Raw genomic sequence first — 108883 nt, forward strand, 5'->3', positions numbered from 1 at the left:
CAGCATCAAGACGTTCCGGTCCTCAGTATCGGCCACTCGCCTGATGGCGTTGTGCCAAGGAGAATCGATGCTTGCCACCGAGGTTCGGTGTTCTGTAAGCCGACCCAACAGGCTTTGCTGTCCGTCGGCGCGCTGGACCGCCATGAGCTGCCTTCGAAAGAAGGCTCGCTCCGTCGCTGTGAGTGCGAATCCGATAGGCTTGTCTGGGTGTCCCAGCTCAGCAGGCGGGGACGGAAGCGTGACGAAGGGTTGCGCATCCAACGACCACGCGGTCTCTCCATCGATCGACAATTGACGCATCGATCCGCCGGCCTGCATAGACTCGATCTGCCGTAAGACTTGGATGCGTGTCTGCGGCGCCTGCCCCGGTCTGGCATGCAGGATCTTCCAGCGTGATAGCGCGCTCCAGTAGATCATCGCTGCGGTCTGGCTGGGCTCGCGCTGAAGGCTGCCACCGATGATGCCATCCTGCCCTCTCCCTGCCGGATCCTTCCACTGCACCAGCTGCCGGGTAAGCGTCAGCGCGTCCTTACGAAATCGATCAGACCGACCGCCTGACTGCATCATCAGCCACGGGATAAACAACGCGTAGCGGAGCCTCGTGTGAAGTACAGACGTTCCTGGGAACAACCGGTCAGCAATTCCCTGATGCAGCGCCAAGAAGCCAATTTCATCACGCACGCCCTGCTGATCATTGCGCAGCGCTCTCTCGGCGCTGGCAACCGCTTGGCGCGACAACAGTATCCAGCCGATCACGTGGGTTCTTCCGTTCGAGGAGCTTTGGTGGCGAACAAGTATGCAGACTTGGCACAGCACACGCGGCAGAAGATAACCCTTCCTTGACTAGTGTCTGCGCTCGACTAGGTGAGGTCTCTCGATTCAACCGTCAACGTTCCGACAGAGGTCCGCCTCGAGCCTTCTAGATCTTCTAAAAGTCGGTGCAAGAGAACGTTCTTGCCACGTCACAGTCACTTTCCAGCGAGCCTACGAATGGCCGCGTGACTGATGCGACCATGGAGGTGCGCAGACAGCCATCAATGACGGTGGCCACGGATAGGCTGACACCCATCGCTCAGTGATCGACGCAAGAGCGACCAACCATGAGGACCGAAACGCCAGGCTGCAGCGCCTCTCTCCACTCATAGCGAATGTTGACATGCACCTCGGCCTCGAAGGGCCCGGATGGCCCCTCAAACACATCGCCGAATGCATCGAAGACTTGGAAGTGGAGAGAGTTGCTATAACGCACAGCCCCAATCACTCCGACAGGGCTCATCGACGTGTATCTGGGAACCAGTAACTGCAGGCCGTCTCTTGCCTCCTCCACAGTTGCTGCTGGAACGTCATGGAACTCGATCGCTGCGCCCTTGCGCATGCACTTCAACTCTGGATCTAGGGATCCGGTGAGTAGATGGTCGTCGCCATGGAGATCCAGCACAGCATTAATCGTTTGTAATTGCCCATGATCTGTTGGTGGCAGCGTTAGTACCGACTTGACGTTTGATGGAATCTCGGAGGGCGATGCTATGGTCAGCGCCATCGTTAGCCTTTCAGCGTTGCAGACAGGTGCAACCCAATCCCAGAAGTCCGCATTGGATCCAGGAACCAGCACCTCAACGACAACACCCTGCTCTTGATGCACTACGGGATCTCCCTCATGCAGCACGATGCATTGCAGGCGGGGATGTGCAGCGTCGATCACTGATGGAGGAACAACAGCTTTCTTACCCACAAGAACGCGCCAGATGAGATCTGGCACGCAGGGGCTAGCGGAGTACGGTGCACTTGAACCTTGGTAGACACTCATCCAACGATGTCATCGTTGCCGTTGATCTTGTACGTCCCCTTGCCACCACAACGGCTGCAGCTTTCATGCGCTCCATTACATGAGCACAACTGCTCGCGAACTTCTTGTTTGCGCTTGGCATACGCGATCTTCTTGTCTTCCTCGATGCGGGCCTTGGTTTCAGGCGACAAGTCGCTGTAGACGAACTGAAGGTCTGCAAGTTTCTTCTGCAGTTCGGCCATCGCCGCATCAACCTTCTTCTGCTCCACAGCAGACATGGCCTGACGCTCACGTTGGTGTGCCTGAGCCTTCAGTTCCAACTGCTCTTTTAGATCTTCCATCTGATCTTCCAGATCAAATTTGGCGTCCATGACATCCATGAGTGCAACCTCGTGGTCGTCCTTCTGCTGATCCAAGAGGCGCGTGTACTTACGCTTGGCACTGCGCTTGCCCTCCCGCATCAGTCCTTCCACCAGACCATCGAGCTCGAAGTATGAGTAGTTGTGCTTGACCTTGCGCACCAAGGCCTTGCCACCGCATTCGACTGGCATGAAGACATGGACCTCATCTGCCTCGGTCAATTCGATGATCAGGTCACGCAGTTCTGCGAGCGTTGCAGGTGCCTCTCGCGGAAGCCTCGGCACGGTATCCAACTCAACGTCAAAGCCCACAAAAACGCCGTAGCGCTTGAACACCTTGAGGATGAACTGCTGCGAAGGATTCATCTGATCGTCCTTTTTCTGAGTTGCCACTCAAGTGGCTGAATTGTGATTTTAGATCACACTGTGATCTATTGTCTAGCGTTACACTTCTCCCATGAATTCCGACAACGCCCCCAATCGACCCCAGCAGGCCATCACTTGGCTTGAGATTGTGGGCACCATCCTTCGCCTCCACAGACAGGCTGCAAACGTCACCCAAGGCGACGTAGCGACAGCCATTGGGGCCGCTGGTCACGGGTCAGTGGCCCGCTTTGAGCGGGGGATTGCTTCTCCGAGCGTGGAGCAGTTGGCTCAGATCGCGCAGTGCTGTCGGACCTCCCCCAGTGCCTTCATGAGGGACGCGGACGGGGCACGGCTGCTTCTAGAGCGCCTAGGAGTGCGCATCACTGACACTAGGCGTGAGATGGATGCCTTGATAGAGGCCGGCGGCTACTCGCGTGATCGATCTGTGCTGGATCACGTCAATCGCTACATCGATGGCTACCACGGCCGCGCTGATGAACGAGCCACCGCGATCCAGTTGATTAGAGAAGCCTCAAGGGGCTTTCATCTTGAAGACTATCGAGGTGACGTGCCGTGGTAGACGATGACCCTGCTCATACGGAGTGGCTCTCAAGCCTCAGGAGTGCACACCCTACCCTCGTGACAGATCAGACCATTGAAGCGAGCCAGTACATCCTCCCAAGCGGATGGCGCCTGGTTGTCGAGGAGACGATTGACGCTATCGCAATGCAGTCGATCCGATCTCAGACGATCGAACAGATCAAGGAGAAGTTTGGTGTTCTGCACGTCAGCCTGAGCATCCGTAACCCAGGCACGCAGGCACTGATTGAGTGTGCACGAGCGAAGGCATCAGTCACGTGCGGATCCTGTGGTGGATCAGCACCACCTAACGAGTTCGATACCCCAACCTGCTTGAAAAGTCGCATTACCAAGGTCAATGCATGAACTTCTTCAGATGGCTGTCATCCCTCTTCCACAGAGAATCGGTGGAAGCTCCCCCTGACAACCGCCGCCAAACCTCGATTGCATGCCGTTACATTGAAACCGAAGAGGATTTGATTAGAGTGCTAAACGCTATTGAGGCAGAGACTCGCAGGCAAGAAGCCCTTCAGCACAGAGAAGATCGCCAATGATTAGGCAGCAGTTCCCCGTCCGCTCCGCCTCACTGCGCTTCATTAAGCTCGGCCGTTAGGATTCATGGGAAGGTTGCGCAAAGAAAGATTGAGCTTGTCCGACACGCCTGCGGCTTTGACAGCGGCGACGACTCAGACGCAGCACGGCATTCCGATGCTGGGTCAAGTAGATCCACTGGTAGTTTTTTTTCGTGACTCGCCAGTCCGGAGCCGCCGGCCAATTGCCCGGGACTCTGCTTTTCAGCCAGATGCCCTTCGATGCGCGCGAAGTTCTGCGGCCGACTGCTTTCGTATGCGGGTAGCCATTGACTCAGCCGCCGCGAATGCCATGAGTCACAACTGCCGTTAGTTGCGTTACGGCGCTGCTCACTACTGACCGTGATCGGTGCGCGTTCGAGCGGAGTAACAGAACGTCCGCATTGGTTGAGAAACCGCTCCCCTACCCTCGATAAATTTCCCTAATGCCTACCCTGCTCTGTCCCGAGTCACCACTCCTGAGCTGGTCCTGATTCGCTTGATCCCGAACGCGCTGCACTCTCGGCATCCACGTGCTCAATCGCGTGCCACTTCTTCCGAGTCCCGACCGCTGCGTCGCTCTGAAATCCCGGGCTTGCCGAGATCGCCTTCCATGCCTTACATCTGATGAGTCCAACCACATTGCTATGGAAAGCGACGCCATGAGTCGACCGAATTGCCTCGTTCCCGATCTGCCTGTCTGGGCGTTGGACAATCCGTACCTGCAGGCGCTGAAGCCCCGCTTCTTCGCGCGCCCGGCGGAGGGGGTGTGGGGCGAAATCCCCAAGCGGGTGCAGCGTCTTTTCGTCGAAGTTGAGCGCCGGTACACGTCGACGGACCGGGCGGAGGCACTGGGTGAGACACTGCGAGCACTCGTCCACGATGGCGCGTTCTTCCCTAATAGCCCGGCGATGATGAACAGCGAACAGGAGAGCCGGGTCAACCTGTTTGCCTGCCACGTTCTTTCGCCACCGATTGAAACGGGGGGATTCGAGGTCGCTCGGACGATTCACGACGGGTGCGGCGGTATCGGCTACGACCTGACTGCACTCGAGGACCCCGTGTCCCTGACCGAGGTAATCGAGCGGGAGACTACCGCGCTCAATCCGGGTAGAAAGCGTAAGGCGCACAGCGCCGTGACGGTGGACGCCCTCCATCCCCGCTGCGATGCGTTCATCGAGCTGGCCGGACGCCTATCAGTCACGCATACCAACGTCGAGCTGACCGATGCGTTCTTCGCGTTGCTCGCGGCAGGCGATGACGAAGCAGTGCGACGGTGGGGCACGATCTGCGACTCCATCGCGGCGACAGGCACCCCGTCGATCGCCTTCGCTGGCCAGAAGGCAGCGCGGTCGCCCAATGGCGAGCGCCTGGTGCTCAATCTCTGCGGCGAGACGCCACTCCGCGAGAACGAATCGTCGCTCGTGGGCACGCTCAACCTCGCCCGGTTCGTCTCAAGCGGCCACTTTGACGTCGCGCGCTTCATTCGCGCCGCGAGAATCGGCGTCCGGTGCCTCGACAACATGCATGACCTACAGCGGCATGCCTCTCCCATAGTCGCGGAGCGTTGCGCGCAGGGCCGCAAGATCGGTCTCGGCGTCATGGGGTATGCCGATGCGCTGCTGGAGCTGGGTATCCGGTACGGCTCGGAGGATGCTCTGGCTTTTGCGCGTACCGTCATGGGACGGCTGTCCCAGGTCGCCTACGCGGAGAGCGAGGCGCTCGCGCGCGAGCGCGGCTCCTGCGACCCCTCGCTGCAAGGCGGGGATGGGCGGCCGCCTCGGCGCAATGCCGCGCTCTTGGCGATCGCCGCCAATGGCACGCTGGGCCTGCTCGCGAACGTGACCGGAGGAATGGAGCCGATGTTCGGTCTATACACCCGCCAGATGGTCGAGGACGCCGAAGCGACTTGCCAGCTCCAACCCAGCCTCGCGCGGGCGCTGCGTGCAGCCGGCTTCGATGAGGACGGCGTCGTGCGCGTCGCGGAGCTGCTGGCCGCTGGCATGAGCCTGGGTGACATCGATGGTGTACCCGAGAGAATCCGAAACACCGCGGTCTGTGCGCACGAACTCGCATTCCAAGCCCATATCCGGACCCAAGCCACGTTCCAGGCATTCATGGATGGCGGCATCTCAAAGACGATCAACCTGCCCCGGTCCAGCACGGCCGCGGACGTTGCGACTGCCGTCCTGACGGCGCGTGATGAGGGGTGCATCGGGATTTCGCTGTACCGGGATGGCAGCGTCGTGGGCCAGCCGTCGCAGGCGCTCGGCGCCGATCAGGCCGTAGGTGCCGTGACCGCATGACGGTCTCGAGCGTGCGCACTGCGACGTTTATCTGCTTCGACGGCCCAAAGGGCGTTGGCAAAACCACGCTTCTCAACGCGGTGGCATCTGCACTGCGCGACGGCGGACGCAGATGCGTCACGTGGACGGAGAAGGACTTGGATCCGTACCGCGAGGCGACCCGCCAGTCGCTTCAGGCGTTTCGCGCCTCGCCCAGCCCGGCCGTCGAGCTCGCCATCTGCGAGCAACTGGCACGTGGAAGGGCCTGGATCTCTCGAGAGGTCTTGGCGAGCGCCGCCGATAGCAGCGTGGTGCTGATGGACCGATGGTATCCATCGGACGCGGCCTTCAGGCGAATGGTTCCGTTCGAGGACGTGCTGCGGATCAATGCGCAGCTCGGCGTACGGCGTCCTGACGTCGTCGTGGCCGCCACCTGCCCGCCTGAGGTGTCATGGGACCGGGCGCATGTGCGCACGCGTGGACTCGACAGCCTGGTGGTCACCAACTTCGACGAGCACGCCGCAACGACCGGCGCCTTCGATCGGGCGGCAGGAGTCCACGGATGGCTGCGCTGCGATACTCGTCGCTCCGTGGAGCAGTGTGCTGCCGATGTCCTCGCCGGGCTGGGTGGATTCCGCGAGACCTGAGGTTCGCTCGATGGCGGCGAGCGCTTGGGGCGCTCTAATGTCCAGCGAGGGTTCCGCGGCCACGATGCCGGCAGGCTGTGGCGCCCTATCCCGTGGTGCGCGGAAGTGCTAGGACGCGGTCCCTCCAAGAGGGCGATGGCCGTGCCGTCGAGGCACGCGGCATTGAGAACGACTGCGTCGCGGCAGAGCCCGCACGGCGGCGCGAGGTCGGATGACAGTCCGTACTAAACGTGGCGCCGTACGGCGGTCGCGAACGGCGGGTATTTGTAGGCGGTCGCCTTGTATCGACCCACGCTGCGTCAGACCTATTGGGGAATAGATGTGCACTGAAGTGTGCCGATTGTAGGATAGGTTCTACTTAAGTGGGCCAGAATCGGTTTGTAGAAGCGGCGCTAGCGGCGATAGTGGCTCCACCCAAGCCAAGCGCGACCGCGATGACCAAAGCCCGCTCCCCCCTACAGACCGAAGTCGCAGCCTCCTTCGTCCGGACGGTCCTGCGGATCAGTAATGCCCGCCCCATCGTTCGGGGTGAGGGGCGACGCCGGGTCAGCCAACGTGACATGGCGCGGGCTCTGGGGCCGGGCAAGCTCTCCCGGTCCGGCATCGCAAAGCTGATGACCGACGAAGCCGAAGCGAACCCAACCTTGAACACGATCTGCCAGATCGCCGAGGTGCTCGGCGTCCCACCGGCCTATCTGCTCATGCGAGATGTCGACTGGGAATTGCTCGCCCAAGCGATCGATGACTACGAGGCCCACGCGAAAAAGCCGACGGTGATGCAGCTCGCGGCGCGTATCGCACAGGACCCGGACCACAGCGCGTTCAACAGTGTTGTGCACGGCCGTCAGGTTGCCGAGACGGTGCTCGAGATCTCAGAGCCCGCGAGCGGCGATCCGCTCATTCGCGAGCCCTACGACGAGCGCATGGATCACATCGGCGCCGCTTGCGCGGCGCCGCCCCTACACCGGATTCACCTCAATCGCCCCGGCCTCGTGGCCCTGCTTCTCACCATCTGTGCACGCATGGGCAGTGCCTTCCGAACCACTTCTCCCTGATCACATCAACACGAGTGACCCGACCATGGATGCCCATCTGATTCAGCACACCACCGATCTCAATCTACTGCTGCACGAGGCACTCCCGGATGACCTCGACATCCTGGTGGACTACGTGACCGACCGCGGGAAAGGCCGCCTCGCCTTGGATGGAACCATCTGCAAGGTCCTCGTCCGGGCGAAGCAGACCCAGAGTTACGGGCCGAACGAACGCGCGGCTCTGGCGAACGAAATCCTTGAGTTCGGCGGCAACACGCTCGGCAATGCATTCCGCCGCGTGCGCTCCAGCCTGCCCTTCATCTCCGACAGCGGGGGCGCTGCTGCCTCCGGCACGGTGCCCTACGACGAGATCGTCGGAGACGTCGCGAGCCACCTCGGCGTCAAGGTCTCGAAGGGCTCGCCGATCGCCATTGTCGAGGAAGGGATCCTGCGCAAGATGATGGGCGATGCGGTGCAGAAGATGACCGATGCGCAGCGCCACGAGGTGGAGGTCGCCCTAGGCTTGGGTACCTCTGCGGTATCCCAAGCGGCATTGATCGTGCTGCTGCAGACCGGGCGCATGGGCGGGTTCGCCACTTACAAGATGGCGGCGATGGTGGCCAACGCCTCGGCACGGGCCCTGCTCGGACGGGGTCTGCCGCTCGCCGTGAACTCCGCGCTCAGTCGCACGGTCGGCGTCGCGCTGGGACCGATCGGCTGGGCCCTCATGGCGGCCTGGACGTTGGCCGACTTGTCCAGCCCGGCCTATCGCGTGACTGTGCCCTGCGTGGTCCACATCGCCTACCTGCGAACCCGGATGCTGGCGGAGGCGAAGTACATCGAGTGTCCGGCCTGCCACGACATGATCGAACGCACGGCGCGCTTCTGCTCCAGCTGCGGTGCCGCCCAAGGGGGGAACGCCTGATGTTCCCGTTGCCGTCTGACTACCTCAAGACTTTTGTCATCGCGTTCGCCGCCGGCGCCGCTGCAACCGTCGCGAGCGCGGCCTTCGGTCGGCTCATGTACACCCTCGGGCGAAACGCCGGATCCCCGGCCCGATAGCCCATCGGCGGCGTAGGTCGCCTTCCCACACCCACTACCCGCAACGCCGGTCGACTTCCCGACCGGTGAAAGGAGAGCTCATGTCCAACGAATTCAAAGACGCCCGCAACGACGCCGGCCGAGATGCCAAGATCATGCAGGCCCCGCCTGTCACATCCCGGATCCACGACGCGATCATCGAGCCGGCGGACGACGCGCGGGCGACCCTCCAGAGCGTCGCTGGCATCTCGGCTTCGACGTTCGCCCAGACGATCGAACGCACACAGATCAGCCGCTACCACACGGCGAACGGCTTTGGATTTGCTGCCGAGGATGCGCTTAATCTTAATGACCGTCTGGCTGGGAGGACAGTCATAGCAGCGGGGCAGAATGGGGTGCGCAATGGCGCCGATCGGATCGTCGACGGTATCGCGTACCAGACCAAGTACTGCCGGAATGCACGTGCCACGGTGCGCTCACTGTTCGATCCGAAGACGGCGCTCTACCGGTACGGGGACATGAAGGCCGAAGTCCCACCGGAACAGTATGAACTCGCGGTTCGTCTCATGGAACGCCGCATCGCGCGTGGCCAAGTGCCAGGAGTGACCGATCCAAAGGACGCGGCGAACCTGATCAAAGCGGGTTCAATCACCCGGGCGCAGGCTGTCAAGATCGCTCGCGCAGGCACCATCGAAGGCCTGACCTATGACGCCAAGCTCAACGTGCTCAATGCAAGTTTCACGTGCACTCTTACGTTTCTGGTCAGCCTCGCGCAGCGCAAATGGGGTGGCGCCTCTGCACGGGAGTCTTTTGAAGGCGCGGTGCGTGATGCTTTGGCCTCCGGTCTGCTTTGTATGGGAACGGTCGTGGGGTCCGCGCAGTTGATGCGGACCCAGGGGGCGCGCGTACTGCGCGTCGGCATGCACGATGGCGTCAAGGTTGCATGCCGCACCGAGGTCGGACGAAAGGTGGTCCATGCCGTAGCGAAGGCGAGCTTGAGGAAGGCGGTCTACGGCGGTGCTGCGATCTCCCATGTGGCCAAGCTCGCGCGCTCGAACACCATCGCCAACGGTGTCACGACGGTCGCAATGTCGGTGCCCGATCTCTACCGAGCGACGATCAAGAAGAACATGTCGTGGGCACAGGTGGGGAAGAACGCTGTCATCAACGGGGCCGGCGTCGCCGGAGGTTCTCTAGGATGGTGGGGCGGCGCGACCGTGGGCTCGCTCGTCGGTACTTCGCTGGGACCGGTCGGAACGGCCGTGGGATTCGTCACAGGGGGCCTTATGGGCGCATTTGGCGTGGGCAGCGGCTCCTCATGGCTGGCATCAAAAGCGATGGATGGCGTCGTCGAGGACGATGCGGCCGAGGTGCTAGAGCGTATGCCGGAATGGCTCACGCCCCTAGTCCACGACTACCTGCTGACCTCGCCCGAACTGGATGAGCTGTTGAAGACCGTGCGCCAGCATTGCACGCCCGAGTTCCTGCGCAGGCTCTTTGGCGGCCGCGCCGACGCGGCGCGACTGGTCTACGAGGAGTTCGAACCCGCCTGCTTTGCCATCGTAAGAAAGCGCGGCACCGTCACGCTTCGTGCAGTGTGACGCGCGGCCGGCCCGCACTCCAAAAGCGGACCGACGCGGGCGGAGGCCAGCGTCGGTCATGCGTATACGGCAGAGACCCCCAGCTCAGGGATCATGATCCGATTATCGATGCGCTCGTGCTTGAAGATACGGCGCTCGCTGACGGCGCGCTTGGTTCGATAGTCGATGAAGTTGTCGTTGCTGACCACGTAATCGTGCTCGTTGGAGGCAAGGTCGAGCACGACCTCATCGGCCGCACCGTTGACGATGTGAACGATGGCATCACTGCCGATCGACTCACGCAACTTGGCTTCGTTGAACCCGCGCTTTCGGATCGATCCATCGAAAACGAAGATTGTCTTGGCCTGACGATCGAGGGAGCGGACCACAGCCTGAAGTGGCGCGACGCCAATGAAAGCCCCGCGACTGAAGCACAGGTTCATTCCGTCGAACACAAGCTTTTCGATCCGGCGGGAATGCCGCGTTGAGATTTGTTTCAACCGGTTTTTCAGCTTCTGGATGTCGCGAACTGAAGCTTCGATATCCCGTTGGAATACCTTGATCGCTTCGGCGGGACGGCTGTAGCCCAACTCGAGGCGGGCGCGGTCGTGGAGAAGGCGACGTTCGCGGCCGGAGCCCGCCAGTTCCAGTTCATTCTCGAGCTTCACCGCCTGCCTGGACTTGGCGTACGCAGCAGCATGACGGCGCTCCGCTGCCTCAAGGTCCTTCAGATACGGCCTTAGTTCCTCATCGAGGCAGCGGCACTGGGCTTCTAGTGCAGTGCACTCGGCCTCAAGGGCGTGGATGCGATCCGTCACGGCCTGCAAGCGCGCCTCCGCCGACACCGGATCGAAATCCGCGCGCCATACAAGTGCGCTGTTGACCTGCTCCGAGAACGCCTTTGCCTTTTCGAGTGAGGCCTGTGCGATCTTGATTGCTTCGGTCAACTCGTCATGCGACCTGATCGCCGCGTCACGCCGCTGGAGAATGAGCTTGCGCTCGGCAGAGAACCAATGCAATGGGTTAAAACCGAACGAGGCCTGCTGTACGAGATTGGCGACGATCCTGTCCGCTTCCGTCAAGCGCGTTTGAAGATCCTTGAGTCGCTTCGTCCGTCCTGGCAGCACGGTAGCCGCCGCCTCGGCTTGCTTGCGCACATGTGCGACGTCGAACCGCTTGTAGCGCTGGCACTGCTGCAGAAGCGCATCGGCTTCCGCCCGCGCTTCCCCCAGTTCCACGATCAATTTATCGAGCTTCACCCGATGCGGGTTGTAGTGCATTAAGGGCCCCCTATCCGTCTTACTTCTAGCCGAAGCGTAATGCGCCGCTGTCGATCACGGAAGGACGACGCATCCACGCCATTGCGCTCAAGGCGTGGTTAAACAAGTCAGGCTGACGCACAGTGCACCATTCGCCCGAATGGCCCACTCGATTCGACAGGTTCTCGCCCGACCTTCCGGCATCACGAGCGAATCGACCTCGCTAGCCACGTGTCGAACGGCTCGTGTCGCCTCCCGACGAGGCGGCTGTCATCGCCGCTCCTGCGCTCACAGCAGAAGATCTCAGAGACATCCGGAGCTTGATTGCCTAATGGCGCTTTACGGTGCGTTGGACTTCGCTAGGCGGGAGGTTCATTTGCCTGAGAGCCGGTGCGTCGAAGCCGCAGAGTAACGCCATCCCCACCTTCACCCACGCTGCCCAGCCGGACTGAGGGCATTGGATTCTGATTATTGTTGGATCCTTGGGCCTGGCCGGGGCGTTAGCGTCCACCGCGGAGTTCGTGCGAGCACGCTACAACGCGGCCGATTGCGTGTTCTGGGCGCAGTTATCCCGCGTCGGTAGATTCAGGAAGGTCAAAGGTAAGCGTTGTGCGCATCGTTCCGGATTTCCTGGGACAACCTCCAACCAGGCCGGGATCAACCTTCCATTTCCTCGCTGCTTCAGCAGCCGCACGATCGAGATCTCGGTTCCGACTAGAACCTACGACAGCCACACCACTCACTTGACCGTCGCCGTCGTACTCGAGTTCCACCTCGACCTTACCCGAAACGCCGGCTCTAGCCGCTGCTGGTGGATAGCGCGGCGACACCACTTCTACAATTTGGGGCTCGCGGTCAGGCTGCCCGAGCGTGGCTGTGCAGCGAGACGCAGCTTCTGCCTCTTCTTCAGCTAAGAGTTCAGCGCGTGCAGCATCTTCCGCAGCGGCATTGATCGACTCGATACGCGCTCGGTGTTCTCGTTGAGCTTCATGGTTCGACGAAGCGATTTGGTTAGCGGAGTTCTGACCAGGTACTTGACTTCCAGTGACGGGTGATCGAGCGGCAGTTGTGTCGTCTCCCGTCCGATCATCAGATTCGTCCGTAGCTGTTGCGGGATACGTGGATGCAGACGATCCGGAACCGTCGGTCGTTACGGCTTGCTGATTGCGACAAGCCGCATACACGCTTTCTGAGAAAAGCTTGGCATTGTTCATTTCTGGAAAATCAACGCGAGCCTTCCTGACGAGACCGGGATCTGCAAAGGCAGCCTCAACAATGCGCCGCCCGTACTCGGCTGGAATGGGTCCAGAACTGGTTGCAGACTGGACTTGTGCCAACAGTTCGATTCTTTGGACGCCTTCCATACGTGCCATCGCAACGTCCCACGCCATCCCCTTAACCCCGACGCAGTCGATGGGCTGGCTCGCACCTGGCGAGCTGCCTCCTTGGCCGCAAGACGATAGAAGCAACGCAGTACAGAACATCATAACAACAGGCAACCAGCATCCAACCACCTTCATTCGTCGAGTCCCCAATCTCATAATGATCATTCTAGAAAAAGCATGCCAAGGCTTCCCACGCCTTGACAGCGTGATGGTATAGCAGCTCTCGAAGCACGAGCATCCCTATGAAGTTGGCGGCCTTGTAATATTCTTCACGACATTACGGCACGTGCGTTGCACTTCCATAAATGCGCAAGAATGGGCGCAACACACATACTCGCTTGCCGCTGCTCATCGCCATGCTTTTCGCACTCCACATTGAAGTGGCCCACAAGCTGGTGGGCATGGCCCCCGCGGCGTTCTTCGAGTACGCGACCGGGCTGAACCACATGCTCTATCGCCGGGGCCGCGGCTACGCAGCCCTCATGGCCAATCGTGAGCAAGTCGAAGCGCATTCCGACTCCTTACTGCTGCGCATGCTCCAGAAGCGCGGCGTGCCCGATGCCGAGTTCCGCGGGTTCAAGGAAAACATCCCCCAGGGGCATTCGGCACTCATGGTCTACGGGATGGGATTGCTCGACGCGCACAGCACGTCCGCCACCCGCGAGCTGGTCGCCATGTTCGATGCGTCAGACGAGCGGCTCTGCCAGCTGGATAACACGGACGTGCCTGGCTTCCTCGACGAAATCGGGCCAGAGTCCGAGCTGGGGCCTGCCTACTGCGCCCCGTTGGCGGTGGGTGGCATCCGAGGCCCTACGTTGGAGCTGTCCGCGCCTGAGCGGGCCGCCTTCGATCTCGCTTTGAACCGTCGCGCCCACATGGCGCTGTCGTTCTTGGCGGCTGTGGACCATGAAATCGGGCATTGGATTAGCCGCACGAAGCTTGCCGATGCCATGGGGGGCCTCCCCAGATTTGCGGTGCTGTTGGTACCACCCGGCCCGCCCGATCGGCGTCGCCATACGCCGGCCGATCCGGCCGCGCGTCTCGTCGATTTCATCGGCGCGGTGGGCCACTTCGCGCGCGAAGGTCGCTGGCCTGAGCGCCCGATCTCGATCGCGGACATGGGTGCCCAGGCAGATCGCTCAGGGATACGGGGTGGTGAGAGCGACCGGTTCATTCGAGCCCTCAGAAGTGGCAAGGACCCACTGACTCGAAAGTCGTTCAGGACCCTGGTCCACACCCAACTTTGGACACCAGAAGCCAAGGCATCCGACCTCGACGATCAAGCAGACCTGCTTGAAACCTACTTGGTGGCCACTCTCCTGTTGAACCTGCTCCTGCCAGATCACCCAACCGCCGTGGGCCACCTGGACCGCATGGGCTGGCGGGAGGCCTACCTGGGATGGTGGGCGCGGCATCAACACCGCTACCCACCCCCGGCCCCGTCGACAGGGTCCCTGCCCCCAGCTTGGCTGATCGACCCTTAGTTAGCGCTTCGCAGGAGCGTTGCTGCGGTTGCCGCCCGATGGCACGCCGGTCTTGGTCGACGGCCAGCCCCCCGCATTCCCCTGCCCCCGAGCACCACCGGCAGTCGAGCCACCCTTCGAGCCACCACCGGCCTTGCCAGCCGAGCCGCTATTACCCTTTGCCATGTTCGTGTCCTCGTAAGCCCCACATGGGGCACGGAAAGCTTGAACGTTGGCGCGCGCCGCATAAGCCCCAAAAATTCACAGGTGGGGCATAGCGCTGGTGCTGGGAAAGGACTTAGGCAGCGCCCGCTTTGTAGACGGTCCGCTTCCCCACGGCGGCCTGCTTCTTGGCCGTGGGCTTGGCCAGACCTGGGATGAGGAAGTCGGCCGCCTGGTGGCCGCGTTTCACCTTCGCGGCCAGCCATCGGGGTTGGCTCCCTCGACCCGACCAGGTATTGCGGCGGTTCTCGGGGTCGCGGTACTTCGCAGCCACTTTCGGCAGCTTTCGCGCGGCGCGCCTCTTCGGCCTGGCCGGCTCAGGTGCGGTGCCCAGCAGATCTCCGATCGCGTAGCCCTGCGACGCTGCGAAACGTGTGAGGTCGCGCCGAACATCTGCGATGGGGCGGCGTTTGCTGACCACCTTCAATCGTTGTTCGGCGATTTTGATCAGCTGCGTCAGCTCAGCCAGGGAAAAGTGATCAAGTGCGAACTTCATGGTCATAACCTCAGGCTGATCTTCAATGACGAACCGTCAGGTTCGCGGTGGCGCGGCATCCATCACGGTAGCGCGAACAGCCGAGAAACGGACCGTTCGATCCATTCCGCTGCTGGAGGTTGCCCTTCTTGCAGATGGGGCACCGATCACCTGCCGACACTGGCGTGGTGATGCGTTGGGATGTGGCGGGCTGGGTTCGCCGTGTAGCCCCATCCTCAATGTTGCGTTTGTAGTCGCAGGCCGGGAAGCGACTGCAGGACAGAAAGGGGCCGTATCGCCCATCCCGCTGCGTCAGGACGCCAGCGCTACATTTCGGGCAGGCCTCCAATGCCTCTCCGTCGATGGGCTGAATCTCCAGCCCATTCTTCTTGCCTAGCTCCACCAGGAATTGCGAGGGCTGGCATAGCACCGTGTAGAAGCGCACCTGCTTGCGCGCGCGCGTCATGGCCACGTAGAACAGCCGGCGTTCTTCGGCGAAGGGATACGGATCGGGCACGGGCATGGCCAGCTGCAGCGCCGGGTCGTCCTGGATCTGACTGGGAAAGCCCATCGTGCCTTGTACGACGTTGAGAACGAACACGTACTCGGCTTCAAGGCCCTTGGATCCGTGCGCGGTCCGATATTCGATCGACAGGCGCTCAGCGAACTGGCGCTGCCACGCCTTCAGGCCGGCAGGCTCGTCGTTGCGATATCGCCCCAACAGCATCACGGTCATGCGCGTGCCCTTGGCGGGCGTAAGCTTTCCATCCACTAGCAGCTCATGCATGTGAGCCAGCTGCTTTTCAACGTACGGCGCGATGTTCGCTTGATCCGCGAACCCATAGGCCAGCATGGGCGTCTTAGTCAGCGGATTGGTCGTCTTGACCTTCTTTTTGATCTGGGCCGGGTTGGCTTGAACGAACTGACTGGACACGTCGCACAGGCTTTGCGGACACCGGAAAGTTGTGGTGAGCGACAAGCGTGTGGCGTGCTCGAACGTCTTCTCGAACTCGGTCATCACCGTGATATCTGACCCAGCGAAACGATTGATGCCCTGCCAGTCGTCGCCCACCACACACAAATGCGCGGGGGGACTGGCCTGGCCCGACAGCGCTTTCAACAGTCGGATGCGGGCGCGCGAGCTGTCTTGGAACTCGTCGGCCAGGATCAAGGTGTAGGGGCTCTTGTAGGCCCCGGACTCCACGTGGCCGGCCGCGAGGATCAACATGTCCTCGAAGTCGATGAAGCCGCCGCTCTTGAGGCGCCTTTCCCACTCCGCGGCTATGCGCTCGTAGATGGCCAGGTACATCCGCAGGCGTGCGCCGAACCCATCTTCTGATTGTTCGGCAAGCGCGTCGACCAGGTTCCGGTGGGTCAGCCCGTTGTTCTTCACGTGCTGCTGGAACACACGGAACGATCGGGCCAGATCCTGCTCGTGGACCGGCGCAAGACCCGTGGCCTCCTTGTTCGGATCGAAGACCGGCTGGATGCCCGCCTTGATCAGCGCTTGCTCTAGCGCCGGGATCGCCTCGCCGGTCTTCAGCCCATGCGAGGTGGTCTCGAAAAGCGCCGTCCCCTTCTCTTTGTGGATTTTCCGCTTCCACCTCACACCCTCCAGGTAGTCCCCGAAATGCTTAGGGGCCTGCCCTTTTTCGTTCAGTGCGAAATGCTCGTGGTAGAGCTTGCCTTCGGGGTAGTAGAAGTCGGGAAAGTACTGCCGATGGTGGGTGGTTGCGGTGTCGTGTTCGTAGGGTTGCTCGTACACATAGTTCACACCGTTGTAGAACAGCCAGTCGGCGATCGTGCGCTCTTCCTTGCTCTTGACCACTTCGCCGCGTGCTGTCCGAAAACCTCGAACGCCGTTGCCGTAGGCATCGGGCACGTCCGGCTCGTTCCACTTTCCGACATCGCGCGCGTAGACCACGCGGAACAGATCCCAGTCTCGCTTGAAAGTCTTGTCCTGCTCGGACAGCGTCCGAATGATGTCGCCAACCTCGCGGACATCCCCACCTGGATTACTGGGATCTACCCAGGGCGCAAGCGCCGGCTTCTTACCGGTGGCCTTGGCGATGACATCGATGCCGAACGCATGGAAGGTGTTCGAGCGCACCTTCTCGACCTGAGGCACGCCCTTCAACTGCTGCGCGATCCGCTGGCCGACTTCTTCTGCCGTGGCCTTGTTGAATGCCAGCAGCAGAATTTGATCGGGCGTGGCCAGACCTTGGTGGAGGGCGTAGCCCGTCTTGGCCACCATCGTCGACGTTTTGCCGGAGCCAGCCGCGGCCACCACCATCACCGCGTCATCCATGCAGATACACGCATGGATCTGTTCGTCGGTCAGTGGGTTCTTCTCGACCTTCGCGAAGAAGTCGCCGCGCTTGAGCCTCACCAGAATGGTGTGCTGCGTATTCGCCTTGTCGAACTGGTTGCGCAGTGTCGTCAGAGGCGAGTCATCGCCTACCGCCTGCTTCCAGCTTTTCGTTTGGTGCTTGGGCGCGGGGTTGGACGCCAGGAAGCGGCTGGCTGTGCCCTTAGGGATCCATCGCACAGAACCTGTGCCGGCGTATCGCGTGGCGGCGTCGATCCACTCGCGGTACGCCGCGTCGAACGCTGCCTGCCAGCGGGCCGCATTCGCTCGAGCCTCTTCGGCCACCTTCGGATCGACCGGCGGCGTGGGCGGTGCTTTCGGGGTTTTGTTGCCAAAAATGGTCCCAATGAGCCAGAGCAGCCCAATGACGATCAGAAACTCCATATCCCCAAACCCAGTCCCGTGGCCCCCGGCTCCTTGGGGTCATATTGCCACGCAGGCGGCAGACTGGGCCTAACGGCGCTTCCCCAGCCCGGGGCTGCCACCCTGGAGGACGGGACTGCCGCCCCGGCGCCTGCGCTCGCCCTCATCCGGGCCCAAGGCACGCTCCATGCGCTCCTTGGCGTTGCGCGGGGGTGGCCTGGGCGGGACGGCTGGCGGTAGCTTGGCGATCTCCGCACGGGTCAGCTTGACCGGGGTGCGGGGCTTCTTGGGGATGATGGCCTTCGGTCCCGCCATCACCCCAGTCTTGCGGTAGCGCCTCACGGCCGCCCGCGCCAGCTTCTCTGCTTTCGACCGGCAGTAGCGACGCTTCATGCCGTCGATCACCAGGCGGTCGTAATACGCCTTCTCGGTGGCGCTCATCGGACTGTGGGCGGGCTGGGCCTGGGCAGGTTGCGGCGTTGCCTTCGTGGCTGCTCGCTTCGGTACTGCAGCGGGGGCAAGACCCCTGCTCTTCTGGCGCTCGGTCTCCGCTCTCTTGGCCCGCAGGGGACGCGCCACGGCCACGCGCTTCTGAGGCTCCAATGGCCCAGCCTTCTTATCCCCTGGAAAGTATCCGAGCTTCCGGAACCGCTCGACCATCTTCCCAGCCATGGTCTCAGCTTTCGCTCGGGAGTAGCCGAACGCACGCATGGCGTCTTCCACCATGCGCTCGAACTTGGGCTTCTCGTCATCCGTGAGTGTGATCACGGAAGCGACTCTTGCCCGCGGAACTGCTTGGCCAGTTCGCTGGCACACAGCGGCGCGCCCTTGGGGTGCGCATTGGCCACCGTGAAAGCGGCCACCTTCGTTGAATGTTCCAGCACCTGCTTGGTCATCCCGTCCTCGGCCCAGTCATCAGGCAACGCCGCAATCGCCCCCAGCGCTTCCTTGCCAGAGAGATATTGCATGCAGGTCAGAAGCGACCACTGAGTGCCTGTGGCCTCGCGCAGTAAGCGCCCCGCATCTTTCTCGGACATACGATCGGCCAGCACCGCAGCCAATGCGAACGCGGCCAGCTTCACCTTGACGAGGGGTGTGAGCTTCTTTTTGGGTGGTGTGAGGTTGTGGTCCCTCACTGCTGCATCTGCTTGTCAGGCACGGCCCATCCCGCGTCATCAGGCGACGCAAGCAGATCAGTGAAGTGCTCTCGCAGCTCAAGGTCCGCATCGTCTGACCACACCTGGTCGACCAGATCGCCAGCAATGCGATCCCACCCTGCCCAGAATTCGGTGTGGGTGATGCTGTGATCAGTGGTCCTCAGGTACTCGGACAGTTGGGCGAGTCGTGGATCAGTCATGTGCGGGCTCCGGGGCGTCCTCGCCCATCTTCATGATGTAGTGCGGTTCCTGACCAATGGCTTCGAACATCGCGCGGAATTTGCCCAACAGGTAAGGCACGTCGTACTCGGTCCAGTCAATGGGTGGGCCATTGATCGCGTCTCGGTGGGAGCCTCGATCGACGAAACGATCCAATGCCGCGTACCTGCTGGAGGTATCTGCGTCAGCCAATTGCTGGACTGCCACGGGGAAGTCAGAAGACCCGGTGGTGAAGGTGAAGAACTGTTCCAGGATGTTGCGCATGGCGTTGGGCACGATCTGGGTGGGGATCTTCCCGTCCTTGGCATCCCGGAGGATCTGCCACCACACGTCGTAATCGTTCAATAGCTTGGTGGGATCCAGCGTCTCGACTTCCGAATGCGCGATCTTGACCACGCGTAGTAGCCCGCAATGGTTGTGCGCCTTATCCAGGTTCATCGTGTGCTGGCGGATAAGCTCGTGGAAGAAGAACAGATTGTGGGTCAGGACGATTACCTGTTTGACGAGCTGGGGCCGGTTCTGGGGCTTAGCCAGCTCGCGGTGGATCATCGTGGCGATGTCATACACGTAGTTCTGGGACAGGCTGGAGATCGGATCGTCGATGACGGCAATCGTGCGCCGTGCGTCCACGGTCTCGTGTTCGTCGTGCGACCCCTTGAGCGACTCCATGAAGTAGAGAAACGCGATCAGCGTCTTCTCACCTTCGCTCAATGACTTCGTCTCGCTGCTAGCTACTCCTGGGCGCGCCAGGCAGTACACGCGATCCTCGCCCGCTTTTCGATCGATGCTAAATGCCGTGATGCCCAGGCTGCGAAGTCGATCGTTGATCGCATCGATTGAGGCATCGACGCCCTTTTGAAGCCGGCGCAGATCACGCAACTCGGTGTTGAGTCCGTCTCGCTCCTGCCGCTTCGCTTGCAGGTCTGCCTTTGCCTGCGTCTCGGCCTCCAGGAGCGGTCCGAGCAACGCGTCATGGTGCGCGTAGGCCTCCATACGCTCGGCATGCATGACCTGGAAGAGCATGGCCTTGATCCGATCTCGCTCGCCCCTGCGATCCCGGATACGTGTGTTGAAGTCAGCGATCAGGGCGTTGAGCTTGGCCAGTGCCTCGACCAGTGCGTCCACATTGACGGGGACAATGGAGACCGCCTCCCCCGGCTGCGCTTCCTTCCGACGCAACGCCGTCAAGGTGTCATGGAACGCCCCACGAGCCTGGGACCAGGCAAGCTCCACCCCTGCTTCTTTTGCGTCGGGGTCGGCCAGAATCGTCTGGGCACGCTGTTCCAGCGCGTCGAGCTGGGCGGCGTAGTTCTGAACTAGTAGGGCGATCCTGTCGACCTTCGCCTTGCGCTCGCCTTCCAGGAGCCGCGCCAACTCTTCGCGGAAATCGTGAGGCAACCCCTGCTGGCAGAACGGGCACTGGTCTGTGTGCGTGTACGCCTGACCACGGGCGACCCAGTCCGCGTTGCCCAGGTCGGCAACAAGCGGTGCCAGGCGACTCGTAGTCGACACCTCCACGACCTCGCCCCAGATGGGATCGCTCTCGATCCGGCTCAGCGCAGTGGTATCCAAGGACACTGATGCACGCTCGCTTTCGGTGCCAGAGACATCGGCCCAGCGCTTTTCCAGTCGCTCGATTGAGTCCAGCTGCCCGTCCTCGGGCAGGACATGTGTGCGCAGGTCGGTGAAGAACTTTTCCTTGTTCCGGCCGTAGCCTTCAAGCAAAGACGCCAGAGCTGTCTTCTTGCCCCATTCGTGGGCCTTCCAGATGTCGTCTTTGGCCCGCACGAACTCCTTGGCAATGTTGCCCTCGGCCGTGCTGACGCTAGCGGTGGCGTCTGCGATCAGACCATCCAGCTCGCCGTTGCGGGTCTCGATGTCCTGGATGCGTTGCTGGCGAACGGTATCGACTTCGCCAACGGTGAAGATGCCTTGGATCGGCTGACCAATCAGGCGCTCCACATAGTGGTGGTTGTAGACCACGTACCGATAACGCGCGTTGTCGGTTGTCTCAATCCGGCAGTGGGTGAACGCAGCATCGTTGCGCGCGAGGCCATCGACGACTTCACCGATGGCAGACTTCCCTGCTCCATTCAGTCCGTAGACGTACGTCGCGGTCTTGTTCGGGATCTCGACTGAATGGGCGTTGGTGGGATGAAAGCTCTTGTGATGATGAATTGAAATAGTTCTGATCATGCCCGCTCCCTGCGGGATCATTGTGGATCGGGCCGTGAGGCCGCTTCCTTGACCGCCCGTAAAACGGCTGGCACTTGTCAAACGACTATAGCGAACAGTCGGCTCTGCTTGACATGGGCTTCGTGGCTTACGGATGCCCTGGCCAACTGGCGCGGGGCGCTGCTCCCTCCTCTGCACAAGTTGAGAACCCCGCTCCTACAAGGCTCATGGATGTCCGCTCCTAGCCGAAAGCGGTCGCGGCCTAGGCTGGGAACGGCTCGAGCTCGGGTAGTACGTCGGCGAACTCGTGATGAAGTGCATTCATGACCGCTACAAACTCGGCGTCTCCGGTTATTTCCGCAAGCATGATCACCGTCAGCATGGTCATCGCATTGGTGTTCTTAAGCAGGTCGGAGAGCAGCTGCGCGGGATAGCCCGACTCACCTCGCTGAAACGGATGGATGCCGCCATGAACGTAGGAGTTGAGCCCATCCCACAGTCGTGCGCGTGCTCGACCGAGGAGGGCGGCAGCTCCTCGGGGCCCTAGTGTTTCGAGAGCTGCAAGCATATCGGGCACCCCGGGGAGCTTCTTCGCTGCCTGTTGGCTTTCCGGGGTGAGCGGGGCTAGTAGCCGAGCTAACTCGGACTCTTTCGCGGCGTGCCGCGCCCACACGGCCCGCACCAGAGCCTCGAACTGGGATCGCAAGAGAGCCGTGGCCGAGGGCGGGACCTCCACCAGGAGCATTCGAACAGCACGGCCGTGTTCCAGGGATAGCGAGCACAGGCCAGCAGCCGCGATTGCTGACGGCTCAGATCGGACTTCGCCCCTTTCCCACGCCGCGCAGACAAGCGTCTCTAGCGCCACTGAACGCTCAAGCTCGGCAGTTAGCCGCTCCAGCGCATTGATCAACTGAGGCTCGGGTCCGTCCATCCGACAATGGTATGTCGGCTTCCGGCCAGAAGCGGACTGGCAAGACGATGCGGTCAGGACCTTATTTCCAATAATGGGGTGCGACACCGAACCAAGCCCGGATCTAAGCGGGAAGCAGCTGTCAGGAAATCATGCCGCGGCGCCGATAGAATACTTCACAGATCTCGTCGACAAGGAAATGACGTGGGCAAGGTGCTGAGAGATACAAATCACATCGGTCAACTTGGGATTAGCTGGCTTCAATGGATTATCGAAGGGCAATGGGCCTGCGGCGTGGAAGTCGTTTCTGCACACAATGATAACAGTCTGGACATCCTCATTCTTCTCAAGAGGCGCGATGGGAAGAAGGGCTATAGAGGTGCTACCGGAGATGTAATATTTGCCCAAGTGAAAACTGGATACGTTAAAACGGTGCCGACTGGTCCATACAAGATCCAGCTCGGAAAGGATTACGTCACCAGCCATCGACCCCGATGGCTATCGTTTCCGGGACCCGTGATCATGATTAACGTTATCCCACCTAAATCTCAAGGAAGTAACCCGACTGCATTCTGGACTGACCTGAGGAACCCTTTGAGCTACGCCGGATCCGGAGATATTATTTTTGATCCAAAACGCACCCTGGCCGGCCTGGTCGGGAAGTCCGCTATGTTCAATCTCTGCTGGCGTTGGACCGAGTTTCGAAAGTTGCCACGCATAGAGGCACCGCGGGGATTTGCGTGGTCGAAAAACTTGCCAGATCAGAATGTGGCTGTACACGAAAGCATTCATGAACGTAGCAAGAAGTTCTACAAAGACTGGATGAACGAATCCAACATTAGTCCCGCGTCATTTGGTGATGTCAGGATTACTAACCGCGGTTGGCGGCATATGACTAGAGCTGGTCGAACGAAGTCAAGGATACTCCAGTCATTGCTGTTACTTCCGAGCGCAAGCAGGCTACTTGAGCCTCAGCACGGGATCGCCAAGAAGCGCCTGACCTCATCTGAAAAATCGATACTTCCTAACGGTCAGGTCCGCGAACGATTCTATGAGGGAGTTACGGCAAGAATCACGTTCTTCCAACGTCACGAGGCAATCGTTCGGGTGGTGCTAGAGCGAAACATTTTTACGACCGCGAATGGAGAACCGTCAAGTGACGAATCGACTCTTTATTCGATCTATGAGATAGCTCGTCGCCGATCGAGCGTGTAAATAGTGGAAGGGGCTGTTCGAGACAGACCTAGAACTGTCACCGAAGCAACATGCGCTTTCCCCTTCTTGCGGGTCAGGGCGCACCTGAAACCGTCTTTACTAGGCCCCCTCCGCCTCTGAGCTTACCGCAAAAATACAACATGCAGGAGAAGTGAAAGAGGCGCTGTGGACAGTGACTAGGTCTGCTCCTACGCCGATGCGAAGCTTTAGTCTCAGAAGGCGCTGTTCATGTGTGGGATTTCCCGGATCTTCAAATCATCTCTGGATGAAATGGCTCATCCGTTCCGGCCTCTCGCGAGTCTGACCATACCTCGACAGACTGTCAGGCCAGCGCAGAGTGAACAGTTCGATCAAGGGATCTTGCTCAATCCACAGAATGCACCCGCAGCACATCGTCTACCAGGATCGATCATGCGAGCGCGCCGAGTGGTTTGTGAGAAAGTTTCGGGTTATCAAGCACGGCAAAACGATGTCGATCCTGAGGTCTTAGCCACCTGACAGCAGTTCCGCATGACGTCGATCAGCGTTACATGCTACAGCCGATGTCCGCTTTTGGCCGAAAGCGGACCTTGAGGGGAAGATCACCGCGCCCCTAGGAGGCAGCTCCCTGCTGCAGCACGCTACAGGTTTGCGCAGTTCTCCTGCCAAGCGCAATCGGACCGTGAAAAGGACTTCTCCATGGAATTGGGAGCGAATAGTCACCGAGCTTCTCAGGATTTAATGCCGGTGCCCTTAAAACGGCAACGATCGGTGTACACGCCCTCTTAGATCAAACAGTCATCACATCCCGGCTCACCGCTCCTTCGACTGGCCTCCACTAATCTTGGCGCCCCCTTCTGAGGTGCGGCGGGCACTTGACGAACAATCGCCTCAGAACTTCGAGAAGTGAAGGGTGAGGCGCTTACCCGTACGGCGCTGATGAAACATGAATCTGCGAAAAGTCCAGCGCTAATCGATAGCGGATAGGAACCGCACTATCGCGCTCGCTTTCCTCAATTTCAGTCACGATGAAGGGAAAGTCGTCAACAAGTTGATGCATGAGAAGGTGCAAGAAGAGCACTTCGGCGAGCGAGCGAACAAACTCAGTCGCAGCGACGATCTCCTCTTTCACAGACATGGCTTGTGAGCCTGGTTCTCCCACCATTTGCCATGTCGGCTCGCAGATGTCTCCGCTGGGTAGCGCGTGGAAGTTCTTGATGACGGTACGGATCTCGCGTGGATGCTCGTGGTAGTTCCTAAGCTCTGCGATGTAGCGGACCCTGTCAGCGTGCGCTCGAACAAACCTGGTCAGAGGTGTGTCCTCGCCAACATGCTTGGCAAGCCTTGTGGCGAGATGATCGAAGTTGCTATCAGGGCGCTCAAGATCGAAGAACAGGGTAGGCAGCTCGCATACAAGCTTTACAGCTCGGTTGATCTGGACGAGGAACGCTCCGCAATCGAGCTCCAAGCCCTCGACGTGTGGAAACGGATTGAAGCCACGACCGCCATTATCACGTGGAATTCCCCTCTCCTCGATCTGATTGGTGAGCTTAGAGATGCCGGATGTGACTCGATCAGACAGCGTCTCACATGCCAGGAGCACTTCCTTGCAGCTATGCATGTGCTGAAGAACTGCTTCCTTATCGACCGTTCCGTCAAAAGATGCCGAGCTCAGCATCTCCTTGGACTGAAGCAGCACGCGTGCAACAGTCAGATTCGCGGACCCGTAGTTCGAGACCGGGGTCGAGACCCAGGGAGCATTGGGGTTCGTCTCTTCCGGATCTACAGACTCGGGTGTCTGAATTCTAAAGGTCCTGTCTACCTTGAAGATCTCCAGAAACGATCCACATGGGCACATGGCAGTGATGGGGCCAGTCCCCTCCTTGAGTTCTATGGATCCAGGGTAGTGCCGCGGGGAGCGTGCACTGATTTCCGCATTTTTCGACATGTGGGGTTCTCAGAAGACGCTCAGCAGAGTGGGGCTACAGCCTTGGCCCAGCGGCGATTATGCGCAATTATGTAGATCCGCATAAAAGCAAGTAAATTGATGTGGGAAGAGACGTTGGGAGCCTCTTAGGCGTCCAGCGACCGCTCTTGTGTCAGGTTCTCAGCACGTTGAGTTTGCGTCCGCTGACAACCTTGATGCCATCTCGAATCGGAGGCACCCTTGAGCTACCAGCAGGGGAAGGTCATGTTCGATCATCTGAAGAAGGAATTGGATCGTCTGTCTGTTCCGCAGCAGGTTTCAGTTCCGATCGAGAGTGACTCCGACGGCTACTGGGACAGGGAGTGCCCTTCGCCCGAGTGCCTCTTCCAGTTCAAGATTCTCTACGAGGACTGGAAGAACATTGTGAGAGACGAGGAGGTCTTCTGTCCCTCGTGCCGGCACGCAGCGCCCGCCAAGTCGTGGTTCACGACTGCCCAAGTCGAGGCGGCTCGAAAGTACGCATTCGGGACAGTCGTCAATCGCGTGAACAGCGCGATCAGAGCGGATGCTGATGCATCCAAGCGAAGGCAGAGCCGGAGCTCTATCCTTCGCATTACCCTAGAGGCCAAGGGGGGGCAAGACGCGATATTGCTTCCTATCGCTGCAGCGGAACCCATGCGCCTGAGGGCGAGCTGCGAGAACTGTTCGTGTAGGTACTCCTACATAGGCGCTGCCTACTTTTGCCCGTCATGCGGCGAAAACTCAGCCAGCCACACATTTTTCCAGACTCTCAGCTCGATTCGCACTGCTGCCGGACTTCGTGGCACATTGGCCAGTTCAATCGGCGCCGATGAGGCCGAGGTCGTAACGCAGTCTCTCATCGAGAAGGGCATGTTGGATGCGGTGACATCTTTTCAGAGACTCTGCGAGCAGCTCTACGCGCAATGCACCGGGAAGCACCCCAGACGAAACGCGTTTCAGAGTCTGGACGCTGGGTCAGAGCTCTGGGAGTCCGCGGTCGGCCTGAGCTATGAACAGATGACCGATTCCGCCTCTTTGGCCAGGCTCAGGGTGTTCTATCAGCAGCGGCATCTGCTTGCGCACCAGCAGGGAATCGTGGACGCAGACTACATCGAGCGTAGCGGTGATCATCGCTACGTGGTCGGCCAGAGAATTCTGGTTCGAGAGAGGGAAGTGCTTGAATTTGTGGAGATCATTGAGGCACTGGGCAGCAGCCTGCTGGAACGCACGAAGAGTTGAACTCTTGCTGTGCATAGAAGCAAGTAACGGGCCGATATCATCTAGATGCCATCGCCTTCGAGGCATGGCGCGCTAGGCAAAGCGGCCGCGCGATCCGCCCAAACTGAGTTCTTCCACTGCCCCAACCGAAGGCCTAGTGCCGAGGGCGGAGTTCTTCCACCGCTCCGATGACCTGTCCGATCAACCAGCGCCAGGGCATCCACTGCGCGATCGAGGGCACGCGCCCGGCACCGAGCGTCTCTTCCAGCTCGTTGAACACCAGATAGTTGGCAGAGACGGCTGGGCCGGTGACAGGCCGCTAGGCGGCAAAGCCGCGGCATCGGAAGCCGGAGGGAACTAGGCTTGGGCGGCAGCCAGCATGCCTCACTCCCAGGCACTGAGACGAAAGTCCAACGGAGCATCACCGGTTCGAAACTTTGTCTCCGCACTGCAGGCCGGGGACTCAGCAAAATTGGGCCGGCCGGTTGGCTGTGGTCAAACATCTAATACAACTGGCCAACATCTTGTTCGATTCGCGCAAGCAGGCGCTGTGGGTGTTCATCGCGATGATGTCGTTGTACGACCGTGGCGCCCTTTTTTGGCTCAGGGTGATAACGACGCTTGGACAACCAAGGTGCATCAGTATCACAACGGATGGCTAGCGCGGGATCCGCAGTTCGCCACAGACAATCTCTACAGATCACTACTTACGTTTCTGATCCCTAACTTTGCGCTAGCGCTAATCGAGAACCCCATCTCTTACGTCGAGCGACGTAGGGCTAGGCGCTCTGGGTAAAAGCCTTAGTTAGGCTGCTCCCTTCTAAGACCTCTGAAGAGACGGCGATTCGCGATCGTACTGATGACCGCTTTTCACACCGTCGTTAGCAAGGCTATCCAGCACTTCATTTGCCCACGAGCGCAGTCTGCTCATTTCTGAGTTGGAGAGCATCCGGGGAACCATCTGGCGCCTCTCGTCACCAGTTTTTTGAGCGGCGCCATCCAACGCGGAGAACCTTCGCCCTAGTGAACTCTTCGGCGAGCTAGAAATTTTTGCTTTATCCATGGCCAGGGTGGGTGTTTGCCTTAGCAGATTGCCGGTGACAACCGCACTTGCAGCAGTATTTTCGTGATCTGCTGTTTTGCTTGAACGCCCAGTAGGCAACGCCGATAGCGAGCGCAAGACAACCTAAAACCATGCCGGCTGCTAAGAGCAGAACATCGCTGAACTCGATTGCATTTTCCATCACGGGACTCCGCCACGCGCTTTTATGGATCTTAGGGCATCTGAAGGACTCCAGTTTTCTTCGGACTCTTTGGAATTCTTCAGTTCGAGTGACACCATAGTTTGTGCACGTATTGGAAAAATGTGCACAAACTATGGTGTACAGCCATGCACAAACTATGGTGTCACCACCACGTTTCCAGTCGCGTGGCTGTGGCCTCGCTCTCGATACTTCAGAGTCCGCCGGCGTAGCCGTGCTGGCGCCAGGCCTCGAACACCACGACCGCGACCGCATTCGACAGGTTGAGGCTGCGGTTGCCCGGCTGCATCGGCAGGCGCAGGCGCTGGCCGTCGGGCACGCGGCCCAGTACGTCGTCGGGCAGGCCACGGGTTTCGCTGCCGAACAGGAAGGCGTCGCCCGGCGCGAACGCGGGCGCATCGAACCGCACGCTGTTGCGCGTGCTCAGCGCGAACAGGCGCTCCGGCCGGATCGCCGCGAGTGCGGCGTCCAGGTCGTCGTGGACTTGCAGCGTCGCGTACTCGTGATAGTCGAGGCCGGCGCGGCGCAGGTTGCGGTCGTCGAGGTCGAAGCCCAGCGGCCGCACCAGATGCAGGCGCGCGCCGGTGTTGGCGCACAGGCGGATCACGTTGCCGGTGTTGGGCGGAATCTCGGGCGTGTGCAGGATGACGTTGAACATGGCGCGGGCGCAGGCGGCAGGCCGGCCATTGTCGGTCACCAGGGCAGGGCTTTGCCGTTGAAGTCGAGGAAGCGGCCGCTGTCCGCGTCGCGCAGCCCGGCGATCACGCGACGCAGGCCGGCAACGGACGCTTCCGGCACCTCGCTGGCCCCGGCGCCGCCCATGTCGGTTTGCACCCAGCCCGGGTGCAGAGCCACGACCACGATGCCGCGCGCGCGCAGCGCGTGCGCCAGCTGCACCGTCGCCATGTTCTGCGCCGCCTTGCTGATCGCGTAGCTCGGCGTGCCGAAGCGACCGGTGTTGGCGATCGAACCGAGTTGCGAGGACAGGTTGGCCACGCGTGCGCCGTCGGCCAGCAGCGGCGCCAGCGCCTGGGTCAGCAGCAACGGACCGGTGACGTTGATGCGCAGACTGTCGTCGAGCACGTCGGCCGACAGCGTGCCGAAGCGCTCGCCGCTGTGCAGGACCCCGGCGTTGTTGATCAGCAGCCCGATGCGCGCGTCCTCGCCCGCGGCCATCGGCCATTCGCGCACCAGCTCGTCGCGCGAGCGCGTGTCGCCCACGTCGAGCGGCAACACCTTGAGGTGGCCCGGATGCTCGGCCGCGAGCTGGTTGAGCGCGGTCGCCTTGCCCGGATGCCGACAGGTGGCAACGACGGAGGCACCGTCGGCCAGCTGCTGGCGGACGAATTCGAGGCCGAGGCCACGGTTGGCGCCGGTGACGAGGGTCCAGTCGGTCATTTGCGTGCCTCGGGAGAATCGGGCTTCGATGCTAGCGGGCGGGTCGTGAGGATCGGACGGGCAAGGCCGCGGAGATCGCTGGCGCATGGCCAGACCGAGGCAGGTCCGCGATCTGCTCCTTCCCCCGCGCGCGGGGGTAGGCCGGGATGGGGGCGAACGCCCGGATCACGGCAGGAACGGATCGCACGCGTTGCAGATGCCTGGAATCCGGACACCCGTCGGCCTGACCGTTCGCCCCCACCCAACCCTCCCCCCGCAGTGCGGGGGAGGGCTTCGATCCGCTGCGACGATCGCCTCGACCACAAGCAGAGCCCCCGACCATGACCTGCGGCCCGTGTCGGCGGCCCGGCGGCTGGCTAGGATGCGGGTCCAATTCCGCCCGAATCCAAGGATCGGCATGTCCACTGCCCGCCGCGCTGCACCGTCCCGTCCCCGCATGGCCCTGCTCGCACTCGCGACCGGCCTCGCCCTGTCCGGCGTCGCCGCCGCGCCGATGGCGCTGGCCGCAGCGCCGGCCGCCGCGGCCACGGTCGACATTCCCTACGAGACCTTCACCCTGCCCAACGGCCTGCGCGTGGTGGTGCACACCGATCGCAAGGCGCCGATCGTCGCGGTGAACATCTGGTACCACGTGGGCAGCAAGGACGAGCCGGCCGGCCGCAGCGGCTTCGCGCACCTGTTCGAGCATCTGATGTTCCAGGCCAGCGAAAATCACGACGGCGAGTTCTTCGACCCCTTCAAGCAGGTCGGCGTGACCGACCAGAACGGCACCACCAACACCGACCGCACGAACTACTTCCAGAACGTGCCGACTACCGCGCTCGACATGGCGCTGTGGATGGAATCCGACCGCATGGGCCACCTGCTGGGCGCGGTCGACCAGGCGGCGCTCGACGAGCAGCGCGGCGTGGTGCAGAACGAGAAGCGCCAGGGCGAAAACCAGCCCTACGGCCAGGTCTGGGACAAGCTGACCCGCGCGATGTACCCCAAGGGCCACCCGTACCACCACGGCGTCATCGGCTCGATGAACGACCTCAACGCGGCCTCGCTCGACGACGTCAAGCAGTGGTTCCGCACCTGGTACGGCCCCAACAACGCCGTGCTGGTGCTGGCCGGCGACATCGACGTGGCCACCGCGCGCGCCAAGGCCGCGCAGTACTTCGGCGACATTCCGGCCGGCCCGACGATGGCCCAGCCGAAGGTCGACGTGGCCCAGCGCACGACCGACACCCGCGAGACCATGGAAGACCAGGTGCCGCAGGTGCGCATCTACCGCGTCTGGAACGTGGCCGAACTGGGCACGACCGACATCGACCACCTGCAGGTGCTGGGCAGCGTGCTCGGCGGCGCCAAGGCCTCGCGCCTGGACAAGCGCCTGCTGCACGACGACCGCCTGGTCGACAACGTCAGCGCCGGCGCCTACGGATCGCAGCTCGGCTCGATGTTCGCGGTCATGGCCACGGTCAAGCAGGGTGTGGACCCGGCGACCGTCGAAGCCGCGATCGAGGAGGAAATGCAGCGCTTGATCGAGCAGGGCCCCACGGCCGAGGAACTCGAACGCGCCAAGACCTCGTTCCGGGCCGGCTTCGTGCGCGGCATCGAGCGCATCGGCGGCTTCGGCGGCAAGGCCGACGCGCTGGCCGAATGCGCCGTCTACGCCGGCGACCCGGGCTGCTTCCGCGAATCGCTGGCGAATGTCGCCGCGACCACCATCGACGACGTCAAGGCCGCCGGTGCCAAGTGGCTCGACGTCGGCAGCCACACGCTCACCGTCATGCCGGGCGCGCGCACGCCGCTGGCCGAAGAGCCGGCCGTGACCCCGGCCGCATTCACCCCGCCGACGCCGGAATCGAAGTTCCGCACCACCCGCAGCACGGTGGACCGCAGCAAGGGCGTGCCGAAGACCGAGTCGTTCCCCGAACTGAAGTTCCCCGAGCAGCAGCGCGCGACGCTGTCCAACGGCACCACCGTGATCCTCGCGCGTCGTCCGGAGATTCCGGTCGTGCAGCTGAGCTACGAGTTCAAGGGCGGCTACACCGCCGACCAGGGCCGCACGCCGGGCACCGCGAGCTTCGCGATGAACATGCTCGACGAAGGTGCCGGCGGCCTGGGCTCGCTCGACTTCGCCGATCGCGTCGAAAGCCTCGGCGCCAGCATCGGCGCCGGCGCGTCGCTCGACGGCAGCAACGCCTACGTCTCGGCGCTCAAGGAGAACCTCGACCCGACGCTGGCGCTGTTCGCCGACATGGTGCGGCAGCCGAACTTCGAGCAGAAGGAAATCGACCGCATCAAGGCGACCTGGATCGCCGGCATCGCCCAGGAAAAGGCGCGCCCGGCCAGCGTGGCGATGCGCGTGCTGCCGCCGCTGGTCTACGGCGCCGGTCATCCCTACGCGATTCCGTTCACCGGCAGCGGCAACGAGGACGCGATCGCGAAGCTCACGCGTGACGAGCTGGTCGCCTTCCACCGCGACTGGGTGCGTCCGGAAGGCGCGACGCTGATCGTCGTCGGCGACACCACGCTCGACGAGATCGTGCCGATGCTCGAAACGCACTTCGGCGACTGGCGCGGCACCGGCCCGGCACCGCAGCCGGTGACCGTGGCCGAAGTCCCGCGCCCCGACGCCTCGCGTGTGTTCCTGATCGACCAGCCGGGCGCCGTGCAGGCCAACATCTTCGCCGCACAGGTCATCGCGCCGACGAACGACCCGACCTCCACGCGCTTCGACATGGCCAACGTGGTGATCGGCGGCGACTTCACCGCGCGTCTCAACATGAACCTGCGCGAGGACAAGCACTGGTCCTACGGTGCGCGCAGCTCGGCCAGCGGCACGCTGGGCCAGCGTCCGTGGATGGCCTCGGCGCCGGTGCAGATCGACAAGACCGACGACGCGATGGCCGAGATCCAGCGCGAGCTGTCCGACTTCGCCGACGGCACGCGTCCGCCGACCGAGGCCGAACTCGCCCGCGCCAAGGCCATCAGCACGCTGAGCCTGCCGGGCGCGTACGAAACCGCGTGGTCGGTGATGACGACCATCGGCGGCAACGTGCGCTTCGGCCGTCCGGACGACTACGTGTTCCAGCGCAAGGCCGAGATCGAGGCGATGACCGTCGCCGATCTGACCGGCGCCGCGGCGACGATCGATCCCAAGGCGCTGACCTGGGTCGTGGTCGGCGATCTCAAGCAGATCGAGGGCGAAGTGCGCGCGCTCGAGCTGGGCGAGGTGCAGGTGCTCGACGCCGACGGCAAGCCCGTCGCCCGTTGAGTGACGCGTAGCGTGGCGGTGCACCTGCATCGCCACGCGCCGACGGTGAACCCGCACTCAGCCGATGCCCGCCACAATGGCGGGCATCGCGCTGCCACCCCGACATCCGGAGCCTTCCCCGATGCGCAAGTTTCCGCTGGTCCTGCTGTTGTCCCTTTCCGCCGCCGGCTGCACCTGGGTGCACATGGCGCCGGGCGCGAGCGCGGTGCGCGTGGTCAGTGCTGCGCCCGCCGACTGTCAGAAGCGCGGCGAGGTGGAGGTCTCGGTCAAGCACAGCATCGCGTTCGTCGAACGCAACCAGCTGCGCGTGCGCGAGGAACTCGAAACCCTCGCCCGCAACGAGGCCCCGGGCCTCAATGCCGACACCATCAGCCCGCTCGGCGAGCCCACCGGCGGCAGCCAGCGCTTCGGCGCCTGGCGCTGCGCGCGCTGATCGCGGTTCCCGCATGACCGTGGACGCGCCAGCGCGCGTCCACCGCATTTCGCTTTAGCATCGGGCGATCGTCCTTCGAGGAGTCGCCGATGCACCGTCTCGCCGCCGCCCTGCTCTGTGCCTGCTCCGCAATGCCCGCCTTCGCGCAGGAGGCGCAGCGTCCCGCGGTCGCGCGCGCTGCGACCGCGCTGCAGGCGAAGGTCGTCGACTGGCGGCGCGACATCCACCAGCACCCCGAACTCGGCAACCGCGAGATGCGCACCGCGGCCAAGGTCGCCGCGCATCTGCGCAGCCTCGGCCTCGAACCGAAGACCGGCATCGCCCACACCGGCGTGACCGCGGTGCTCAAGGGCGGTCGCCCGGGCCCGCGCATCGCGTTGCGCGCGGACATGGACGCGCTGCCGGTGACCGAACAGACCGGCCTGCCGTTCGCCTCCACCGCCACGGCGACCTATCGCGGCCAGACCACCGGCGTGATGCACGCCTGCGGTCACGACGCACACGTCGCCATCCTGATGGGCGTGGCCGAAGCGCTGGCCGGCATGCGTGAGCAGCTGGCCGGCGAAGTGCTGTTTGTGTTCCAGCCCGCCGAGGAAGGCCCGCCCGACGACGAAGACGGTGGCGCTTCGATGATGCTGGCCGAGGGCATCTTCCGCGACTTCAAACCGGACGCCGTGTTCGGCCTGCACGTGTTCTCGACCCTGCAGGCCGGCCAGATCGGCGTGCGCGGCGGCCCGCTGATGGCGGCCTCGGACCGCTTCAACATCAAGGTGATCGGCCGGCAGACGCACGGCTCGCGGCCGTGGGGCGGCATCGATCCGATCGTCGCCGCGGCCGACATCATCGGCACCGCGCAGACCATCGTCAGCCGCCGCACCAACATCTCCGAATTGCCGGCGGTGGTAAGCTTCGGCGCGATCGACGGCGGCATCCGCTACAACATCATTCCCGATTCGGTGGAGCTGGTCGGCACCATCCGCACCTTCGACGAGGACGTGCGCCGCGACATCTTCGCCGACCTCACCAACGTCGCCGAACACGTCGCCGCCGCACACGGGGCGAAAGTCGAAGCGCACGTGCCGGACTCGACCGGCAACCCGGTCACCGTCAACGATCCCGCCCTGACCGCACGCCTGCTGCCGAGCCTGCAGGCCGTCGCCGGCGCCGACAACGTCATCGAAACCCCGCTCAACATGGGCGCCGAGGATTTCGCGTACTACGCCAAGGAAGTGCCGGCGATGTTCTTCTTCGTCGGCGCGACGCCCAAGGGCCAGGACCCGATGACCGCGCCGAGCAACCATTCGCCGCAGTTCGACACGGACGAATCGGCGCTGGATCTGGGGCTGCGTGCGATGTTGCAGACCACGCTCGACTTCCTCGAGACACCCGCGTCCTGACCGGAGACCCCGCATGCGTCGATTGCTGCTGTGTAGCGCGTTGTCCCTCGGCATCCTGCCCGCGTTCGCGGCCGACCGATGGGAGGTCCAGGCCACGCTGCGCCACGATGGCGCCGTATTCGCCAATCCCTCGCTCGTCGTGCGCAACGGCGCGCCTGCCGTCGTCGAAGTCTCGGGCGAGGCGGGCTTCCGCCTCGAACTGACCGTGACCGACGCGCCGGACGGTGCGGTTCGTGTCGCAACGCAGCTGCAGTCGGTGCACGGCGATGCGGCGCCGGTGCTCGTCACCATGCCGGGCGACACCGCCGAGGTGCGGATCGGCGCGCTCGGCATGGACCTCGTCGTTACGCCGGCAATGGATCGCGGCTGAGCCTGCGATTCGCGCGGCGGCATCGGGGCCGGTGCCGGGCGCTAAAATCCCCGCATGTCCTCCCACGCATCAGACGCGGCCGCGCCGCCCATTCCGCTCGGCCGCGAGGTCGCCTATCCGCGTCACTACGATCCCGGCCTGCTGTTCCCGATCGCGCGCACGCTCGGGCGCGCGGAGATCGGCATCGGCGATGCGCTGCCCTTCATCGGCCATGACCGATGGCATGCCTACGAGCTGAGCTGGCTCGACGGCCGCGGCAAGCCGGTCGTGGCGACCGCGACGATCACCGTGCCGGGCAATTCGCCGCATCTGGTCGAGTCGAAGTCGCTCAAGCTCTATCTCAATTCGCTCAACCACACGCGTTTCGACACCGCCGACGCCGTGCGCGCGCGCGTCATCGCCGATCTGTCGGCGTCCGCCGGCGCCCTGGTCGACGTGGTGTTCGGCCTGCCGGCGATGGCGGATGCAGCGCAGGACGGCGATTCGATCGACGACCTCGACGTCGAGATCGCCAGCTACGGCCCGCCCGATGCGTCGCTGCTGGCCGCCGATGCAGGCGACATCGTCGAGGAGCGCCTGCAGTCCGCCCTGCTCAAGTCCAACTGCCCGGTCACCGGCCAGCCCGACTGGGCCAGCCTGCACATCGCCTATCGCGGTCCACGCATCGATCGCGCCGCGCTGCTGCGCTATCTGGTGTCGTTCCGCGACCACGCCGAATTCCACGAGCAGTGCGTCGAACGCGTGTTCGTGGACCTGCGGGCGCGCTGCGGCTGCACAGCACTGTCGGTCGAAGCGCGCTACACGCGCCGCGGCGGTCTGGATATCAATCCGTGGCGGGCGACACCCGGCCATCCGGCGCCGGTCCGGCTGCGTGACGAGCGCCAGTAGGCCTCGCCGCGCGATGGATTCTTAACACGGTGCATGGGAGCCTGCGGCGTCGTCTTCCAGACCCGGCCCGAGCGGCGCAGGCACTGCCCGCGAGACCCGATTCCCGTTCTTCGAGTGCAGGAGCTTCCATGTCCCGATCCGTCGTGATGACGTCCCTGGCCGCCACGCTCGGCGGTGTGTTGCTGCTCGCCGGTTGCAACCGCGATGCGCCCAGCGCCGCGCCGCCGCCGGCACCGGTCGCGCCCGAGCCGTCGCCCGCACCGGCCGCGCCTGCGCCGGCCACGGTCACCAGCGTGGAACTGGGCAATGCCGTCGACGACCAGAACCGCGTCGCCACGCCGGCGTCCGAGTTCGCGACCACCGACACCATCTACGCCTCGGTCGGCACCGACGGCGGCAGCGCGGCCAAGCTCGGCGCGCGCTGGACCTTCGGCGAAGGCCAGCTGGTCAACGTGTCCGAGGCCGACGTCACCGCCGGTCCGCAGGTCATCGCGTTCGACATCCGCCATCCCGAAGGCTGGCCGGTCGGCACCTACAAGCTCGAAGTCTCGCTCGACGGCACCGTCGTCGAGACACGCGAGTTCTCGGTGAAGTAAGCCGGCACACGTCGTGTCGGACACGCGCGAAAACGCGGCTTCGGCCGCGTTTTTCCGTTGTGGCGCAGGCACATGACCATGCTGTGGCGTATGTGCGTCCCGCGGCCGTCGCCTTTCGTGGTGCACGCAAACGCGCGACAATCCCCGACGCTGCATCCGCACGCATCGGCACTCGCCATGCGTCGCGCGCATGCACCGGCACGCGCGGCCACTGGATGCCGCGACACGCGCCGGCCACGCACTCCCCCGCCCGCTTCCGAGACGAGACACGCCCGCATGTCCGAGACCCACCAGTCCCCGAAGATCCTCTACACGCTGACCGACGAAGCGCCGTATCTGGCGACGCAGTCGCTGCTGCCGATCGTCGAGGCGTTCACCAAACCGGCGGGCATCGCGGTCGAAACGCGCGACATCTCGCTGGCCGGGCGCATCCTGGCGCAGTTTCCCGATCGCCTGACCGACGCACAGAAGATCGGTGATCACCTCGCCGAACTCGGCCAGCTGGCGACCACGCCGGAAGCCAACATCATCAAGCTCCCCAACATCAGCGCCTCGGTCCCGCAGCTCAAGGCGGCGATCAAGGAACTGCAGGGCCAGGGCTACGCGCTGCCGGATTACCCGGACGTGCCGAAGTCCGACGAAGAGACCGACATCAAGACCCGTTACGACCGCACCAAGGGCAGCGCGGTGAATCCGGTGCTGCGCGAAGGCAATTCCGATCGCCGCGCGCCGAAGTCGGTGAAGGCGTTCGCACGCAAGCATCCGCATCGCATGGGCAAGTGGGCTTCGGATTCGAAGTCGCACGTCGCGCACATGGAATCGGGTGATTTCTACGGCAGCGAGCGTTCGGCGACGATCGCCAAGGCCGGTGCGCTGAAGATCGAACTGGTCGGCAGCGATGGCGCGACCACCGTGCTCAAGGACGCGGTGAAGGTGCAGGCCGGCGAGATCGTCGATGCCGCGGTGATGTCGCGCAAGGCGCTCTCCAGCTTCATCGACGCGCAGATCGCCGACGCACAGGCGCAGGACGTGCTGTTCTCGCTGCACCTCAAGGCGACGATGATGAAGGTGTCGGATCCGATCATGTTCGGCATCGTCGTGCAGGCGTTCTATCGTGACGTGCTGGCCAAGCACGCCGACGCGCTCGCGCAGGTGGGTTTCGACGCCAACAACGGGATCGGCGATCTGTACGCGCGCATCACGTCGCTGCCGCAGGACCAGCAGGACGCGATCCGCGCCGACATCGACGCGCTGTACGCGCAGCGCCCGAAGCTTGCGATGGTCAACTCGGACAAGGGCATCACCAACCTGCACGTACCGAGCGACGTCATCGTCGACGCTTCGATGCCGGCGATGATCCGCGACTCGGGCGGCATGTGGAACGCGCAGGGCAAGCTGCAGGACGCCAAGGCGGTGATCCCGGACCGCTGCTACGCCGGCGTCTACCAGGCGGTCATCGATGACTGTCGCACCAATGGCGCCTTCGATCCGGCGACGATGGGCTCGGTGCCCAACGTCGGTCTGATGGCGCAGAAGGCCGAGGAATACGGCAGCCACGACAAGACCTTCCAGATTCCCGGCGACGGCACCGTGCGCGTCACCGACGGCGACGGCAACGTGGTGTTCGAACACGCGGTCGAAGCCGGCGACATCTGGCGCATGTGCCAGACCAAGGACGCGCCCATCCAGGACTGGGTGAAGCTCGCGGTGAACCGCGCGCGCCTGTCGGAAACGCCGGCGGTGTTCTGGCTCGACAAGAGCCGCGCGCACGACGCGCAGGTGATCGCCAAGGTCGAGACGTATCTGAAGGATCACGACACCGCCGGTCTGGACCTGCGCATCCTGCCGCCGGTCGAGGCGACGACGTTCTCGCTGGAACGCATCCGCAAGGGCGAAGACACGATCTCGGTCACCGGCAACGTGCTGCGCGACTACCTGACCGACCTGTTCCCGATCATGGAGCTGGGCACCAGCGCCAAGATGCTGTCGATCGTGCCGCTGATGGCCGGTGGCGGCCTGTTCGAGACCGGCGCCGGCGGTTCGGCCCCGAAGCACGTGCAGCAGTTCGTCGAAGAGAACTACCTGCGCTGGGATTCGCTCGGCGAGTTCCTCGCACTGGCCGCCTCGCTCGAGCATCTGGGCAACGCCTACGACAACCCGAAGGCCAAGGTGCTGGCCGCCGCGCTCGATGTCGCCAACGGCCGCATCCTCGACGAGAACCGCTCGCCGGCGCGCAAGGTCGGTGAACTCGACAACCGCGGCAGCCACTTCTACCTCGCCCAGTACTGGGCGCAGGCGCTGGCCGACCAGAACGACGACGCCGACCTGAGGGCCACGTTCGCACCGGTGGCGAAGGCACTGACCGACGGCGAGTCGGCGATCCTGTCCGAGCTCAACGGCGCGCAGGGCAAGCCGGTCGAGATCGGCGGCTATTACCATCCGGATCTGGCGAAGATCGGCGAGGCGATGCGTCCGAGCAAGACGCTCAACGCTGCGATCGACTCGATCCAGGGCTGATCTCCCCTTGCGATGTCGGAACGAAAGGCCCGCTCCGGCGGGCCTGTCGCGTTGTGGGCGCGTGCTAACGTCCGCGCTCCTGCTCCGGAGTGCCCGCATGTCGCGTCCCGTCTTGTCCGTCGCCTGCCTGCTGTTGCTCGTCGCATGTGGCGGCCGCGACGATGCCGACGCCGCGTTGCAGGCGCAGACCGCGCCGGGCGCGCCGATGCCGGCCGCGCCCGCGGTCGTCAACGACACGCCGGCCGGACAGCGCATCGAAACCGACGTGCGTGCACTCGCCGACGACGCCATGGCCGGTCGCGAAACCGGCACCCAGGGCTTCGACCGGGCGGCCGACTACGTCGCGAAACGCTTCGCCGAAAGCGGCCTGCAACCGGCCGGCGACGACGGCACCTGGTTCCAGCGCGTGCCGTTGGTGCGCGCGGTCGCCGACCCGGCCGCTGCCACGCTGTCGATCAGTCGCAACGGCCGCACGATCGCGTTGCGTGCGCAGGACCAGTTCCTGCCGATGGCCGATTTCAACGCGACCGAAGGCGACGTCACCGCGCCGGCGGTGTTCGTCGGCCAGGCGATCCACGCGCCGGAACTCGGCCACGACGATTTCGCCGGCGTCGAACTGACGGGACGCATCGCGATCGTGTTCGGCGGCGCGCCGCGCGGCTTCGAGCCGAACCCGTTCGCGCACTACGCCAGCCTGCGTACCAAGACCGAAGCGGTCGTCGCGCGTGGCGCGATCGGGCTGGTCGTGGTGAACACCGTCGACGACGAGGCCGGCAGTCCGTGGGCGCGCAGCGTCGCGCAGGCATCGCGCCCGGCGATGCGACTGCGTGATGCGGACGACCGCGCGATCGACGCGCCGGCGCAGTTGCGTGCCAGCGCGCGCGTCGCCGCGACCGCAGCCGATCTGGTGTTCGCCGATGGTCCGCGCACATCGGCCGAGCTGTTCGATGCGGCGCGCGCAGGCACGTTGAAGCCGTTCGCTTTACCCGGGACGCTGACATTGCAGACGCGCACGGCGATCGACCGGCTCGAATCGCGCAACGTCGTCGGCGTGCTGCCGGGACGCGACAGCGCGCGCGCCGGAGAATCGATCGTGCACACCGCGCACCTCGACCACATCGGCACCGGTGCGCCGGTCGAAGGCGACGCGATCTACAACGGCGCACTCGACAACGCACTGGGCGTGGCGATCCTGATCGAGGCGGCGCGCGAACTTGCCGACGCCGATGCGGCGCCCGCACGCAGCACGGTGTTCGCCGCACTGACCGCCGAGGAGCAGGGCCTGCTCGGCGCCGAATGGCTGGCGCGGCATCCGCCGGCGCCGGCCAGTCGCCTCGTCGCCAATCTCAACATCGACATGCCGATCCTCACCGCGCCCACGCGCGACATCGTCGCCATCGGCAGCGAGCATTCCTCGTTGAAGACGGCGGTCACGCAGGCGGCTGCGGAGATCGGCGTCGATGTCTCGCCCGATCCCTTCCCGGAAGAAGTCGCCTTCGTGCGCAGCGACCAGTACGCCTTCGTGCGCGCCGGCATTCCCGCGTTGTACCTCGATGCCGGCGTGGCTTCGGCCAACGAATCGCAGGATCCGAAGGTCGCGGCGACGTGGTTCCTGCGCAACTGCTACCACCAGCCCTGTGACCAGGTCGACCTGCCGATCCAGTACGGCGACGCGGCACGCATGGCGCGCGTGTCGGCGGCGATCACGCGCATCGTCGGCGATGCGGAGACGGCGCCGCAGTGGAATGACGGGGATTTTTTCGGGACACGGTTCGGGGCCAGGCGTTGAGGGACTGACGCGGCGAGACCACGAGGGAACTCCCGACGCGCGTCGCGTCTCCCGCGTCGTCGAAGGCTCACACGAATCCGCCGCTTCCCCCGCGCGCGGGGGAAGGCTGGGATGGGGGCGAACGATCCGATGCTGGCATTGCCGACAACGGAAGATGACGTGACCGCCGCACGCGCTCGAATTGTGATGCGCGCTCCCTGGCGGTTCGCCCCCACCCAAACCCTCCCCCGCAGACGGGGGAGGGCTTCGGATGTCCGCGCGGCCCTGATACACCCTTCAGCCTCCAACAGGCGAGCGGCCGTTATCCTCGGCGCCAGTCCCGACTCCGGCGTCCTTCCGCATGCGTCTTCGCACTTCCCTCCGCCATGCGCGTACCGCGCTGCTCGTCGCCGGCCTGTGCGTGCTCGCCGCCTGCGGGCGTGAGGATGTGCGGCCCACACCGCCTGTAACGCAGCCGGTGACCGCGGCGCCCGCTGCGCCGCGGCCGCAGCCGATCCGCATCGGTCTCGCGCTCGGCGGCGGTGCCGCCAAGGGTTTCGCGCACATCGGCGTGATCAAGATGCTCGAGGCCAATGGTTTCAAGGCCGATGTCGTGGCCGGCACCAGCGCGGGCAGCGTCGTCGGTGCGTTGTATGCCAGCGGCATGGATCCGTTCCAGATGCAGGAACGCGCGGTCGCGCTCGACGAGTCGAGCATCCGCGATGTGCGGCTGTTCTCCGGTGGCTTGGTGCAGGGCGTCGCGCTGCAGAACTACGTCAACGAACAGGTCGGCAACCGCACGCTGGACCGCATGCGCATTCCGTTCGCCGCGGTCGCGACGCGTCTGGAAACCGGCGATCGCATCGTGTTCGTGCGCGGCAACACCGGCCAGGCGGTGCGCGCGTCGAGCAGCGTGCCGGGCGTGTTCGAACCGGTGAAGATCGGCGACCGCCACTACGTCGATGGTGGCGTCGTCAGCCCGGTGCCGGTGGATGCGGCGAAACAGCTCGGCGCCGATCTCGTGATCGCGGTCGACATCTCCAGCAAGGCCAGCGGCACGATGCCCGGCAGCATGCTCGGCATCGTCAACCAGTCGATCGCGATCATGGGCCAGAACCTCGGCCGTCAGGAACTGGCGCGCGCGGACGTGGTGATCCGGCCGCAGGTCAACGACATCGGCCCGGCGAGCTTCGAGCAGCGCAACGCGGCGATCCTGCAGGGCGAACGCGCGGCGCTGGCGGCGATGCCGCAGATCCGCGCGAAGATCGCCGAGCTCGAACGCACACGCGCGGCCGCCCGCGTACAGCCCAAGCCGGTGGAACCCGAACCGGTCGACATCGACTGCGGCGACAGCTGGGTGCGTCGCCTCAATCCGTTCGCGAAGGAACGCGCCTGCTGAGTGCGGCGCGCGCCCGGATCAGCGGCGCGCCAGCACGACCTCTTCGCTCTCGTCCGTTTCGACGGGCGCCACCACACGTCGCGACACCTTCTCCAGCTCGGCCAGCGCGACCTTGCCCGCGGCCTTGGCCTGCATCGCCTGCTGCTGCACCTGACACAGCGTCTGCATGTGGTCGGCGTCGAAGTTGAGACGTTCGATCAGGAAGTCGACGAAGGCGCGGACCTTCGGCGACATCAGGCGACCGCCCGGGAACACCGCATTGAAGTCGACTTCCGGCCCCGTCCAGCCGGCGAGCACGCGCTGCGCCATGCCGGCTTCGACGAAGGCCTTGGCCATCACGTCGCCGGTCATCAGCAGTCCCTCGCCCTTGATCAGCGCCCAGTTGAGCGCGGCCGGGTCGTTGGCGACGAGTTGCGGGTTGACCGGGAAATCGCACAGCGCGTGGCCGTCGGTGAGCTGCCAGAAGAAGCGGTTGTTGACGTTGTGGCTCTTGCGCATCACCAGCGTGCGGTGGTGCTGCAGGTCGTCGGGGTGCAGCGGTTCACCGTGCTTCTCGATGTAGGCCTGGCTGGCGAACACCTGCGTGCGCAGGCTGCCGAGCTTGCGCGCGATGAGGTTGGAATCGGGCAGCGTGCCGATGCGCAACGCGACGTCGGCTTCGCCCGCGATCAGGTCGAGCTTCTCGTTGCCCATGTGCATGTCGAGCTGGATCTCGGGGTACTGCGCCTGGAAGTCGCCGAGCAACGGCGCGATCCAGGTGATGCCGATCGAATACGGCACGGTGAAACGCAGCCAGCCGCGCGGACCGCTCTGCAATTGCGCGACCGCGCTTTCGGCTTCTTCCAGACCGCGCGCGATGCGCTGGCAATGCTCGTGGTAGATGCCGCCCGCTTCGGTCAGACCGAGCCGGCGCGTGGTGCGGTTGAGCAGGCGCGCGCCCAGTCGCTGTTCGAGTTCCTGCACCTTGCGGCTGACGGTGGTCTTGGGCAGACCGAGCGCGTTGGCGGCGGCGATGAAGCTGCCCTGCTCGACCACCTTGACGAAGATCAGCGTCTCGTTGAGATCGTGTGCCATCTGGAACTCCTGGGACTGGGAACCGCGCGGGCGCGGACGATTGGACCGTGACGGGGATAATTATTCCCTCGAATGGGGACTAATCAAGTCCCCTTTCGAGGCGGATGATCTGCGGCATTCCCCGACCGGACGCCGCCCATGTCCTCCCCCCGCCCCGCTGTCCCCCACGCCTCCCGCCCAGTGGCCGCCCCCGCGCGCCGCCGTGGCAGCCGCATGGAAATCCCGCCGAATCAGTCGTCTAGCGCACGCCTGAGTACCCCCCGGCGCCTGCAGGCCGGCCATGCCGGCTGGGGCTGGCTGTGGTCCTGGCTGCCCGGTGCAACCCCCGCCCGCGGCGTGCCGGACACGGTCGAATCGCGCTTTTCGGGAGACAAAATCCCATGAAAGGGACAATCCGGCCGCCGCTGGTAATTGTCGGCGCCACCGGGATGGTCGGCGGCCGCGTGCTGGCGCAGGCGCTGGCCGCCGGACGCCGGGTGATCGCGGTGGCCAATGAGCCCGAGGCGCTGGCGCAGCTGCAGGCCCGGCACGGCAGCGCGCTGACGACGCTGGTCGCCAACGTGCGCACCGATGCCGACGCCGCCGATCTGGCGCTGCGTCTGCGCGCCCTGCCGGGCCCGGCACCGGCTTCGGTGATCGCAGCGATCCGCGGCGAGATCGGCAGCCGACGCGTGCTCGATGCCCCGGCGGACTTCCTGCGTCGCCGTCTCGACGAGGACCTGTTGCCGCATCTGTCGATCGCGCGTTATCTGCTGCCGCTGCTCGCCACGCAGCCGCGCGCCGGCTACGTGCTGGTCGGCGGCCCGGGTGCGGACCAGCCGTGGTCGGGCTACGGCCACCACTCGATCGGCGCGGCCGCGCTGCGGATGCTGGCGCGCGTGCTGCACGAGGAAGCCCGCACGCTGCCGGTGCGCGTGCAGATGCTGGCCGTCGACTCGCCGGTGCGCAGCGCCGCGAATGCCGCCCACGCCTGCGCGCAATGGCCCGATGCCGACGCGATCGCCGATCACGCGCTGCGCCTGGTCGATGGCGCGGCCAATGCCGACGTCGCGCTGGTGCGTTTCCCGATCGGCGCCGCCGTGCGTCCGCCCGGTCTGTCCGACGACCTCGACGTCGGCCCCTGTCCGCCGACCTCCCGCCCCTCCGACGAAGCCGGCGCCCTGCTGCGCCGCCTCGCCGCCACCGCCTCTCCCCAGGAATCACGTCCATGATCCGTTCGACCCTCACCCCGCGCGCCTGGCGCGCCCTCGCCGCGACCGGCCTCGCCGCCGCGGTCGCCCTCGCCGTCGCCGGCTGCGACAGCCGCGCGCAGGATTCGGCCATGCCGCCACCGCCGGAAGTCGGCGTCGCGGCCGTGCTGTCGGAACCGGTGCAGGACTGGAACGACGCCACCGGCCGCGTGTCCGCGGTCGAGAGCGTCGAACTGCGCCCGCGCGTCAGCGGTTACGTGCAGCGCGTGGCCTACGCCGAAGGCGACGAGGTCGAGCAGGGCGACCTGCTGTTCGTCATCGACCCGCGCCCCTACCGCGCGGCGCTGCAGCGCGCGGAAGCCGAACTCGCCCGCGCCCGCGCCGATGCGCAACTCGCGACCACGCGCCACACGCGGGCGCAGTCGCTGGTCGAAGCCAGCGCGATCTCGCGCGACGACTTCGAAGCGCGCACCGCCGGTCGCGCCGAAGCCGATGCCGCGGTGCGCGCGGCGCAGGCCGCGGTCGAAACCGCCCGCCTCGATCTGTCGTTCACCGAAGTGCGTGCGCCGGTCGCCGGGCGCGCCGGTCGCGCGATGCTGACCACCGGCAATCTCGCCCAGGCCGACAGCTCGCTGCTGACCACCGTGGTCTCGCAGGATCCGGTACACGTCTATTTCGAGACCGACGAGCGCACCTTCCTGCGCCATCAGGCGATGGCCCGCGCCGGCACCCGCAGCAACGGCCAGAACGCGGTGCGCGTGGGTCTGGCCGATGAGACCGGCTACCCGCACGCGGGCACCGTCGACTTCCTCGACAACCAGGTCGACCCGACCACGGGCACGGTGCGCGCCCGCGCAGTGCTGCCCAATCCCGACCGTCGCTTCACCCCGGGCCTGTTCGCACGCGTGCAGCTGGAAGGCGCGGCCGCACGCCCGGCGATCCTCATCGACGACAAGGCGGTGATCACCGACCAGGACCGCAAGTTCGTCTACGTGGTCGGCGAGGGCAACACCGCGCAGCGTCGCGACATCGTGCCCGGCCGCATCGTCGAAGGTCTGCGCGTCGTCGAGTCGGGACTGGCCGCGGGCGACCGCGTGATCGTCAACGGCGTGCAGAAGGTCTTCATGCCGGGCATGCCCGTGGCACCGGCGGAGGTCGCGATGCGCGGCGGCAAGCCGGTCGACAAGGCGGTCGCGACGCGCTGAGCGGGTCTCGTCCGCGACGCGTGCCGTGAGCGCGCGTCACGGCCTGAATTCCCTGATCGTCATCCCCGCAGTTTTCGACAGACGCATGTCAGGTCAGTCGGGCCTGCAATGAATTTGTTCCGGGAGGCGAAAGACGCTGCATTCCCGCGTACGCGGGAATGACGGATTCGCTTGCCTTCGTTTCCCACTGCGGCCTCCGCGCCGCCCACAAGGATTTCCCCGTGGACTTCTCCCGCTTCTTCATCGACCGGCCGATCTTCGCCGCCGTGCTGTCGATCCTGATCTTCGCCGGTGGCCTGATCGCCATCCCGCTGCTGCCGATCGGTGAATACCCCGAGGTCGTGCCGCCGTCGGTGGTCGTGCGCACCGTGTATCCGGGCGCCAATCCGAAGGTGATCGCCGAAACCGTGGCGACGCCGCTCGAGGAGGCCATCAACGGCGTCGAGGACATGATGTATATCAAGTCCGTCGCCGGCTCCGACGGCGTGCTGCAGCTCACCGCCACCTTCAAGCCCGGCACCGATGCCGACGAAGCCGCGGTGCGCGTGCAGAACCGCGTGGCACAGGCGCAGGCGCGTCTGCCCGAAGACGTGCGCCGGCAGGGCGTGACCACGCAGAAGCAGTCGCCGGTGTTCCTGATGGTGGTGCATCTGACGTCCAGCGACGGCCGCTACGACTCGCTGTACCTGCGCAACTACATGCGCCTGCACGTCAAGGACGAGATCGCGAAGATCTCCGGCGTCGGCGATGCGCAGGTGTTCGGCGGTGGCGACTACGCGATGCGTCTGTGGCTCGACCCCGACAAGATCGCCGCGCGCGGTATGACCGCCAGCGACGTGGTGTGCGCGGTGCGCGAGCAGAACGTGCAGGTCTCGGCCGGGCAGCTCGGCGCCGAACCCATGCCCAACGGCAGCGATTTCCTGCTGCCGATCAACGCCAAGGGTCGCCTGGAAACCGTCGAGGAGTTCGGCGACATCGTGCTGAAGTCCGGCGCCGACGGTGAGCTGGTGCGGCTGGCCGATGTGGCCCGCATCGAACTGGCCGCCGGCGACTACACATTGCGCGCACGCCTGGACGGCAAGAACGCTGCCGCGATCGGCGTCTTCCAGGCGCCGGGTGCGAACGCGCTCGAGATCCGCGATGGCGTCGTCGCGACGATGGAGCGTCTGCGGCCGTCGCTGCCGCCGGGGGTGGAGATCCAGTCGATCTACGACACCACGATCTTCGTGCGCGATTCGATCAAGTCGGTCGTGGTGACACTGATCGAGGCGACGCTGCTGGTGGTGCTGGTGGTGATCCTGTTCCTGCAGACCTGGCGCGCGTCGATCATTCCGCTGCTCGCGGTGCCGGTGTCGATCGTGGGCACGTTCGCGGTGCTGTACCTGCTGGGCTATTCGATCAACACGCTGACGCTGTTCGGACTGGTGCTGGCGATCGGCATCGTGGTGGACGATGCGATCGTGGTGGTGGAGAACGTCGAGCGGCACATCGAGCTGGGCGCATCGCCGCTCGAAGCGGCGCATCTGGCGATGCGCGAGGTATCCGGCCCGATCATCGCGATCGCGCTGGTGCTGTGCGCGGTGTTCGTGCCGATGGCGTTCCTGACCGGCGTGACCGGCCAGTTCTACAAGCAGTTCGCGGTGACCATCGCGATCTCGACGGTGATCTCGGCGATCAATTCGCTGACCCTCTCGCCGGCGCTCGCCGCCAAGCTGCTGCAGCCGCACGGCGCACCGAAGGATCGCCTGACGCGCATCATCGACCGCCTGTTCGGCTGGCTGTTCCGTCCGTTCAACCGCTTCTTCAATCGCAGTTCGCAGCGCTACGAGGGCGCGGTCTCGCGTTCGCTGGGCCGTCGCGGCGCGGTGTTCCTGGTGTACGCGGTGCTGCTGCTCGGCGCGGGGCTGATGTTCAAGGTGGTGCCGGCCGGCTTCATTCCGGTGCAGGACAAGCTGTACGTGATCGCCGGCGTGAAGATGCCCGAAGGCGCCTCGATCGAGCGCACCGACGCGGTGCTCAAGAAGATGGCCGCGCTCGCCAGCGAAGTGGACGGTGTCGCCAGCGAGATCGCCTTCCCCGGCCTCAACCCGCTGCAGTTCACCAATACGCCCAACAACGGCGTGATCTTTTTCACCCTCGATCCCTTCGATGCGCGCTCGCGCACCGCCGTGGAGATCACCGCCGAGCTCAACGCCAGGTTCTCGACGATCCAGGAAGGTTTCACGTTCGCCTTCATGCCGCCGCCGATCCAGGGCCTCGGCAACGGTTCGGGCTGGTCGCTGTTCGTCGAGGACCGCACGCGTCTGGGCTACGGCGAACTGCAGGCCGCGGTGCAGGCGTTCCAGGGCGCGGCGATGCAGACGCCGGGCCTGGGCTATCCGATCAGCAGCTACCAGGCCAACGTGCCGCAGCTCGATGCCGACGTGGATCGCGTCAAGGCCAAGGCGCAGGGCGTGCCGCTGACCGAACTGTTCGACACGCTGCAGACGTATCTCGGTTCGGCCTACGTCAACGACTTCAACATGTTCGGTCGCACCTGGCAGGTCATCGCCCAGGCCGACGGCCAGTTCCGCGACGAGGTCACCGACATCGCCAACCTGCGCACGCGCAATGCGGCGGGCGAGATGGTGCCGGTGGGTTCGATGGTCAATGTGCGCCAGACCTACGGCCCCGATCCGGTGATCCGCTTCAACGGTTATCCCGCGGCCGACCTGCTGGGCGATGCCGACCCGCGCGTGCTGTCCTCGGGCGAGGCCATGGCCAAGGTCACCGAACTCGCCGGGCAGGTGCTGCCGGCCGGCATGGGCATCGGCTGGAGCGATCTGAGCTATCAGCAATCGAACCAGAGCGGCGCGGCGATGGTGGTGTTCCCGCTCGCGGTGCTGCTGGCGTTCCTGGTGCTGGCGGCGCTGTACGAAAGCTGGTCGCTGCCGCTGGCGGTGATCCTGATCGTGCCGATGACGCTGCTGTCCGCCCTGTTCGGCGTGTGGCTGGCCGGTGGCGACAACAACGTGTTCGTGCAGGTGGGGCTGGTCGTGCTGATGGGCCTGGCGTGCAAGAACGCGATCCTGATCGTCGAGTTCGCCCGCGAGCTGGAAATGCAGGGCAAGGGCATCGTTGAATCCGCGCTGGAAGCCAGTCGCCTGCGTCTGCGCCCGATCGTCATGACGTCGGTGGCCTTCATCGCCGGCACCGTGCCGCTGGTGCTGTCGACAGGTGCAGGCGCGGAGGTGCGCTCGATCACCGGCGTCACCGTGTTCGCGGGCATGCTGGGCGTGACCCTGTTCGGCCTGTTCCTGACGCCGGTGTTCTACGTCGCGCTGCGCAAGCTCGCGAACGCGCCGGTGGTGTCGCACAAGCCGGTGACGCACACGTCGCCGACCGCCGGCTCGCATGCATGAGCCGCGCCATCGATCCGACACCGCAGTTCCGATTCGCTCCGCGACGCGCGTCCGCGCGCGGCCCCATCCCGCTGTCCCACATCCGGAGTCACGCATGAACGCTTCTTCCCGCATCGCCCTCGTCACCGGCGCCACCCGCGGCATCGGTCTGGAAACCGTGCGTCAGCTCAGCCAGGCCGGCGTGCACACGCTACTGGCCGGTCGCAATCGCGATCGCGCGGTCGAGGCCGCACTGAAGCTGCAGGCCGACGGTCTGCCGGTCGAGGCCATCGCGCTCGACGTCACCGACGCCGCGAGCATCGCGGCCGCGGTCAAGACCATCGAAGATCGTCACGGCCGTCTCGACATCCTCGTCAACAACGCCGGCATCCTCGCCGACGATCCGACCAGGGGCGCGGCCGGCCAGTCGCTCGAGACCTGGCGCACGACCTTCGAGACCAATGTGTTCGGCCTGATCGCGACCACGCAGGCGCTGCTGCCGCTGCTGCACAAGTCGAAGTCCGGTCGCATCGTCAACGTGTCCAGCCTCCTGGGCTCGATCAGCGAGCACCAGAATCCCGCGTCCTTCATCTACGACTTCAAGGGTGTGCCGGCCTACAACGTGTCCAAGAGCGCGGTGAATGCATGGACCGTGCATCTGGCGCACGTCCTCAAGGACAGCGGCATCAAGGTCAACACCATCCACCCGGGCTACGTGCGCACCGACATGAACAAGAATGGCGACGAGCAGAACGGAGAGCTCGAAGTCGCCGACGGCGCGAAGACCAGCGTGCGCCTCGCGCTGATCGACGATGCCGGCCCGACCGGCGGCTACTTCTATCTCGACGAGGTGCTGCCGTGGTGATGCGTCCCGTCCTCACGGTGCTGGCGACGGCGTTGCTTGCCGCCTGCGCCGTCGGCCCGGACCACGTGCGACCGACGGTCGCCGTGCCGGCGACCTTCGCCGATGTGGCTCCGCCGGATGCGACGGTGGCCTCGGCTGCACCAGCCGCTGCCGATGGTGCGTTCTGGCAGGCCTTCGGCGATCCGCAATTGAGCGCGCTGGTCGACGACACGCTGGCGGCGAACCACGATCTGCGCATCGCGCTGGCGCGCTACGACCGCGCGAATGCATTACTGCGTGGCGCGCGATTCGACCAGTTGCCGACCATCGACGCCAGCGCGCGCGGTGCCAGCAACCGTGCGAGTGCCGACCAGGCGCCCGGCGTGCCGCGTGATGCGCGCGACACCGACAGCTTCGAGGCCGGCATCGGCGCGAGCTGGGAACTCGACCTGTTCGGCCGCGTGCGACGCGGCGTCGAAGCCGGACGCGCCGACGTCGCCGCGAGCGCCGACGATCTGCGTGCATTGCAGGTCGCCATCGTCGGCGAGGTGGCGACGGCCTATCTCGATCTGCGCGGTCTGCAGGAACGTCTGCGCGTCGCGACCGAAAACGCCGGCAACCAGCAGCACACGCTGGCGCTGGTCGACGCGCGTCGCGAAGCCGGACAGGACAGCGACTTCGACGGCGCGCGTGCGTCCGCGCAGGCGGCGTCCACATCGGCGCGCATTCCGATGCTCGAAGCCGAGATCGCCGTCGCGACGCATCGCATCGCCGTGCTGACCGGCCGCACGCCGGACGCGCTGCGCCAGCAGCTCTCGGCCGCGCGTGCATTGCCGGACGTCCCGCGCACGATCGACCCCGGCACGCCGGCCGACATCCTGCGCGTGCGGCCCGATGTCTCGGCAGCGGAACATCGACTGCATTCCGTGACGGCGCGCGTTGGCGTCGCGACGGCGGACCTGTTCCCGCGGCTCACGCTGGGCGGCCTGATCGGCAGCCAGGCGGGCGATGTCGGCGCGCTGTTCGAACGCGACAGCGAGACGCGACTCGTCGCGCTGGGCATCGACTGGTCGTTCCTCGACATCGGCCGTGTGCGTGCACGCATTGCCGCAGCCGATGCCGATGCCTCGGCCGAACTCGCGCGCTACCAGCAGACCGTGCTGCGCGCACTCGAAGACACCGGCAATGCGCTGGTCCGTTTCGACCGCGCCCACGACGCCGATGTCGAGCTCGAACGCGCCGCCCTCGACAGCGCGCGTGCGGCCCGGTTGGCGCGCATGCGCTTCGAAGCCGGTGAGACCGGCCTGCTCGACGTGCTGGATGCCGAACGCACACAGCTCGATGCCGAGGATGCGTTCGCTTCGGGCCGCACGCGCACTGCGACCGGCGCGGTGGCCGTGTATCGCGCGATGGCCGGCGGCTGGCCGCAGACCCTGCCGGCGCGGGAAACCGCAGGCATTCGATAGCCCTGAAGCCCTCCCCCGTTCACGGGGGAGGGTTGGGTGGGGGCGAACCGGCAGATCGCATCGAACGCATCCCGCGCGAAATGCCGACGCGAGCGTCCCGACGCACCTAGAGTGCAGATCCCTCCATCACGGGCGCCGACTGCGCAGACGCACGCTCGGCAAATTCACGCGACTGCCGCTCCAGCACTTCGAAGCCGCTCTGCAGCCAGCTCTGCCCTGCACCACTGTCGATCTGCTCACGCATCAGACCCGACACGGCGATGCCGTCATCGCGCGACGCGGCCGACAGCAGCCCGTTCGCGAACGTCTGCGTCTCCAAGCCTTCGCTGCGGACCGGCACCACGCCCTGTACCGGTCCGATCGTCACCGGCCGCCATGGCACGCTCGCCGCCATCGTCTCGTTACGAGGCATCGCGTCGCGGCAGTCGATCTGGCACAGGGATGGTGGTGCCAGCAGATCCTGCATGCCGCGGGCACCGTTACGATCGTAGATGGAGGTGCGATGGAAGAACGCGTGCTCCTCCGAGCGATGGACGACGTACTGGTCCGGATCGTCCGGCAACGCACGCTTCTCCAGCGGCGAGGGCTGGATGAGCGCATTGATGTAATCGATCGCCAGATTCCCGGACAACACACCCAGACCGTCACGCCGATAGCCACCGCCGATGTCGGTATGCGCACCCGCCACCGAGACGTTGAGAAAGCGCCCGTCCGGCGTCGTGCCCGGATCGATGATCCAGGTGCCCTGGAACAAATTTCGACGATCGTGCAGTGCATTGATCTGGAAACCCGAGATGACCGATTCGGCGAGACGCCGATCGTGCTGGCGAGGAGCACCTGTGCCGACAGGATCGAGCAGGCCGACCGCCTGGACAACCGTTCCGGGTTCGCGCAGCGGCGGATTCGGATAGATCACTTCGCCGATGATCAGGCCGTCTGCGTTGCGTTTAGCGACAGCATTCGTGGGGTTCTGGATACCTCGTTCTTCGACGAGACGGGTGAAGCCCGCCGCCTGCTCAGCGCCTCGACTGAATCCAGTCGAGAGAATGCGGATATCGGCGTTTGGATTCTCATCCACCCACTTCTTTGCCTGCCTGACGAACTGCAGATACATATCCTCCAGGCGGGCGGCGTAGCTCCCGCCGTAAATCGCATCGGCGATTCCGCTGATGCCGCCTTGGGTGCCGGGACCCTCGACGTATCCTCTTCCAAGCGGTGTGTAACCCAGCTCTTGTTCGGTCTGCTCTGCACGCTGCCTGATCTGCTCGTCGATAAGGGCGATATTGGTCAGTTTGTCTGGATCGTCCTTGCTGTTCCCGGTGCCATCGAAGGACGCTACGAACAGGCGCTGATCCGTCCTGCCTTCATCAAGCAGCACTGGCGCAGTGAATTCCTCGAGTGCTTGCTGCGCAGCGTCGAAACTCGCGAGATGCTCGGCCGTCGCAGGATCGGCGCGCACACCGTCCGGTTGACGCAGTCCACCCATGCTCCACCTCCATATGGATGCAGATCAGTACGTCTTGCTCCAAGCCAGGACCAACTCGTCCTGAGAGTCGCTGTGCGGTCGGTCCGGAAACCTCGGCGCCTTCAACGAGATGAACGCCCGCATGTAGACACTGATCGTCCGATCATTGATCTCCATCACGATGTCCGGATTGATCGCCGGCGTGCGATCGGAGACCTCTTCCCGTGGCACGTCGTAGAGCACCAGCTCGTCTTTGAAGATCTCGCCGATATCGACTTGCGTTTCCAGCGGCGTGCCGTCACGGGACTTCCATCGCACGACGGCTGGCGGCGGAAAATTGCGGATCGAGATGTGGCCGCCTCGCGCGCTCTTGCGTGCGTTGGGATGAACATCCTCGAGCGCAGGACGCGGACCACCGGAATACGGCCGGTTGGCGTAGATCACCGTGTATTCCTGCACCGCATACGTCGCGATGCCGAAGTTGTGCCGCAGGAACCGGAGCGGGAATTCTGTCAGCGGGCCTTGTTGCGGAGCGGCGCTGGTGGGTTGCGGCTGATCGTGAGTCATCGCCATCCCCTGGCATCCTGTCGTGGTGAGTGTGGTGGCGACGAGTACGGCCGCGAGTCTGCGCGGCGACGTGTGGTGTCGATCCGGACGCCCGATCCGTTGGGCCATGGGTGTGCTTCCTGCGCTGGAACGGTTCCGCCCTGCGTCCCGGCACCATGCCGTTGGAGGGTGGCAGGTTCGGGCGGACGCGGGACGGATGCAGACAGGGTGACACGCCCGGTCTCCTTGGAGAATCGGGGGTTGCCGGAATGGGATGTGGGGATGCGCGGGTCGATGTTCTGAGCGCTCAAGCGAGGGCTGTTGGAATGCTCGCTTTGCAGAAACCTGCGAGCGGCGTTCCGTCTGCCGCATGCAGCTTCATCGACGCACCCGGGTGCAGACGGTTCGGTCGCACACGTCCATATCACTGCGAGCGTTGTGTTTGCCCCCACCCAACCCTCCCCCGCATGCGGGGGAGGACTCAAGCGTGATCCGCTCGCGACGCGGAACTCAGGCGCTGGTCACGTGCCGCGCGGCCCTCGACAGATCAACCGCCCAGCAGCACCCGATTCATGCGCTGCACGAACGCTGCCGGGTCCTGCAGGGGGGCGCCGGCGGCGATTTCGGCCTGTTCCAGCAGCAACGTGGCGAGGTCGATCGACTTCGCGTCGTCCGCTTCGTTTTCGATCCGCTGCAGCAGGGCGTGCTGCGGGTTGATCTCCAGCGTCGGCTTGCTCTCGGGCACGTCCTGGCCGGCTTCGCGCAGCAGGCGCGCGAGGTGTGGGGCCATTTCGTAGTCGGCGAGTGCGAGACACGAGGGTGAATCGGTCAGGCGCGCCGACACGCGCACGTCGCCCACGCGATCGCCCAGCAGGCCCTTGAGCTTCTTGACCAGCGGCGCGGCGGCGGTCGCGGCTTCGGCCTGCTTGGCCTTGTCCGCCTCGTCGAGCGGCAGCTCGCCCTTGGCGACGTTCTTCATCGACTTGCCGGCGTACTCGTGCAGGCTGCCGAGCATCCACTCGTCGATGCGGTCGAACATCAGCAGCACTTCGATGTCCTTCGCGCGGAAGGCCTCGAGCTGCGGGCTGCCGGCCGCGGCCTTGTAACCGTCGGCCGTGATGTACCAGATGGTGTCCTGGCCGACCGGCATGCGGCCGACGTAATCGTCCAGCGACACGGTCTGTGCGGCGCCGTCGCCCTTCGTCGAGGCGAAGCGCAGGATCTTCGCGATGCGCTCGCGGTTGGTCGGATCCTCGACGATGCCCTCTTTGAGCGTGTTGCCGAAGGCCTTGTAGAACGCGGCAAACTTGTCGGCGTCATCGCGCGCCAGCTTCTCGATCATGTCGAGCACGCGCTTCACGCAGGCGCCCTTGATGCGATCGAGCTGGCGGTTGTGCTGCAGCAGTTCACGGCTGACATTGAGCGGCAGGTCGTCGGCATCGACGACGCCGCGCACGAAGCGCAGGTAGTTCGGCAGCAGCTCTTCGGCGGCGTCCATGACGAACACGCGCTTGATGTAGAGCTTCAGACCCTTGCGCTCGTCGCGCCCGCCCATCATCAGGTCGAACGGCAGCTGCGACGGCAGGTACAGCAGCGTGGTGAAGCTCTGGCTGCCCTCGACGCGGTTGTGCGTCCACGTGGCCGCGTCGTTGAAATCGTGGCCGAGCGCCTTGTAGAAGTTCTGGTAGTCCTCGTCGCTGATGTCGGACTTGGATTTGGTCCACAGCGCGGAGGCATCGTTCGCGGTTTCCCATTCCGGCGCGGCGTCGACCGGGGCGTCCTCACCTTCGGCCGGTGCCGGCGCGTCCTTGGGCATGCGGATCGGAAACGCGACGTGGTCGGAATACTTGCGCACCAGCGAGCGCAGCTTCCAGCCGTCGAGGAATTCGTCTTCGTCCGCCTTCAGATGCAGGATCACCGTGGTGCCGCGCTCGAGCAGCGTGACGTCTTCGAGCGAGTACTCGCCGCGGCCGTCGCTTTCCCACTTGGTGCCGGCTTCGGGCGCGGCGCCCGCGTGGCGGGTCAGCACGGTCACGCGGTCGGCGACGACGAAGGCCGAATAGAAGCCCACGCCGAACTGGCCGATCAGGCGCGCATCGGCCTTCTGCTCGCCGCTCATCGCTTCGAGGAAGCGGCGCGTGCCGGAACTGGCAATGGTGCCGATGTTGGCGACCACGTCTTCGCGGGTCATGCCGATGCCGGTGTCGCGGATCGTCACCGTGCGCGCCGCCTTGTCCCAGCTCACGTCGATGTGCAGCTCGCCCGCGCCGGACAGCAGGTCCGGGTTGGCGATCGACTCGAAGCGCAGCTTGTCGCAGGCGTCGGAGGCGTTGGAGATCAGCTCGCGCAGGAAGATCTCCTTGTGCGAGTACAGGGAGTGCGTGACCAGGTGCAGCACCTGGGCGACTTCGGCTTCGAACTTGCGGGTCTCGGCGGTAGCGGTCATGACGGTCCGTGTGTGGCGTGATGCGGTAGGCCGCCGATATAGGTTCCCCAGGCCCCGAATCCAAGCGGCAGGACGCGGGTCGCGCAATCACGCTGCTGAATGCCGATGTGCAGCGATCGCGCTGCGAACGTGACGGTATGCGTCGTGCATACGCCTCGTCGTGAACCTTCGTTGAATCCGGCCGAAGATGCATGCACTGAATTGCGGAACCTCACGGCGGCGACACATTAACCGGATTTTCACTATCGCCGCCGGACGTCCGACAACGGATGTGGAACGGATCCGACACGCAAGACCGCCACCCACCCCTTGTCGAGGATCCACCTATGTCATCTGTCCGTCCGTCCGCGCGGCTGCGTCGCCGCGTGCTGGCCCTGTCGATCCCGCTCGCCCTGGCCGCGTCCGCGGTGCCGCTGCAGGCCAGCGCCCAGCAGGCCGACACCACCACGCTCGACCGCATCACGGTCACCGGCTCCAACATCCCGCGCACCGATACCGAGACCGCATCGCCGGTGCAGGTGATCTCCCGCGAGCAGATCGACCGCACCGGCAAGACCACGGTCGGCGAGTACCTGCAGAGCCTGTCGGTGGATGGCGCCGGCTCGGTGCCCAAGAGCTTCGGTAACGGCTTCGCCGGCGGCGGTTCGGCGATCTCGCTGCGTGGCCTCGGCGCTGGGTCCACGCTGGTGCTGCTCAACGGTCGCCGCATGGCACCGTTCGGCCTGGCCGACGACGGGCAGAAGGTGTTCACCGACCTCAGCACGATTCCGCTCGACGCCGTCGCGCGCATCGAGGTGCTGAAGGATGGCGCCTCGTCGATCTACGGTTCCGACGCGATTGCCGGCGTGGTCAACGTGATCCTGCGCAACGATTTCGAAGGCGCCATCGCCACCGTGTCCTACGGCTGGTCCGGCGACGGTGGCGGCGACCAGCCCAAGGCCTCGCTGACCGCCGGCACCGGCAGCATGAGCGAGGACGGCTACAACGCCTTCTTCAGCATCGAGGCGGCCAAGACCGATGCGATCCGCGTGCGCGACCGCCGCGGCCGCGACTGGATCGGCACCGGCGACACGCGCCCGTGGGGCTACGGCATCGGCACCAACCTGCCCGGCCGCATCACCGGCGGCGGCACCGGCGCGGGCGGTGGCCCGAGCGGCGCGATCGAGAATCCGAACACCGGCCTGTTCGAATCGCTGCCCGGCTGCGCCGCACTGTCGAACGTGACGCCGCAGGACCCGGCCGGTGGCTGCCTGTGGGACGTCGCGCAGTTCCGCGATCTCTCGCCCGAAGAGGAATACGTCAACTTCTTCTCACGCGCGGCATTCGCCGTCGGCGACACCGGCGAGCTGTACATGGAACTCAGCGGCGCCAACAAGAAGACCATCTTCCAGAACACGCCTTCGGGCGTGTCCGGTGCCTGGGGTTATCCGGGTGGCCCGGTCAACGCCAGCGATCCGGGGCCGGGCGCCACCGTGCTTGGCCCCAACCATCCGGACAATCCGTATCCCGGCACCGCCAACCGGCTGCGCTACACCGCCTTCGACGTCGGCCCGCGTGTGACCTACAACGACAGCCGCTTCGTGCGCCTGCTGCTCGGCTTCAAGGGCACGGCCGGTGCCTGGGATTACGACGTCGGCTATCTGCACTCGGGCACCGATCTGACCAACGAGCGCACGGGCTTCCTGCGCTACAGCCGGGTCAAGACCGCGCTGGAGGATCCGAACAGTCCTGTGGGTTACTGGCGTATCGGCGACAACGGCGGCCAGAACTCGCAGTCGCTGTACGACTACATCTCGCCGCGCATCACCGCCGCCGGCCGCACGCGCCTCGACATCTTCGATGCCAAGGTCACGCGCCCGCTGATGGACCTGTCGGGCGGCGCTCTCGGCCTCGCACTCGGTGCCGAGTACCGGCGCCAGTCGGTGTCGCTGACGCCGCAGAGCTTCACCGACCAGGGCGACATCATCGGCCTGGGCTATTCGGCCTATGGCGGAGTGGAGAAGGTCAGCAGCGCCTACGCCGAGTTGCAGGCACCCGTGCTCGACAGCCTGGAACTCACCGGCGCAGTGCGTGTGGACCATTACGACGGCGGCGACACCGCCACCACGCCGAAGTTCGGTGTGAAGTGGTCGCCGACGGATTGGCTGGCCGTGCGTGGCACCTACGCCGAAGGCTTCCGCGCGCCGAACCCGGCCGAGGCCGGTACCGGTGGTCTGGCCGCCTTCAGCACTGCGGTCGACCCGGTGCGTTGCGCCGCGCCTGGCAACGAACCGCAGGACTGCGACGCCGGGCCGATCGCGCTGATCACATCCCCGAATCCCGACCTCAAGCCCGAGGAGTCCAAGAGCACCACCGTCGGCATCGTGCTGTCGCCGTGGACCGGCGGCTCGCTGGCCGTCGATGCGTTCCGCATCAAGCGCACCGACGAGATCTTCGGCGGCAGCGCGGATGCGGCGATCGCGGCCGGCGGCGACAACGTCGTGCGCGGGACCAACGAGATTCCCGGCACGCCGGGGAGCGGTTCGATTCTCGCGGTGCTGGTCGGCTACGAGAACGCCTCGTCGACGACCGTCGAAGGCTTCGACGTCGACATGGAACAGCGCGTCGATCTGGGCGGCGCAGGCAGCCTGCGCTTCGATCTGCAGTTCACCCACATCAGCGCCTTCGAGCGCGAGGACGTCGACGGCACGGTCTACGAGTTCGCCGGCACCCACGGCAACTGCGACGTGACCAACTGCATCGGCACGCCGAAGAACAAGGCGAACTTCGGCGCGACCTGGGAGATGGACGCGTTCTCGGTCAGCAGCGTGGTGAACTGGCGCGACAGCATCCGCAACGTCACCGAAGCCGGCGACACCGAATGCGCGAACGGATTCGCCAACGGCGACGACGCGCCGCGCGGCTGCAAACTGGCCTCGTTCTACACCGTCGACCTGTCGGCACGCTGGATGCCGACCGAGCACTGGGAAGTGTTCGGCTCGGTCGCCAACCTCACCGACCGCGTCGCCCCACTCGACCCGCTGACCTACGGCGCCATCAACTACAACCCGATGGATTTCAGCGGCGCCATCGGCCGCTACTTCACGATCGGCGCGAAGTTCAAGTTCGACTGAGGCGCGGGCCGAATCGGCGAACGCGGATCGAATGCCCTCCCCCGCCTGCGGGGGAGGGGTGGGTGGGGGAGACCTTCAGGTCAACGATGCAATGATTCGAGCGACAGACACCATTCGGGCTCGATTGGAGCGTCCTCGAGTCACACGAACCCGATCCACTGCCGCAGTACCGCGCGCACCGCTTCCTCCCTTGCCTCCACTTCCGCAAGATTGGCGAACATCATCAAGGCGCGATCCGCTGCAGGCCAGCGCAGCAGTCCTTCCGGATCCTCGATCTGCAAACCGGCTTCCGGCAACGCGTGCGCCTTCGCGCCGAGATGCAGCACCAGCCCGATGCCGGTCTTCGCACGCAACTGCGTCGTCGCGAAATACTCGCGCGTGCGCCAACTCGGCGCATTCCACTTCACGCCCTCTGCGATCGTCGGATCGACACCCAGCACCAGCGCCCGCAGACGTTGCACGGCATCGGCGTGCGGGTGATCGAGACGGTCCATGTACGCATCCACGGCAGCCGAGGTGTCGTCGGGCGTGCTGTGCGGGACGCTCTTCGTCATGGTCGGACTCCTGTCGACGGCGCCCCACCCTATCGAAGCGGACGTCGCAGCGAATTCAAGATCCTGCGCTGTTCTCGCGCGCGACCGCGCTTGCGTTCTCCGCGCGCGGCCCCAGCGGCACGGGCGCCATCGTGCGGAACACGCCATCGCGTCGCACCCAGGCGTGGTACAGCGCCGCGGCCAGATGCAGCAGGACCACCGCGAACAGCGCGCGCGCCAGCCACGTGTGCGCCGCGCGCAGCGCGCTGTAGATCGCGGGATCGTGCGGCGCGATCGGCGGCAGGTGCAGATCGCCCCACAGCACGACGGGATTGCCGGCTGCCGACACCATCGCCCAGCCGATCAGCGGCATCGCGAACATCAGCACGTACAGCGCGATGTGCGAGGCGTGCGCGGCCGTGCGCTGCCAACGCGGGAGGTCGCGCGGCAGTTCGGGCGCGCGCCGCAGCAGGCGATGGATCGACCGCACGACCACCAGCACGAGCAGGGCGATGCCGATCGGCCGGTGCAGCATCAGCAGCGATGGACGCAGCGTCATCGAAGACACCATCGCCACGCCGACGAACAGCATCGCCAGGATCAGCACCGCCATGCTCCAGTGCAGCACGCGGGCGAAGGCGTCATGGCGATCGACGGGCATGCTCATCGCGCGGTCTCCGGCGGCGGCGTGCCATCCACATCGGCACCCCGCGCGACCTCGCGCTCGCGGCGGTCGAAGGATTCCGCATAGACTGCGGCGCGCGCGGCGAGGATGGGATCGTCCGACAGCGCCACGCCGGCGGGCACAACGGTGGGATCGAAGTTCAGATCGCGGCAGGGGCCGGTGGCCTGGTCCTGCGCCTGTGTCAGCACCACGGTACCGACGACGACCTGTTCGCGGTTTTCCGGCCATGGCGTGCTCGGATCGCTGGGGTTGTCGCCTTCGGCGGCGACGGTCGCGACCATGTCCCAGCGCAGCGGGCCGCGCGCCAGGCGTTCGCGCAGCTCGTCCTGCAGAGCATTGCCTTCGGCCGCCTCGCGCTGCGCAGGCGTCATCTCGACGAACGGCGCTTGCGGACGCATCGACCAGCGCACCATCTTTTCCGTGCCGTCATCGCCGACGAAGCGGTAGGCGTGGATGCCGTTGTATTGCGTATTGGCGAAGCTGTCGGACCACGGCGCGGACTTCGCCCACGCGGCGAAGCGCTGCGCCTCGGGATGCCGCGTGGCGAAAGCGGCCATGCGCTCGGGGTCGGGCTTGCCAGTGGCCGGGTCGGGTGCCGACGCACGCGTCTGTTCAAGAAAGGTCTCGATCGACGCCGCACCGAAGAACGGAAAGCTGTTCATCGCCATGCGCCACTCGCTGCCGTCAGCGCCCTGCAGCACCAGCGCCATGCTGCGCACGCGCGCCTGTGCGTCGAGGCCGTAGGGCGATCCGCCGCCGATCGAGAGCCGACCGAGCACCGGCGTCTGTGTCGCACGAAACACCGCAGCGCGGCTCAGCCGTGCGCCGTCCGCGTTGCCGTCGAAATGGCCGGCCACGCAGATGCCCTTGGCATGCGCGCGTCGGAAGCCGGGGTACGGCGTGGTCGACGTCGTCTCGATGGCATCGGTCATCACCGTCGGTGTGAGCCGGTCCGGGCTCAGCCAGCCGGCGGTCCAGGCGAACGCACCGCCCACGGCGGCGACGACGGCCGCGATGGCGATGTAGGCGCCGGTGCGGCGGCGGGGTGCAGATGGCGGCATAGGCGCGGCTCGTGGCGGAACGCCGCGAGCGTACGCCGGGGGCGCAACGGGCCGGGTGAAGGTGCGGCGTCGAATCCGGCCGGCGTTACTGCAGCTGGATCTGCGCTGCGTCGGTCACGCGCACATGCGTCTGGTAGTAGTACTTGCCCGAAAGCACACCCTCGGTCACGAAGTCGATACGCACCCGGCGCGCGGCCCCCCGCACCAGAATGCGCTGTCGATCGAGCGCGCGCGTCAACGGCGCACCCAGCCGCGCTTCGAGCTGACGCGCCGCCGCCTGGGACACGGCGACGGTGAGATTGCGCTGGTCGCGATAGTCGGCCTCGGAGTTGAGATACACCACGTGGCCCGTCGCGCCGACCGCCTTGACCTGCATCGCGAACACGCCGGCAACGCCGCGAGGCGCCGCGTCGGCCGCCAGCTGGATCGCCTGCGGCGGTTGCAGCCAGCGCGCCTGGTCGGCAGGCAAGCGGCTCGTACAGGCGGCGGCCATGACCGCGCACAGCAGCACGGTCGTCGTTTTCAGCAGCATCGGTCTTCCAAGCATGTGTCGAATCGTCCTGTCAGACGGACGCTATCGCGTCCCGGCGCGGATGACGCGCGCGTCTGCACCGTGGCTCAGGCGTCGCGCGCCGCGGCGCAGCTCTCGTGCAGCTCACCACCGGTGACATCGATGCGCCAGCTGTCGGGACCGAGCACTTCCACGATCAGGTGACCCGACTGCCCGAGCGTCACGCCCAGCGGCATGCGTGCGAAATCGAGCACCTCGATGTAGCGCTTGGCGCCGCGGTCGTCACGACGGCTGCCCGACCCTTCCACGATTTGCGTATCCCGCGTCCGCCCGCTCTCGGTGATGATGGTGCGCAGGCACACCTTGGGTGCATCCGCGCCGCCGGGCGCGGCAATCGAAGACGCGAGCAGAACCAGTGCGTACATACACAACCTCCTTGTTCGATCCGGACAGCATACGGGCGGATGTCCCGCCCGTATGCACGACGCGGACGATCAGGGCTGGTAGCAGCCGCCCTCGGGATCGACCTCGATCTGGATCAGCTCGCTGCCGCCACCGCCCCAGACATTGCCGCCGGTGAAGATCAGGCAGCCTTCGCCGCGGAACAGCGCCTGCAGGCGCGTCGCGTCGTTGCCGAAGTAGAACGGGATCCAGCGCTTGCCCGATTCGTAGGTATGGAAGCGGTCCGGCGCGCGGTCCAGCAGTTCCTGCACGTCCTGCATGCTCATGCCGATCTCGAGCTGCGCGAATTTGCTGCCCTCGGCGGGCGTGCCGACGATTTCGCCGGTAAAGGTGCCGTCCTTCGACTGGACTTCGCGGGTCTGTCCGTCGTTCGCAGCGGCCGTGCCGCCGACCAGTGTCGCCAGCGCCAGCGCGGCGCCCATTCCCCAATTGCGCATTGCAATCCCCTTGCACAGACGTCGCCGGGATGGCGACGGCGGGAGGATGCTAGCAGGCGCACAGCGCGTGATGGTGTCCCGCTCTCTCCAGACGGCCGTATAGCGCGGCGCTATGGGCGGAAGGTGATGGCGTACCCGTTGAAGAGACCATCGTTATCGTAGAGGTACAGCTGTCCAAGCAACAGGCGCGTGCCTCCCGACTGCCATCCGGTCGCCACGAGTCGCGCCCTGAGCGGTGGGCGCTCGAAGGTCACGATCATCAGATCGTCCTGGAACTGCACCGCGGAGGGCGTGGCGGTGAGCACCTGCGTCTGACCGTCCCCGAAGAACCGCTCGAATCGTACCGACAGGTTCTTGTCGATCTGCAGCGTGTCGAGCCGCGGTTCGCGGAACACCCGCCCGATCCGATCCATCAGGCCGCCGGAAGGAATCGCGTACCAGGTACCGACCACGCCGTCAGGGCCCAGCGTTCGAGACTCCGCTAGCGCGGCCGGCATCATCAGAAACAAAAGTACAAGCAGTACCGAATGCCGCATGCCAATGATCCTTTTGTATGTTAGGCGACGGACACCACAAACAGCTCGCGCCGCTGCGCATCTGCCGCAATGTGTTGAATTCGGTGGGTCGATCAGGGTTCGACCCGCGAATCCCAGCCGTCGTAGACCGCTGTTCTCCTAGGCAACCGATTCGAAGCTTCGCGGCCGACAGCGGTCCCACGCGTATGAGTAGAAACAGCGCCAACGACCAATGCACAAGTGAGCGTTGCAGTTCCGTCGCGTGTCGTGACTCCCAAATCGCGACCTCGGGGAGAATGCGAGCAGAGAGGCACAGTCATCTGCACCGCCCGGCCTGGGGGATCGCAACCAGACGGGCACCTACCAGGAATCCCAGGCCGAGGGCGCCGGGCAGCACGAAACTCCAATCCGGCGTGCTGCGGAAAGACGTGGCGACCACCAGACCGAAAGCGCCTGATAAGAACGACCATCCGGTGAGATGGATGCCTTCCGCCGGTCGATCGAAATCTAGAGGGTTCGCACGCCAGCTTGGAGCCTCCCAAGTCTTGTGGGCATGGATCACAGACATGAAGACAGAAGCGAAGGCGGCGAAGGCGAACATCACCAGCACGAAGTGCCATTCGGGCCGCTGGCTGAAGTCGTCATCCATCGCCGCGCGAATCGCGAGCCACATGGGTGCCGAGACGATTACGACCAAAAGCCGAAAGCGCAGCCAGAACGGGCGCGCGTCTGAATTTTCGGGTTCGATGCCGTGTCCTTGCATGCCGGCTGGTCAGCGCGAGGCCGCCTCCGCTTCGAAGCCCACCAGACTCTGCGCCGCCCCATTGCTGCGGCCGATGTGTTCCAACGCGAAGATGTCCACGCCTTCGATGCACGCCAGATTGAAGCCGTATTCGTTCGGGGCGCTGCGGCGCTGGTGGTGCGTGTAGATGCCGCAGATGCTGCAGAACCAGTGTCTGGCGATCTTCGTGTTCCACTGGTAGAGGCTCAGCACGTCGGCGCCGCGGACCACGCGCAGGCGGTCGAGCGTCACGCCGGCCATCACGGCGCCCTTGCGGCTGCAGATGGAGCAGTTGCAGCGACGGATGTTCTCGAAGCCGTCGATCAGATCGACTTCGAACGCGACGGCCTGGCAGTGGCAGGTTCCGGTGACGGTCTTCATGGCGCGTGCCTGTGCGGGGGAATCGCCATGATCCCACGCACAACCGGGCGGCGCCCGGGTTGCAGCCGAGCGCGACCGCCGCGGCCACCGGCGCTAGACTGCGCGCTCGGGAGACGGGGCGCCGCGGACCGGGAGCGGCGGGGGATGGATGCGCTGGGGCGTGGTGTGCGCGCTGCTGTGGGCGTTGGCTTGGAACGTGGAGGCCTGGGCGGCCCCCGCGGCGACGGTGCGCGTCTCCGCGCTGGCCGAAGGCCCGACACACGGCGACATCGCCGCGGTCCGCGCGGCAACCGGCTGGCACCCCACGGGCGCGGCCATCCGTCAGCGCGAGGCCGATCGCTGGTGGCGCATCGACGTCGATGCCGGCGCCGAGCCCACGCCCGGCACGTGGATCGTCTCCATCCGCGAGGCCTACGACGCGCAGCTGGTGCTCTATGCGCCGCCCGACTACCGGCCGCGGCGGCTGTCGACGTTCGATGCATCGTCGACACAGATCGGCTCGCGACACCGCCTCGCGCTCGATCTGCCGGCCGACGCGCTGCGCGCACCGGTGTTCGTGGAAGTGATCCGCGCACGCAACCAGCCGATGGGCGTCAGTGCCGAAACGCTGCAGACATACGTGCTGGCCGACAACGCGCGCGTGCGCTTCACCAGCGCGATCCTCAGCGCCGAGCTGCTGCTGGCGGTGGTCGCGGCGATCTTCGCGTTCGCGTTGCGCCGGTGGATGCTGCTGCTGTTCTGCGTCTGGGTGCTGTCGGTCGCGGTGTATCTGGTGGTGATGCGGGGCGAGATCGTGGCCCTGGCGCCGTGGTTTCCCGGCGATCTGGCGATGCGCGCCGCGGGGCTCGGCATCAGTCTCGGATTGCTGGCGGCGTACGCGTTTCTGTTCGTGCTGCTGCAGGTGCGTCGACGCTATCCGCGCGTCGCCCGGCTGTACCGCTACACGCTGGTCGCAACAGCCCTGCTGCTGGTCCTGATCCCCGTGGTGCCGGTGATGACCGTGGCGCCGTACCTGGTGAACGTGCTGCTGCTGGTGCTGGGCCTGCTCGCGCTCGGCACCGGGCTGGCGCGCGCGTTCGCTGGCGATCGCGAAGCGCTGTTCTTCCTGGCCGGCTGGGGTCTGGTGTCGATCGTGGCGATGGTGCGCGCGGTGTATTTCCTGCGCTTCGCCGGCACCCCGGAATGGTTGGAGCATCTGCATCCGCTGGCTGATGCTTTCGGCGCGCTGATCCTGGTGCTGGCGACCGCGCGTGCGGCGCGCTACGCCGAGCGCGAGATGGTGTCCGCGCGTCGCAGTGCCACCACCGATGCCCTGACCGGCCTGCCCAACCGGGCACTGCTCGACAGCGGCGCCGAGCGTCTGCTCGACGCGGCGCACGCGCGCGGCCATGCGCTCTCGGTGCTGTTCGTGGATCTCGACCACTTCAAGCAGGTCAACGACCGCTTCGGCCACGACGTCGGCGATGCCTGCCTGCATGCCATGGCCGGCATCCTGCGGCGCCACGTGCGCGCGAGCGATCTCGTCGCGCGCTACGGCGGCGAAGAGTTCGTGCTGGTGCTCGATGGGGCGGACGCCGCGGCCGCGCACCGGGTCGCACGCTCGCTGCGCGATGCCGTCGAGGGCGAGGGCCGTGACGTGGGCACGTGCGCGGTGGGCCTGACGGTGTCGATCGGCGTGGCGACGCTGCGGTCGGGCGACGAGGTCGCCGGCCTGTTCAAGCGCGCTGACGAGGCGCTCTACCGCGCCAAGCGCGACGGCCGCAATCGCATCGTCGCCGACACCCCGCGTCCGCTCGACGCGCAGCCGGAGCCCGCATGACCCCGTTCCTCGATCCCGCCGCGCTGCGCGCCGGCGACATCCTGCTGATGCGCGGCATCGGCCCGGTGTCCGAACTGATCGCCTGGTTCGGCGATTCCACCTACAGCCATGCGGCGGTGATGATCGACGACGCGCACTTCGTCGAAGCCGCTGCGCCGGTCTCGCGCCGCGTGGCGCTGGCCGACCGGCTCACACAGGGCGCGTACTACGATTTCATCGACGTGCTGCGCCCCACCGGCACGGATGGCGAGCCGCTCGACGACACCCAGCGCAGCGCGATCGCCAGCGACGCGCTCGGTTGCCTCGACGTGCCCTATCCGCTCGATGCGCTGTTGCAGATGGCGGTGTTCGCGACCCTGCGCAACCGCATCCCCGCCGATGCCGGCGTGCGCTGGCTGCTGCGCATGCTCGTCGAGCACCTGATCGCCGACGACCCGTCCCACATGGTCTGCAGCGAGCTGGTCTACCGCGCGTGCCTCGCCGCCGACCTGCCGCCTGCCGTCGTCGTCAGCGCACGGCTCGATCTGCCGTTCCCGGCGATCGACATCGCCGAACTCATCCGCGAATGGCGCGAGGCGCAGGGCAAGACGCATGGCGCGTTGGCGCTTCCGGCCCCGGCTGCAACTGGCATCGCAAGCGAGGAAGACCTGACCGAAGCGTTCGCGCGCCTGCGTGCGCCGATGCCGGCACTCGGCATGCCGCCAGTCGTGCGGCCCGTGCCGCGGGACGTGATGCCGGTGGATCTGGAAGCCAGCCCGCAGCTGCGACGCCTCGGACGCTTGCCGCTTCAGGGCTGAGGGCGCACGCCACGCTGCCGCGAGACGCTTGCGTCGATGGGAGCGCGACGGTCACGCAACGCATCGCAGACGGTGCGTGTCTCAGTCGCGGTCGCCCGCCATGTACTGGCCGTTCACGAGGATCTGCGCTTTGACGTTCAACAGCGCGACCACCCGCACCTCGATCAGATCACTCTTCGGATCGCCCTGCACCAGCCGCGCCGACAGCCACTTGGTCCACATCGGTGCGAACAGGCTGGAATTGCGGTCCCGGCAATCCCCGTCGATGTAGAGGCGGGTGCCGCCTGTCAGCGAATTGACGACGCGGATCTCGTGGTCGTGGACGCGGGTGCTCCATTCCTTCTGCAACATCTCGTACTCCGGCAGGGGGACTCGACGTGCACTGTTGCCGATGCGGCGTAAACGCACCAACAAGACAGCGAACGATCGACCAGGCGGGATGCGCGAGCCCTGTTCCGCGGCGAGGCGGTTACGCCGCTGCCTTCAGACCTGAAGCGCCTGCGTCACGCCGATCGCAAGCACGGCCGACAGCAGCCAGACCGCGCCACGCTTGAGCAAGGCGGTGTCCACGGCGCCTGGTGTCGCCGCGTGCCGATGGCCGAAGCCGACGACGAACGCGTGCGCCGGGAGCGCCACGAGCAGCAGGAAGGCGACGAGCAACAGCATGGTGTCGTTCGCCAGTCGTACCCAGAGCAGCGACATCGCCGCTCCGGCGACTAGACCTGTGAGCGCAGCCGTGATGGGCGAGGGCGATACCTTCAAGGTGACTGCACCATCGATGTTGGAGCCGGCAAGTCTAGGGGACGTGTCTTCTGGATCGCCAGCAGATGCGATGCGCACCTCGTCCGTCCTGACACTCGAATCAAGCCACGCAGCGAAGCAGCGTCGACAGGAACGGGTCGTCAGGACTCAAGCCGGAATGACATGCCCGATCCGCCAGAGCACGCCTGTCGGATCGATGAGTGTGAAGTCTCGGATGCCCCAAGGCCGATCGTCCGGCGGACTGGTCCGCACGGAGAACTTCTCAATGACGCCAGACGCCAGAGTCCACGACATTCCGATACCAGTCGTCTGCACTCGCGACCAGCATGTGCATCACGAAGTTGTTCGCGTGCGCCGGGTTGTAGAACTGCGACAGCAGGATGGCGGTCTTGCTGTGACGGAGTTCGGCGAGATCGTCCGACTCCATCGTCGCTTCGAAGCCGAGTGCCTTGTAGAAGTCCAAGGACTCCGCAAGATCACGCGCGGGTACGAAGGCTTTGATCTCTATCGTCTCTAGATTCACAACGTCGCTTCCCAATCCATGACGTCGAAGTTGGACCACTTCAGACAGAGCTTCAGGTCGCTAAGTGAATCTGACCCCGTTATCCGCTTTCTCGTGGTCTAACGCCTGAGTTAAGCCGCGTCGGGAAACAGTATCGGCTTGAATGAATTGCTAGACCATGGGCTCAAGTCGCAACGTCTCGCTTTGCTTTTCCAGAGTGACTGGATGGAACCACTCAATGATCATGCTGCCATCGTCCGTAAGCCGCAGAAAGTAACCCGTAGCAGGGTCACAGTTGACGGCGGAATTCCGGTCGATGATGTTTCTGATTCCGGAAAGATGGTGAGCGAAGAGGGCTAGCTGTACTTCAACCGCTTCGGACGACTCAGTGAAAACACGAAGTCCTGTACCAAAGTAGGAGTCCGGCTCCGGGAGGAACAGAACGATATCGGTTCTCGGCTCATACATGTCTATGGAACATTTAATTGCGCGTGCAATTGCACGCAGCGAATGTGTTCCAGAGGAAAGTGCAGAGACAACTTTGCTACGAGATCTCCATGACTCTTTAGCAGCCTCTTTTACGAGCTCTGCCACGTATAGCGCAGCGTACGCCGATAGTGCTTGCTGCCACCATGACAGCTCACCTACCAGCCGTATCCAAGAGGGTGCATCTGTCGATTTATAGCTAACGACCCTTGGATCAATCTCGACATCGAAGAACGGCCGAAGATCACAACAGAGATCATCGACTTGGACTTGAGAGACGTCGGAAGTGCGTTGAACTTTCACGGAAGGCCTAACGCCCGGATTAAGCCGAGCCGCGAAGCGGCATCGGGTTGATGAATTGTTATGCCCCAGCTCCACGGCGGCCGGCAAGAGGATCAATGACCTCCAGCGATTTTTCCGTGGAATTGTAGGCAAGAAGCAATGTGCTGCTCACGGGGACGGCGTGAGCCAGTCCCTTGATTGATTCTACGTCCAGAGTGCCGTCATACAGCGAGGACAGAAATCCAAGGAAGGCCGTCTGTGCTTCGTTACAAAGTGTTGCGTCAAAGTCACTTTGGAGCAAGAGCTTGACTCTCAGGCCATCTCCTACTTGGGCCACTATCGAATAGAAGATTGAGTAGCGCGGGATCTCCGATTCGACCTTGCCTTTCGTGAAAACTACTCTGCCTTGCGGCGCGTCCTTGCCAAAGAATCTGGCTGACACCTTTAGCAATGCACTCTTGAGGACCTGATAGTGGTCTTTACCGGCCTCCTTGAGAAAGGCGTCAAAATAGGATCGACCTAAGAACACGACAACTGCTGTCGGAATCAACCATTCAACTCCAGCGTATGCACCAGGATCTGGTCTGGACTCGACGCGAATATCGAGACCAAGCGCAGCGAGCTCCCGACCGAAATCGGCGAACGACGGGTCCTCATATGATTCGATGTACATCAAACCGACATCAGGAACTGCGAATATTTCCATGGGGCATCACACTTGAGCTAAACCGTGCCACAAATCGGCATCGACTTGAACGAATGTTAGGTGTCAAACCAGTTTCTCTACGACGCCGCTGACACCCGCTACGAGTTTCCAATGACGGCGCTCATCTGCCCCAAGTTTGTGGGTAGCACAGAGAATACCGAGGCGAAGCATGTGTGAAGCACTTACGTACGAGTCTTTGATTGCAACTGCCTGAGCTCGTGTGCCGGATTTGTGTATCACGAGCGCACAAGAGCGTTTTATGACCTCAGAGGTATTGTCGTTGAACAGCTTCATGATCTCGTTTGCATGGTTCCAGTCTGGCGAAGAGGAGAAGATATGTAGGATCCACATCGCGTAGTAAGGCGGAGGCGGCCGCCTCTTACTTTGCAGCGGCTTTAAGAGCTTCTTTGCGATCCTCCTCCGTTCAGCACTGGTAAGGTCGTCAAAAGAGAGGACGTAAGTAGCAATATGCTCCGCAACTGGATAAAGAAGCTCTGCATTGTCAATGACGAGCTCAAGAACTTCTCGCTTGAGATCGGCGGGCGCTCCTGGGATTCTCGGAAGCTTCGTGAGTGCGTACGTAACCGCCTGATAGTCGACGAGCTCGGTGTCCTGCATTGATGCTCTTAGAATTCCGACTACGTCATGGCCTTGCAGAGCATTAAGAATCTCTTCTATTTCTTCTTCTTCTGGCTCTTCGGCGTCCTCGTAATCGTCACCGGCGTCTCTGAACATCTGAACTACCGCGTCACGATCAGTCAGCCTGTCGTCGTGACGAATAAGGTGGTGTTCTCGGTAGCCAGCGATCGGCAGAATCTGCGTCTTTGCGGATTGCAACGTGAGTCCATGGCGCGTGTAGAGCCACTCACCGAGGGTGAAAAGCACTGACTGCGCCTCATACTCACTCTTTGTAAAGATGACAAAGTCGTCTACCCATCTGGCGAAATCAACACCACTCGTCTTAAGTTGAGTGTCTACGTCTATTAGAAGCGCTTCGGCGAGCAGGCGAGAGGCGTAGGGACCTACCGGTATGCCGTAGCTATCCTTCCCCATCAGGTTGCCAATTAGTTTTTTAACGAGGATTCGAGCAACGTCACGTACGCGTTGTGTTGTTGCAACGCTCTCAATCACATTCTCGAGTCTGTGCTGATAGATGCGAGCGTAGAAATCAGCTATGTCTGCAACGGCGACGTACTTAAAAGCGGGTCGCTCTGCTAACTCAGCAAGGCGAGCCTGATACAAATCATAGGCGCCTCTAACGTTATATATCTCACCGTCGGTAGTTGGTGCCGCACGGTATGAGAATACGTTCTTCGAACGAGCCGGGAGCCTATTGGCCTCAATGTCTTTCTTCGCGATCAGCGTCAGAGCGGTGTAGATCAGTAAATCATGCGGATGTAGTAGGTGCAAGACACGAACGTTTGCGCGGTTCTTCGGCGAGAAAACCGTAAGTGGTTTGTAAGGGACGTATGTATCGAGATCTATCTGTCCGATTGCATCTCGGATTGCGGGCCAGTTCGCAACTACGACATCCCACTCGGGTGGTGCCGGCAGCATGGCGCTATAGCCATGGTGCTGGATGGCTGCGAAGGAATTGTCTAGATCTTGAGCTGTTAGCGAAAACATTTGGTAGGCACCTAACGCCAGAATTAACCCGCGCCGCGAATAGGCGTCGGTTTGAATGACTTGTTACATTCCTAGCTTGATGCTCGCGTGATCGCTTCAGGACTAAGAACAAACCCCGCTGCACGAAGACGATCAGCAAGCTTTGGCACAGCCTCTTTTACGTGGTCATTAAAGGGAATGTACAGAATTCCTTGTGCGTCGGATGGAACCTCCATGTGGCCACGCTTGAGAATAGCCACGTTTGCACGCCCCACAGCAGAAATCAGCATACCTGTCTCTAGGACGACATTCTGTCTGGCGCGTGGCTGGATAGCGTCTGCACCTTCAGCCTTGGAGTAGCCCATATCATCAGGAGTCATGAGCACTATCCCGAAGCGGGCTTGGTTGTTGCGCGGACCAATTTCAGCTTCGAGCGCCTCAATTATCGTCAATCCGCCGCCTCCAGTATTTGCTAGAACAAAAGGATCGAGGCCGAGCTTATGTAGTACGAGCTCCAACTGCTCGCGGGCGGCGGTGTCGTGCCCATGAACTAGAAAAACCTTCTTATTTGCTGTTGCTGGGTTGACTGGTGCGGCTGGCTCACCAATTGGTTCTGGCGTAGCCGGATCTGCAGCGACACCTGTATATGTGGCCCAAGCCGCATCTATTCTTTCCCGCTGCTCACGTGGACCTTGAAAAAGCAAAGTGCCTTTGGCTGGGTACCAGTTGACGATCGCACCTTCGGTTGTACGGATCTGATGGCCGTGCTCTTGATCCACAACTTGATCAATTGAGAAGCCACACCCCTTTACGGTAGTCATCAAATCTTCAAGCGAGCCGTTGTGCTTCATGCGAAGAACTCCAAAGGGATATAACTACTATTCGGCCCAAATGTGGGGCGTTGCAACGAGTATGACCTGCCACCACAACCCGCGCTATCGGACGACCACCCGCCGAACATCAACGGCTTGGATCGCTTGGGCTTGGCACGTGCTGCAACGTGTTACGCGACATTCCTGTCCTCTCGGCGTTACAGGACGAGTCCGCTGCATATAACGCGTTTATCCTCCCAGAACGAAACAGGGCGGCCGAATGGCCGCCCTGTTTCTGAAGACTACATTCCGCCACTCAATGCGCGACGGCGTCTTTCACTTCAACCCGCGATGCTCCAGCAACGGCTCCACGCTGGGTTCTTTCCCACGGAACTCGCGGTAGGCCACCTTCAGATCACGCGAATGGCCGATCGACAGGATCTTGTCGCGGAAGATCTGTCCGTTTTCGCGGGTCAGGCCGCCGTTCTCGCGGAACCACTGGAAGGCGTCGTGGTCGAGGACTTCGGCGCCGAAGTAGGCGTAGTAGCCGGCCGCATAGCCGCCGCCCCAGATGTGGCTGAAGTAGCTGGTGCGGTAGCGCGGCGGCACGGCGGCGAGGTCGACCTTGTACTTCTCGAGCGCCTGCTTCTCGAAGGCGTCGACGTCCTGCTTGGCTTCGCCGGCGGGCAGCGTGTGCCAGGCGAGGTCGAGCAGGGCGGCCGAAAGGTATTCGGTGGTTGCGTAGCCCTGGTTGAAGGTGCGGGCGGTGACGATCTTGTCGACCAGCGCCTGCGGCATGGCTTCGCCGGTCTGGTAGTGCTTGGCGTAGTTGGCGAAGACCTTGGGGTCGAGCGCCCAGTGCTCGTTGAACTGCGAGGGGAATTCGACGAAATCGCGCGGGGTGTTGGTGCCGGCGACCGATGGGTACTTCGTCTTCGAGAAGAAGCCGTGCAGGGCGTGGCCGAACTCGTGGAACAGCGTGGTCACGTCGTCGAAGCTCAGCAGCGCGGGCTGGCCGGCGGCGGGCTTGGTGAAGTTCTCGACGTTGTAGACCACCGGAATCGTGCCGGTCAGGCCGTTCTGTTCGACGAAGTTGCCCATCCACGCGCCGCCCTGCTTGCTGTCGCGCTTGAAGGGGTCGAGGTAGAACAGCGCGAGCTGCTTGCCGTCGGCATCGAAGATGTCGAACACCCGCACGTCGGGATGGTAGACCGGGATGTCCTTCCGCTCCTTGGCGGTGATGCCGTAGAGCTGGTTGGCGGCGAAGAACACGCCGTCGTTGAGCACGCGGTCGAGCTCGAAGTAGGGCTTGATCTGCGATTCGTCGAGATCGAACTCGGCCTTGCGGACCTGCTCGGCGTAGAAGTCCCAGTCGGCGGCGCCGGCGGTGAAGCCGCCGTTCTGCGCATCGACCACGCCCTGGATCTTGGCGAGCTCGGCGCGCGCGCGCGCGGTGGCGGCAGGCACGGTGTCGGTCAGCAGCTTGAGTGCGGCTTCCGGCGTCTTCGCCATCTGGTCGGCGATGCTGTAGGCGGCGTAGTTCGGGTAGCCCAGCAGCTGCGCCTGGCGCGCACGCAGTTCGGCGAGGCGCTGGATGGTGGCGCGGGTGTCGTTGGCGTCGCCCTTCTCGGCGCGGCCGGTCGAGGCGGCCAGCACGCGCTCGCGCAAGCTCCGGTTCTTGAGCGAGGCAAGTACCGGCTGCTGCGTGGTGTTCTGCAGCGTGAGCAGCCACTGGCCGTCCTTGCCGGCGGCCTTGGCGGCATCGGCGGCGGCGGCGATCGCGCCTGCGTCGAGGCCGTCGAGTTCGGCGACGTCGGTGACGAACACGCCGCCGGCATTGCTCGCGGCCAGCAGCTTGTTGCCGAACGCGGTCGACAGCGTGGACGACTCGGCATTGAGCTTGCGCAGCTCGGCCTTGTCGGCATCGTTGAGCAGCGCGCCGGCGCGGACGAAGCCGTCGTGCGTGTGCTCGAGCACGGTGCGCTGTTCGGCGTCGAGGCCCAGCGTGTCGCGCTGGTCGTAGAGCGTCTTGACGCGCGCGAACAGCGCCGGGTCGAGATGGATCGCGTCGCTGTGCTCGGCGAGCTTGGGCGCCAGCGCTTCCTCGACACCCTGCAGGGTCTCGTTGGTGTTGGCGCCGGTGAGCATGAAGAACACATTGACCGAGCGGGTCAGCAGTTCGCCGCTGCGCTCCATCGCCTCGATGGTGTTCTCGAAGGTCGGCGCTTCCGGGTTGTCGGCGATTTTGCGGATCTCGGCCAGGTGCTGCTTCATGCCTTCTTCGATGGCCGGCTGGTAGTCGGCGTCTTTGAGCTTGTCGAAGGGCGGCGCCTGGAAGGGCAGCGTGCTGGCGGTGAACAGGGCGTTCTCGGCCGGCGCGGCCGTGGCGGTTTCGGTGGCGGGCATCGTGGACTCGGGGGCGGTGCGGTCGCCGCAGGCGGTCAGGGCCAGCGCGATCGCGGAGGACAGGAGCAATGTACGCAACATGGGAGGAAACTCCGGAAAGGCAACACGGGGATGACGTCGGTCGCGCTGCGCGCGGCCCGCCAGCCGCGCAGCGTGCGCCTGTCCGGGCCGCTTGGATATGTGCCGTTGGTTGGCCGATTCAGCTTGCAGTGCGGGCCGAACGGGACGGCGCTTCGTCGCAGTCCTTCGGCCCGATGTCCCCCGCGCCACCATCGGGCCGGAGCGTCGTGGTGTCGGGAAGCGTGGAGGCCGACGGCGTCACGACAGCCTGGGACAGGCGCGTTGCTCGAGCTATCTCGACCGGGGTCGCGGCTGCGCGCAAGGTCGCGAGATGGTGCGCGACCGAGCGCGCGGTCGGGTGATCCGCAGGCAGGCGCGTCACCTCCGGATGACGCTCCAGGACGGAGAACCAGGCCAGGGCGCGGGTGAGGTCCGGCGTGACGACCTGGGCCAGGAACGGGCGCCAGTGCCCGCCATCGCTGTCCGCGTACGCCATCGCAAGTGCGTAAGCGCTGGCCGCATCTCCCTCCGTGGCGGCACGACGCGCGAGCTCTTCCGCTTCCTGGCGGTAGGTCTGCAATGCCGGGATCGCCTCCAGCAGGTCATGCCAGCGGAATGCGTTGCCGATGGCGTAATGGCGCATCGCAGGCACATGGCCCGCGAGCGCCGCCTGTCTCCAGTAGCGCGCGCGGCCCGCGGGGCCCAAGGCAGGCACCGCGTCGCACAGCGCGACGGCCTCGCGGGTGTCACGGATCGGCGCGGCGAGCCGCTCGCGCGATCGCACGATTCGCTCCCGCGCTTCTGCGGGTCCGCGGAAAGCTTCGATGTTCGTCGTCAGTTGGTCGGATTGGAGGGTGAGCGCGCGCAGATGGACGCGTTGCATTTCACAGCGTTCGTGCTCGGACGCGAGGCGACAGGCGGCGCCCGCTTCTCCGGCGGCGGCCCGACTGCGCAGTTCGGCATCGATCTGCGCCAGAGGCGTGCCCACGGGTGGTAACGGCCGAGCCGATACGACGACGCCTGCAGTCGTGTCTGCTCCAACCGTGGCAGGCGTGGCGTCCTGTGCGCGCTCCGGGTCGGCGGCGCCGTCCGGCGCCGCTGGAGACGACATGGGCACTTGGCTTTGGCCAGCGAGATAGCCGACGCCGGCGGCCGCCAGAACGGCCAACAGTGCAACTGCGAGCGACTTCTTCATGCGGCGCAATCCCTGTGCCGATCGATGATCATGTGGTCCCGCGGTTCTTGCCCATCCACGGCACGTACCAAGCGCGGATCTTCGCCATGTCGGCGTCCGGATCGTCGCTGGGCTCGATCAGCGGACCGAAGCCGATGATCCTGTCGGGATAGTGGAAGTACAGCGTCTGGATCGGCACGTTGGCGGCCTTGGCGATTTTCCAGAAGCCGGTCTTCCAGCGCTCCACGCGCTTGCGCGTGCCTTCGGGGGCCAGGCCGTACCAGAACGGCTCGCCGGCATGGATGGCGGCGGCGGCCTGTTCGATGACGCGCGAGGCGCGGCTGCGGTCGACGGGAATCACGCCCAGTCCGCGCAACGCCCAGCCGAGCACCGGCACGCGGAACAGCGAGTCCTTGCCCAGCACGCGGATGTCCAGGCCCAACGCGGCCTTGGCCGCGAAGCCCCAGACGCCGTCCCAGTTCGACGAATGCGGCGCGCCGATCAGCACCAGTCGCGAGATGTTCGGCAGTTCGCCCACCACGCGCCAGCCGCCGATGCGCAGGATGGTGCGACCGATCCAGCGCGCGAGGCCGCTGGGCTTCACGCGCGGTGCCTGCGGCGGTACGGGAATCAGAAACGGATACTTCTGTGTGCTCATGCGTCCTCGGCGCTCAATCCCAGTCGCGCCCGGCGCGACCGCGCTTGATGGTACTGCGTCCACGTTTCTCGCCCAGCCGCCGTTCCTTGGAACCGCGCGTAGGCTTGGTCGCCACGCGGGCCTTGGGCACCACGTAGCCAGCGGCGACGAAGGTCGCGAGGCGCTCGCGCGCGTCCTCGCGGTTGCGCTCCTGGGTGCGGAACCGCTGCGCGCTGATGACCAGCACGCCGGCATCGGTCACGCGGCGGTCGCGCTTGGCCAGCAGCCGCGCACGCACGTGTTCGGGCAGCGTCGGCGAGGCGGCGATGTCGAAGCGCAGCTCGACCGCAGTGGCGACCTTGTTGACGTTCTGGCCGCCCGGCCCGCTCGCGCGCACGAAGCGTTCGACGAGTTCGTCTTCTGGGATGGCAGCCGGGGTGGACATCGGTCGCGATTGTAGACGGGTGGGTATGGCCGAGGCATTCCGCGGTTGTACGGCACGCGTTTGAAGCCCTCCCCCGCAGGCGGGGGAGGGTTGGGTGGGGGCGAAGTGTCAGGCCAAGATTTTTCTTATCGTGCGAATCAGCACTGTGCGCGAATCATTCGCTCGTGATTGGAGGGTTCGCCCCCATCCCAGCCTTCCCCCGCGGGCGGGGGAAGGGGCGGTCATGCGGGTTCAGTCGTATCGCGCGTGCCCGGAAACAACATCAGCGCCTTCGCGAACTCGTCGCCCGGCGGCGTCTCGACCGACAGCCGTTCGCCGGTGTGCGGATGGTCGAAGCCCACGCGTTCGGCGTGCAGCAGCATGCGGTGGATGCCGAGCATGCGGAAGTTGCGGTTGTGGCGGCCGTCGCCGTGGCTGGTGTCGCCGATCAGGTGATGCGACAGATGCTTGAGATGGCGGCGGATCTGGCGGAAGCGCCCGGTCAGCGGCTCGGCGCGCAGCAGGGCGTAGCGGGACGTCGGAAAGCCGGCCGAGGGCATCGCCAGTTCGGTCTTGGCCAGGCGCGTGAAGCGCGTGACCGCGGGCTTCTTGAGCGGCTTGCCGGGGCCGCCGTCGAGCGGATGGTCCACGAGCACGTCGTCCGGCCAGCCGCGACAGATCGCCAGGTAGTGCTTGTCGACGCTGCGCGCCATCCACTGCGTGCCCAGCGCGGATGCGGTCTCGCGGTCGAAGGCCACCAGCAGGCCGCCGCTGGTCGCGCGGTCCAGGCGATGGATCAGGAACAGCGGTCTGCCGAACTGCTCGCGCAGCTTGTCGGCGAGGAATTCCTGCGCCTCGCGCGCGAGGGCGCTGTCGTGGACCATCAGGCCGGCGGGCTTGTCGACGACGGCCAGCCAGTCGTCCGCGTAGCGCACTGTGATCATCGTCTGCGGTCATCCGGGTGCAGCAGCCGTGCCGCAGGTGTCTGCTATTTTCGTCGATCGTCGTCGAAGAAAGGAAACCGCATGCGTCGTTGCCTCCGCGCCTGTGTCGTCGCCGTCTGGCTGCTGGGCTGCACGCTGCCGCTGCTTGCCACGCCGCCGCGTCTCGACGCGCCCGTGCACACGGCCGAAGGCATCAGCGAGTACCGCTTCGACAACGGCCTGGCGCTGGTGCTGTTTCCCGACCGCAGCAAGCCGGTGACCACGGTCAACGTGACCTACCGCGTGGGCTCGCGTCACGAGAATTACGGCGAGACCGGCATAGCGCACCTGCTCGAACATCTGGTCTTCAAGGGCACGCCCACGCACACCGACATTCCCGGCGAGCTGCGCAAGCGCGGCGTGCGCTTCAACGGCACCACGTGGCTGGACCGCACGAACTATTTCGCCAGTTTCGCCACCGACCCGGACACGCTGGCGTGGGTGCTCGGCATGGAAGCCGATCGCATGGTCAATTCGCGCATCGCGCGCGAGGATCTCGACAGCGAGATGACCGTGGTCCGCAACGAGATGGAATCGGGCGAGAACAGTCCGATGCGCGCGCTCGGCCAGCGCGTGATGGGCGCGGCCTACCAGTGGCACAACTACGGCAACTCGACGATCGGTGCGCGCAGCGATGTGGAAGGCGTGCCGATCGAGCGGCTGCAGGCTTTCTATCGGACCTGGTACCAGCCCGACAACGCGGTACTGGTGATCGCCGGCGACTTCGATCCGGCGCAGGCCCTGGCCGTGGTCGAAGCGAGCTTCGGCACGTTGCCCCGGCCCGCGCGTGCCCTGCCCGTCACCTACACCCGCGAGCCGGCGCAGGACGGCGAACGCCACGTCGTGGTGCGCCGTGTCGGCCGCACGCCGTATCTGATGGCGGGCTATCACATCCCCGCCGGGCGCCACCCGGATGCGGCGGCGGTGGCGGTGCTGTCGCAGGTGTTCGGCAGTACCCCCGGTGGGCGTCTGCACCGCGCGCTCGTCGAGAGCGGCCGCGCCACCGGCACGAGCGCATCGACGCTGGCGATGGACGAGCCCGGCTATCTCACCTTCTCCGCGCAGGCCGAGGAGCACGCCGATCTCGACGCGCTGCAGGCGGCCCTGCTCGCGCTCGTCGAGGACGCCGTGTCCACACCGTTCACCGATGCGGAAGTCGACGAGGCGAAGCAGCGGCTGCTGTCGAGCTATGCGCGCGCGATGCGCGACCCCAACGCGATCGGCGTGGCGCTGTCGGAAGCCATCGCGCAGGGCGACTGGCGCCTGCTGCTGCACAATCGCGACCGCATCGAAGCGGTCACGTCCGACGACGTGACGCGCGTGGCGCAAACCTATCTGCGGCGCGACAACCGCACCACCGGCCACTTCGTGCCCACCGATGCCGTCGAACGCGTGACCATCGACGAAGCGCCGAGCGCCGAGGCCGTACTCGCCGATTTCGTCGCGCGTCCGGCGCTGGACGCCGGCGAGGCCTTCGATCCCGGTTACGCCAACATCGACGCGCGCACGCAGCTGTCGACGTTGTCGAACGGCGCGAAGCTGGCGGTGTTGGACAAGTCCACGCGCGGACAATCGGTGCAGCTGCGCATGACGCTGCGCCTGGGCGATGCGGCGTCACTGCAGGACCGCGCATCCGCGGGCCGTTCCACCGCGACGATGCTGATGCGCGGCACCGAAGGTCTCGACCGCGCCGCGCTGGCCAAGCGGCTGACGGCGCTGCGCTCGACCTTGAGCATCGGCGGCTCGGCGAACACGGTCACCGTGGCCGCCACGACCGATCGCGACAATGTCGACGCATTGCTGGATCTCCTCGCCGATGTGCTGCGCAGGCCGAGCTTTCCCGACAGCGAGTTCACCCAGCTGCGCAGCCAGCAGCTGACCGGCATCCGCGGCAGCATGAGCGAGCCGGGCGCGGTCGCGAACGAGGCGATGGGCCAGCACTTCAACGTGTTTCCGCCAGGCCATCCTTACGCCGCCACCACGTTCGAGGAACGGCTGGCGCAGGTCGAGGGTATGACGCCTGACCAGCTGCGCACGTTCCATCGCGAGTTCTACGGCATGGGTGCCGGCACGACGATCGCCGTGGTCGGCGATGTCGATGCCGACGCGGTGCGCGCACGCCTGGAGCGTCTGTTCGGTGACTGGACACTGCCGACGCCGTTCGCACGCATCGAGATGCCGTACGTCGCGCGCGAGGCGGTGGTGCGCCGTATCGTGACCCCCGACAAGCCCAACGCCACCCTGTTGGCGCGGCAGGCACTGCACATCAACCAGGATGACGCGGACTATCCGGCGCTGGTGGTCGGCAATTACATCCTCGGCGGCAGCGGCATGAAGTCGCGCCTGGGCGATCGCATCCGCCAGAAGGAGGGCCTGAGTTACGGCGTCGGGTCGCAGTTCTCGGCCAGCGTGTTCGACGATGCCGGCAGTTTCGGCCTGTCTGCGATCGCCGCCCCGGAGAACATGACGCGCGTGGAGACCGCGATGCGGGAGGAAATCGCGCGGCTGCTGAAGGACGGGATTCGCCAGGACGAGCTCGATGACGCGATCGACGGCATGCTGCGCGCCCGTCGCACCTCGCGTGCGAACGATCCCGAGCTGGTCGGCATGCTGGACGCGAACCTTTACGTCGAACGCGACATGGCGTTCTCGGCGGCGTTCGAGGAGAAGTTGCGTGCGCTGACGCCCGAAGGCGTCCGCGCGGCGCTGCAGCGGCACATCGACCCGGCGGCGCTTTCGGTGTTCGTTGGCGGCGACTTCAAGGAGTGATGCGGGCGCCCCTGCAGGGTGGGTAGAGCGGAGCGAAACCCACCAGTGCCATCGTCCAGCGCATGACGGCAGGGATCGGGATGACGGACTCGATCCTCGCGGTCGCGTGATCAGGCACTGCAGCGACGGGCGTCGCTGCGCTCTACCCCCTACGGTCGCGTTCCGCGCGTGATTCGATCAGCTCGCCGGCGGGGGCGGCGTCTGCGAGGCCATGGCTTCGAGCTCGTCGCACATCTGCGTCTGCTGGGCGGGCGTGGCCTGGGTGAACTGCGCGGTGGTCTTCTCGTGTGCGGACGCGAACTCGGTATCGAACGTGCCGGCGTCGCCACCCATCCTGGCGAACTCGCCGCGCAGCTGGTCCTTGGCCTGGCCGAGCTGCGCTTCCGACACGTTGGGGTCGCACAGCTTCGCGGCCGCGTGCATCGCGCCGGCGATGCCGGCGATCTGGCTGAGCATCTGGCTGGCGGCATCGCCCGTGAGCGGTGTGTCCACCGGTGCATCCGGCGATTCGATCTGCGCCTGCGCGGCCTCCGAGGGCTGGGTCTGCGTGTCCTCGACCGGCTGCGTCTGGGCGGCGGTGTCGTCTGCGGGCTGCGGCGACGCGCCACAGGCGGCGAGGCCCAGTGCGATGGGCGCGAGCAGGGCGGCGAAACGGCGGATGCTGGGCTGCGCCATGCGGTCGATCTCCAATAAGCGGAGGGCGAGCCTAGCAGAGCGTGTGCGATGCCCCGATCGACACGTCAGGGCGTCTGCGGTGTCTCGCGGCGCGTGCGATACGCCTGCAGATGCACCCATGCGGCATCGAGATGCGGGACCGCGATGCCCGCCGCGTGCGCACGCGCGCGCATGTCGCCGACGATCTGGGCCGCCTCGACATCCTGTCCGGATTCGAGATCGCGCAGCATCGAAGCGGTGACGGTGGAGCCGGCGCGGGTCAGCAGGCCGCGTGCATGTGCGGCGGCATCTGGCGGGATGGCGTGTCCCTCGGCCGTGGCGACCGCCAAGCATTCGTCGTGCAGCGCGGTGAGGAATACGGTGCCGCCATCGGTCTCGACGATGCGGCCGATGCTGGCCCGCATCAGGCAGGTCGCGGCGGCCAGCGCCGTCAGGAACGAGAACTTGGTCCAGGCCGCCTGCAGGAACTGCTCGCTGCGCGTGGCATCGAAGCCGTCCGCGCCGGCGCACAGGTCTTCCAGCGCGCGCGTGCGCGGGCTGCCATTACGTGCGGCGTCGCGCTCGCCGAAGGTCATCGACGGCGGCGAGGGCAGATGCACGATCTCGCCGTCGGCGCCCTTGACCGCACTGATGAAGCACAGTCCGCCGAGCACGCGTTCGGCGCCGAAGCGTGCATCGAGCACCGGGTAGTGCAGCAGGCCGTTGAGGATGGGCATCACCGCGGTATCGGTGCCGACGGCCGGTGCGATCGCGTCGACCGCGCTGTCGAGGTCGTAGGCCTTGCAGCTGAGCATCACCAGATCGAAAGGCTGCGCCTGCGCCTGCGCCAGCGCGGGCAGCGCATCCGTGGTGACGTGCGCGACGCGGATGTCGGCATCGCCGAGCGGACTGCGGATCTGCAGGCCGTCGCGATCGAGCTGCGCCGCACGTGCCGGTCGCACGAGGAAGGTGACGTCGACACCGGCCTGCGCGAGACGGCCGCCGAAATAACCGCCGGTCCCGCCGGCGCCGAGCACGAGGATGCGCATGTCTGGATCGATCCGCTGACGTGGGACGGTCATGGTGACCAGCCGGCGGTGTCAGGGCAATTGCACGTTGGGCGAAGACGTTCCCGTGCCGTCATCCCGGCGCAGGCCGGGATCCAGTGCCTTTAATCGAACAGCCAAGAGAACGTGACATCGAAATCGCGCACCCTCACCGGTGGCGCAAGCCAAGTCGCTGGATGACCAGCCTTCGGCTGGTGCAGAGCGCCTCCAGCCTGCGCCGGGGTGACAGTGTTGGGCCCAAATCCACTCCGACTTGCCCGCAGAGGCCGAATCTACTGCCGACGCACCAGCTCGACACGACGATTCTCAGCGCGACCCGCGTCGGTCCCGTTGTCAGCAACCGGCCGGCTGTCCCCGTGTCCAGCGGCTTCCAGCCGATCCGAGGCGATTCCTGCAGCCGTAATCGCCGAGACCACCGACTTCGCGCGCGCCTCCGACAGGCTGCGATTTCGCGCAGGATCGCCCGTGTTGTCGGTATGCCCCTCGATCGACAGCGCCAGTGCGGAATCGGCCTCCAGCAGCTCGACGACTTGGACGATCTGCGGCAACGAATCAGGCAGGATTTCGGCGCGATCGGTCCCGAAGTGCACCTGCAAAGCGACGTGACCGTCGTCCGCTAACGCCTTCTGCAATGCGCTGGCGGGCAGCAAGGTCGATGTCACATTCAGCGCCTTCTCCTGTGCAACGATCAGCCCCGCGTGCGTTCGGCCCCGGCAGGTGCGCACCCAGACATTGCCGTCCTCGCGCCGCAACACGAACACCTGCTGCGGAGAGTTGTGATAGCACTTCGATTCGCCAGGGTAAGGGCGCATCACGCTGGCGAACGCCTCCTTGTGCTCCGACGGGGTTTCGCCGGACGCGATTTCCACCGCTCCCGCTGCGACAACGACGGCTTGCAGATTGCGCACGACTTCCAGGTCCGAGAAGTCCTTCTGTCCGCGCACTGTGTGGTCCAGGCGGATACCAGCCGCGTACACGCGTCCCTTGACGTGTGTGAGGCCATAGCCGTTCCAGAACACGGCCTCGCCGAATTCGAGGGTGCGCGTATTGTTGGGCACCGCGCCGTAGCCGGCCGGGATGGCGAAGAACGGAAACTCGCCAAGAGGGGCGGTCGACATCGGCAAGGCCGTGATATCGAAGCCGGGAACGGTGGCGCGGTTGTCCTCGTCAGCGTGTGGGTCGATGTCGACGGCGTTACTGCCCGCATCGACTGCAGTGGATTCCGCCGCTTCTACCGGCAGGGCAGTGTCGTCGACTGCGGGGGCCGGTGTGTCCTGCGCGCAGCCTGCCAACACGACGGCAAGACACGCCGCCAGCACACGATGCGATCCCGACATTCCCTGTCTCCATCATCAGAAGTGATGCCGGAGACCTTAGCACCCGTCGAAGGCAGGTGCCGCGCGTCGCCTCAGCTGCGCAGACCCACGCCCCGCTTGAGCAGCGTCAGTGCGACCGTAGTCAGCACCACGACGAAGCCGAGCATCAGCGCGTACGCGATCCACAGCGGGATGTCGGACGTGCCGAGCAGGCCGTAGCGGAAGGCATTGACCATGTAGAAGATCGGGTTGGCGTGGGTCATCGCCTGCGCCCAGCCGGGCAGCAGGGTGACCGAATAGAACACGCCGCCCAGATACGTCAGCGGGGTCAGGATGAAGGTCGGCACGATGGCGACGTCGTCGAACTTCTTCGCGTAGACGGCGTTGATGAAGCCGGCCAGCGAGAAGATCGTCGCGCCCAGCAGCACCGTGCTCAACGTCACCAGCGGGTGCGGGATGCGCACGTGGGTGAAGAGCATCGCGATGCACAGCACGATGACGCCGACCGCGAGACCGCGCGCGACCGCGCCGGCGACGTAGCCGCCCAGCACCACCCAGCCCGGCATCGGGCTGACCAGCAGCTCCTCGACGTGGCGGCCGAACTTGGCGCCGAAGAAGCTCGAGGAGATGTTGCCGTAACTGTTCTGGATGACGCTCATCATCACCAGGCCCGGCACGATGAAGTCCATGTAGGACACGCCGCCCATGTCACCGATGCGCGAGCCGATCAGCCCGCCGAAGATCAGGAAGTACAGCGTCATCGTGATCGCCGGCGGCACCAAGGTCTGGCCCCAGATGCGCACGATGCGCACGATCTCGCGGCGCGCGATGGTGCCGATGGCGACGAGGTTGCGGGAGGTGTCCGACGGTTCGGTCATGGCGGTGTCCGGGAGGCGGTCGGGCGCGCTCATGCGGCCGACGGATCGCGCGCGGTCATGCGCACGAACAGTTCTTCGAGGCGGTTGGACTTGGTGCGCATCGAGCGCACGCGCACGCCGGCGGTATCGAGTGCGGCGAAAACGCGGTTGAGATCCATCGCGCGCGGCATGTCGACGTCCAGCGTGTGCGCGTCGGCGGCGGTGATGGTGACGCCGTCGATCAGCGGCATCGCCGCCGGCACGTCGCCGTCGATGTCGAGCAGGAAGCCTTCGACGTCGAGCTGGGCCAGCAGCGCGCGCATCGGGCCCTGCTGGACGATGCGGCCGTGGTCGATGATGGCCAGGTTCCGGCACAGCGACTCGGCTTCCTCGAGGTAATGCGTGGTGAGGATGATCGTGGTGCCGGCGGCGTTGATCTCGCGCAGCGTGCGCCACATGTCGCGGCGGATCTCGATGTCGACGCCGGCGGTGGGCTCGTCGAGGATCAGCAGCTTCGGCCGCGTCATCATCGCGCGGGCGATCATCAGCCGGCGCTTCATGCCGCCCGACAGCGTGCGGCTCATGACCTGGGCCTTGTCCCACAGCCGCGCATTGCGCAGTTCGGCTTCGGCGCGCTGCGCCGCCTCGGCGCGCGGGATGCCGTAGAAGCCCGCGTAGTTCACGAGGATGTCGTAGGGCTTCTCGAACAGGTTGAAGTTGATCTCCTGCGGGACCAGGCCCAGCAGGCGCATCGCCGCGTCGCGGCGCGCGGCGATGTCGACGCCGAAGATGTCCACATCGCCCGAGGTCTTGTTGACCAGCGAGGAGATGATGCCGATCAGGGTCGACTTGCCGGCGCCGTTGGGGCCCAGCAGGGCGAAGAAATCGCCGGGCGCCACGTCGAGCGAGATGCCCTTGAGCGCCTCGACGCCACCGGCGTAGGTCTTGCGCAGATCGCGCACCGACAATGCCGGCGCGGAGGCCGGCAGGGCATTGGATGTGGTCATGGTCCGTGTCCGGAAGCCTGCGTCCACGGAGAGTCCATGGGCGAAGGCGCTAGTATAGGCGCCCGGTCGCGACCGGCCCCGCGATGCAGTGTTGCGTTGCCCGAGGGCGTCGCGGCCGCCCCCGCCCAACCGGTTGAATTCGTGGCCATCCAGCAGTTCCCGCTCAAGCTCACGGGCCGGCGCATGATCGCGCCGACCGTTGCCCATCTGTCGTTCGTCCGCGATGACGGACAGCCGCTGGATTTCATCCCCGGCCAGTTCATCCAGATCCATTTCGAGTACGCCGACGGCACCGCGACCAAGCGCTCGTATTCGCTGGCGACGATCCACGACCACGCCATGGGCCCGGGCGAGGCGGTCGACGTGGCCGTGAGCTACGTGCCCGGCGGCGCGGCGACCGCGCTGTTCGAAGGCATGGCCACCGGCGACACCGTGCAGGCCAGCGGCCCCTTCGGCCGGTTCTGCCTGATGCCGCAGGATACCAACCGCCGCTATCTGCTGATCGGCACCGGCACCGGCGTCACGCCGTACCGGGCGATGCTGCCGCTGCTGGAGAAGGCGATCGCCGAGCGCGGCGTCGAGGTCGTGCTGCTGATGGGTGCGCGCACGCCCGAGGAGCTGCTGTACGGCGACGACTTCCGCGCGTTCGCCGATGCGCACCCCCAATTCCGCTTCGTGCCCTGCTTCTCGCGCGAGCTGCCGGCCGATCCGCATCCCGACGTGCGCCACGGCTACGTGCAGCAGTTCCTGGCCGAGTTCGCGCCGGGCGAGGGCGACATCGCCTACCTGTGCGGCAATCCGAACATGGTCGACGCGAACTTCGAGGCCCTCAAGGACGCCGGGCTGCCGGTGCCGCTGATCCGCCGGGAAAAATATGTCAGCAGCAAGTAAGCGAGTCACCGGCGGATCTCCGGCCGCGCGCAGCACGTGCGGCGCATTTGTCAGGCGTGGGGCTTTGCCTCACGCGCACATGCCGGATGCCAACAGCGAGCAGGACGTCGGCAGCACATAAGCGATTACGGGGACGCGGGGGATGAAGACGGGACTGGATGCCGCCCACGCCGATGACGCCGACGCGGGCGTCGCCGCCCTGATGCCGCCGCCGCCCGGCGCGCCCGTGGTGCCGCGTCCGCGCTGGCGGCGTGCGCTGCCCACGCTGATCGGCCTCGTCGGCGGTGGCGCCGGCGGCTTCGTGCTGGCGATGGCCGGCACGCATCTGCTCGACGGACTGCCCGGCAGCGCGGTCTTCGCCCTGCTCGCCGGCATGTTGCTGTCGCTGTGGCCGCACATCGTGCTGCACGAGGCCGGGCACGCCGTTGCCGGCCTGTCGCGCGGCATGCATGCGATCGCGTTCGGCGTGGGCCCGTTCCGCGTCGAGCGCGGGCATGGCGACCGCTGGCGCTGGCGTCGCGGCGGCGGTGTGCGTGGTATCGGTGGCTTCGCCGCCCTGCTGCCGAAGGGCGAACGCGGCCTGTCGCGCCGCGACCAGATCGTCTTCCTGCTCGGTGGCCCCCTGGCGAATCTCGCAACGGCGCTGTTGCTGCTCGCCTGCGCCGCGGTGCTGCCGATGCACGCCGCACTGGCGTGTGCGGGTGCCGCGCTGACGGCCGCCGCTCTGGGACTGTGGAATCTCGTGCCTTTGCACATGGCCGGCTGGCGGTCCGACGGCCGCGGTCTGCTCGACCTGCTGCGGCGCACGCCCGATGCCGCGCTGCAGCTGCAGATCAATCAGGTCATGGCCCTGAGCCTGGCCGGTGTGCGCCCGCGCGACTGGCCCGATGCCGCGATGCCCGACACCGGCGCGGTCATCGCCAGCACCGGCCTGCAGCAGAGCGGGCGGATGCTGCGGCTGTCGCGTGCGATCGACCGCCGCGATGCGGAGGCCGCAAGGCCCGATGCGCTGGCACTCACCGCCGCCTTCAACGACGCGCCGCCGGTATTCCAGAGCGCGATCGCGGTGACGCTCGCCAGTCATGCCGCGCTGCTGGTCGGCGACCGCAGGCTCGTCTCGGCCTGGCGGCTGCGCTGCGAGGGCGGGCTGATGGACCTCTCGCCGTACCGGGCGTGGCTCGATGCGGAAATCGCGCGGCTCGACGGCGACTCCGTGGCGTGTGCGGCGCAGGTCGAACGGGCACGCGGGCTGGTCGACCGGATTCCGGATGCGGCGAGCCGGGTGGTCCTCGAGGAGCGGCTGGACGTCCTCGCGCAGGCCTAGCACTGCCGCGCTGTAAAGCCTGCTTGACACGACGCGATTCGGGCCGGCATGCTCGCTGTCAAGCTCACTTGACAATCAGGCCGCCATGACCCGCTACGCCTTCCGCACGCCCATGCTCGCCGTCGCCGCGATGCTGATGGGCGCTGCCATCGTCTTGCGAATGCTCGTCCCGGCCGCGCCGATGTGGGCACCGGCCCTGATCCTGCTGTCGGCGATCGCGATCGGCATGGTCGCGCTCACCCGCTATGCCGCGAGCTGCGAGAACGCACCGCCAGCGCTGCAGCGTCGCTACACGCGCGAGATGCTCATCGGCATGGGCAGCTACACCGTGCTGCTGTTCGTCTCGCTGCTGTGGTTGCGCGAGCTCGAGGCCCCGGCATTGCGTGCAGTCGTGGCGCTGCTGCCGGTCGCGCCCATCGCGCTGGTCCTGCGCGCGATGGTGCGCTTCATCCGCGGCGTCGACGAACTGCAGCAGCGCATCGAACTCGAAGCGATCTGCATCGCCGCCGCGCTGGTGTCCTTCGCCTACATGACCGGTGGTTTCCTGCAGGCCGCGCGCGTCATCGACGTGCCGTCGAGCGCGGCGATGCTGTGGGTGTTTCCGCTGGTCTGCGGCACCTACGGCGTCGCAAAATCCGTCGTCGCGCGGCGCTACCGGTGAGGGGTCCGGCATGAAGAGCCGGGTACGGGCGCTGCGCGAGGCACGGGGCTGGTCACAAGCACAGCTCGGGGAACGTCTGGAGGTGTCGAGACAGACGATCAACGCGATCGAGACGGAGAAGTACGACCCCAGCCTGCCGCTGGCGTTCCGGATCGCACGCGAGTTCGCCGAGCCCATCGAATCCATTTTCCTGTTCGAGGACGTTCCATGAGGACAACACGGCTTTCTCTGCTGGCACTGGCCGCGACTGCGGCGCTGGCCGGCTGCAGCGGCGCGGCCCCGGCGCCCGCCGATGGCGAGGCCGCGCGGCCGACGCGGATGTTCGGCCAGATCGCCTTCCACGGCTGCACGCTCGACGGCGGCAACGCCGCGACGCGCGTCGAAGCGCAGTGCGCGGTGCTGCAGGTGCCCGAGAATCCGGAGGCGCCGGACGGCCGCAAGATCGGACTCAACATCGCATGGCTGCCGGCCGATTCGAATGATGGCGGCACCGCCGATCCGGTGTTCTTCCTCGCCGGCGGTCCCGGCCAGGCGGCCACCGAGCTGGCCGCGCAGATCAACGCCGGCCTGCGCGAAGTGCGGCGCCAGCGCGACATCGTGTTGGTCGACCAGCGCGGCACCGGCAAGTCCAACCCGCTGACCTGCACCGATGCCAACGGCGAGGCGATGGAACTCGACGCGCTGACCGCGCCCGACGACGCCGCGCTCGATGCCTACGTCGGCCGCTGCCTGGCCGGTCTGGAAGGCCGCGCCGATCCGCGCTTCTACACGACGGCCAACGCGATCCGCGACCTCGACACCGTGCGCGCCGCGCTCGGCGCCGAGCAGGTGAACCTGGTGGGCGGCTCCTACGGCACCCGCGTCGCCCAGCAGTACGCGATGGCGTATCCGCAGCACACGCGCAGCATCGTGCTCGACGGCGTGGCGCCCAACGATCTGGTCGTCGGCGGCGAGTTCGCGCACACCTTCGAGGATGCGCTGTCGCTGCAGTCGAAGCAGTGCGCGCAGGACGCGACATGCCGCGACCGCTTCCCGACCGATCTGCAGGCGCAGCTGCGCGGTGTGCTGTCGACGCTGCAGACGACGCCGGCGCCGGTGACCTACCGCGACCCGACCACCGGCGCGCAGCGCGACGGTGTGGTCACGCCGGACACGGTGACCGGCCTGGCATTCCTGTTCTCGTACGCGCCGCAGACCGCGTCGTTGCTGCCGCTGATCCTCGACGAGGCCGCGCAGGGCCGTTACGGCCCGCTGATGTCGCTGTCGCAACTGATGTACAGCAATGTCGGCGGCCAGATGACGCGGGGCATGCAGTGGTCGGTGATCTGCGCCGAGGATGCCGGCCGCTACCGCGAGGACGGCCGCGTCGCGGACACCATCCTCGGCCCCGGTGTCGCGCGCATGTTCTTCGGCGCCTGCCGCACCTGGCCCACCGGCACGCCACCGGCCAACCACACCGCGGCGCTGCAGTCCGACGTGCCGGCGCTGCTGATGTCGGGCGAACTCGACCCGGTGACGCCGCCCGCCTACGCCGAGCGCGTGCTCGCCGGCCTGCCGAACGGACGGCACCTGGTGTTCAAGGGCCAGGGCCACGGCACGTTCGCGCTCGGCTGCGCGCCCAAGCTGCTCGCGCAGTTCATCGAAAGCACCGACGCCAAGGCGCTGGACGCGACGTGTCTGGATGCGATGCGTCCGGTGCCGCCGTTCACCAGCTTCAACGGGTGGTCGCCGTGATCGCGTCGCGCCTGTCGATTCCCCTCTTCTTTCCGGAGCTCCGCCGATGATCACGGCCCAGCAACTGCACAAGGCGTTCAAGACCAAGACCGGCACGGTCCAAGCGGTCGACGGCGTCGACTTCGTCGCCGAGGACGGCCGCATCACCGGCCTGCTTGGCCCCAACGGCGCCGGCAAGACCACCACGCTGCGCATGCTCTACACGCTGATGAAGCCCGACAGCGGCCGCGTGCTGGTCGACGGCATCGACGCGGCGCAAGACCCGGCCGCCGTGCGTCGCGTACTCGGCGTGCTGCCCGATGCGCGCGGCGTCTACAAGCGCCTGACCGCGCGCGAAAACATCCGCTACTTCGGCGAACTGCACGGCCTGTCGAAGGCGGAGATCGCCGAGCGCACGCGCGTGCTGAGCGAGCAGCTCGACATGGGCGAGATCCTCGACCGCCAGACCGAAGGCTTCAGCCAGGGCCAGCGCACCAAGACGGCGATCGCCCGCGCGCTGGTGCACGACCCGCGCAACGTCATCCTCGACGAGCCGACCAACGGCCTGGACGTGATGACCACGCGCGCGATGCGCGAGTTCCTGTTCAAGCTGCGCGACGACGGCCGCTGCGTGATCTTCTCCAGCCACATCATGCAGGAGGTCGCCGCGCTGTGTGACCGCATCGTCATCATCGCAAAGGGCCGCGTCGTCGCCGACGGCACCGCCGACGAACTGCGCGAGCGCTTCGGCAAGTCGAACCTGGAAGACGCGTTCGTCAGTGCGATCGGTTCGGAAGAGGGCCTGCTGGCATGAGCAACCTGAAATGGATGTGGTGCGTGGTGCGCAAGGAGCTGCTGGACATCGCGCGCGACCGGCGCACGTTGTTCATGGCGCTGCTGCTCGGTCCGCTGATGTATCCGCTGCTGATGCTGGGCATGAACTTCATGGCCGAGAAGCGCATGAAGACCGAGATGGACCGCGTGCTGGAAGTGCCGGTGATCGGCGCCGAACACGCGCCCAACCTGGTCGCGCACCTGGCGACGCTCGGCATCCAGGCGATCGATGCGCCGGCCGATCTGGATGCGCAGATCGCCGCGCAGCAGGTCGACGTGGCGATCGAGATTCCGGCCTCGTTCGCCGAGGACTGGCATGCCGGCCGCCCGGCCACGGTCGAGGTCATCAGCGACAGCACGCGTCGCAACGCCGAGACGCCGACGCGCCGCGTGCGCAATGCGATCACCGCCTACGGCCAGCAGGTTGGCGCGCTGCGCCTGCTCGCACGCGGCATCGATCCGTCGGTGGTGCAGCCGGTCGCGGTGGGCACGCGCGACATGGCGACCGAGGAAGCCAAGCGCGGCATCCTGCTGTCGGTGCTGCTGCCGTATCTGCTGATCCTGTCGAGTTTCATCGGCGGCTCGTACCTGATCCTCGACGCCACGGCCGGCGAGCGCGAACGCCAGTCGCTCGAACCGCTGCTGGCCACGCCGGCATCGCGCGGCGCGATCGTCAGCGGCAAGATCGCCGCGGCCTGCCTGATCGGCATGGCCTCGCTGGTGCTGACGATGCTGGCCTTCAAGGTGAGTGCGCAGATGGGCGGCGGCTCGGCGAAGCTGCTGGACGTCAGCTTCGCGGCGATCGGCAAGATGCTGCTGGTGCTGCTGCCGATGCTGTTCGTCGGCACCTCGCTGCTGACCTTCCTCGCGGCCACGGCCAAGAGCATGAAGGAAGCGCAGAGCCACATCGTCTGGCTGATGCTGCTGCCGATGATTCCGAGCTTCGTGCTGATGATCAATCCGATCAAGACCGAGCTGTGGCAGTTCGCGGTGCCGTTCCTCGCGCAGAACCAGCTGCTGCTGAAGATCATCCGCGCCGAGCCGATCGAGCCGGCGATCTGGGCGGTGTACCTCGGCGCCAGCCTCGCGATCGCTGCGGCGCTGTGGATGCTGGCGGTGTGGCGTTACCGGCAGGAGAAGCTCGCGGTCGCCAGCTGACCGCGCAGGCTTCGCAACGGAAAAGCCCGGCATCTGCCGGGCTTTTCTTTGGTCCGTCGACCGGTGCGTCGAGCGGCGATCAGTTCGCCGTCGGCGAGAACCCGATCGTGCGGCGCGTCGTGACCGGTGCGGGCACCGGCTCGAAGCGCCAGCGACGCACCGCCGCGAGCGCTTCGCGATCGAAGGTGCGCGGCGGGTCGGCGCGGACCACGCGGGCGTTGCTGACCGAGCCGTCGACATCGATCGTGAACTCGACCATGACCTCGCCGCGGGTGCCGGCACGCAGCGCGTCGGCGGGATAGCGCGGCGCCGGCGTACTGAGCGGGCGCAGTTGGGCCGGTGCCGCCGTAGCAGCGGGCGCCGCAGGTGCGGGCGTCGGCGCTTCTTCGCGGGCCGTCTCCTGGCGGGCCGCCTGTTGCCGCGCGGCTTCCTCGCGGGCCGCGGTCTGGCGGTCGGCCTCGTCACGCGCGGTCTGGTCGGCCGCCTGCTGCTGGGCGAGCTGCGCGGCGGCGGCGGTCTGCTGCTGTTGCTGCTGCTGGGCGCGCTCGCGTTCGAGCTGCTGGGCGCGCTGGGTTTCCTGTTCGGCGGTCAGCTTCTGCTGCTCGACCTTGGCCGCGGCCTGCGTCTCCGCGTTGGCGATGCTGGTGCGCAGACGCTCGAGCGCGGGATGCGCGCTGTCGGCACGCTCGATCAGACCCAGCAGGCGCCGCGCTTCGGCGTAGTCGCCGCGGTCGCGGCTCTGCTCGGTGGCGATGACGCTCATCGGCAACAGGTCGATCAGCGCGCTCGAGGCCGCGGCGTCGCCGGCCTGCTTCTCACGCAGTGCGAGGTAGTACTCCATCGCGTTCTCGCCGGCCGGCGCGTACAGGCGGCTTTCCTGGTACGCGGCCGACGCGGCGGCGCGCAGTTCGTCCACCGACAGGCCGGCGATCGCGTCGTCGGCCGCCTGCTGGCGCGCCGCGGCCTGCTGGCTTGCCTGGGCGGTGACCGCGCCGGGCGTTTCGGCGGCGGCGGGCGCTTCGGCCTCGTCGCTGCGGCCGCAGGCCGCGAGTACACACGCCAGACCGAGTGCGGCGGCCAGCCGCGCGCCTGACGCGCGACGGGTCGTCGGAGTCTTCGAGACCATCATCTTTCCCCAAGGATGCATGTCCGCAAGATGCGTACAACGCGTCAGCGGCGTCGATTTGTCAATGCTTGCGGCGCCGTCGTGATCGCGGCCTGTCGATGCGATCACGAATCTTGGCGTCCCGATCGCCGTCGATGCCGCCTGTTCGCGGGCCGGGGCCGACACCTACTTGCCGATGCAGAAACTCGAGAAGATGTGCCCGAGCAGGTCGTCGGGCAGGGTGCGGCCGGTGATCGCGCCGACCGCATCGTGGGCGATGCGCAGGGACTCGGCGGCGAGTTCGAGGTGCTGCGCGGCCAGCGTACCGCGTGCGTCGTCGACCGCATCGGCGGCGTCACGCAGCGCATCGACGTGCCGCTGCCGCGCGGTGAACGTGCCCTCGCCGGCAAGCGTGTCGCCACCGAGTCGCGACTGCAGCGCGGCGCGCAGGGCATCGAGGCCGAATCCGGTACGCGCCGACACCTGCAGCGCGTCCCCCGCGGTGGTCGACGCCGCCTGCAGGTCGGCCTTGTTGTGCACGACGATGCGATCGGCGACGCCCGCGATCGCGTCCTCCACCTGGGCCCAGCCGGCCGCGACATCGCGCCCGTCGAGCACGACCAGCGCAAGGTCGGCGCGCTGCAGTTCGGCGCGCGCACGGCGCATGCCCTCGCGCTCGATCGCATCGCCTTCGCTGCGCAAGCCCGCGGTGTCGACCAGGGTCAGTTCGACGCCGCCGATGCGCAGCGTCTCGTGCAGGAGGTCGCGCGTGGTGCCGGCGATGTCGGTGACGATGGCGCGGTCCACGCCGGCCAACGCGTTGAGCAGCGAACTCTTGCCGGCATTCGGCGGCCCGACGATCACCGCGTGCAGGCCATCGCGCAGGCGCCGGCCCTGGTCGGCCTCGGCCAGCAGCTGCGACAACGACCTCGCGAGTGCGTCCAGTCGCCGCGCGATCTCGTCGCCACCGAGCGCGTCGATCGGCTCGTCGGAGAAATCGATCATCGCCTCGATGTAGACGCGCAGATGCAGCAGTTCGGCGGCGAGCGCGTCACAGCGATCGGAGAACACGCCGTCGAGCGCACGTCGCGCGGCCCGTGCGGCGCGATCGTCGCCGGCAGCGATCAGATCGGCGACGGCTTCGGCCTGGGCCAGATCGAGCCGGCCGTTGAGGAAGGCGCGCTCGCTGAACTCGCCGGGTCGCGCGAGCCGCGCGCCGAGCGTGCGGCAGCGGGCGAGTAGCTGCTGCAGCATGACCGGGCTGCCGTGCGCCTGCAGTTCGACGACATCCTCGCCGGTGTAGCTGGCCGGCCCCGGAAACGCGAGTACGAGCCCGTCGTCGAGCACGGCGCCGTCGGCGTCGAAGAAACGTGCGTAGTGCGCGTGGCGCGGACGCAGCGTGCGACGGCCGCACAGCGTGCGCGCGATCGGCAGCGCGGCCGGGCCCGACAGTCGCACGATGCCCACACCGCCCGCGCCGGGCGCGGTGGCGATCGCGGCGATGGTCTCGTTGGACTGCGTCATGTCGAGGCTCCCGAACGCACGAGCCCGCCATGCGGCGGGCTCGTGGCTGTCACGTGGTGACGGCGATCAGTCCTTGGCCAGCGCCGCGGGCGCTTCGCTGTAGCGCTTGATCATCCACCACTGCTGCAGCAGACCCAGGCCGCCGTTGGTGACCCAGTACAGCACCAGACCGGACGGGAAGAAGATCATGATCGCGCCGAACACCAGCGGCATGAACTGCATGATCTTCTGCTGCATGGGGTCCATGCCGACCATCGGCGTGAGCTTCTGCGTCGCCCACATGATCGCGATGTTGAGCACCGGCAGGATGAAGTACGGATCGCGCGCGGTCAGATCCTGGATCCACAGCATCCACGGCGCGTGGCGCAGCTCCACCGATTCGAGCAGCACCCAGTACAGCGCGAAGAACACCGGCATCTGCAGCAGGACCGGGAGGCACCCGCCGATCGGGTTGATCTTCTCCTTCTTGTAGAGCTCCATCATCGCCATCTGGAACTTCTGCTTGTCGTCGCCGTAGCGCTCCTTGAGCTGGGCGATGCGCGGCTGGAACTTGCGCATCTTCGCCATCGACTTGTACTGCGCGACCGACAGCGGATACAGCGCCAGCTTCACCAGCAGCACCAGGCCGATGATCGACCAGCCCCAGTTGCCGATCAGGCCGTGCAGCTTGGCCAGCACCCAGAACAGGCCTTCGCCGAGCATCGCGAAGATCGAGAAGCGGCTGTAGTCGACGACGCGGTCGAGACCGCGCACGCCCTGCGCCTGGATCAGGTCGACCTGCTTGGGACCGACCCACAGACGCGCGGTCGTCGAGGCCTGCTGGCCGGCGGCCACGGCGATCGGCGCACCGAACTCGCGGATCAGGTAACGCGCCGCGCCGGTGCTGCGGTCGACCTGCATCGAGATCGTGCTGGCGTCGTCGGGGCGCGGGATCCACGCACTGAAGAAGTGGTGCTGGACCATCGCGATCCAGACATTGGTGTCCTTGGCATCGAGGCGGCCGTCGCCTTCGAAGTCAGCCAGCTGGCGGCGGCCGTAGCCGATGTCGCTGCCGAACCAGGTCGCACCGACCAGGCTGTAGGACTCGGGATTGGTCATGCCGCGCTTGACCGCCGGCGCGGTACGGATCAGCTGGCGATACGGGAAGCCCTGCCAAGCGGCGGCGCCGGTGTTGGCGATCTCGTCGCGCACCTCGACCGCGTAGTCGCCGCGGGTCAGGATGAAGCTGCGGCGGATGGTGACGCCGTCGGGGCCGGTCCACACGAAGGGCACGGTCAGCGTGGTCTCGCCCTCGGCGAGCGTCGCGGTGGCGGCGTTGCCTTCCGGCACGAACTGGCCTTCGTGGCTCGGCGCACTGTTGTTGCTGCTGACCCAGCCGCTCTGGGCGGCGTAGTAGTGCAGCGGGTCGGTGTCGAACATGCGCACCGGCGGCGCGCCGTCGTCACGCGTCTGCGGATAGCCCAGCAGATCGGCCTGCACGACGTTGCCGGCGTCGAGCACCAGACGCAGCACGTCGGTCTGAACCACGACCTGACGCGGCGCGGCGGCGGTCCCGGCCACTGCAGCGGCGCCCGGCGCCGGCGGGACCGGCGCGGCATCGGTCGGCGCGGTCGGCACGGCCGCACTACCGGCGGTCGCGCCCGGCACAGTCACCGACGGCGTGGCCTGCGCGGCGCTGGTCTGCGGCTGGGCGGCAGCGGACTTCTCCTTGCCCCATTCCATCCACAGCAGCACGGCCACCATCAGCCAGGCGAGGATGAGGAAAGTACGGATCTGGTTCATCAGGCGGGCAGGCTCATGCGCCGGGCGAGGCCGGCGTGGATGGAATCGGGGAGGCGGGCATTGTGCCGGCCGTCGATGACGGCGGCAACGCGCGGGCGCGCTTGAGCACGCTCAGAAATGCCGCGCGCAGCGCGTCGTTGTCGGCTTGGGCGGCGGACGGACGGGCCACGACGACGTAGCTGCCGGGCGCGAGGCGCGGCTGCAGCAGGCGGAAGACATCGCGCAGCACGCGCTTGATGCGGTTGCGTCCGACGGCGCGCTTGTCGACCTTGCGCGACACGGCCAGGCCCAGCCGCGGCGGGCCGTCCTCGGACAACAGATGCACGGCCAGCATCGGCGACGCGGTACGCGTCGCGCTGGCGAAGATGCGATCGAAATCCGCACGCGCGCGCACACGCACGTGCCGCGGATAGCGGACACCGGCGGTCATGGAAGCGGCGCTGCGGAACGGGCGGCGAGCGCGGATGCGCGACTCACCGGCCCGGAGAGCTTCAGGCCGAGAGGACCTTGCGGCCCTTGGCGCGACGGCGGGCAAGAATCTTGCGGCCATCGGCGGTCGCCATGCGGGCACGGAAACCGTGGTCGCGCTTGCGCTTGAGGTTGCTGGGCTGGTAGGTGCGCTTGGTAGCCATGATCGAGCCCTTCGGGCAACGTTCGAATAAGGAACCGGAAATTCTAGCGGCTGCGCCGCGGGCCGGTCAAGCCGGCGTGACGGTCGACAGCGTCATGCGCCCGCGCTGCGGGGGCGCGACGGGTGCGCATGATAGTCTGCGTGCCCTTCTCCCGGCGACCGGACCGCGCAGCTGCGTGGCGGCGCCCGCTTTGTCGAATTCCGCCGCATGATGGATGCCTGGCCCCGCTGCCTTCAACGCCTCGAAGCCGAATTTCCGGCCGAGGATGTCCACACCTGGCTCAAGCCCTTGCAGGCCCGCGCCGACGACCGTTCCACCGTGCTCTACGCGCCGAACGCCTTCGTCCGCGACGAAGTGCAGGCGCGCTACATGCCCCGCATCCGCGAACTGCTCGAGCATTTCGCCGGCATCGAGGATGTGAGCCTGCAGGTCGGGTCGCTGCCGCGGACCGCGCCGCCGGCGGTCGCGCCGGCCGCGGGTGCACCGGTCGAGAGCCGCGCCGTGCCCGCCGCGCCGATCGAAGCCTTCGCCGGCAACATGGACAGCCATTACACCTTCGACAACTTCGTCGAGGGCCGCAGCAACCAGATGGGCCGCGCCGCCGCCTGGCAGGCCGCGCTCAAGCCCGGCGACCGCGCGCACAACCCGCTGCTGCTCTACGGCGGCACGGGCCTGGGCAAGACCCATCTGATGTTCGCGGCCGGCAATGCGATGCGCCAGGCGAACCCGCGCGCGCGCATCCTGTATCTGCGTTCGGAAGAGTTCTACAGCGCCTTCTTCCGCTCGATCCAGGAGAAGACCTCGGACCAGTTCAAGCGCCAGTTCCGCCAGATCGACGCGCTGCTGATCGACGACATCCAGTTCTTCGCCGGCAAGGACCGTACCCAGGAAGAGTTCTTCCACACCTTCAATACGCTGTTCGACAGCAAGCAGCAGATCATCATGACCTGCGACCGCTATCCGCGCGAGGTGGACGGCCTGGAGCCGCGCCTGAAGTCGCGGCTGGCCTGGGGCCTGTCGGTGGCGATCGATCCGCCGGACTTCGAAACCCGTGCGGCGATCGTGCTGGCCAAGGCCCACGAGCGCGGGACCCAGGTGCCCGACGATGTGGCCTTCCTGCTGGCCAAGAAGATGCATTCGAATGTGCGCGACCTCGAGGGTGCGCTCAACACGCTGGCCGCACGCGCCAACTTCATGGGCCGCCCGATCACCGTCGAGTTCGCCCAGGAGACGCTGCGCGACCTGCTGCGCGCGCAGCAGCAGGCGATCAGCATCGCCAACATCCAGAAGGTCGTGGCCGACTACTACGGCCTGCAGATCAAGGACCTGCTCTCCAAGCGCCGCACGCGCTCGCTGGCGCGTCCCCGTCAGGTCGCCATGGCCCTGGCCAAGGAACTGACCGAACACAGCCTGCCGGAGATCGGCGACGCCTTCGCCGGCCGGGACCACACCACGGTGCTGCACGCCTGCCGCCAGATCCGGACGTTGATCGAAAGCGACGGCAAACTGCGCGAAGACTGGGACAAGTTGATCCGCAAACTGAGCGAGTAAGCTGTGCGTTGCGGGGGTTGGGATAACCTCGGGACACCGGATGGCGAACCTGTGGACAACCGAGGGGGTCGAAAGTTGTCCACAGCTTGATCCACCCATCCAACCGCCGCTATCCACCGGGTTTGGACGTCGATAAAACCTTTGCGATTCAGTGGCTTGCAGTAGATATCACCCGATTTTCGCTCTACCCAGCTCCACCTTCTTTAGATTTATATCCTTTTTATAAAAGCACGGGACAAGGGGATAACACCGACATGCGTTTCAGTCTCCAACGCGAAACTCTGCTCAAGCCGCTGGCCCAGGTCGTCAATGTCGTCGAGCGTCGCCAGACCCTGCCCGTGCTGGCCAACCTGCTGGTCCAGGTGCAGGACGGCCAGCTGTCGCTGACCGGTACCGACCTCGAGGTCGAAATGGTGTCGCGCCGCGCGGTCGAGGATGCGCAGGACGGCGAAACCACGATTCCGGCCCGCAAGCTGTTCGACATCGTTCGTGCGCTGCCGGACGGCAGCAAGGTCGTGATCTCCCAGTCGGGCGACAAGATCACCGTGCAGGCCGGTCGCAGCCGGTTCTCGTTGTCGAGCCTGCCGGCGGGCGACTTCCCGTCGGTCGACGAAGTGGAAGCGACCGACCGCATCGCGGTCCCGGAAGCCGCGCTCAAGGAACTGATCGAACGTACCGCGTTCGCGATGGCCCAGCAGGATGTGCGCTACTACCTCAACGGCCTGCTGTTCGATCTGGGCGACACGCGTCTGCGTTGTGTGGCGACCGACGGCCATCGTCTGGCGCTGTGCGAGACCACGCTGGAAACGCCGGTCCAGACCAAGCGCCAGATCATCCTGCCGCGCAAGGGTGTCACCGAGTTGCAGCGCCTGCTCGAAGGCGGTGACAAGACCCTGGAACTGGAACTCGGCCGCAACCACCTGCGGGTCAAGCGCGACGATGTGACCTTCACGAGCAAGCTGATCGACGGCCGTTTCCCCGATTACGAAGCCGTGATTCCGATCGGCGCCGACCGCGAGGTCACGATCGACCGCGAACTGCTGCGCGCCGCGCTGCAGCGCGTGGCGATTCTCTCGAACGAGAAGTACCGCGGCGTGCGGCTCGAAGTCTCGCCGGGCACGGTGCGCATCAACGCGCACAACCCCGAGCAGGAAGAGGCGCACGAGGAGGTCGAAGCCGACACCAAGGTCGACGAACTGGCCGTGGGCTTCAACGTGAACTATCTGCTGGACGCGCTGACCGCCCTGCGGGGCGAACAGGTGATCCTCAAGCTGCGCGATGCGAACTCGTCGGCACTGGTTCGCGAAGCTGCGGACGAGCGCAGCCGCCACGTGGTGATGCCGCTGCGTCTCTGACACCACCGGTAAACTGGGCGCACGTCGCCCGCACATGTTTCACGTGGAACACGACGCCCGGCCCCGCCGGGCGTTTTCCGTTCCGGCCCCGCTTGCCCAGGATCTCCGTGCAGCTCACCCGTCTCGACCTTCGCCATGTCCGTAACCTGTCGCGGGTCTCGCTGGCGCCCGGGCCCGGGCTCAACCTGCTGTTGGGCGACAACGGCGCGGGGAAGTCCAGCGTGCTGGAGGCGCTGCATCTGCTGGCCTACGGACGCAGTTTTCGCGGTCGCGTCCGCGATGGGCTGATCCAGAGCGGATGTGCGGCGCTGGAGGTCTACGCCGAGTGGCGCGACGATCCCCTCCACCCCGAGCGGCTTCGACGGGCGGGGTTGCGCCACACTGGTCAGGACTGGACCGGACGTCTGGATGGCCAGGATGTCCCGCAGCTCGGCGAACTGTGCGCTGCGTTGATGGTGGTGACCTTCGAACCCGGTAGCCATGCGCTGATTTCCGGAAGCAGCGAGGTCAGGCGCCGGTTCCTCGACTGGGGGCTGTTCCACGTGGAACAGGACTTCCTGCCGCAGTGGCGTCGCTACGCCCGGGCGCTGAAACAACGTAATGCCCTGCTGAAGGCGGGCGCTGGCGGCAGCCAGCTGGATGCTTGGGATCTGGAACTCGGCGATGCGGCGGCGCCACTCGATGCGCGACGCGATGCGTACCTGTCGCGTCTGCAGACCGCGGTGCAGCGTGTGGCCGCGGAAATCGCGCCGTCACTCGGCGTGCCGGAACTGGTGTTCCTGCCCGGCTGGCGTCGGAACGAGCTTTCGTTGGCGGACGCCCTGCTCGTCGCCCGCGACCGCGACCGCGCCGCGGGACATACCAGTGTAGGTCCGCATCGCGCCGACTGGCGGATCCGCTTCGATGGACGCCCCGAGCAGTCCCTGCTGTCACGCGGTCAGGCCAAGCAGGCCGCGCTGTGTTGCCTGCTCGCCCAGGCCCAGGATTGCGCCAACCGGCACGGTGGGCGCTGGCCGGTCATTGCGCTGGACGATCTGGCGTCCGAACTGGACCGCCACCACCAGGCGCAATTGCTCGAGTCGCTGCATCGGGCCGGATCCCAGGTGTTGATCAGCGGCACCGAACGGCCCGGACACTGGCCGGAAGCGCCGTTGCAGGGCGCGCGGACGTTCCACGTGGAACACGGCGAGATCCGGCCAGACTGAGACCCGCATGTTCCACGTGGAACATGCCGTTGTCTTGAGTCCTCCGCAGCCGTGTTTCACGTGGAACACAGTCGCGCCGGGACGAGACCCGGAGGCCGGCGCCGCGCCCGGATGTTATGATCGGTCAACACCTTATCGCCCGTTCCAGCGCCCGGCAGCCCTGCCGATGCCGCGCTGGGGGCTGCAGCTGACGGTACCGAATGAGCGACGAAAACCAGACCGGTTCCCCCGCCCCGGCGAACGGCAACTACGACGCCAACAGCATCACCGCGCTGGAAGGCCTGGAGGCCGTCCGCAAACGCCCGGGCATGTACATCGGCGACGTGCACGACGGCACCGGCCTGCACCACATGGTCTTCGAGGTCGTGGACAACTCGATCGACGAGGCCCTGGCCGGCCACGCCGACCATGTGGCGGTGACCATCCACGCCGACGGTTCGGTGTCGGTGTCCGACAACGGCCGCGGCATCCCGGTCGGCAAGCACGCCCAGATGAGCGCCAAGCTCGGCCGCGAGGTCTCGGCGGCCGAGGTCGTGATGACCGTGCTGCATGCCGGCGGCAAGTTCGACGACAACAGCTACAAGGTCTCCGGCGGCCTGCACGGTGTGGGCGTCAGCGTGGTCAACGCGCTGTCGGAGAAGCTGCAGCTGGACGTCTTCCAGGCCGGCGCGCACTACCGCCAGACCTACAGCAACGGCGCGGCGACGACCGCGCTGGCGCAGATCGAGTCGACCACCAAGCGCGGCACCACGCTGCGCTTCTGGCCGTCGGTGACGGCTTTCCACAACAACGTGGAATTCCACTACGACATCCTGGCCCGCCGCCTGCGCGAGCTGTCGTTCCTCAATTCCGGCGTCAAGATCGTGCTGGTCGACGAGCGCGGCGACGGCCGCCGCGACGACTTCCATTACGAGGGCGGTATCCGCAGCTTCGTCGAGCACCTGGCGCAGCTGAAGAACCCGCTGCACCCGAACGTGATCTCGGTGACCGGCGAGCACAACGGCATCACCGTCGAAGTGGCGCTGCAGTGGACCGACTCCTACCAGGAGACGATGTACTGCTTCACCAACAACATCCCGCAGAAGGACGGCGGCACGCACCTGGCCGGTTTCCGCGGCGCGCTGACCCGCGGGCTGAGCAACTACATCGAGCAGAACGGCATCGCCAAGCAGGCCAAGATCAGCCTGACCGGCGACGACATGCGCGAGGGCATGATCGCGGTGCTGTCGGTGAAAGTGCCCGACCCGAGCTTCTCCTCGCAGACCAAGGAAAAGCTCGTCAGCTCCGAAGTCCGCCCGGCCGTCGAGAACGCTTTCGGCGCGCGGCTCGAGGAGTTCCTGCAGGAAAACCCGAACGAAGCCCGCGTCATTGCCGGCAAGATCGTCGATGCCGCGCGTGCGCGCGAGGCGGCCCGCAAGGCCCGCGACCTGACCCGCCGCAAGGGCGCGCTCGACATCGCCGGTCTGCCGGGCAAGCTGGCCGACTGCCAGGAGAAGGACCCGGCGCTGTCGGAACTCTTCATCGTCGAGGGTGATTCGGCGGGTGGCTCGGCCAAGCAGGGCCGCAACCGCAAGAACCAGGCGGTGCTCCCGCTGCGCGGCAAGATCCTCAACGTCGAGCGTGCGCGCTTCGACCGCATGCTCGCCAGCGCCGAGGTCGGCACGCTGATCACCGCGCTGGGCACCGGCATCGGCAAGGACGAGTACAACCCCGACAAGCTGCGCTACCACCGCATCATCATCATGACCGACGCGGACGTGGACGGCTCCCACATCCGCACCCTGCTGCTGACGTTCTTCTACCGGCAGATGCCCGAGCTGATCGAGCGCGGCCACGTCTACATCGGCCTGCCGCCGCTGTACAAGATCAAGCAGGGCAAGAACGAGCTCTACATCAAGGACGACGCGGCGCTCGACGCCTACCTGGCCGGCAATGCCGTCGAGGGGGCCTCGCTGGTGCCGGCGGCCGGTGAACCGGCGATCGAAGGCATGGCGCTGGAGCGCCTGCTGCTCGACTTCGCTGCGGCGAAGGAGACCATCGCCCGCAACGCGCACCGTTACGACCCGGCGGTCATCGAAATGCTGCTCGACGCCGCCCCGCTGACCGGTTCCGAAGCCGAGATCGCCGAGGCGCTGCAGGCGCTCGAGGGCCGTCTCAACCAGAAGGGCCTGGGCCGTCCGCGCTATCGCTTCGGCGTCCAGCCGGCCACCGAATCGCGTGGCGCGGTGCTGACCATCGATCGCCGCCACATGGGCGTGGACCTGACCCAGCTCGTTCCGCTGGCGACGCTGGAGACGGGCGAACTGCGTTCGGTCGGCGAGGCCGCACGCCAGTTGCACGGGCTGATCCGCGATGGCGCGCAGATCGTCCGCGGCAATCGTGCCCAGCCGGTGAAGACCTTCGCCGACGCGCAGGCCTGGCTGCTCGAAGAGGCCAAGCGCGGCCGCCAGATCCAGCGCTTCAAGGGTCTGGGCGAAATGAACCCCGAGCAGCTCTGGGACACCACGGTGAATCCGGAAACACGTCGCCTGCTGCAGGTGCGGATCGAGGATGCGGTGGCTGCGGACGAGATCTTCAGCACGCTGATGGGCGACGTGGTCGAACCGCGCCGCGCCTTCATCGACGACAACGCGCTCAAGGTCGCCAATCTCGACATCTGAACCCACGCTTGCCGCGCAACCGTGCGCCTCCGTATGGAGGTGGCGGTTGACGGCGCGTTAATCCGCGCCGCACTACAACGACGGTTCTTGAACAGGGGAGTCCCGTCCATGAAGACGTCAATCGCGGCGCTCGCCGCTGCCGTGCTGCTCGCCGGTTGTGCCACCACCACGTCGCCGACGGGCCGCACCCAGATCGTGGGCGGCGTCTCGCAGGCGCAGCTCAACCAGATGGGCGAGCAGGCCTTCGCCGAAACCAAGTCGAAGATGCGGGCCTCGACCGACGCCCGCCAGCAAGCCTACGTACGCTGCATCGTCACCGACATCGTCCGCGAGCTGCCGGCCAACTGGCAGCAGCTCAACTGGGAGTCGGTGGTGTTCGTGGACGAGAATCCGAACGCCTTCGCGCTGCCGGGCGGCAAGGTCGGCGTGCATACCGGCATCCTCAAGGTCGCGCAGAACCAGGACCAGCTCGCGGCGGTCATCGCGCACGAGATCGGTCACGTCTACGCGAACCACCACGACGAGCGCATCACCCGCCAGATGGGTGCGCAAGGCGCGCTCGGCGTCGCCGGCGCGCTTCTGGGCTCGCGCTACGGAGAAGGCGCGCAGCAGTCGGCCAACCAGCTCGGTGGTGCCGCACTGCAGGCGACCTTCCTGCTGCCCGGCACGCGCACCCAGGAAACCGAAGCCGACGTCGTCGGCCAGGACCTGATGGCCAAGGCGGGCTTCGATCCGCGCGCCGCCGTGGGCCTGTGGCAGAACATGATCGCGGCCAGCGGTGGCAACCGTCCGCCGCAGTGGTTGTCGACCCACCCCAATCCCGAGAACCGCATCAGCGAGCTGCAGACGCGCGCCGCGAGTCTGGTGCCGGTCTTCGAGCAGGCACAGGCCGCCGGCAAACGCCCTCGTTGCGGTTGAGCACGGCGTTGCCCGGATACACGGCTGCATCCAACCGGCGATAATCGCCGTATCCAGACTCCGGCCCGCGACACGTCGCGGTCCATTGCCAACCGAGGTGAACGATGTCGAAGTCCCGCATGTCCCAGCAGGTGCTGGCCGCCGCCCTGACCACCGCCCTGCTCGCGTTCGCCGCGCCGGCCGCCTTCGCGCAGGAAGACGGCGGAAGCGAGCGCAGCAGCCGTGCCGACCGTTCCTCGCGCAGCGCGGACCGCAACGAGCGCCGCAGTTCGCGCCAGGCGCCGCAGAAGGCCGAAGCCATGTATCCGGCCTCGAGCCGCAAGGAACCGGGCGTGTCGGCGAGCCAGCGTCTGGTGAAGGATCTCAACGCGCTGTCCGAAGCCGCCAACGCCGGCGATGCCGCCAAGGGCTTGCCGCTGGCCGACGGCATCCTCGCCAACGAGCGCGCGAATGAGTACGACAAGTCGATGGCCGCCCTGCTCGCCGGCCAGATGCTCATCAACGAAGACAACGCCCGCGCCACGACCTATCTGCAGCAGGCGATCGACACCGGCGGCCTCGACAACAACAACCACTTCCAGGCCATGCTGATCATCGCGCAGCTGCAGGCGCAGGATGAGCAGTACGAGCAGGCGCTGGCGTCGCTGGACCGCTACATCACCGAGTCCGGCTCCACCGACCCGAAGGACCAGGCGCTCAAGGGCAACATGCTGTACCGCCTCGAGCGGTATCCGGAGGCGATCGCCACGCTCAAGCCGCTCGTCGACGCGCGTGGCGAGGTCGATCCGCAGTGGACCCAGATCCTGATGGCGTCCTACGCCGAGTCGGGCAACAGCGCCGAGGCCACGCGTCTTGCCGAGCAGGTCGCCAGTGCCACGCCGGGCGACAAGCGCTCGCAGATGAATCTCGCGGTGTCGTACCTGCAGACCGACCAGAACGACAAGGCGATCGAAGTCTTCGAGCGTCTGCGCGCCGCAGGTGAGCTCACCGAGGAAACCGAGTACCGCAACCTCTACGCGCTGTATCTCAACAGCGAGAACAAGGAACGCGAAGCGATCGCGGTGATCAACGAGGGCCTGCAGAAGGGCATCCTCAAGGAGGACTACCGCACGATGGCCGCGCTCGGTCAGGCGAACTATTTCTCCGACCAGGTCGAGCCTGCGATCGCCGCATGGCGCAAGGCCGCACCGCTCGCGGAGAACGGCGAAACCTATCTCAATCTCGCCCGCGTGCTGCACCAGGAAGGCCGTGCGAACGAGGCCAAGGAAGCGGCACGCCAGGCGATCGCGAAGGGCCTGAAATCCAACGCGGATGCGGAGCGCATCATCTCGGGCCGTTAAGAAAAAGTTGCCTGTTCCATGGATGGTGCAGGCGCCTTGGATTGGTATAAGCTTCAGGGTTCCCGCCGCCCGACAGGGTGGCGGATCAACTTTCCGACCGGGGCCTGCATCCCGGCCTTACAAGAGTTCTTCGCATGACGCAACGCTCGACGACGACCGACATGAACGACGAAGACGAGGGCTTGAACTGGGCCCGTATCGCCGGCTTCACGATGGTGGTCGCGTTCCACGCCGCCGCCGTCATGCTGCTGCTCGCGCCGGTCAATCCGCCGAACGCCGCACAGCAGGAAGAGGCCGCGACGCGCGTGGTGATCATCGAGCCGCCGCCGCCGCCTCCCCCGCCGCCGCCGCCGCCGCCGGAGCCGCCGAAGCCGACGCCGATCAAGGAACTGACGCCGCCGCGTCCGACGCCGGTCCCGCCGCCGCCGGAAGCACCGCCGGTCGTGTTCGACGAGCCGTCGCCGATGGATACCCCGGCCCCGCCGCCGGCCCCGCCGTCGCCGCCCGCACAGGTCGCCGACATCGGCGCCAGCGTCGACATCTCGTCGAAGAACATGAATCCCCCGCGCTATCCGCCTGCCGCCGCGCGCGCGCAGATCGAAGGCACGGTGATCTTGGTCATCGACGTCGACGCCAACGGCAACGTCACCAACGTGTCGGTCGAGAAGTCCAGCCGCAACCGCGACCTCGACCGCGCCGCGATCGAAGCGGCACGCAAGTGGTCGTTCGCACCCGCGATGAAGAACGGCGCGCCCGCTGCCGGTCGCGTGCGCGTGCCGGTCGACTTCAACCTGGGCTGATCGCTCTGGTCCGCGACACCGATTACACCGGCGCCCGAACGGGCGTCCGCAAGAACCGCGTCAACGTTCCACTCTTCATACCACTACATCTAGAAGGTACGCGTCATGCTGCAGGAAACCACTAACGCCGCTGTGTCCAATGCTGCAGGCCTGCAGCAGATGGGCTTCGCCGACATGATCGAGCACATGGACGCGGTCAACTGGACCGTGCTCATCGTGCTGATCGCGATGTCGGCCATGTCGATCTTCTGGATCATCTTCAATGCCATCAAGGCCGCGCGCCTGAAGGGCAGCACCGACCGCGTGATCAACACGTTCTGGGAAACCCAGAACGCCCAGGACGCGATCCGTTACATGGAAGAGCAGCCCAAGAGCGAGCCCTTCTCGAAGGTCGCCCTCGACGCCGCCCAGGCCGCCGCGCACCACCAGCGTCATGAAGGTTCGCGTCTGGTCGAGTCGCTGAACCGCTCGGAGTTCGTGGACCGCGCCCTGCGCCAGGCCGTGACCCGCGAGTCGCTGAAGCTCGAAGACGGTCTGACCGTGCTCGCCACCGTCGGTGCAACCGCGCCGTTCGTGGGTCTGCTCGGTACGGTGTGGGGCATCTACCGCGCCCTGATCCGCATCGGTGCCAGCGGCCAGGCCGACATCGGCGCAGTGGCAGGCCCGGTGGGTGAGGCGCTGATCATGACCGCGATCGGTCTGGGTGTCGCGATCCCGGCGGTGCTGGGCTACAACTTCTTCGTCCGCCTGAACCGCGGCACGAACAACAAGCTCGACACCTTCGCGCACGACCTGCACGACTTCTTCGCCACCGGTTCGCGCGTCGGCGAGACGCCGGCTCCGGCCAAGGTCTAAGCAGTCCGCAACTCGTCGCGATAACGGAGTCCAGATATGGCTTTCAGCTCAGGTGGTGGCAACGACAAGGTCAACGCCACGATCAACATCGTCCCGCTCGTGGACGTCATGCTGGTGCTGCTGATCATCTTCATGGTCACGGCGCCGCTGATGGCGCACAAGGTGCAGGTCGAGCTGCCGGAAGCCGACCTCGACGAACGCCCGGAGAATGCTCCGGGCCCGCCGCCGCTGACCGTGGCGGTGACCGAGAACGGCGACATCTTCCTCAATGACGAGCCCGTGACCCTCCAGCTGCTGGAGAGCGCGTTCTCGGTCGAGGCCCAGAAAACGCCGCAGCCGCCCGTCAACATCCGTGGTGATCAGACCACGAAGTACCGGACGATCAACGACGTGGTCAACACCGCGCAGGCCCAGGGCATGCGCAAGGTCGGCTTCGTCGCGACGACCGAAGTCAGGTAACCGGAGCAACACGCATGGCATTTTCATCCGGTGGCGAAGGCCCGATGGCCGACATCAACATCATTCCGCTCTGCGACGTGATGCTGGTGCTGCTGATCATCTTCATGGTGACCGCGCCCAAGCTCTCCTACCCCATCGACATCGATCTCCCGCAGCGTTCGACGACGCCGCCGGAGAATCCGGTGGAACCGCCGGAGCCGATCCGGCTGCGCATCGACGGCTCGGGCCAGATCTTCTGGAACGACAGCCCGACGCCGGTCTCGGCGCTGCGCAACATGATGGAGTCGGAAGTCCAGCGCGATCCGACCAACCAGCCGACGCTCGAGATCGACACGAGCGGCGACGCCGACTACGGCGTGCTGGCGAAGGTCTTGGCCGAGGCCAAGAACGCGCAGATGCAGAAGATCGGCTTCGTGCGTCAGTAAATCGCAGTCCACATCGGTGCGGGCCTGCAGCACGCCCCGATGTCCGATGCAATGATTTGAACGCCGCCTTCGGGCGGCGTTTTTTTGTCTGTGTTTCACCGGGAGTGACGGTCTCGACGGCGAGCGGTGAGGCACCGGCCGATGCATGCGGCTCGTGGGCGCGACTCTGGTCGCGATCGTGAAAATCCCGAATCGCGAGCGCGCTCCCACCGGTACGCGGCTCCAATCTGCAGGCATCCGCAGGCGAGGCCGAAACAAAAGCCGACAGATTTCGGGTGAAGCCGGCTTCAGAGCGGAGCGGCAGCCCCACAGATCGCGAGATAACGGCGGATCGTCGTGTCCAGTCCGTCGTACAGCGCTTCACCGATCAGCGCATGGCCGATCGACACCTCGTCGATGCCGTCCAGCGCCGCGAGGAAGGCCCCGAGGTTCGCCTGGCTCAGATCGTGGCCGGCATTGACGCCGAGGCCGACGGCGCGTGCCGCGTGGGCGGTGGCGACGAACGCGGGCAGTGCGGCGTCCGGCGTACCGGCGTCGTAGGCCTCGGCCCACGGACCGGTGTAGAGCTCGATGCGG

The 108883-nt window shown here is 65.7% G+C and carries 94 protein-coding genes (1 of these 94 cut by a window edge); 44 read left to right on the top strand and 50 right to left on the bottom strand.

The window, feature by feature from the left end; genetic code table 11:
- The 3 genes from E2F49_RS11530 to E2F49_RS11540 form a co-directional block, all read right to left on the bottom strand.
- Nucleotides 1–756, bottom strand: partial view of a DUF6361 family protein gene (locus E2F49_RS11530; RefSeq protein WP_133394013.1) — the 5' portion only. The gene continues 453 nt to the left of window position 1, outside the view; 756 of the gene's 1209 nt are visible here — the first part of the coding sequence; its start codon is at nucleotides 754–756; its stop codon lies beyond the left edge, outside the window.
- Nucleotides 757–1072: 316 nt separating this feature from the next.
- Nucleotides 1073–1759 carry a hypothetical protein gene (locus E2F49_RS11535; RefSeq protein WP_133394014.1) on the bottom strand — a complete coding sequence of 229 codons (687 nt, stop codon included), beginning with the start codon at nucleotides 1757–1759 and terminating at the stop codon, nucleotides 1073–1075.
- A 44-nt stretch (nucleotides 1760–1803) separates the two neighbouring features.
- Complete coding sequence (locus E2F49_RS11540) at nucleotides 1804–2511, bottom strand: coiled-coil domain-containing protein (RefSeq protein ID WP_133394015.1); 708 nt, start codon at nucleotides 2509–2511, stop codon at nucleotides 1804–1806.
- Between the two features lie 91 nt (nucleotides 2512–2602).
- Here E2F49_RS11540 and E2F49_RS16805 point away from each other — a divergent pair, with 91 nt between their 5' ends.
- The 6 genes from E2F49_RS16805 (at nucleotide 2603) to E2F49_RS11570 (ending at nucleotide 10267) form a co-directional block, all read left to right on the top strand.
- On the top strand, nucleotides 2603–3091 hold the full coding sequence (locus E2F49_RS16805; protein ID WP_133394016.1) for a helix-turn-helix domain-containing protein: 489 nt from the start codon (nucleotides 2603–2605) through the stop codon (nucleotides 3089–3091).
- A 1230-nt stretch (nucleotides 3092–4321) separates the two neighbouring features.
- Complete coding sequence (locus E2F49_RS11550) at nucleotides 4322–5965, top strand: hypothetical protein (RefSeq protein WP_165971219.1); 1644 nt, start codon at nucleotides 4322–4324, stop codon at nucleotides 5963–5965.
- Nucleotides 5962–6591 (top strand): nucleoside/nucleotide kinase family protein, encoded by a 630-nt coding sequence (locus tag E2F49_RS11555; RefSeq protein WP_133394018.1) that lies wholly within the window; start codon nucleotides 5962–5964, stop codon nucleotides 6589–6591. The genes E2F49_RS11550 and E2F49_RS11555 overlap by 4 nt, the downstream gene beginning before the upstream one ends.
- A 434-nt stretch (nucleotides 6592–7025) precedes the next feature.
- Nucleotides 7026–7646: a helix-turn-helix domain-containing protein gene (locus E2F49_RS11560; protein ID WP_133394019.1), complete on the top strand. Its 621-nt coding sequence runs from the start codon at nucleotides 7026–7028 to the stop codon at nucleotides 7644–7646.
- Nucleotides 7647–7671: 25 nt separating this feature from the next.
- Nucleotides 7672–8550, top strand: coding sequence for a ubiquinol-cytochrome C chaperone family protein (locus tag E2F49_RS11565; RefSeq protein WP_133394020.1), 879 nt, complete (start codon nucleotides 7672–7674; stop codon nucleotides 8548–8550).
- A gap of 217 nt (nucleotides 8551–8767) precedes the next feature.
- Entirely contained in the window at nucleotides 8768–10267 is a 1500-nt protein-coding gene (locus E2F49_RS11570; RefSeq protein ID WP_133394021.1) for a hypothetical protein, read from the top strand.
- Nucleotides 10268–10323: 56 nt separating this feature from the next.
- On the opposite strand, the gene E2F49_RS11575 is transcribed toward E2F49_RS11570, so the two are convergent.
- Both E2F49_RS11575 and E2F49_RS16810 read right to left on the bottom strand, forming a co-directional pair.
- Nucleotides 10324–11526 carry a hypothetical protein gene (locus E2F49_RS11575; RefSeq protein WP_133394022.1) on the bottom strand — a complete coding sequence of 401 codons (1203 nt, stop codon included), beginning with the start codon at nucleotides 11524–11526 and terminating at the stop codon, nucleotides 10324–10326.
- A 545-nt stretch (nucleotides 11527–12071) separates the two neighbouring features.
- A complete protein-coding gene (locus E2F49_RS16810; protein WP_425481375.1) occupies nucleotides 12072–12896 on the bottom strand; it encodes an energy transducer TonB in 825 nt (274 codons plus the stop codon).
- 332 nt (nucleotides 12897–13228) lie between these two features.
- Between E2F49_RS16810 and E2F49_RS11585 the strand changes: the two genes are divergently transcribed.
- Entirely contained in the window at nucleotides 13229–14374 is a 1146-nt protein-coding gene (locus E2F49_RS11585; protein ID WP_133394023.1) for a hypothetical protein, read from the top strand.
- A 277-nt stretch (nucleotides 14375–14651) separates the two neighbouring features.
- On the opposite strand, the gene E2F49_RS11590 is transcribed toward E2F49_RS11585, so the two are convergent.
- The 7 genes from E2F49_RS11590 to E2F49_RS11620 form a co-directional block, all read right to left on the bottom strand.
- Nucleotides 14652–15071, bottom strand: a complete 420-nt coding sequence (locus tag E2F49_RS11590) for an H-NS histone family protein (RefSeq protein ID WP_133394024.1) — start codon at nucleotides 15069–15071, stop codon at nucleotides 14652–14654.
- Nucleotides 15072–15093: 22 nt separating this feature from the next.
- On the bottom strand, nucleotides 15094–17802 hold the full coding sequence (locus E2F49_RS11595) for a UvrD-helicase domain-containing protein (protein WP_133394025.1): 2709 nt from the start codon (nucleotides 17800–17802) through the stop codon (nucleotides 15094–15096).
- 69 nt (nucleotides 17803–17871) lie between these two features.
- Nucleotides 17872–18222 (bottom strand): hypothetical protein, encoded by a 351-nt coding sequence (locus E2F49_RS16430; RefSeq protein WP_165971220.1) that lies wholly within the window; start codon nucleotides 18220–18222, stop codon nucleotides 17872–17874.
- Nucleotides 18223–18545: 323 nt separating this feature from the next.
- On the bottom strand, nucleotides 18546–18917 hold the full coding sequence (locus E2F49_RS11605) for a hypothetical protein (RefSeq protein WP_133394027.1): 372 nt from the start codon (nucleotides 18915–18917) through the stop codon (nucleotides 18546–18548).
- Nucleotides 18914–19138: a hypothetical protein gene (locus E2F49_RS11610; protein WP_133394028.1), complete on the bottom strand. Its 225-nt coding sequence runs from the start codon at nucleotides 19136–19138 to the stop codon at nucleotides 18914–18916. The genes E2F49_RS11605 and E2F49_RS11610 overlap by 4 nt, the downstream gene beginning before the upstream one ends.
- Nucleotides 19131–21353, bottom strand: a complete 2223-nt coding sequence (locus E2F49_RS11615) for an AAA family ATPase (RefSeq protein ID WP_133394029.1) — start codon at nucleotides 21351–21353, stop codon at nucleotides 19131–19133. Before E2F49_RS11615 ends, E2F49_RS11610 begins: the two co-directional genes overlap by 8 nt.
- 241 nt (nucleotides 21354–21594) lie before the next feature.
- Nucleotides 21595–22263: a DUF6988 family protein gene (locus E2F49_RS11620; RefSeq protein ID WP_133394030.1), complete on the bottom strand. Its 669-nt coding sequence runs from the start codon at nucleotides 22261–22263 to the stop codon at nucleotides 21595–21597.
- A 183-nt stretch (nucleotides 22264–22446) separates the two neighbouring features.
- Here E2F49_RS11620 and E2F49_RS11625 point away from each other — a divergent pair, with 183 nt between their 5' ends.
- Nucleotides 22447–23457 (top strand): DUF4365 domain-containing protein, encoded by a 1011-nt coding sequence (locus E2F49_RS11625; RefSeq protein ID WP_165971221.1) that lies wholly within the window; start codon nucleotides 22447–22449, stop codon nucleotides 23455–23457.
- Nucleotides 23458–24358: 901 nt separating this feature from the next.
- Here E2F49_RS11625 and E2F49_RS11630 read toward each other — a convergent pair.
- Complete coding sequence (locus E2F49_RS11630; RefSeq protein WP_133394032.1) at nucleotides 24359–25384, bottom strand: hypothetical protein; 1026 nt, start codon at nucleotides 25382–25384, stop codon at nucleotides 24359–24361.
- Nucleotides 25385–25603: 219 nt separating this feature from the next.
- On the opposite strand from E2F49_RS11630, the gene E2F49_RS11635 reads away from it, so the two are divergent.
- The gene (locus tag E2F49_RS11635) at nucleotides 25604–26623 is read left to right on the top strand and encodes a hypothetical protein (RefSeq protein WP_208004861.1); all 1020 of its coding nucleotides are present in this window, start codon (nucleotides 25604–25606) and stop codon (nucleotides 26621–26623) included.
- Nucleotides 26624–28057: 1434 nt separating this feature from the next.
- Here E2F49_RS11635 and E2F49_RS11640 read toward each other — a convergent pair.
- Nucleotides 28058–28522 carry a tRNA (cytidine(34)-2'-O)-methyltransferase gene (locus E2F49_RS11640; RefSeq protein ID WP_133394033.1) on the bottom strand — a complete coding sequence of 155 codons (465 nt, stop codon included), beginning with the start codon at nucleotides 28520–28522 and terminating at the stop codon, nucleotides 28058–28060.
- Between the two features lie 35 nt (nucleotides 28523–28557).
- A complete protein-coding gene (locus tag E2F49_RS11645) occupies nucleotides 28558–29262 on the bottom strand; it encodes an SDR family oxidoreductase (protein ID WP_133394034.1) in 705 nt (234 codons plus the stop codon).
- Between the two features lie 397 nt (nucleotides 29263–29659).
- Here E2F49_RS11645 and E2F49_RS11650 point away from each other — a divergent pair, with 397 nt between their 5' ends.
- From E2F49_RS11650 to E2F49_RS11690, 9 genes are all read left to right on the top strand, one after another.
- Complete coding sequence (locus tag E2F49_RS11650; RefSeq protein ID WP_133394035.1) at nucleotides 29660–32527, top strand: M16 family metallopeptidase; 2868 nt, start codon at nucleotides 29660–29662, stop codon at nucleotides 32525–32527.
- A gap of 121 nt (nucleotides 32528–32648) precedes the next feature.
- Nucleotides 32649–32960, top strand: coding sequence for a DUF4156 domain-containing protein (locus E2F49_RS11655; protein ID WP_055250810.1), 312 nt, complete (start codon nucleotides 32649–32651; stop codon nucleotides 32958–32960).
- A gap of 89 nt (nucleotides 32961–33049) precedes the next feature.
- Nucleotides 33050–34357, top strand: coding sequence for a M20 family metallopeptidase (locus tag E2F49_RS11660; RefSeq protein WP_165971222.1), 1308 nt, complete (start codon nucleotides 33050–33052; stop codon nucleotides 34355–34357).
- Nucleotides 34358–34370: 13 nt separating this feature from the next.
- Nucleotides 34371–34727, top strand: coding sequence for a hypothetical protein (locus E2F49_RS11665; RefSeq protein WP_133394036.1), 357 nt, complete (start codon nucleotides 34371–34373; stop codon nucleotides 34725–34727).
- A 54-nt stretch (nucleotides 34728–34781) separates the two neighbouring features.
- Nucleotides 34782–35615, top strand: a complete 834-nt coding sequence (gene queF / locus E2F49_RS11670; RefSeq protein ID WP_133394037.1) for an NADPH-dependent 7-cyano-7-deazaguanine reductase QueF — start codon at nucleotides 34782–34784, stop codon at nucleotides 35613–35615.
- A gap of 128 nt (nucleotides 35616–35743) precedes the next feature.
- A complete protein-coding gene (locus E2F49_RS11675) occupies nucleotides 35744–36211 on the top strand; it encodes a hypothetical protein (protein ID WP_133394038.1) in 468 nt (155 codons plus the stop codon).
- Between the two features lie 276 nt (nucleotides 36212–36487).
- A complete protein-coding gene (locus E2F49_RS11680) occupies nucleotides 36488–38728 on the top strand; it encodes an NADP-dependent isocitrate dehydrogenase (RefSeq protein ID WP_133394039.1) in 2241 nt (746 codons plus the stop codon).
- Nucleotides 38729–38825: 97 nt separating this feature from the next.
- A complete protein-coding gene (locus tag E2F49_RS11685; RefSeq protein WP_133394040.1) occupies nucleotides 38826–40517 on the top strand; it encodes a M28 family peptidase in 1692 nt (563 codons plus the stop codon).
- Nucleotides 40518–40857: 340 nt separating this feature from the next.
- On the top strand, nucleotides 40858–41895 hold the full coding sequence (locus E2F49_RS11690; protein ID WP_133394041.1) for a patatin-like phospholipase family protein: 1038 nt from the start codon (nucleotides 40858–40860) through the stop codon (nucleotides 41893–41895).
- An 18-nt stretch (nucleotides 41896–41913) separates the two neighbouring features.
- Here E2F49_RS11690 and E2F49_RS11695 read toward each other — a convergent pair whose 3' ends face one another.
- Nucleotides 41914–42969 carry a LysR family transcriptional regulator gene (locus tag E2F49_RS11695; RefSeq protein WP_133394042.1) on the bottom strand — a complete coding sequence of 352 codons (1056 nt, stop codon included), beginning with the start codon at nucleotides 42967–42969 and terminating at the stop codon, nucleotides 41914–41916.
- Nucleotides 42970–43349: 380 nt separating this feature from the next.
- On the opposite strand from E2F49_RS11695, the gene E2F49_RS11700 reads away from it, so the two are divergent.
- The 5 genes from E2F49_RS11700 (at nucleotide 43350) to E2F49_RS11720 (ending at nucleotide 51054) form a co-directional block, all read left to right on the top strand.
- The gene (locus tag E2F49_RS11700) at nucleotides 43350–44180 is read left to right on the top strand and encodes an SDR family oxidoreductase (RefSeq protein WP_133394043.1); all 831 of its coding nucleotides are present in this window, start codon (nucleotides 43350–43352) and stop codon (nucleotides 44178–44180) included.
- Entirely contained in the window at nucleotides 44177–45364 is a 1188-nt protein-coding gene (locus E2F49_RS11705; RefSeq protein ID WP_133394044.1) for an efflux RND transporter periplasmic adaptor subunit, read from the top strand. Before E2F49_RS11700 ends, E2F49_RS11705 begins: the two co-directional genes overlap by 4 nt.
- Before the next feature lie 221 nt (nucleotides 45365–45585).
- Complete coding sequence (locus tag E2F49_RS11710) at nucleotides 45586–48765, top strand: efflux RND transporter permease subunit (RefSeq protein WP_133394045.1); 3180 nt, start codon at nucleotides 45586–45588, stop codon at nucleotides 48763–48765.
- A gap of 94 nt (nucleotides 48766–48859) precedes the next feature.
- The gene (locus E2F49_RS11715) at nucleotides 48860–49609 is read left to right on the top strand and encodes an SDR family oxidoreductase (protein WP_133394046.1); all 750 of its coding nucleotides are present in this window, start codon (nucleotides 48860–48862) and stop codon (nucleotides 49607–49609) included.
- Nucleotides 49609–51054 carry an efflux transporter outer membrane subunit gene (locus tag E2F49_RS11720; RefSeq protein WP_133394047.1) on the top strand — a complete coding sequence of 482 codons (1446 nt, stop codon included), beginning with the start codon at nucleotides 49609–49611 and terminating at the stop codon, nucleotides 51052–51054. Before E2F49_RS11715 ends, E2F49_RS11720 begins: the two co-directional genes overlap by 1 nt.
- 106 nt (nucleotides 51055–51160) lie before the next feature.
- On the opposite strand, the gene E2F49_RS11725 is transcribed toward E2F49_RS11720, so the two are convergent.
- From E2F49_RS11725 to htpG, 3 genes are all read right to left on the bottom strand, one after another.
- Entirely contained in the window at nucleotides 51161–52540 is a 1380-nt protein-coding gene (locus E2F49_RS11725) for a phospholipase effector Tle1 domain-containing protein (protein ID WP_133394048.1), read from the bottom strand.
- Between the two features lie 24 nt (nucleotides 52541–52564).
- Complete coding sequence (locus E2F49_RS11730) at nucleotides 52565–53194, bottom strand: hypothetical protein (protein ID WP_133394049.1); 630 nt, start codon at nucleotides 53192–53194, stop codon at nucleotides 52565–52567.
- A gap of 418 nt (nucleotides 53195–53612) precedes the next feature.
- Nucleotides 53613–55511, bottom strand: coding sequence for a molecular chaperone HtpG (gene htpG, locus E2F49_RS11735; RefSeq protein WP_133394050.1), 1899 nt, complete (start codon nucleotides 55509–55511; stop codon nucleotides 53613–53615).
- Nucleotides 55512–55837: 326 nt separating this feature from the next.
- Between htpG and E2F49_RS11740 the strand changes: the two genes are divergently transcribed.
- Nucleotides 55838–58624 carry a TonB-dependent receptor gene (locus tag E2F49_RS11740; RefSeq protein ID WP_133394051.1) on the top strand — a complete coding sequence of 929 codons (2787 nt, stop codon included), beginning with the start codon at nucleotides 55838–55840 and terminating at the stop codon, nucleotides 58622–58624.
- A 140-nt stretch (nucleotides 58625–58764) separates the two neighbouring features.
- Here the strand turns inward: E2F49_RS11740 and E2F49_RS11745 are convergent, their stop codons facing one another.
- From E2F49_RS11745 to E2F49_RS11785, 9 genes are all read right to left on the bottom strand, one after another.
- A complete protein-coding gene (locus E2F49_RS11745; protein WP_165971223.1) occupies nucleotides 58765–59178 on the bottom strand; it encodes a DUF1801 domain-containing protein in 414 nt (137 codons plus the stop codon).
- Between the two features lie 55 nt (nucleotides 59179–59233).
- Nucleotides 59234–59824, bottom strand: coding sequence for a cytochrome b (locus E2F49_RS11750; RefSeq protein WP_425481376.1), 591 nt, complete (start codon nucleotides 59822–59824; stop codon nucleotides 59234–59236).
- Nucleotides 59821–60903, bottom strand: a complete 1083-nt coding sequence (locus tag E2F49_RS11755; RefSeq protein WP_133394053.1) for a catalase family peroxidase — start codon at nucleotides 60901–60903, stop codon at nucleotides 59821–59823. Before E2F49_RS11755 ends, E2F49_RS11750 begins: the two co-directional genes overlap by 4 nt.
- Before the next feature lie 85 nt (nucleotides 60904–60988).
- Nucleotides 60989–61435 carry a hypothetical protein gene (locus E2F49_RS11760; protein WP_133394054.1) on the bottom strand — a complete coding sequence of 149 codons (447 nt, stop codon included), beginning with the start codon at nucleotides 61433–61435 and terminating at the stop codon, nucleotides 60989–60991.
- Nucleotides 61436–61521: 86 nt separating this feature from the next.
- Nucleotides 61522–61839, bottom strand: coding sequence for a hypothetical protein (locus tag E2F49_RS11765; protein ID WP_133394055.1), 318 nt, complete (start codon nucleotides 61837–61839; stop codon nucleotides 61522–61524).
- A gap of 69 nt (nucleotides 61840–61908) precedes the next feature.
- Entirely contained in the window at nucleotides 61909–62313 is a 405-nt protein-coding gene (locus tag E2F49_RS11770) for a hypothetical protein (protein ID WP_133394056.1), read from the bottom strand.
- 110 nt (nucleotides 62314–62423) lie between these two features.
- Nucleotides 62424–62849 (bottom strand): hypothetical protein, encoded by a 426-nt coding sequence (locus tag E2F49_RS11775; protein WP_133394057.1) that lies wholly within the window; start codon nucleotides 62847–62849, stop codon nucleotides 62424–62426.
- A 295-nt stretch (nucleotides 62850–63144) separates the two neighbouring features.
- A complete protein-coding gene (locus E2F49_RS11780) occupies nucleotides 63145–63591 on the bottom strand; it encodes a hypothetical protein (RefSeq protein ID WP_133394058.1) in 447 nt (148 codons plus the stop codon).
- A 9-nt stretch (nucleotides 63592–63600) separates the two neighbouring features.
- Nucleotides 63601–63990, bottom strand: coding sequence for a GFA family protein (locus E2F49_RS11785; protein ID WP_133394059.1), 390 nt, complete (start codon nucleotides 63988–63990; stop codon nucleotides 63601–63603).
- A gap of 148 nt (nucleotides 63991–64138) precedes the next feature.
- On the opposite strand from E2F49_RS11785, the gene E2F49_RS11790 reads away from it, so the two are divergent.
- Together E2F49_RS11790 and E2F49_RS11795 are read left to right on the top strand one after the other, a co-directional pair.
- Entirely contained in the window at nucleotides 64139–65809 is a 1671-nt protein-coding gene (locus tag E2F49_RS11790) for a GGDEF domain-containing protein (RefSeq protein WP_133394060.1), read from the top strand.
- Nucleotides 65806–66606: a C40 family peptidase gene (locus E2F49_RS11795; protein ID WP_133394061.1), complete on the top strand. Its 801-nt coding sequence runs from the start codon at nucleotides 65806–65808 to the stop codon at nucleotides 66604–66606. Before E2F49_RS11790 ends, E2F49_RS11795 begins: the two co-directional genes overlap by 4 nt.
- A gap of 81 nt (nucleotides 66607–66687) precedes the next feature.
- Here E2F49_RS11795 and E2F49_RS11800 read toward each other — a convergent pair whose 3' ends face one another.
- The 11 genes from E2F49_RS11800 to E2F49_RS11850 all read right to left on the bottom strand — a co-directional run bounded on the left by E2F49_RS11800 (nucleotide 66688) and on the right by E2F49_RS11850 (nucleotide 77406).
- Nucleotides 66688–66957, bottom strand: a complete 270-nt coding sequence (locus E2F49_RS11800) for a hypothetical protein (protein WP_133394062.1) — start codon at nucleotides 66955–66957, stop codon at nucleotides 66688–66690.
- 132 nt (nucleotides 66958–67089) lie between these two features.
- Nucleotides 67090–67272, bottom strand: coding sequence for a hypothetical protein (locus E2F49_RS11805; RefSeq protein ID WP_243713576.1), 183 nt, complete (start codon nucleotides 67270–67272; stop codon nucleotides 67090–67092).
- 358 nt (nucleotides 67273–67630) lie between these two features.
- Nucleotides 67631–67831, bottom strand: a complete 201-nt coding sequence (locus E2F49_RS16645) for a VOC family protein (protein WP_243713577.1) — start codon at nucleotides 67829–67831, stop codon at nucleotides 67631–67633.
- 886 nt (nucleotides 67832–68717) lie between these two features.
- Complete coding sequence (locus tag E2F49_RS11815; protein ID WP_133394064.1) at nucleotides 68718–69344, bottom strand: hypothetical protein; 627 nt, start codon at nucleotides 69342–69344, stop codon at nucleotides 68718–68720.
- Nucleotides 69345–69407: 63 nt separating this feature from the next.
- Nucleotides 69408–70901: an RNA-directed DNA polymerase gene (locus tag E2F49_RS11820; RefSeq protein ID WP_165971224.1), complete on the bottom strand. Its 1494-nt coding sequence runs from the start codon at nucleotides 70899–70901 to the stop codon at nucleotides 69408–69410.
- A 140-nt stretch (nucleotides 70902–71041) separates the two neighbouring features.
- Nucleotides 71042–71800 carry a TIR domain-containing protein gene (locus tag E2F49_RS11825; protein ID WP_133394066.1) on the bottom strand — a complete coding sequence of 253 codons (759 nt, stop codon included), beginning with the start codon at nucleotides 71798–71800 and terminating at the stop codon, nucleotides 71042–71044.
- Between the two features lie 297 nt (nucleotides 71801–72097).
- Entirely contained in the window at nucleotides 72098–74248 is a 2151-nt protein-coding gene (dcp, locus tag E2F49_RS11830; protein WP_133394067.1) for a peptidyl-dipeptidase Dcp, read from the bottom strand.
- Nucleotides 74249–74366: 118 nt separating this feature from the next.
- The gene (locus tag E2F49_RS11835; protein ID WP_133394068.1) at nucleotides 74367–75422 is read right to left on the bottom strand and encodes a hypothetical protein; all 1056 of its coding nucleotides are present in this window, start codon (nucleotides 75420–75422) and stop codon (nucleotides 74367–74369) included.
- Nucleotides 75423–75450: 28 nt separating this feature from the next.
- Nucleotides 75451–76059, bottom strand: coding sequence for a lysophospholipid acyltransferase family protein (locus E2F49_RS11840; RefSeq protein ID WP_133394069.1), 609 nt, complete (start codon nucleotides 76057–76059; stop codon nucleotides 75451–75453).
- Nucleotides 76060–76072: 13 nt separating this feature from the next.
- On the bottom strand, nucleotides 76073–76483 hold the full coding sequence (gene arfB, locus E2F49_RS11845; RefSeq protein ID WP_133394070.1) for an alternative ribosome rescue aminoacyl-tRNA hydrolase ArfB: 411 nt from the start codon (nucleotides 76481–76483) through the stop codon (nucleotides 76073–76075).
- Nucleotides 76484–76704: 221 nt separating this feature from the next.
- Entirely contained in the window at nucleotides 76705–77406 is a 702-nt protein-coding gene (locus E2F49_RS11850) for a pseudouridine synthase (protein WP_133394071.1), read from the bottom strand.
- Between the two features lie 81 nt (nucleotides 77407–77487).
- Here E2F49_RS11850 and E2F49_RS11855 point away from each other — a divergent pair, with 81 nt between their 5' ends.
- Nucleotides 77488–80214, top strand: a complete 2727-nt coding sequence (locus E2F49_RS11855) for a M16 family metallopeptidase (protein ID WP_133394072.1) — start codon at nucleotides 77488–77490, stop codon at nucleotides 80212–80214.
- 177 nt (nucleotides 80215–80391) lie between these two features.
- On the opposite strand, the gene E2F49_RS11860 is transcribed toward E2F49_RS11855, so the two are convergent.
- The 5 genes from E2F49_RS11860 to E2F49_RS11880 all read right to left on the bottom strand — a co-directional run bounded on the left by E2F49_RS11860 (nucleotide 80392) and on the right by E2F49_RS11880 (nucleotide 85115).
- On the bottom strand, nucleotides 80392–80889 hold the full coding sequence (locus tag E2F49_RS11860; RefSeq protein WP_133394073.1) for a hypothetical protein: 498 nt from the start codon (nucleotides 80887–80889) through the stop codon (nucleotides 80392–80394).
- Between the two features lie 65 nt (nucleotides 80890–80954).
- The gene (gene panE / locus E2F49_RS11865) at nucleotides 80955–81917 is read right to left on the bottom strand and encodes a 2-dehydropantoate 2-reductase (RefSeq protein ID WP_133394129.1); all 963 of its coding nucleotides are present in this window, start codon (nucleotides 81915–81917) and stop codon (nucleotides 80955–80957) included.
- Nucleotides 81918–82207: 290 nt separating this feature from the next.
- On the bottom strand, nucleotides 82208–83272 hold the full coding sequence (locus E2F49_RS11870; protein WP_133394074.1) for an OmpA family protein: 1065 nt from the start codon (nucleotides 83270–83272) through the stop codon (nucleotides 82208–82210).
- A gap of 71 nt (nucleotides 83273–83343) precedes the next feature.
- Nucleotides 83344–84129: an ABC transporter permease gene (locus E2F49_RS11875; RefSeq protein ID WP_133394075.1), complete on the bottom strand. Its 786-nt coding sequence runs from the start codon at nucleotides 84127–84129 to the stop codon at nucleotides 83344–83346.
- Nucleotides 84130–84158: 29 nt separating this feature from the next.
- Entirely contained in the window at nucleotides 84159–85115 is a 957-nt protein-coding gene (locus tag E2F49_RS11880) for an ABC transporter ATP-binding protein (protein ID WP_055250732.1), read from the bottom strand.
- A gap of 183 nt (nucleotides 85116–85298) precedes the next feature.
- On the opposite strand from E2F49_RS11880, the gene E2F49_RS11885 reads away from it, so the two are divergent.
- The 7 genes from E2F49_RS11885 to E2F49_RS11915 all read left to right on the top strand — a co-directional run bounded on the left by E2F49_RS11885 (nucleotide 85299) and on the right by E2F49_RS11915 (nucleotide 91696).
- Nucleotides 85299–86006 carry a ferredoxin--NADP reductase gene (locus E2F49_RS11885; RefSeq protein WP_243713588.1) on the top strand — a complete coding sequence of 236 codons (708 nt, stop codon included), beginning with the start codon at nucleotides 85299–85301 and terminating at the stop codon, nucleotides 86004–86006.
- 142 nt (nucleotides 86007–86148) lie between these two features.
- Nucleotides 86149–87330: a site-2 protease family protein gene (locus E2F49_RS11890; protein ID WP_133394077.1), complete on the top strand. Its 1182-nt coding sequence runs from the start codon at nucleotides 86149–86151 to the stop codon at nucleotides 87328–87330.
- An 85-nt stretch (nucleotides 87331–87415) separates the two neighbouring features.
- On the top strand, nucleotides 87416–87991 hold the full coding sequence (locus tag E2F49_RS11895) for a hypothetical protein (protein WP_133394078.1): 576 nt from the start codon (nucleotides 87416–87418) through the stop codon (nucleotides 87989–87991).
- Between the two features lie 10 nt (nucleotides 87992–88001).
- Nucleotides 88002–88202 carry a helix-turn-helix transcriptional regulator gene (locus E2F49_RS11900; protein ID WP_055250723.1) on the top strand — a complete coding sequence of 67 codons (201 nt, stop codon included), beginning with the start codon at nucleotides 88002–88004 and terminating at the stop codon, nucleotides 88200–88202.
- A complete protein-coding gene (locus E2F49_RS11905; protein ID WP_133394079.1) occupies nucleotides 88199–89725 on the top strand; it encodes an alpha/beta hydrolase in 1527 nt (508 codons plus the stop codon). Before E2F49_RS11900 ends, E2F49_RS11905 begins: the two co-directional genes overlap by 4 nt.
- Before the next feature lie 46 nt (nucleotides 89726–89771).
- Nucleotides 89772–90518 (top strand): ABC transporter ATP-binding protein, encoded by a 747-nt coding sequence (locus E2F49_RS11910; protein WP_055250719.1) that lies wholly within the window; start codon nucleotides 89772–89774, stop codon nucleotides 90516–90518.
- A complete protein-coding gene (locus E2F49_RS11915) occupies nucleotides 90515–91696 on the top strand; it encodes an ABC transporter permease (protein ID WP_055250717.1) in 1182 nt (393 codons plus the stop codon). Before E2F49_RS11910 ends, E2F49_RS11915 begins: the two co-directional genes overlap by 4 nt.
- Nucleotides 91697–91775: 79 nt before the next feature.
- Here E2F49_RS11915 and E2F49_RS11920 read toward each other — a convergent pair whose 3' ends face one another.
- The 5 genes from E2F49_RS11920 to rpmH form a co-directional block, all read right to left on the bottom strand.
- A complete protein-coding gene (locus tag E2F49_RS11920; protein ID WP_341777522.1) occupies nucleotides 91776–92822 on the bottom strand; it encodes a TonB family protein in 1047 nt (348 codons plus the stop codon).
- A gap of 165 nt (nucleotides 92823–92987) precedes the next feature.
- Entirely contained in the window at nucleotides 92988–94325 is a 1338-nt protein-coding gene (gene mnmE / locus E2F49_RS11925) for a tRNA uridine-5-carboxymethylaminomethyl(34) synthesis GTPase MnmE (RefSeq protein WP_133394080.1), read from the bottom strand.
- Nucleotides 94326–94391: 66 nt separating this feature from the next.
- Nucleotides 94392–96107 carry a membrane protein insertase YidC gene (gene yidC, locus E2F49_RS11930; RefSeq protein WP_055250711.1) on the bottom strand — a complete coding sequence of 572 codons (1716 nt, stop codon included), beginning with the start codon at nucleotides 96105–96107 and terminating at the stop codon, nucleotides 94392–94394.
- Nucleotides 96108–96120: 13 nt separating this feature from the next.
- A complete protein-coding gene (gene rnpA, locus E2F49_RS11935; protein ID WP_133394081.1) occupies nucleotides 96121–96537 on the bottom strand; it encodes a ribonuclease P protein component in 417 nt (138 codons plus the stop codon).
- A gap of 61 nt (nucleotides 96538–96598) precedes the next feature.
- Complete coding sequence (gene rpmH / locus E2F49_RS11940; RefSeq protein ID WP_047138036.1) at nucleotides 96599–96739, bottom strand: 50S ribosomal protein L34; 141 nt, start codon at nucleotides 96737–96739, stop codon at nucleotides 96599–96601.
- A 210-nt stretch (nucleotides 96740–96949) separates the two neighbouring features.
- Between rpmH and dnaA the strand changes: the two genes are divergently transcribed.
- From dnaA to E2F49_RS11990, 10 genes are all read left to right on the top strand, one after another.
- A complete protein-coding gene (gene dnaA / locus E2F49_RS11945) occupies nucleotides 96950–98290 on the top strand; it encodes a chromosomal replication initiator protein DnaA (protein WP_055251994.1) in 1341 nt (446 codons plus the stop codon).
- Nucleotides 98291–98544: 254 nt separating this feature from the next.
- Nucleotides 98545–99645 (top strand): DNA polymerase III subunit beta, encoded by a 1101-nt coding sequence (gene dnaN, locus E2F49_RS11950; protein ID WP_133394082.1) that lies wholly within the window; start codon nucleotides 98545–98547, stop codon nucleotides 99643–99645.
- Nucleotides 99646–99752: 107 nt separating this feature from the next.
- Nucleotides 99753–100850, top strand: a complete 1098-nt coding sequence (gene recF, locus E2F49_RS11955; RefSeq protein ID WP_133394083.1) for a DNA replication/repair protein RecF — start codon at nucleotides 99753–99755, stop codon at nucleotides 100848–100850.
- Nucleotides 100851–101050: 200 nt separating this feature from the next.
- Nucleotides 101051–103510: a DNA topoisomerase (ATP-hydrolyzing) subunit B gene (gene gyrB, locus E2F49_RS11960; protein WP_133394084.1), complete on the top strand. Its 2460-nt coding sequence runs from the start codon at nucleotides 101051–101053 to the stop codon at nucleotides 103508–103510.
- Between the two features lie 108 nt (nucleotides 103511–103618).
- Nucleotides 103619–104428, top strand: coding sequence for a M48 family metallopeptidase (locus tag E2F49_RS11965; protein WP_133394085.1), 810 nt, complete (start codon nucleotides 103619–103621; stop codon nucleotides 104426–104428).
- 104 nt (nucleotides 104429–104532) lie between these two features.
- A complete protein-coding gene (locus tag E2F49_RS11970; RefSeq protein WP_243713578.1) occupies nucleotides 104533–105768 on the top strand; it encodes a tetratricopeptide repeat protein in 1236 nt (411 codons plus the stop codon).
- A gap of 134 nt (nucleotides 105769–105902) precedes the next feature.
- On the top strand, nucleotides 105903–106568 hold the full coding sequence (locus E2F49_RS11975) for an energy transducer TonB (RefSeq protein ID WP_055250697.1): 666 nt from the start codon (nucleotides 105903–105905) through the stop codon (nucleotides 106566–106568).
- Nucleotides 106569–106673: 105 nt separating this feature from the next.
- Nucleotides 106674–107423 carry a MotA/TolQ/ExbB proton channel family protein gene (locus tag E2F49_RS11980; protein WP_055250695.1) on the top strand — a complete coding sequence of 250 codons (750 nt, stop codon included), beginning with the start codon at nucleotides 106674–106676 and terminating at the stop codon, nucleotides 107421–107423.
- A gap of 36 nt (nucleotides 107424–107459) precedes the next feature.
- Nucleotides 107460–107882: an ExbD/TolR family protein gene (locus E2F49_RS11985; RefSeq protein WP_055250693.1), complete on the top strand. Its 423-nt coding sequence runs from the start codon at nucleotides 107460–107462 to the stop codon at nucleotides 107880–107882.
- A gap of 14 nt (nucleotides 107883–107896) precedes the next feature.
- Nucleotides 107897–108307: an ExbD/TolR family protein gene (locus E2F49_RS11990; RefSeq protein WP_055250692.1), complete on the top strand. Its 411-nt coding sequence runs from the start codon at nucleotides 107897–107899 to the stop codon at nucleotides 108305–108307.
- A gap of 287 nt (nucleotides 108308–108594) precedes the next feature.
- On the opposite strand, the gene E2F49_RS11995 is transcribed toward E2F49_RS11990, so the two are convergent.
- Nucleotides 108595–108883: pyridoxine 5'-phosphate synthase (locus tag E2F49_RS11995; RefSeq protein WP_165971225.1), on the bottom strand; the 289-nt coding region annotated here is incomplete at its 5' end.

The organism is Luteimonas terrae (assembly GCF_004358165.1).
Taxonomy (GTDB): Bacteria; Pseudomonadota; Gammaproteobacteria; order Xanthomonadales; family Xanthomonadaceae; genus Luteimonas; species Luteimonas terrae.

Excerpts from the sequence above, each read along its gene's own strand:
- E2F49_RS11540 (WP_133394015.1), bottom strand. The coding sequence starts at position 2,511 with ATGAATCCTTCGCAGCAGTTCATCCTCAAGGTGTTCAAGCGCTACGGC.
- E2F49_RS16805 (WP_133394016.1), top strand. The coding sequence starts at position 2,603 with ATGAATTCCGACAACGCCCCCAATCGACCCCAGCAGGCCATCACTTGG.
- E2F49_RS11550 (WP_165971219.1), top strand. The coding sequence starts at position 4,322 with ATGAGTCGACCGAATTGCCTCGTTCCCGATCTGCCTGTCTGGGCGTTG.
- E2F49_RS11555 (WP_133394018.1), top strand. The coding sequence starts at position 5,962 with ATGACGGTCTCGAGCGTGCGCACTGCGACGTTTATCTGCTTCGACGGC.
- E2F49_RS11560 (WP_133394019.1), top strand. The coding sequence starts at position 7,026 with ATGACCAAAGCCCGCTCCCCCCTACAGACCGAAGTCGCAGCCTCCTTC.
- E2F49_RS11565 (WP_133394020.1), top strand. The coding sequence starts at position 7,672 with ATGGATGCCCATCTGATTCAGCACACCACCGATCTCAATCTACTGCTG.
- E2F49_RS11570 (WP_133394021.1), top strand. The coding sequence starts at position 8,768 with ATGTCCAACGAATTCAAAGACGCCCGCAACGACGCCGGCCGAGATGCC.
- E2F49_RS11575 (WP_133394022.1), bottom strand. The coding sequence starts at position 11,526 with ATGCACTACAACCCGCATCGGGTGAAGCTCGATAAATTGATCGTGGAA.
- E2F49_RS16810 (WP_425481375.1), bottom strand. The coding sequence starts at position 12,896 with ATGGCGTGGGACGTTGCGATGGCACGTATGGAAGGCGTCCAAAGAATC.
- E2F49_RS11590 (WP_133394024.1), bottom strand. The coding sequence starts at position 15,071 with ATGAAGTTCGCACTTGATCACTTTTCCCTGGCTGAGCTGACGCAGCTG.
- E2F49_RS11595 (WP_133394025.1), bottom strand. The coding sequence starts at position 17,802 with ATGGAGTTTCTGATCGTCATTGGGCTGCTCTGGCTCATTGGGACCATT.
- E2F49_RS16430 (WP_165971220.1), bottom strand. The coding sequence starts at position 18,222 with ATGAGCGCCACCGAGAAGGCGTATTACGACCGCCTGGTGATCGACGGC.
- E2F49_RS11610 (WP_133394028.1), bottom strand. The coding sequence starts at position 19,138 with ATGACTGATCCACGACTCGCCCAACTGTCCGAGTACCTGAGGACCACT.
- E2F49_RS11615 (WP_133394029.1), bottom strand. The coding sequence starts at position 21,353 with ATGATCAGAACTATTTCAATTCATCATCACAAGAGCTTTCATCCCACC.
- E2F49_RS11620 (WP_133394030.1), bottom strand. The coding sequence starts at position 22,263 with ATGGACGGACCCGAGCCTCAGTTGATCAATGCGCTGGAGCGGCTAACT.
- E2F49_RS11630 (WP_133394032.1), bottom strand. The coding sequence starts at position 25,384 with ATGTCGAAAAATGCGGAAATCAGTGCACGCTCCCCGCGGCACTACCCT.
- E2F49_RS11640 (WP_133394033.1), bottom strand. The coding sequence starts at position 28,522 with ATGTTCAACGTCATCCTGCACACGCCCGAGATTCCGCCCAACACCGGC.
- E2F49_RS11645 (WP_133394034.1), bottom strand. The coding sequence starts at position 29,262 with ATGACCGACTGGACCCTCGTCACCGGCGCCAACCGTGGCCTCGGCCTC.
- E2F49_RS11650 (WP_133394035.1), top strand. The coding sequence starts at position 29,660 with ATGTCCACTGCCCGCCGCGCTGCACCGTCCCGTCCCCGCATGGCCCTG.
- E2F49_RS11655 (WP_055250810.1), top strand. The coding sequence starts at position 32,649 with ATGCGCAAGTTTCCGCTGGTCCTGCTGTTGTCCCTTTCCGCCGCCGGC.
- E2F49_RS11660 (WP_165971222.1), top strand. The coding sequence starts at position 33,050 with ATGCACCGTCTCGCCGCCGCCCTGCTCTGTGCCTGCTCCGCAATGCCC.
- E2F49_RS11665 (WP_133394036.1), top strand. The coding sequence starts at position 34,371 with ATGCGTCGATTGCTGCTGTGTAGCGCGTTGTCCCTCGGCATCCTGCCC.
- queF (WP_133394037.1), top strand. The coding sequence starts at position 34,782 with ATGTCCTCCCACGCATCAGACGCGGCCGCGCCGCCCATTCCGCTCGGC.
- E2F49_RS11675 (WP_133394038.1), top strand. The coding sequence starts at position 35,744 with ATGTCCCGATCCGTCGTGATGACGTCCCTGGCCGCCACGCTCGGCGGT.
- E2F49_RS11680 (WP_133394039.1), top strand. The coding sequence starts at position 36,488 with ATGTCCGAGACCCACCAGTCCCCGAAGATCCTCTACACGCTGACCGAC.
- E2F49_RS11685 (WP_133394040.1), top strand. The coding sequence starts at position 38,826 with ATGTCGCGTCCCGTCTTGTCCGTCGCCTGCCTGCTGTTGCTCGTCGCA.
- E2F49_RS11690 (WP_133394041.1), top strand. The coding sequence starts at position 40,858 with ATGCGTCTTCGCACTTCCCTCCGCCATGCGCGTACCGCGCTGCTCGTC.
- E2F49_RS11695 (WP_133394042.1), bottom strand. The coding sequence starts at position 42,969 with ATGGCACACGATCTCAACGAGACGCTGATCTTCGTCAAGGTGGTCGAG.
- E2F49_RS11700 (WP_133394043.1), top strand. The coding sequence starts at position 43,350 with ATGAAAGGGACAATCCGGCCGCCGCTGGTAATTGTCGGCGCCACCGGG.
- E2F49_RS11705 (WP_133394044.1), top strand. The coding sequence starts at position 44,177 with ATGATCCGTTCGACCCTCACCCCGCGCGCCTGGCGCGCCCTCGCCGCG.
- E2F49_RS11715 (WP_133394046.1), top strand. The coding sequence starts at position 48,860 with ATGAACGCTTCTTCCCGCATCGCCCTCGTCACCGGCGCCACCCGCGGC.
- E2F49_RS11720 (WP_133394047.1), top strand. The coding sequence starts at position 49,609 with ATGCGTCCCGTCCTCACGGTGCTGGCGACGGCGTTGCTTGCCGCCTGC.
- E2F49_RS11725 (WP_133394048.1), bottom strand. The coding sequence starts at position 52,540 with ATGGGTGGACTGCGTCAACCGGACGGTGTGCGCGCCGATCCTGCGACG.
- E2F49_RS11730 (WP_133394049.1), bottom strand. The coding sequence starts at position 53,194 with ATGGCCCAACGGATCGGGCGTCCGGATCGACACCACACGTCGCCGCGC.
- htpG (WP_133394050.1), bottom strand. The coding sequence starts at position 55,511 with ATGACCGCTACCGCCGAGACCCGCAAGTTCGAAGCCGAAGTCGCCCAG.
- E2F49_RS11740 (WP_133394051.1), top strand. The coding sequence starts at position 55,838 with ATGTCATCTGTCCGTCCGTCCGCGCGGCTGCGTCGCCGCGTGCTGGCC.
- E2F49_RS11745 (WP_165971223.1), bottom strand. The coding sequence starts at position 59,178 with ATGACGAAGAGCGTCCCGCACAGCACGCCCGACGACACCTCGGCTGCC.
- E2F49_RS11750 (WP_425481376.1), bottom strand. The coding sequence starts at position 59,824 with ATGAGCATGCCCGTCGATCGCCATGACGCCTTCGCCCGCGTGCTGCAC.
- E2F49_RS11755 (WP_133394053.1), bottom strand. The coding sequence starts at position 60,903 with ATGCCGCCATCTGCACCCCGCCGCCGCACCGGCGCCTACATCGCCATC.
- E2F49_RS11760 (WP_133394054.1), bottom strand. The coding sequence starts at position 61,435 with ATGCTGCTGAAAACGACGACCGTGCTGCTGTGCGCGGTCATGGCCGCC.
- E2F49_RS11765 (WP_133394055.1), bottom strand. The coding sequence starts at position 61,839 with ATGTACGCACTGGTTCTGCTCGCGTCTTCGATTGCCGCGCCCGGCGGC.
- E2F49_RS11770 (WP_133394056.1), bottom strand. The coding sequence starts at position 62,313 with ATGCGCAATTGGGGAATGGGCGCCGCGCTGGCGCTGGCGACACTGGTC.
- E2F49_RS11775 (WP_133394057.1), bottom strand. The coding sequence starts at position 62,849 with ATGCGGCATTCGGTACTGCTTGTACTTTTGTTTCTGATGATGCCGGCC.
- E2F49_RS11780 (WP_133394058.1), bottom strand. The coding sequence starts at position 63,591 with ATGCAAGGACACGGCATCGAACCCGAAAATTCAGACGCGCGCCCGTTC.
- E2F49_RS11785 (WP_133394059.1), bottom strand. The coding sequence starts at position 63,990 with ATGAAGACCGTCACCGGAACCTGCCACTGCCAGGCCGTCGCGTTCGAA.
- E2F49_RS11790 (WP_133394060.1), top strand. The coding sequence starts at position 64,139 with ATGCGCTGGGGCGTGGTGTGCGCGCTGCTGTGGGCGTTGGCTTGGAAC.
- E2F49_RS11795 (WP_133394061.1), top strand. The coding sequence starts at position 65,806 with ATGACCCCGTTCCTCGATCCCGCCGCGCTGCGCGCCGGCGACATCCTG.
- E2F49_RS11800 (WP_133394062.1), bottom strand. The coding sequence starts at position 66,957 with ATGTTGCAGAAGGAATGGAGCACCCGCGTCCACGACCACGAGATCCGC.
- E2F49_RS11805 (WP_243713576.1), bottom strand. The coding sequence starts at position 67,272 with ATGCTGTTGCTCGTCGCCTTCCTGCTGCTCGTGGCGCTCCCGGCGCAC.
- E2F49_RS11815 (WP_133394064.1), bottom strand. The coding sequence starts at position 69,344 with ATGGAAATATTCGCAGTTCCTGATGTCGGTTTGATGTACATCGAATCA.
- E2F49_RS11820 (WP_165971224.1), bottom strand. The coding sequence starts at position 70,901 with ATGCTGCCGGCACCACCCGAGTGGGATGTCGTAGTTGCGAACTGGCCC.
- E2F49_RS11825 (WP_133394066.1), bottom strand. The coding sequence starts at position 71,800 with ATGAAGCACAACGGCTCGCTTGAAGATTTGATGACTACCGTAAAGGGG.
- dcp (WP_133394067.1), bottom strand. The coding sequence starts at position 74,248 with ATGTTGCGTACATTGCTCCTGTCCTCCGCGATCGCGCTGGCCCTGACC.
- E2F49_RS11835 (WP_133394068.1), bottom strand. The coding sequence starts at position 75,422 with ATGAAGAAGTCGCTCGCAGTTGCACTGTTGGCCGTTCTGGCGGCCGCC.
- E2F49_RS11840 (WP_133394069.1), bottom strand. The coding sequence starts at position 76,059 with ATGAGCACACAGAAGTATCCGTTTCTGATTCCCGTACCGCCGCAGGCA.
- arfB (WP_133394070.1), bottom strand. The coding sequence starts at position 76,483 with ATGTCCACCCCGGCTGCCATCCCAGAAGACGAACTCGTCGAACGCTTC.
- E2F49_RS11850 (WP_133394071.1), bottom strand. The coding sequence starts at position 77,406 with ATGATCACAGTGCGCTACGCGGACGACTGGCTGGCCGTCGTCGACAAG.
- E2F49_RS11855 (WP_133394072.1), top strand. The coding sequence starts at position 77,488 with ATGCGTCGTTGCCTCCGCGCCTGTGTCGTCGCCGTCTGGCTGCTGGGC.
- E2F49_RS11860 (WP_133394073.1), bottom strand. The coding sequence starts at position 80,889 with ATGGCGCAGCCCAGCATCCGCCGTTTCGCCGCCCTGCTCGCGCCCATC.
- panE (WP_133394129.1), bottom strand. The coding sequence starts at position 81,917 with ATGCGCATCCTCGTGCTCGGCGCCGGCGGGACCGGCGGTTATTTCGGC.
- E2F49_RS11870 (WP_133394074.1), bottom strand. The coding sequence starts at position 83,272 with ATGTCGGGATCGCATCGTGTGCTGGCGGCGTGTCTTGCCGTCGTGTTG.
- E2F49_RS11875 (WP_133394075.1), bottom strand. The coding sequence starts at position 84,129 with ATGACCGAACCGTCGGACACCTCCCGCAACCTCGTCGCCATCGGCACC.
- E2F49_RS11880 (WP_055250732.1), bottom strand. The coding sequence starts at position 85,115 with ATGACCACATCCAATGCCCTGCCGGCCTCCGCGCCGGCATTGTCGGTG.
- E2F49_RS11885 (WP_243713588.1), top strand. The coding sequence starts at position 85,299 with ATGATCGCGCCGACCGTTGCCCATCTGTCGTTCGTCCGCGATGACGGA.
- E2F49_RS11890 (WP_133394077.1), top strand. The coding sequence starts at position 86,149 with ATGAAGACGGGACTGGATGCCGCCCACGCCGATGACGCCGACGCGGGC.
- E2F49_RS11895 (WP_133394078.1), top strand. The coding sequence starts at position 87,416 with ATGACCCGCTACGCCTTCCGCACGCCCATGCTCGCCGTCGCCGCGATG.
- E2F49_RS11900 (WP_055250723.1), top strand. The coding sequence starts at position 88,002 with ATGAAGAGCCGGGTACGGGCGCTGCGCGAGGCACGGGGCTGGTCACAA.
- E2F49_RS11905 (WP_133394079.1), top strand. The coding sequence starts at position 88,199 with ATGAGGACAACACGGCTTTCTCTGCTGGCACTGGCCGCGACTGCGGCG.
- E2F49_RS11910 (WP_055250719.1), top strand. The coding sequence starts at position 89,772 with ATGATCACGGCCCAGCAACTGCACAAGGCGTTCAAGACCAAGACCGGC.
- E2F49_RS11915 (WP_055250717.1), top strand. The coding sequence starts at position 90,515 with ATGAGCAACCTGAAATGGATGTGGTGCGTGGTGCGCAAGGAGCTGCTG.
- E2F49_RS11920 (WP_341777522.1), bottom strand. The coding sequence starts at position 92,822 with ATGGTCTCGAAGACTCCGACGACCCGTCGCGCGTCAGGCGCGCGGCTG.
- mnmE (WP_133394080.1), bottom strand. The coding sequence starts at position 94,325 with ATGACGCAGTCCAACGAGACCATCGCCGCGATCGCCACCGCGCCCGGC.
- yidC (WP_055250711.1), bottom strand. The coding sequence starts at position 96,107 with ATGAACCAGATCCGTACTTTCCTCATCCTCGCCTGGCTGATGGTGGCC.
- rnpA (WP_133394081.1), bottom strand. The coding sequence starts at position 96,537 with ATGACCGCCGGTGTCCGCTATCCGCGGCACGTGCGTGTGCGCGCGCGT.
- rpmH (WP_047138036.1), bottom strand. The coding sequence starts at position 96,739 with ATGGCTACCAAGCGCACCTACCAGCCCAGCAACCTCAAGCGCAAGCGC.
- dnaA (WP_055251994.1), top strand. The coding sequence starts at position 96,950 with ATGGATGCCTGGCCCCGCTGCCTTCAACGCCTCGAAGCCGAATTTCCG.
- dnaN (WP_133394082.1), top strand. The coding sequence starts at position 98,545 with ATGCGTTTCAGTCTCCAACGCGAAACTCTGCTCAAGCCGCTGGCCCAG.
- gyrB (WP_133394084.1), top strand. The coding sequence starts at position 101,051 with ATGAGCGACGAAAACCAGACCGGTTCCCCCGCCCCGGCGAACGGCAAC.
- E2F49_RS11965 (WP_133394085.1), top strand. The coding sequence starts at position 103,619 with ATGAAGACGTCAATCGCGGCGCTCGCCGCTGCCGTGCTGCTCGCCGGT.
- E2F49_RS11970 (WP_243713578.1), top strand. The coding sequence starts at position 104,533 with ATGTCGAAGTCCCGCATGTCCCAGCAGGTGCTGGCCGCCGCCCTGACC.
- E2F49_RS11975 (WP_055250697.1), top strand. The coding sequence starts at position 105,903 with ATGACGCAACGCTCGACGACGACCGACATGAACGACGAAGACGAGGGC.
- E2F49_RS11980 (WP_055250695.1), top strand. The coding sequence starts at position 106,674 with ATGCTGCAGGAAACCACTAACGCCGCTGTGTCCAATGCTGCAGGCCTG.
- E2F49_RS11985 (WP_055250693.1), top strand. The coding sequence starts at position 107,460 with ATGGCTTTCAGCTCAGGTGGTGGCAACGACAAGGTCAACGCCACGATC.
- E2F49_RS11990 (WP_055250692.1), top strand. The coding sequence starts at position 107,897 with ATGGCATTTTCATCCGGTGGCGAAGGCCCGATGGCCGACATCAACATC.